This is a genomic window from Thioalkalicoccus limnaeus, assembly GCF_041197575.1.
Taxonomy (GTDB): domain Bacteria; phylum Pseudomonadota; class Gammaproteobacteria; order Chromatiales; family Chromatiaceae; genus Thioalkalicoccus; species Thioalkalicoccus limnaeus.
Window position 1 is genome coordinate 1 of sequence record NZ_JBDKXB010000007.1, and the last position, 111,814, is coordinate 111,814.

111 protein-coding genes, 6 tRNA genes and 2 other RNA genes (1 of these 119 cut by a window edge) are annotated in these 111,814 nt (G+C 65.7%); 74 read left to right on the plus strand and 45 right to left on the minus strand.

Going from position 1 to position 111,814, the window contains the following annotated elements:
• Positions 1–368 (plus strand): DbpA RNA binding domain-containing protein (locus ABC977_RS07310; RefSeq protein WP_369666599.1); only part of this gene is annotated, 368 nt, incomplete at its 5' end.
• Positions 369–596: 228 nt separating this feature from the next.
• Here the strand turns inward: ABC977_RS07310 and mgtE are convergent.
• Positions 597–2,039: a magnesium transporter gene (gene mgtE / locus ABC977_RS07315; protein WP_369666600.1), complete on the minus strand. Its 1,443-nt coding sequence runs from the start codon at positions 2,037–2,039 to the stop codon at positions 597–599.
• A gap of 177 nt (positions 2,040–2,216) precedes the next feature.
• On the opposite strand from mgtE, the gene rpsP reads away from it, so the two are divergent.
• The 5 genes from rpsP to sbcB are packed head-to-tail and all read left to right on the plus strand — an operon-like array spanning position 2,217 to position 5,659.
• Positions 2,217–2,489 carry a 30S ribosomal protein S16 gene (gene rpsP / locus ABC977_RS07320; RefSeq protein ID WP_369666601.1) on the plus strand — a complete coding sequence of 91 codons (273 nt, stop codon included), beginning with the start codon at positions 2,217–2,219 and terminating at the stop codon, positions 2,487–2,489.
• A gap of 43 nt (positions 2,490–2,532) precedes the next feature.
• Positions 2,533–3,045 (plus strand): ribosome maturation factor RimM, encoded by a 513-nt coding sequence (gene rimM / locus ABC977_RS07325; protein WP_439849177.1) that lies wholly within the window; start codon positions 2,533–2,535, stop codon positions 3,043–3,045.
• 2 nt (positions 3,046–3,047) lie between these two features.
• Positions 3,048–3,812, plus strand: a complete 765-nt coding sequence (trmD, locus tag ABC977_RS07330; RefSeq protein ID WP_369666603.1) for a tRNA (guanosine(37)-N1)-methyltransferase TrmD — start codon at positions 3,048–3,050, stop codon at positions 3,810–3,812.
• A 4-nt stretch (positions 3,813–3,816) separates the two neighbouring features.
• The gene (rplS, locus tag ABC977_RS07335) at positions 3,817–4,161 is read left to right on the plus strand and encodes a 50S ribosomal protein L19 (protein ID WP_369666604.1); all 345 of its coding nucleotides are present in this window, start codon (positions 3,817–3,819) and stop codon (positions 4,159–4,161) included.
• Between the two features lie 55 nt (positions 4,162–4,216).
• Positions 4,217–5,659, plus strand: coding sequence for an exodeoxyribonuclease I (gene sbcB, locus ABC977_RS07340; RefSeq protein WP_369666605.1), 1,443 nt, complete (start codon positions 4,217–4,219; stop codon positions 5,657–5,659).
• Positions 5,660–5,915: 256 nt separating this feature from the next.
• On the opposite strand, the gene ABC977_RS07345 is transcribed toward sbcB, so the two are convergent.
• The 4 genes from ABC977_RS07345 to ABC977_RS07360 all read right to left on the minus strand — a co-directional run bounded on the left by ABC977_RS07345 (position 5,916) and on the right by ABC977_RS07360 (position 8,132).
• Positions 5,916–6,449 (minus strand): tetratricopeptide repeat protein, encoded by a 534-nt coding sequence (locus ABC977_RS07345; RefSeq protein ID WP_369666606.1) that lies wholly within the window; start codon positions 6,447–6,449, stop codon positions 5,916–5,918.
• Between the two features lie 108 nt (positions 6,450–6,557).
• Entirely contained in the window at positions 6,558–7,142 is a 585-nt protein-coding gene (locus ABC977_RS07350; protein ID WP_369666607.1) for a diheme cytochrome c, read from the minus strand.
• Between the two features lie 16 nt (positions 7,143–7,158).
• Positions 7,159–7,521 (minus strand): DUF1924 domain-containing protein, encoded by a 363-nt coding sequence (locus ABC977_RS07355; protein WP_369666608.1) that lies wholly within the window; start codon positions 7,519–7,521, stop codon positions 7,159–7,161.
• Positions 7,518–8,132 (minus strand): cytochrome b/b6 domain-containing protein, encoded by a 615-nt coding sequence (locus tag ABC977_RS07360; protein WP_369666609.1) that lies wholly within the window; start codon positions 8,130–8,132, stop codon positions 7,518–7,520. The genes ABC977_RS07355 and ABC977_RS07360 overlap by 4 nt, the downstream gene beginning before the upstream one ends.
• Positions 8,133–8,275: 143 nt before the next feature.
• On the opposite strand from ABC977_RS07360, the gene ABC977_RS07365 reads away from it, so the two are divergent.
• The 3 genes from ABC977_RS07365 to ABC977_RS07375 are packed head-to-tail and all read left to right on the plus strand — an operon-like array spanning position 8,276 to position 10,679.
• Positions 8,276–8,635 carry a PepSY domain-containing protein gene (locus ABC977_RS07365; RefSeq protein ID WP_369666610.1) on the plus strand — a complete coding sequence of 120 codons (360 nt, stop codon included), beginning with the start codon at positions 8,276–8,278 and terminating at the stop codon, positions 8,633–8,635.
• Positions 8,635–9,300 (plus strand): response regulator transcription factor, encoded by a 666-nt coding sequence (locus ABC977_RS07370; RefSeq protein WP_369666611.1) that lies wholly within the window; start codon positions 8,635–8,637, stop codon positions 9,298–9,300. The genes ABC977_RS07365 and ABC977_RS07370 overlap by 1 nt, the downstream gene beginning before the upstream one ends.
• Positions 9,297–10,679: a sensor histidine kinase gene (locus ABC977_RS07375; RefSeq protein WP_369666612.1), complete on the plus strand. Its 1,383-nt coding sequence runs from the start codon at positions 9,297–9,299 to the stop codon at positions 10,677–10,679. Before ABC977_RS07370 ends, ABC977_RS07375 begins: the two co-directional genes overlap by 4 nt.
• Positions 10,680–10,889: 210 nt before the next feature.
• On the opposite strand, the gene ABC977_RS07380 is transcribed toward ABC977_RS07375, so the two are convergent.
• Complete coding sequence (locus tag ABC977_RS07380) at positions 10,890–13,739, minus strand: cation-transporting P-type ATPase (RefSeq protein ID WP_369666613.1); 2,850 nt, start codon at positions 13,737–13,739, stop codon at positions 10,890–10,892.
• Positions 13,740–14,005: 266 nt separating this feature from the next.
• On the opposite strand from ABC977_RS07380, the gene pip reads away from it, so the two are divergent.
• The 25 genes from pip to ABC977_RS07505 all read left to right on the plus strand — a co-directional run bounded on the left by pip (position 14,006) and on the right by ABC977_RS07505 (position 37,222).
• Complete coding sequence (gene pip / locus ABC977_RS07385) at positions 14,006–14,968, plus strand: prolyl aminopeptidase (RefSeq protein ID WP_369666614.1); 963 nt, start codon at positions 14,006–14,008, stop codon at positions 14,966–14,968.
• Positions 14,965–15,402 (plus strand): D-aminoacyl-tRNA deacylase, encoded by a 438-nt coding sequence (gene dtd / locus ABC977_RS07390; RefSeq protein ID WP_369666615.1) that lies wholly within the window; start codon positions 14,965–14,967, stop codon positions 15,400–15,402. Before pip ends, dtd begins: the two co-directional genes overlap by 4 nt.
• A gap of 129 nt (positions 15,403–15,531) precedes the next feature.
• On the plus strand, positions 15,532–16,323 hold the full coding sequence (locus ABC977_RS07395; protein WP_369666616.1) for a CPBP family intramembrane glutamic endopeptidase: 792 nt from the start codon (positions 15,532–15,534) through the stop codon (positions 16,321–16,323).
• Between the two features lie 316 nt (positions 16,324–16,639).
• Positions 16,640–16,736, plus strand: an RNA gene (ffs, locus tag ABC977_RS07400) — signal recognition particle sRNA small type.
• Between the two features lie 109 nt (positions 16,737–16,845).
• Positions 16,846–18,531 (plus strand): DNA polymerase III subunit gamma/tau, encoded by a 1,686-nt coding sequence (dnaX, locus tag ABC977_RS07405; RefSeq protein WP_369666617.1) that lies wholly within the window; start codon positions 16,846–16,848, stop codon positions 18,529–18,531.
• Positions 18,532–18,634: 103 nt separating this feature from the next.
• The gene (locus ABC977_RS07410) at positions 18,635–18,958 is read left to right on the plus strand and encodes a YbaB/EbfC family nucleoid-associated protein (RefSeq protein ID WP_369666618.1); all 324 of its coding nucleotides are present in this window, start codon (positions 18,635–18,637) and stop codon (positions 18,956–18,958) included.
• Positions 18,959–18,964: 6 nt separating this feature from the next.
• On the plus strand, positions 18,965–19,561 hold the full coding sequence (gene recR, locus ABC977_RS07415; protein ID WP_369666619.1) for a recombination mediator RecR: 597 nt from the start codon (positions 18,965–18,967) through the stop codon (positions 19,559–19,561).
• Between the two features lie 120 nt (positions 19,562–19,681).
• Entirely contained in the window at positions 19,682–20,026 is a 345-nt protein-coding gene (locus tag ABC977_RS07420; protein WP_369666620.1) for a histidine triad nucleotide-binding protein, read from the plus strand.
• Positions 20,027–20,263: 237 nt separating this feature from the next.
• The gene (gene minC, locus ABC977_RS07425) at positions 20,264–21,019 is read left to right on the plus strand and encodes a septum site-determining protein MinC (protein ID WP_369666621.1); all 756 of its coding nucleotides are present in this window, start codon (positions 20,264–20,266) and stop codon (positions 21,017–21,019) included.
• Between the two features lie 88 nt (positions 21,020–21,107).
• Positions 21,108–21,917 carry a septum site-determining protein MinD gene (minD, locus tag ABC977_RS07430; protein WP_369666622.1) on the plus strand — a complete coding sequence of 270 codons (810 nt, stop codon included), beginning with the start codon at positions 21,108–21,110 and terminating at the stop codon, positions 21,915–21,917.
• A 4-nt stretch (positions 21,918–21,921) separates the two neighbouring features.
• Positions 21,922–22,191: a cell division topological specificity factor MinE gene (minE, locus tag ABC977_RS07435; RefSeq protein WP_369666623.1), complete on the plus strand. Its 270-nt coding sequence runs from the start codon at positions 21,922–21,924 to the stop codon at positions 22,189–22,191.
• A gap of 151 nt (positions 22,192–22,342) precedes the next feature.
• Positions 22,343–24,940, plus strand: coding sequence for an ATP-dependent chaperone ClpB (gene clpB / locus ABC977_RS07440; protein ID WP_369666624.1), 2,598 nt, complete (start codon positions 22,343–22,345; stop codon positions 24,938–24,940).
• A 242-nt stretch (positions 24,941–25,182) separates the two neighbouring features.
• Positions 25,183–25,761, plus strand: coding sequence for an RNA polymerase sigma factor RpoE (gene rpoE, locus ABC977_RS07445; protein WP_369666625.1), 579 nt, complete (start codon positions 25,183–25,185; stop codon positions 25,759–25,761).
• 19 nt (positions 25,762–25,780) lie between these two features.
• Complete coding sequence (locus tag ABC977_RS07450; protein ID WP_369666626.1) at positions 25,781–26,365, plus strand: sigma-E factor negative regulatory protein; 585 nt, start codon at positions 25,781–25,783, stop codon at positions 26,363–26,365.
• Complete coding sequence (locus ABC977_RS07455; RefSeq protein WP_369666627.1) at positions 26,349–27,329, plus strand: MucB/RseB C-terminal domain-containing protein; 981 nt, start codon at positions 26,349–26,351, stop codon at positions 27,327–27,329. Before ABC977_RS07450 ends, ABC977_RS07455 begins: the two co-directional genes overlap by 17 nt.
• Positions 27,326–27,838: a SoxR reducing system RseC family protein gene (locus tag ABC977_RS07460; protein ID WP_369666628.1), complete on the plus strand. Its 513-nt coding sequence runs from the start codon at positions 27,326–27,328 to the stop codon at positions 27,836–27,838. The genes ABC977_RS07455 and ABC977_RS07460 overlap by 4 nt, the downstream gene beginning before the upstream one ends.
• Before the next feature lie 35 nt (positions 27,839–27,873).
• A complete protein-coding gene (locus ABC977_RS07465) occupies positions 27,874–29,307 on the plus strand; it encodes a DegQ family serine endoprotease (RefSeq protein ID WP_369666629.1) in 1,434 nt (477 codons plus the stop codon).
• Between the two features lie 526 nt (positions 29,308–29,833).
• On the plus strand, positions 29,834–31,636 hold the full coding sequence (lepA, locus tag ABC977_RS07470) for a translation elongation factor 4 (protein ID WP_369666630.1): 1,803 nt from the start codon (positions 29,834–29,836) through the stop codon (positions 31,634–31,636).
• An 11-nt stretch (positions 31,637–31,647) separates the two neighbouring features.
• Positions 31,648–32,469, plus strand: coding sequence for a signal peptidase I (gene lepB / locus ABC977_RS07475; protein ID WP_369666631.1), 822 nt, complete (start codon positions 31,648–31,650; stop codon positions 32,467–32,469).
• A 16-nt stretch (positions 32,470–32,485) separates the two neighbouring features.
• The gene (locus ABC977_RS07480) at positions 32,486–32,866 is read left to right on the plus strand and encodes a DUF4845 domain-containing protein (RefSeq protein WP_369666632.1); all 381 of its coding nucleotides are present in this window, start codon (positions 32,486–32,488) and stop codon (positions 32,864–32,866) included.
• Positions 32,863–33,558 (plus strand): ribonuclease III, encoded by a 696-nt coding sequence (rnc, locus tag ABC977_RS07485; RefSeq protein WP_369666633.1) that lies wholly within the window; start codon positions 32,863–32,865, stop codon positions 33,556–33,558. Before ABC977_RS07480 ends, rnc begins: the two co-directional genes overlap by 4 nt.
• Positions 33,533–34,435 carry a GTPase Era gene (gene era / locus ABC977_RS07490; protein ID WP_369666634.1) on the plus strand — a complete coding sequence of 301 codons (903 nt, stop codon included), beginning with the start codon at positions 33,533–33,535 and terminating at the stop codon, positions 34,433–34,435. Before rnc ends, era begins: the two co-directional genes overlap by 26 nt.
• A gap of 18 nt (positions 34,436–34,453) precedes the next feature.
• Positions 34,454–35,191, plus strand: coding sequence for a DNA repair protein RecO (gene recO / locus ABC977_RS07495; RefSeq protein WP_369666635.1), 738 nt, complete (start codon positions 34,454–34,456; stop codon positions 35,189–35,191).
• Between the two features lie 175 nt (positions 35,192–35,366).
• Complete coding sequence (locus ABC977_RS07500; protein ID WP_369666636.1) at positions 35,367–36,572, plus strand: GlgC family sugar phosphate nucleotidyltransferase; 1,206 nt, start codon at positions 35,367–35,369, stop codon at positions 36,570–36,572.
• Positions 36,573–36,589: 17 nt separating this feature from the next.
• The gene (locus tag ABC977_RS07505) at positions 36,590–37,222 is read left to right on the plus strand and encodes an endonuclease III domain-containing protein (RefSeq protein WP_369666637.1); all 633 of its coding nucleotides are present in this window, start codon (positions 36,590–36,592) and stop codon (positions 37,220–37,222) included.
• Positions 37,223–37,225: 3 nt separating this feature from the next.
• On the opposite strand, the gene ABC977_RS07510 is transcribed toward ABC977_RS07505, so the two are convergent.
• Positions 37,226–37,807: a hypothetical protein gene (locus tag ABC977_RS07510; protein WP_369666638.1), complete on the minus strand. Its 582-nt coding sequence runs from the start codon at positions 37,805–37,807 to the stop codon at positions 37,226–37,228.
• Between the two features lie 12 nt (positions 37,808–37,819).
• Complete coding sequence (mtnA, locus tag ABC977_RS07515) at positions 37,820–38,881, minus strand: S-methyl-5-thioribose-1-phosphate isomerase (RefSeq protein WP_369666639.1); 1,062 nt, start codon at positions 38,879–38,881, stop codon at positions 37,820–37,822.
• A 74-nt stretch (positions 38,882–38,955) separates the two neighbouring features.
• On the opposite strand from mtnA, the gene ABC977_RS07520 reads away from it, so the two are divergent.
• The 4 genes from ABC977_RS07520 to ABC977_RS07535 all read left to right on the plus strand — a co-directional run bounded on the left by ABC977_RS07520 (position 38,956) and on the right by ABC977_RS07535 (position 41,606).
• Positions 38,956–40,296 carry a TRZ/ATZ family hydrolase gene (locus ABC977_RS07520; RefSeq protein WP_369666640.1) on the plus strand — a complete coding sequence of 447 codons (1,341 nt, stop codon included), beginning with the start codon at positions 38,956–38,958 and terminating at the stop codon, positions 40,294–40,296.
• A gap of 290 nt (positions 40,297–40,586) precedes the next feature.
• Positions 40,587–40,910, plus strand: a complete 324-nt coding sequence (locus ABC977_RS07525) for a hypothetical protein (RefSeq protein ID WP_369666641.1) — start codon at positions 40,587–40,589, stop codon at positions 40,908–40,910.
• 25 nt (positions 40,911–40,935) lie between these two features.
• Positions 40,936–41,175 (plus strand): hypothetical protein, encoded by a 240-nt coding sequence (locus ABC977_RS07530; protein WP_369666642.1) that lies wholly within the window; start codon positions 40,936–40,938, stop codon positions 41,173–41,175.
• Positions 41,172–41,606 (plus strand): LacI family transcriptional regulator, encoded by a 435-nt coding sequence (locus tag ABC977_RS07535; RefSeq protein ID WP_369666643.1) that lies wholly within the window; start codon positions 41,172–41,174, stop codon positions 41,604–41,606. Before ABC977_RS07530 ends, ABC977_RS07535 begins: the two co-directional genes overlap by 4 nt.
• 6 nt (positions 41,607–41,612) lie before the next feature.
• Here ABC977_RS07535 and ABC977_RS07540 read toward each other — a convergent pair whose 3' ends face one another.
• The 3 genes from ABC977_RS07540 to ssrA form a co-directional block, all read right to left on the minus strand.
• Positions 41,613–41,831 (minus strand): nucleotidyl transferase AbiEii/AbiGii toxin family protein, encoded by a 219-nt coding sequence (locus ABC977_RS07540; protein WP_369666644.1) that lies wholly within the window; start codon positions 41,829–41,831, stop codon positions 41,613–41,615.
• Positions 41,832–41,936: 105 nt separating this feature from the next.
• Entirely contained in the window at positions 41,937–42,533 is a 597-nt protein-coding gene (locus ABC977_RS07545) for a DUF6088 family protein (RefSeq protein WP_369666645.1), read from the minus strand.
• A 362-nt stretch (positions 42,534–42,895) separates the two neighbouring features.
• Positions 42,896–43,252, minus strand: a transfer-messenger RNA (tmRNA) gene (gene ssrA / locus ABC977_RS07550).
• 266 nt (positions 43,253–43,518) lie between these two features.
• On the opposite strand from ssrA, the gene lptM reads away from it, so the two are divergent.
• Genes lptM through xthA form a run of 4 tightly spaced genes read left to right on the plus strand, consistent with a single transcriptional unit; the run spans position 43,519 to position 46,472 of the window.
• Entirely contained in the window at positions 43,519–43,704 is a 186-nt protein-coding gene (lptM, locus tag ABC977_RS07555; protein WP_369666646.1) for an LPS translocon maturation chaperone LptM, read from the plus strand.
• A gap of 7 nt (positions 43,705–43,711) precedes the next feature.
• Entirely contained in the window at positions 43,712–44,959 is a 1,248-nt protein-coding gene (gene lysA / locus ABC977_RS07560) for a diaminopimelate decarboxylase (protein WP_369666647.1), read from the plus strand.
• Positions 44,956–45,624 (plus strand): class I SAM-dependent methyltransferase, encoded by a 669-nt coding sequence (locus ABC977_RS07565; RefSeq protein ID WP_369666648.1) that lies wholly within the window; start codon positions 44,956–44,958, stop codon positions 45,622–45,624. Before lysA ends, ABC977_RS07565 begins: the two co-directional genes overlap by 4 nt.
• A 29-nt stretch (positions 45,625–45,653) precedes the next feature.
• Entirely contained in the window at positions 45,654–46,472 is an 819-nt protein-coding gene (gene xthA / locus ABC977_RS07570; protein WP_369666754.1) for an exodeoxyribonuclease III, read from the plus strand.
• On the opposite strand, the gene mtaB is transcribed toward xthA, so the two are convergent.
• A complete protein-coding gene (mtaB, locus tag ABC977_RS07575; protein ID WP_369666649.1) occupies positions 46,406–47,803 on the minus strand; it encodes a tRNA (N(6)-L-threonylcarbamoyladenosine(37)-C(2))-methylthiotransferase MtaB in 1,398 nt (465 codons plus the stop codon). The two genes, xthA and mtaB, sit on opposite strands and share 67 nt — an antisense overlap.
• Positions 47,804–47,852: 49 nt before the next feature.
• On the minus strand, positions 47,853–48,725 hold the full coding sequence (locus tag ABC977_RS07580) for a hypothetical protein (protein ID WP_369666650.1): 873 nt from the start codon (positions 48,723–48,725) through the stop codon (positions 47,853–47,855).
• A gap of 374 nt (positions 48,726–49,099) precedes the next feature.
• Here ABC977_RS07580 and ABC977_RS07585 point away from each other — a divergent pair, with 374 nt between their 5' ends.
• Positions 49,100–49,531: a bacteriohemerythrin gene (locus ABC977_RS07585; protein WP_369666651.1), complete on the plus strand. Its 432-nt coding sequence runs from the start codon at positions 49,100–49,102 to the stop codon at positions 49,529–49,531.
• A 111-nt stretch (positions 49,532–49,642) separates the two neighbouring features.
• Here the strand turns inward: ABC977_RS07585 and ABC977_RS07590 are convergent, their stop codons facing one another.
• From ABC977_RS07590 to ABC977_RS07600, 3 genes are read right to left on the minus strand one after another with little or no spacing between them, the layout of a single operon-like run.
• Entirely contained in the window at positions 49,643–49,909 is a 267-nt protein-coding gene (locus ABC977_RS07590) for a FeoB-associated Cys-rich membrane protein (protein WP_369666652.1), read from the minus strand.
• Positions 49,906–52,428, minus strand: a complete 2,523-nt coding sequence (gene feoB, locus ABC977_RS07595) for a ferrous iron transport protein B (protein ID WP_369666653.1) — start codon at positions 52,426–52,428, stop codon at positions 49,906–49,908. Before feoB ends, ABC977_RS07590 begins: the two co-directional genes overlap by 4 nt.
• Positions 52,421–52,675 carry a FeoA family protein gene (locus ABC977_RS07600; RefSeq protein WP_369666654.1) on the minus strand — a complete coding sequence of 85 codons (255 nt, stop codon included), beginning with the start codon at positions 52,673–52,675 and terminating at the stop codon, positions 52,421–52,423. The genes feoB and ABC977_RS07600 overlap by 8 nt, the downstream gene beginning before the upstream one ends.
• Positions 52,676–52,886: 211 nt before the next feature.
• On the opposite strand from ABC977_RS07600, the gene ABC977_RS07605 reads away from it, so the two are divergent.
• The 5 genes from ABC977_RS07605 to ABC977_RS07625 all read left to right on the plus strand — a co-directional run bounded on the left by ABC977_RS07605 (position 52,887) and on the right by ABC977_RS07625 (position 56,183).
• The gene (locus ABC977_RS07605) at positions 52,887–53,201 is read left to right on the plus strand and encodes a hypothetical protein (RefSeq protein ID WP_369666655.1); all 315 of its coding nucleotides are present in this window, start codon (positions 52,887–52,889) and stop codon (positions 53,199–53,201) included.
• 175 nt (positions 53,202–53,376) lie between these two features.
• Positions 53,377–54,183: a DUF4198 domain-containing protein gene (locus tag ABC977_RS07610; protein ID WP_369666656.1), complete on the plus strand. Its 807-nt coding sequence runs from the start codon at positions 53,377–53,379 to the stop codon at positions 54,181–54,183.
• A 159-nt stretch (positions 54,184–54,342) separates the two neighbouring features.
• The gene (locus tag ABC977_RS07615; protein WP_369666657.1) at positions 54,343–55,038 is read left to right on the plus strand and encodes a TIGR04283 family arsenosugar biosynthesis glycosyltransferase; all 696 of its coding nucleotides are present in this window, start codon (positions 54,343–54,345) and stop codon (positions 55,036–55,038) included.
• A complete protein-coding gene (locus ABC977_RS07620) occupies positions 55,035–55,799 on the plus strand; it encodes a sterol desaturase family protein (protein ID WP_369666658.1) in 765 nt (254 codons plus the stop codon). Before ABC977_RS07615 ends, ABC977_RS07620 begins: the two co-directional genes overlap by 4 nt.
• 6 nt (positions 55,800–55,805) lie before the next feature.
• A complete protein-coding gene (locus tag ABC977_RS07625; RefSeq protein WP_369666659.1) occupies positions 55,806–56,183 on the plus strand; it encodes a hypothetical protein in 378 nt (125 codons plus the stop codon).
• A 38-nt stretch (positions 56,184–56,221) separates the two neighbouring features.
• Here the strand turns inward: ABC977_RS07625 and ABC977_RS07630 are convergent, their stop codons facing one another.
• From ABC977_RS07630 to gatC, 5 genes are all read right to left on the minus strand, one after another.
• A complete protein-coding gene (locus ABC977_RS07630; protein ID WP_369666660.1) occupies positions 56,222–57,193 on the minus strand; it encodes a BsuBI/PstI family type II restriction endonuclease in 972 nt (323 codons plus the stop codon).
• Positions 57,190–58,674, minus strand: coding sequence for an Eco57I restriction-modification methylase domain-containing protein (locus tag ABC977_RS07635; protein WP_369666661.1), 1,485 nt, complete (start codon positions 58,672–58,674; stop codon positions 57,190–57,192). Before ABC977_RS07635 ends, ABC977_RS07630 begins: the two co-directional genes overlap by 4 nt.
• Before the next feature lie 160 nt (positions 58,675–58,834).
• A complete protein-coding gene (gene gatB / locus ABC977_RS07640; protein WP_369666755.1) occupies positions 58,835–60,268 on the minus strand; it encodes an Asp-tRNA(Asn)/Glu-tRNA(Gln) amidotransferase subunit GatB in 1,434 nt (477 codons plus the stop codon).
• Positions 60,269–60,282: 14 nt separating this feature from the next.
• A complete protein-coding gene (gatA, locus tag ABC977_RS07645; protein WP_369666662.1) occupies positions 60,283–61,737 on the minus strand; it encodes an Asp-tRNA(Asn)/Glu-tRNA(Gln) amidotransferase subunit GatA in 1,455 nt (484 codons plus the stop codon).
• A 58-nt stretch (positions 61,738–61,795) separates the two neighbouring features.
• Positions 61,796–62,083 carry an Asp-tRNA(Asn)/Glu-tRNA(Gln) amidotransferase subunit GatC gene (gene gatC, locus ABC977_RS07650; protein WP_369666663.1) on the minus strand — a complete coding sequence of 96 codons (288 nt, stop codon included), beginning with the start codon at positions 62,081–62,083 and terminating at the stop codon, positions 61,796–61,798.
• A gap of 316 nt (positions 62,084–62,399) precedes the next feature.
• On the opposite strand from gatC, the gene ABC977_RS07655 reads away from it, so the two are divergent.
• The 19 genes from ABC977_RS07655 to ubiT all read left to right on the plus strand — a co-directional run bounded on the left by ABC977_RS07655 (position 62,400) and on the right by ubiT (position 79,513).
• On the plus strand, positions 62,400–63,659 hold the full coding sequence (locus ABC977_RS07655) for a TerD family protein (protein ID WP_369666664.1): 1,260 nt from the start codon (positions 62,400–62,402) through the stop codon (positions 63,657–63,659).
• Positions 63,660–63,661: 2 nt separating this feature from the next.
• Positions 63,662–64,363: a hypothetical protein gene (locus tag ABC977_RS07660; protein WP_369666665.1), complete on the plus strand. Its 702-nt coding sequence runs from the start codon at positions 63,662–63,664 to the stop codon at positions 64,361–64,363.
• A 45-nt stretch (positions 64,364–64,408) separates the two neighbouring features.
• Complete coding sequence (locus ABC977_RS07665) at positions 64,409–65,029, plus strand: hypothetical protein (protein WP_369666666.1); 621 nt, start codon at positions 64,409–64,411, stop codon at positions 65,027–65,029.
• Positions 65,030–65,115: 86 nt separating this feature from the next.
• On the plus strand, positions 65,116–65,412 hold the full coding sequence (locus ABC977_RS07670) for a hypothetical protein (RefSeq protein ID WP_369666667.1): 297 nt from the start codon (positions 65,116–65,118) through the stop codon (positions 65,410–65,412).
• A complete protein-coding gene (locus tag ABC977_RS07675; protein WP_369666668.1) occupies positions 65,402–66,178 on the plus strand; it encodes a MotA/TolQ/ExbB proton channel family protein in 777 nt (258 codons plus the stop codon). The genes ABC977_RS07670 and ABC977_RS07675 overlap by 11 nt, the downstream gene beginning before the upstream one ends.
• Positions 66,175–66,663 (plus strand): hypothetical protein, encoded by a 489-nt coding sequence (locus ABC977_RS07680; protein WP_369666669.1) that lies wholly within the window; start codon positions 66,175–66,177, stop codon positions 66,661–66,663. Before ABC977_RS07675 ends, ABC977_RS07680 begins: the two co-directional genes overlap by 4 nt.
• On the plus strand, positions 66,653–67,291 hold the full coding sequence (locus tag ABC977_RS07685) for a hypothetical protein (protein ID WP_369666670.1): 639 nt from the start codon (positions 66,653–66,655) through the stop codon (positions 67,289–67,291). The genes ABC977_RS07680 and ABC977_RS07685 overlap by 11 nt, the downstream gene beginning before the upstream one ends.
• Entirely contained in the window at positions 67,275–68,273 is a 999-nt protein-coding gene (locus tag ABC977_RS07690; RefSeq protein WP_369666671.1) for a tetratricopeptide repeat protein, read from the plus strand. Before ABC977_RS07685 ends, ABC977_RS07690 begins: the two co-directional genes overlap by 17 nt.
• A 5-nt stretch (positions 68,274–68,278) precedes the next feature.
• The gene (locus tag ABC977_RS07695) at positions 68,279–68,944 is read left to right on the plus strand and encodes a hypothetical protein (protein WP_369666672.1); all 666 of its coding nucleotides are present in this window, start codon (positions 68,279–68,281) and stop codon (positions 68,942–68,944) included.
• Positions 68,945–69,250: 306 nt separating this feature from the next.
• Positions 69,251–70,297 (plus strand): rod shape-determining protein, encoded by a 1,047-nt coding sequence (locus ABC977_RS07700; protein WP_369666673.1) that lies wholly within the window; start codon positions 69,251–69,253, stop codon positions 70,295–70,297.
• 47 nt (positions 70,298–70,344) lie between these two features.
• Positions 70,345–71,226, plus strand: a complete 882-nt coding sequence (mreC, locus tag ABC977_RS07705) for a rod shape-determining protein MreC (RefSeq protein ID WP_369666756.1) — start codon at positions 70,345–70,347, stop codon at positions 71,224–71,226.
• Positions 71,223–71,711, plus strand: a complete 489-nt coding sequence (mreD, locus tag ABC977_RS07710; RefSeq protein WP_369666674.1) for a rod shape-determining protein MreD — start codon at positions 71,223–71,225, stop codon at positions 71,709–71,711. The genes mreC and mreD overlap by 4 nt, the downstream gene beginning before the upstream one ends.
• 20 nt (positions 71,712–71,731) lie before the next feature.
• Positions 71,732–73,603, plus strand: a complete 1,872-nt coding sequence (mrdA, locus tag ABC977_RS07715; protein ID WP_369666675.1) for a penicillin-binding protein 2 — start codon at positions 71,732–71,734, stop codon at positions 73,601–73,603.
• The gene (rodA, locus tag ABC977_RS07720) at positions 73,593–74,732 is read left to right on the plus strand and encodes a rod shape-determining protein RodA (RefSeq protein WP_369666676.1); all 1,140 of its coding nucleotides are present in this window, start codon (positions 73,593–73,595) and stop codon (positions 74,730–74,732) included. The genes mrdA and rodA overlap by 11 nt, the downstream gene beginning before the upstream one ends.
• 27 nt (positions 74,733–74,759) lie before the next feature.
• Complete coding sequence (gene mltB / locus ABC977_RS07725; protein ID WP_369666677.1) at positions 74,760–75,782, plus strand: lytic murein transglycosylase B; 1,023 nt, start codon at positions 74,760–74,762, stop codon at positions 75,780–75,782.
• 164 nt (positions 75,783–75,946) lie between these two features.
• On the plus strand, positions 75,947–76,966 hold the full coding sequence (locus ABC977_RS07730) for a septal ring lytic transglycosylase RlpA family protein (protein ID WP_369666678.1): 1,020 nt from the start codon (positions 75,947–75,949) through the stop codon (positions 76,964–76,966).
• A gap of 100 nt (positions 76,967–77,066) precedes the next feature.
• Positions 77,067–78,212 carry a D-alanyl-D-alanine carboxypeptidase family protein gene (locus ABC977_RS07735; RefSeq protein ID WP_369666679.1) on the plus strand — a complete coding sequence of 382 codons (1,146 nt, stop codon included), beginning with the start codon at positions 77,067–77,069 and terminating at the stop codon, positions 78,210–78,212.
• 37 nt (positions 78,213–78,249) lie between these two features.
• Positions 78,250–78,966: a lipoyl(octanoyl) transferase LipB gene (gene lipB / locus ABC977_RS07740; protein WP_369666680.1), complete on the plus strand. Its 717-nt coding sequence runs from the start codon at positions 78,250–78,252 to the stop codon at positions 78,964–78,966.
• 58 nt (positions 78,967–79,024) lie between these two features.
• Positions 79,025–79,513 (plus strand): ubiquinone anaerobic biosynthesis accessory factor UbiT, encoded by a 489-nt coding sequence (gene ubiT, locus ABC977_RS07745; protein WP_369666681.1) that lies wholly within the window; start codon positions 79,025–79,027, stop codon positions 79,511–79,513.
• A 279-nt stretch (positions 79,514–79,792) separates the two neighbouring features.
• Here ubiT and ubiV read toward each other — a convergent pair whose 3' ends face one another.
• From ubiV to ABC977_RS07780, 7 genes are all read right to left on the minus strand, one after another.
• Positions 79,793–80,713, minus strand: coding sequence for a ubiquinone anaerobic biosynthesis protein UbiV (ubiV, locus tag ABC977_RS07750; RefSeq protein WP_369666682.1), 921 nt, complete (start codon positions 80,711–80,713; stop codon positions 79,793–79,795).
• Between the two features lie 21 nt (positions 80,714–80,734).
• Positions 80,735–81,730 carry a ubiquinone anaerobic biosynthesis protein UbiU gene (ubiU, locus tag ABC977_RS07755; RefSeq protein WP_369666757.1) on the minus strand — a complete coding sequence of 332 codons (996 nt, stop codon included), beginning with the start codon at positions 81,728–81,730 and terminating at the stop codon, positions 80,735–80,737.
• A gap of 88 nt (positions 81,731–81,818) precedes the next feature.
• Positions 81,819–82,778, minus strand: a complete 960-nt coding sequence (gene mnmL / locus ABC977_RS07760; RefSeq protein WP_369666683.1) for a tRNA modification radical SAM protein MnmL/YtqA — start codon at positions 82,776–82,778, stop codon at positions 81,819–81,821.
• Positions 82,779–82,954: 176 nt separating this feature from the next.
• A complete protein-coding gene (gene bchO, locus ABC977_RS07765) occupies positions 82,955–83,872 on the minus strand; it encodes an alpha/beta fold hydrolase BchO (RefSeq protein ID WP_369666684.1) in 918 nt (305 codons plus the stop codon).
• Between the two features lie 264 nt (positions 83,873–84,136).
• A complete protein-coding gene (locus ABC977_RS07770) occupies positions 84,137–85,027 on the minus strand; it encodes a PfkB family carbohydrate kinase (RefSeq protein WP_369666685.1) in 891 nt (296 codons plus the stop codon).
• Positions 85,028–85,154: 127 nt separating this feature from the next.
• Positions 85,155–85,985 (minus strand): HAD-IIB family hydrolase, encoded by an 831-nt coding sequence (locus ABC977_RS07775; RefSeq protein ID WP_369666686.1) that lies wholly within the window; start codon positions 85,983–85,985, stop codon positions 85,155–85,157.
• A 59-nt stretch (positions 85,986–86,044) separates the two neighbouring features.
• The gene (locus ABC977_RS07780; protein WP_369666687.1) at positions 86,045–86,626 is read right to left on the minus strand and encodes a peptidylprolyl isomerase; all 582 of its coding nucleotides are present in this window, start codon (positions 86,624–86,626) and stop codon (positions 86,045–86,047) included.
• Between the two features lie 442 nt (positions 86,627–87,068).
• On the opposite strand from ABC977_RS07780, the gene ABC977_RS07785 reads away from it, so the two are divergent.
• Positions 87,069–89,597 carry a sensor domain-containing protein gene (locus ABC977_RS07785; RefSeq protein ID WP_369666688.1) on the plus strand — a complete coding sequence of 843 codons (2,529 nt, stop codon included), beginning with the start codon at positions 87,069–87,071 and terminating at the stop codon, positions 89,595–89,597.
• Positions 89,598–89,801: 204 nt separating this feature from the next.
• On the opposite strand, the gene ABC977_RS07790 is transcribed toward ABC977_RS07785, so the two are convergent.
• Both ABC977_RS07790 and ABC977_RS07795 read right to left on the minus strand, forming a co-directional pair.
• A complete protein-coding gene (locus tag ABC977_RS07790; RefSeq protein WP_369666689.1) occupies positions 89,802–89,987 on the minus strand; it encodes a hypothetical protein in 186 nt (61 codons plus the stop codon).
• 72 nt (positions 89,988–90,059) lie between these two features.
• Positions 90,060–90,731, minus strand: coding sequence for a Bax inhibitor-1/YccA family protein (locus ABC977_RS07795; RefSeq protein ID WP_369666690.1), 672 nt, complete (start codon positions 90,729–90,731; stop codon positions 90,060–90,062).
• Between the two features lie 303 nt (positions 90,732–91,034).
• On the opposite strand from ABC977_RS07795, the gene ABC977_RS07800 reads away from it, so the two are divergent.
• Positions 91,035–91,122, plus strand: a tRNA-Ser gene (locus ABC977_RS07800).
• Between the two features lie 137 nt (positions 91,123–91,259).
• Here the strand turns inward: ABC977_RS07800 and ABC977_RS07805 are convergent.
• Positions 91,260–92,519, minus strand: a complete 1,260-nt coding sequence (locus ABC977_RS07805) for an amylo-alpha-1,6-glucosidase (protein WP_369666691.1) — start codon at positions 92,517–92,519, stop codon at positions 91,260–91,262.
• A 95-nt stretch (positions 92,520–92,614) separates the two neighbouring features.
• On the opposite strand from ABC977_RS07805, the gene ABC977_RS07810 reads away from it, so the two are divergent.
• Complete coding sequence (locus tag ABC977_RS07810; RefSeq protein WP_369666692.1) at positions 92,615–95,257, plus strand: AMP-binding protein; 2,643 nt, start codon at positions 92,615–92,617, stop codon at positions 95,255–95,257.
• Between the two features lie 86 nt (positions 95,258–95,343).
• Here the strand turns inward: ABC977_RS07810 and ABC977_RS07815 are convergent.
• The 7 genes from ABC977_RS07815 to pyk all read right to left on the minus strand — a co-directional run bounded on the left by ABC977_RS07815 (position 95,344) and on the right by pyk (position 98,571).
• Positions 95,344–95,419 (minus strand) — tRNA-Lys (locus ABC977_RS07815).
• A gap of 72 nt (positions 95,420–95,491) precedes the next feature.
• Positions 95,492–95,567 (minus strand) — tRNA-His (locus ABC977_RS07820).
• 40 nt (positions 95,568–95,607) lie between these two features.
• Positions 95,608–95,684 (minus strand) — tRNA-Arg (locus tag ABC977_RS07825).
• 24 nt (positions 95,685–95,708) lie between these two features.
• Positions 95,709–95,785, minus strand: a tRNA-Pro gene (locus ABC977_RS07830).
• A 276-nt stretch (positions 95,786–96,061) separates the two neighbouring features.
• Positions 96,062–96,136: transfer RNA gene (locus tag ABC977_RS07835), tRNA-Val, on the minus strand.
• A gap of 18 nt (positions 96,137–96,154) precedes the next feature.
• The gene (locus ABC977_RS07840; RefSeq protein ID WP_369666693.1) at positions 96,155–97,129 is read right to left on the minus strand and encodes an alpha/beta fold hydrolase; all 975 of its coding nucleotides are present in this window, start codon (positions 97,127–97,129) and stop codon (positions 96,155–96,157) included.
• Complete coding sequence (gene pyk, locus ABC977_RS07845) at positions 97,126–98,571, minus strand: pyruvate kinase (protein WP_369666694.1); 1,446 nt, start codon at positions 98,569–98,571, stop codon at positions 97,126–97,128. The genes ABC977_RS07840 and pyk overlap by 4 nt, the downstream gene beginning before the upstream one ends.
• A gap of 495 nt (positions 98,572–99,066) precedes the next feature.
• Between pyk and ABC977_RS07850 the strand changes: the two genes are divergently transcribed.
• From ABC977_RS07850 to ABC977_RS07860, 3 genes are all read left to right on the plus strand, one after another.
• Positions 99,067–99,675, plus strand: a complete 609-nt coding sequence (locus ABC977_RS07850) for an ABC transporter ATP-binding protein (RefSeq protein ID WP_369666695.1) — start codon at positions 99,067–99,069, stop codon at positions 99,673–99,675.
• Entirely contained in the window at positions 99,672–100,478 is an 807-nt protein-coding gene (locus ABC977_RS07855; RefSeq protein WP_369666696.1) for an ABC transporter permease, read from the plus strand. The genes ABC977_RS07850 and ABC977_RS07855 overlap by 4 nt, the downstream gene beginning before the upstream one ends.
• A 210-nt stretch (positions 100,479–100,688) precedes the next feature.
• Positions 100,689–102,173 carry a protein adenylyltransferase SelO gene (locus ABC977_RS07860; RefSeq protein WP_369666697.1) on the plus strand — a complete coding sequence of 495 codons (1,485 nt, stop codon included), beginning with the start codon at positions 100,689–100,691 and terminating at the stop codon, positions 102,171–102,173.
• 147 nt (positions 102,174–102,320) lie between these two features.
• Here ABC977_RS07860 and tcuB read toward each other — a convergent pair whose 3' ends face one another.
• From tcuB to ABC977_RS07875, 3 genes are read right to left on the minus strand one after another with little or no spacing between them, the layout of a single operon-like run.
• Positions 102,321–103,463 (minus strand): tricarballylate utilization 4Fe-4S protein TcuB, encoded by a 1,143-nt coding sequence (tcuB, locus tag ABC977_RS07865; protein ID WP_369666698.1) that lies wholly within the window; start codon positions 103,461–103,463, stop codon positions 102,321–102,323.
• Positions 103,444–104,850, minus strand: a complete 1,407-nt coding sequence (tcuA, locus tag ABC977_RS07870; RefSeq protein WP_369666699.1) for an FAD-dependent tricarballylate dehydrogenase TcuA — start codon at positions 104,848–104,850, stop codon at positions 103,444–103,446. The genes tcuB and tcuA overlap by 20 nt, the downstream gene beginning before the upstream one ends.
• Positions 104,851–104,856: 6 nt before the next feature.
• Positions 104,857–106,437, minus strand: a complete 1,581-nt coding sequence (locus ABC977_RS07875; protein ID WP_369666700.1) for a cobyric acid synthase — start codon at positions 106,435–106,437, stop codon at positions 104,857–104,859.
• Between the two features lie 261 nt (positions 106,438–106,698).
• Between ABC977_RS07875 and ABC977_RS07880 the strand changes: the two genes are divergently transcribed.
• A complete protein-coding gene (locus ABC977_RS07880; RefSeq protein WP_369666701.1) occupies positions 106,699–107,442 on the plus strand; it encodes a DUF502 domain-containing protein in 744 nt (247 codons plus the stop codon).
• On the opposite strand, the gene ABC977_RS07885 is transcribed toward ABC977_RS07880, so the two are convergent.
• The 4 genes from ABC977_RS07885 to ABC977_RS07900 all read right to left on the minus strand — a co-directional run.
• Positions 107,431–108,843 carry a DegQ family serine endoprotease gene (locus ABC977_RS07885; protein WP_369666758.1) on the minus strand — a complete coding sequence of 471 codons (1,413 nt, stop codon included), beginning with the start codon at positions 108,841–108,843 and terminating at the stop codon, positions 107,431–107,433. The genes ABC977_RS07880 and ABC977_RS07885 overlap by 12 nt on opposite strands.
• Positions 108,844–109,148: 305 nt before the next feature.
• Positions 109,149–109,916: a tRNA (N6-threonylcarbamoyladenosine(37)-N6)-methyltransferase TrmO gene (tsaA, locus tag ABC977_RS07890; protein ID WP_369666702.1), complete on the minus strand. Its 768-nt coding sequence runs from the start codon at positions 109,914–109,916 to the stop codon at positions 109,149–109,151.
• 569 nt (positions 109,917–110,485) lie between these two features.
• On the minus strand, positions 110,486–110,806 hold the full coding sequence (locus ABC977_RS07895; protein WP_369666703.1) for a hypothetical protein: 321 nt from the start codon (positions 110,804–110,806) through the stop codon (positions 110,486–110,488).
• A 278-nt stretch (positions 110,807–111,084) separates the two neighbouring features.
• Positions 111,085–111,814, minus strand: the 3' portion of a protein-coding gene (locus ABC977_RS07900; RefSeq protein ID WP_369666704.1) for a cryptochrome/photolyase family protein. Its footprint extends 719 nt past the window's final position; the window shows 730 of its 1,449 coding nt (coding positions 720–1,449); the start codon falls outside the window, past its right edge — the gene reads right to left on this strand; its stop codon occupies positions 111,085–111,087.

Below are 111,814 nucleotides of genomic sequence, written 5' to 3' on the forward strand. Positions count from 1 at the left end.
TGGTCAGCTACCGCGTCGAGGTCGGACGGCAGGATGGTGTCAGTCCGCGGGAGATCGTCGGCGCGATCGCCAACGAGACCGGGCTGGACGGGCGTTATATCGGCCGCATCACGATCCGTGATGACCATGCCTTCGTCGATTTGCCCGATCGGTTGCCGCCGGCGGTCTTCGAGCATCTGCAACGGATCCATGTCTGCGGCAAGCCGCTGCGGCCGACGCGTGCCGAAGGGGCGGACCGGGTCGGTGGGCGCGACGAGGGTCGGGGGCGCCGAGCGGCCCCGGCCCGGTTCGGCGGTGCCGGCAAGGGCGGGCGCACCGGAAGCCCACCTGGCGAGGGCTTCCGGTCTCGTCCGAAAAGGTCCGATTGACGGCCCCGGCGCGCGCTGCTCGGTCGGGTAGGGCCGCGTAAGCCCTGATCGATGGTGGCTCCGTCGGCGCCTGGCCCCGGCGCGCCGCGCCGGGAGCCCATGCTGGGCGGCTCGGCGGCGAGATCCTTATCGCTGGCGGTCGCGCTGGGGCCGTGCCGGGATGTTGGCAAACCCCGGGGCGGCCCGGCACTGCCTCGCGGTAACGCGGGCCGTCACCGCATCTTGGATTCAGATCAGGAACAGGGTGGCGAGACCCAGGAAGATGAAGAAGCCACCCGAGTCGGTGATGGCGGTGATCATGACCGAGCTGCCGAGCGCTGGGTCGCGGCCCAGCCGTTGGCGGATCAACGGGATCAGGACGCCGGCCGTCGCGGCGACCAGCAGCGTCAGCGTCATGGCCGCGGTCATGACGACGCCGAGCGCCGGGTTCTGATAGAGCCACCAGGCCATCAGGCCCACGAGTCCCCCCCAGAATAGGCCGTTGATCGTCGCGACGCCGAGTTCTTTCTTGAGCAGGCGGCGCAGCGCCGACGGTTGCACCTGACCCATCGCGATCGCGCGCACGATCATCGTGATCGTCTGATTGCCGGCGTTGCCGCCGATGCCGGCGATGATCGGCATCAGGGTCGCGAGTGCGACGAGCTTCTCGATCGAGTCCTCGAACAGTCCGATGACCCGCGAGGCGATGAAGGCGGTGACCAGGTTGATCGCGAGCCAGGCCCAGCGGTTCTTCACCGAGCGCATCACCGGGGCGAAGATGTCTTCTTCCTTGCGCAACCCGGCCTGGCTCAGGATCTCGGCTTCCGACTCCTCGCGGATGTAATCGACCATGTCGGCGACCGTCAGGCGCCCGATGACGCGCCGCTCGGCGTCGATGACCGGCACCGACACCAGGTCGTAACGCTCGAACGCATTGGCCGCGCCGCCGGCATCGTCCTCGGGGGCGAAACTGATCAGTGACTTGCTCTGCATGACCTGCGCGACCTCGGTCTCGGGGTCGCTGATCAGCAGCGATTCGAGCGTCAGGATGCCACGCAGACGATCCTCGCGATCGATCACGAAGATCTTGTCGGTGTGATCCGGCAGCGCGTCGAAGCGGCGCAGGTAACGCAGCACGACCTCCAGGGTCACGTCCTCGCGCACCGTGACCATGTCGAAGTCCATCAGCGAGCCGACCGTGCCCTCCGGGTAGGACATGGCCGCACGCACCTGCTGCTGTTCCTCGGTATCGAGCGACTCGAGAACGACCTCCATGACCTCCGGTGGCAGGTCGGGCGCCAGATCGGCCAGTTCGTCGGCGTCGAGGGTCTCGGCGGCCGCTTGCAGTTCGGCCGGGTCCATGTTGTCGATCAGGGTCTCGCGAACCGCGTCGGAGACCTCCAGCAGGATGTCGCCGTCCTTTTCGGCCTTGACCAGATCCCAGACGAACAGCCGGTCTTCGAGCGGCAGTGCCTCGAGGATCCACGCGATGTCGGCTGGGTGGAGGCGGTCGAGCTTGCGTCGAAGCCTGGCGATATGCTGCCGATGGACGATCGACTCTACCAGGTCGTGACGCGGCATCGTCTGGCGATGGACCAGATCCTCGACGAGTCGCTGGCGCGACAACAGTCGTTGGACATCGCGAAGGTGGCGGTGAACGGCATCCGGATCGCGTGGTTTCGACTGGCTCATGGGTGGCACTGGGGGTTGGTTGAGAGCGGAGACCAGGCGCGCACTCTACGGCCTTGCCGGCGCGCTGGCGAGTCCGAATCACGGGGCTCGAACATACTTCCATTCTCTCCAAAATGATGTATGATTTCCCGTTTATCCGCTCGCGGTTTTACCCTATCCGTCTCTGCAGGGCAGTCTATGGTCACGATTCGTTTGTCTCGCGGGGGGGCCAAGAAGCACCCCTTTTACCAGATCGTCGTCGCCGACATCCGCGCCAAGCGCGATGGCCGCTATATCGAGCGCATCGGCTTCTACAATCCTTGCGCAGTAGGCGGCGAGACCGAGTTGCGCCTCGATCGTGAGCGGGTCGAGCACTGGATCAAGCAGGGTGCCCAGCCGACCGAACGCGTCGCCCAGTTGCTGAAGCAGGCCAAGCGCGAGGGTCTGATTTCGGTCCCGTCGGCGGCTTGATCGGGACCGGCGCCCGCTTCGCTGCCTGGTGGTCGCTGTGGCTGTGCCGCCGGGTCGGGCCGGTGAGCGTCTGATCGTCGTTGGCCGTGTCGCGGGGCTGTTTGGCGTACAGGGCTGGATCAAGGTCTTCTCCGAGACCGATCCGCGCGAGAATATTCTAAGGTACGACCCCTGGGTGGTGGGAAGTGCCGAGGAGTCGTTCCGGGTGATCGAGGGGCGGCGCCACGGGAAGGGATTGATCGCTCGGCTGGCTGGTTGCGAGGATCGAGATCAGGCCGCGGCCTTGGTCGGGCGAGAGATCGCGGTTCGGCGCGACCAGTTGCCTCCGCCGCAGCCCGATGAGTTCTACTGGGTCGATCTCGAAGGCTTGGCCGTGGTCCATGTCAGTGGCCAGTCGCTCGGTCGCGTCGAACGGCTCTTCCCGACCGGCGCCAACGATGTGATCGTCGTGCATGGCGAGCGCGAGCGGTTGGTGCCCTTCGTCTGGGGCGATGTCGTCAAGGATGTCGATTTCGACGCGGGCGAGATCCTCGTCGACTGGGACCCCGACTTCTGACGATGCGCTTCGATGTCGTGACCCTGTTCCCCGATCTGTTCCGGGTCTGGGCCGAACAGGGTGTGACCGGTCGCGCCCTGACCCGTGGTCAGGCCATGCTGGGTCTTTGGAATCCGCGCGATTACGCCGAGGATGTCCATCGCACCGTCGATGACCGACCCTATGGCGGCGGCCCCGGGATGGTCATGAAGGTGGCCCCGTGGCGGGCCGCTGTGCAGGCCGCGCGATCTGGGAGCGGTGATCATCGCGTCGTGTACCTGACGCCCCAGGGGAGGCCGCTCGACCAAGCGGCGATCGGCGAGATCGCGAAGGCCCCTGGATGGGTCCTGATCGCCGGCCGTTACGAGGGAGCCGATGAACGCCTGATCGAAAGCTGTGTCGATGAGGAGTGGTCGATCGGGGATTACGTGTTGAGCGGCGGCGAACTGGCCGCGATGGTCGTGATGGACGCGGTGATTCGTTTGTTGCCGGGCGTCTTGGGCCATCGCGATTCGGCCCGCGAGGATTCGTATATGGACGGGCTATTGGATTGCCCCCATTACACGCGCCCCGAGGTCGTCGAAGGCCGAAGCGTCCCGGCCGTGCTCGTGAGCGGGGATCATGAGGCGATTCGCCGTTGGCGCTTGCAGCAGTCCCTCGGGCGCACCTGGCTGCGCCGTCCGGATCTGCTCGAACGCCGCGGTCTCAGCGACGCCGAGCGCGCGCTGCTAGAAGAATTCATCCAGGTGTATCGACGTCGAGCGCCGGATCAGAACAGGAGCGGATAGAGACATGAGCAACATCATCGAAGAACTCGAGAAGGAACAGATGGGCCGCGAGATCCCGGATTTCGTGCCCGGCGACACCGTTGTCGTCAGCGTCCGGGTCAAGGAGGGTGCCCGGGAACGGCTCCAGGCCTTCGAGGGCGTCGTCATCGCGAAACGCAACCGGGGGGTCAATTCGGCCTTCACGGTGCGCAAGATCTCCCACGGCGAGGGGGTCGAGCGCGTCTTCCAGACCTATAGTCCGACGATCGCCGACATCGAGGTCAAGCGCAAGGGCGACGTGCGCCGCGCCAAGCTCTACTATTTGCGCGATCGAAGCGGCAAGGCCGCCCGAATCAAAGAGAAGATCTAGCCACCGCGGGCGGCCGGCTGGATCGGCGCCCGCGCGAACGGTTGCCGAGATCGGCGTGGCGCCGAGCTTCTACTGGCATGATTACGAGACCTGGGGCAGCGATCCGCGCTGGGATCGGCCGGCCCAGTTTGCGGGTCAGCGCACCGATCTCGAACTGAACCCGGTCGGCGCGCCGTTGGTGGTCTATTGTCGGCCGGGCGACGACCGGTTGCCGGACCCGACGGCCTGCCTGATCACCGGGATCACGCCCTGGCGAGCGGCCCGCGACGGGATCATCGAGGCGCGGTTCGCCGACGCCATCCATCAGGAGTTGGCCCGCCCGGGCACCTGCGGAGTCGGCTACAACAGCCTGCGCTTCGATGACGAGGTGACCCGGCATCTCTTCTATCGCAACCTGATCGATCCCTACGGCCGCGAGTGGCGCCACCAGAACTCCCGTTGGGACCTGATCGATGCCCTGCGTCTGGCCCACGCGCTGCGCCCCGACGGCGTTGCCTGGCCCACGGATGACGAGGGTGTCTGCTCGTTCCGCCTCGAGGCGCTGACCGCGGCCAACGGCATCGAGCATGGCGACGCGCACGAGGCCCTGGCCGACGTGCGCGCGACCATCGCGCTGGCGGCACGCCTCAAGCGCTGCCAACCGCGTCTGTTCGACTACGCCCTGTCGCTGCGCGACAAGCGGCGAGTGCAGCGGATGCTGGCCATGGGTCGGCCGCTGCTGCACGTCTCGGCCCGGTACCCGGCCGCGCTGGGGTGCCTGGCCCCGGTCCTGCCGATCGCCCCGCATCCGACCAACGGCAATGGCACGCTCGTCTACGATCTGCGCTGGGATCCGGCGGAGTTTCTCGATCTGAGCCTCGACGAGATCAGTGCGCGACTCTTCACGCCGGCAATCGAGCGGCCGGAGGGCGCGGTGCGCGTGCCGGTCAAGACCGTGCATAGCAATCGATGCCCGATGCTCGCCCCGATGACGACGCTGACCCCCGAGGCCGCGGTGCGCTGGGCGATCGATCTGGAGCAGGTGGCCAGCCACGCACGGGCCTTGCAAGGCTCCAGTGCGGCCGGGTTTCGCCAGCGCGTCGCCGAGGCCTTCGGCACGAAGGCGGCGGTCACCGAGAGGGACCCGGAGCGGATGCTCTACAGCGGCGGCTTCTTCTCCGATGCCGATCGCCGCGAACTCGACCGGCTCCGCGGACTCCCGCCGCTGGAACTGGCGCGCGAATCGCCCAGGTTCGAGGATCCCCGCCTGCCGGAGATGCTGCTGCGCTATCGGGCCCGCAATTGGCCCGAGACCTTGACCGATGACGAGCGTGCCGACTGGGATGCCTATCGTTTCGCGTGCCTGACCGATCCGCCGCCGGGTGGTCTCGCGTTCGACCAGTATCGGCAACGCCTGCTCGAGCTGCGCGAGCTCCATGCCGAGGACCCGTCCCGGTGCGCCTTGCTCGATGAGTTGGACCAATGGGCTGAACACATCATGGATGCCGGGGACCAGTGAGAGGCCTGGAGCCATGGTTGGCTGGGCGATCTCGTTGGATGCCGAGCGACAGGTGCTGCCCGCGCTGCGCTTCGGTCGGACGCCGCCGTGGCCCAGCGGGTAGGGGCCTGATCCCGCTGGACACCGTGCAGCCGTGAAGGGGCTGAGAGCCGTTCGTCGCGCTCTGCCGTCCCCGGCAAACCGAAACCATGGACCGGGACCGAGATGGTCCCGGTGCGGTGGCGCGGCAGCGCTCGGAAGCCGCCTCTTCGAAGGATCATCTTTGCGAGGGGTTCGAGTCTCCGCCGTGGCGGTCGCCACTCCAGATGGTCACGGCGCGCTTCGTCAGTGGGGGTACCTCTTCGGCGCGATCCCAGTACAAGTAGAGCGCGGCGAGGTTCGTCAGGCTCCTCGCGACCAACGGATGATCGGGACCCAGGGTCCGTTCGCGGATCGCCAAGGATTGGCGAAACAGGGATTCGGCCTGGTCGTAGTGCGCCTCTTTGACCTGAACCCAGGCGAGGTTGTCCAAGGTGTTTGCTACCCTCGGATCCTCTGAACCCGTTACCTGCTCCTGGAAGGCCAGCGCGCGTTGATACTGGCGCTCGGCTTGCAAGAGCTCGCCTTGTATCAGGTACTCCATCGCGAGGTCGTTCACACGGGCCACGAGTCCCTGCGGATCCTGGTTGGCCGTTTGTTCGGCCCGGTGGACGGCCTGCTCGGCGAGAGCCAGCGCTTGGGGCGCACCGGCGTGCGCGGTCAATGGTGACACCAAAGCGCAAAGGAACAGAAGGATGATGGGTCTCGGCATGCTGGTGGCTCCTTGTGAAAGAGATTTGAAAAATGGGACTTGGGTGCGAGGGTGTCCGACCCGTCCAGTGGACAGGTCCGGGGCCGTCAAGGATGACTGGGTGTTCATTCAATCCTCCCACCGGCCATGGCCGGGGATCACGACATCGTGCTCGTTGTAGACGCCGTCGTTGGCCCGCCCATGGCAGCTGTCGCATTGGCTGAAGCTGCCGACCTCGGGGTTGCCGGTCACCAGGCGCAGTGGAATCTCATCGTGCTTCCTGACGAAATAACGGTTCTCGGTGATGCGCGGCCCGCCGCCGGCAGGATCGGGCATCTCGCCCAAGGCGGCCTTCGCGAAACTCCGAGAGCGTTTCTTGTCGGAGAAATCCGCCGCATTGGCCGACAGGTACCGGCCGATCGCCTCGCGGCTCTCGTCGGGAAGGGAGGCGTCATCGCCGAAGTGGTCGGCCAGGGCCGCGGGGGTCATGATGACATTCCACGACCGCGCCGGCAGCAGACCCGGCTGGTAGGCCATATGGCATGAGCCGCATTCCTCCGCGTAGAAGCTGTTGGTCACCGGGTCCACGTCGGCACGCGGCGTGGTGCTTCGGCGGTGTTCACGATGGTCGTCATCACTGATGGCGAGTCCGGTCGCAACGGCCGTCAGCAGGCCGACGGTCGTCAGCGTCAGGGTCAGCATGGTCTTGTTCATTGCTCGTGGTTCCGATTCATTGGGTACGGATGTAACTGATGAAGTCGTCTTTTTCGTCGGCCGTGCATTCGCGGCCGAGCGTCCATCGGCAGTTGCGCAGCAGCCATTTCTCGATCTTGGCCGGATCGGTGAGCCGCGCTGGTTCGACCGAAGGGGCCAAGGGCTTGATGACCTTACCGGTATTGACCTGTGAACCCGGCCGGGTCAGCTCGCGGCCGTGGCAGCTGACGCAACTGCGTGCCGGTGACCCATCGGCTTGGGGATACTCTTTGACCCAAGCGGCAGCGCCGGCCGCCGGATCTCCGGCCATCAACCAGGCCGACCAGGTCAGCAGGCCGGTCGTGACCAGCGCACTCGCGAGACGAGACCGGTTGGTCATTCGGGGTCCCTCCGCTTGTCGCCGGTGATCATCGCGCGGACCAGGTTCTCGCGATGGAGTAGGCTGGACGCGATGACCCCCGCCAGGTGCAGAAGGATCAGACCCAATGTGAGATTGGCGAGGACCTCGTGGACCTCCTCCAGGTTGTGGCCCCATGCGGCTGGCCAATCGCGGGTCAGTGGCGCCAGGGGCCCGGCCAGCTCCTGGGCTCCGTACAGGGCCAGGCCGGTGATTCCAGTCGCCGCGACCGCGGTCAGCAGGAGCACGATCATCGCGCCGCCGGCGGGGTTGTGACCGAGGTAGCGCGGCGCGCGCCCTTGAAAGGTGTCGGCAAAATACCGTCCGATCTGGCGTGGTCCGCGTACGAAGTCGCTGAAGCGAGCGTGCCGGGGGCCGGCGAAGCCCCACACGAGGCGTACGGCGATCAACGCGAGGACCAGGTAACCAGCCCAGACATGGAGGCTGAGCCAGTCGTCCTCGACGAGATAGGCGGTCGCGAAGCCGGCGACCAGTGACCAATGGAACAGCCGGACCAGCGGATCCCAGACGTGGATCCGGTCGGCCGCGGCGGGTTTTTCCGTCGCTTGCGCGACGGCGGTTCGTGCGAACATATCGATAGCTCCTGTGGTGCGATCAGGTCAGGGTTGACGGCGCAGCGAGGCGACGTGGGACCCAGGTTAACGACGTGGTGCTGACCGGACCCTGAGCGGGCTCGTCAGCGAATCGTCAGCGAAGCACCTGTCTAATGGCCGACATGATCAAACGACCCCAACCCCGAGCGCTGCGGATTGGCGCCTTGATCCTCGCGACGGCCCTCGCCGCGCCGGGGATCGAGGCACATCGGTTCGACCATCGCGAGGAAGACGAAGAACATGATCATGACCGGGCCCGTCAGGCCTTGATGCGCGGCGAGGTGCGGCCCTTGGCCGAGGTCTTGAGACAGGTCTCCGCGCGCGTGCCGGGCGAGGTGATCGCGGTCGAGTTCGAGCGCGAGAGGCGTGGCGCGGCGTCTCGCTGGGTCTACGAGGTGAAGCTGATTCGGCCCAATGGTCGCTTGATCGAGGTCTATGTCGACGCCGCGAGCGGCGAAATCCTGAAGAGCGAGGACGAGTGATGCGAATCCTCTTGGTCGAGGATGATGACCGTTTGGCCGACGGTGTGGCGGCGGCCCTCGCGGGTGCCGGCTTCGTCGTCGATCGTGAACGCGAGGGCGAGGCCGCCTGGTTCAAGGGCGACACGGAGCCGTACGCCGCCGTGATCCTCGATCTCGGGTTACCGGGGATGGATGGCTTGTCGATCCTGCGACGCTGGCGCGCCGGCGGTCAGCGGGTTCCGGTGCTGATCCTGACCGCGCGCGGCGATTGGCACGAACGCGTCGAAGGGATCGATGCCGGCGCTGACGACTACCTGCCGAAGCCGTTCCGTATGGAGGAACTGATCGCCCGATTGCGCGCGCTCGTGCGACGCGCCGCCGGCCAAGCGACAGCGGTGGTCACCCATGGCCCGATGGTGCTGGATACCAGGCGGATGACGGTCAGCGTCGACGGGGTGCCCATCCATCTGTCGCCGCAGGAATACCGGCTGGTCAACTATCTGATGCAGCATGCCGGGCGCGTCGTTTCCCAGCTCGAGCTGACTGAGCAGCTCTACGCGCAGGACTTCGAGCGCGACTCGAACGCGGTCGAGGTGCTGGTCGGGCGGGTCCGCCGCAAGCTCGGCATCGACCTGATCCAGACGCGCCGCGGTTTTGGTTATCTGATCGAAGCCGCCGAACCATGACGCGCCGGTCGCTGCGCGTTCGTCTCTGGATCAGCGCCGCCGTGTCGATCCTTCTGGCCGTGTTGATCGCCGGCTGGGGGCTCGTGGCCCTGTTCGAGCGCCACGTCGAACGGCGCCTCGGTGAGGAACTGCACCTTCATCTGAATCAGCTCGCCGCGGCCACGTCCTTGGCTCCGGATGGCGTCCTCGGGCTCGCGCGCGAGCCTCTCGACCCCCGTTTCGCTGAGCCCTTCAGCGGCCTCTATTGGCAGATCGATGCGCCGATCGGCGGTGTCGAGCAGGCCGGATGGCGGCGTTCGCGTTCCTTGTGGGATACGGTGCTGGCGTTGCCGACCGATCGCCTCGATTTCGGCGAGGTGCACACCCATCAGGTCCCGGGTCCGGCGGGGCAGACCTTGCTGGTGCAGGAACGGCGCCTGCTCTTGGCGGACGGCGCGACGGATCACCCGGTGCGCCTTGCCGTCGCCCTCGATCGCGCGGACCTGATAGCCGCGCGCAACGCCTTCGCGCGCGAGATGCAGCCCTATCTGGCGTTGATCGCATTGGCCTTCGTCGTCGCGACGGCCGCGCAGATCCAGACGGGGCTGGCACCGCTCGAGGCGGTGCGCCGTGGCGTCGAGGCGATCCGCTCCGGTCAGGCCCAGCGCCTTGCCGATCCGTATCCGGACGAGGTCATGCCGCTGATCACCGAGGTCAATGCCCTGTTGGTCGCTCGCGAACAGGCGGTCGCCAGGGCGCGGGCCTGGACCGCCGACTTGGCGCACGGTCTCAAGACCCCGCTCAGTGCCTTGACCGCCGACGCGCAACGGCTGCGCGAACAGGGGCACACGGCCCTGGCCGAGGATCTGGAACTGACGGCGCAGGTGATGCGCCGACGCATCGAGCGAGAGCTGATCCGCGCCCGGATCCGCACCGAGGCCCACCCAGGCCAAGCGAGCGCTGATGTCGAGGTGGTGCTTGCGCGCCTGCTGCGGACGCTGCAACGGATCCCCGGTGGCGCCGGTCTCGACTGGCACCTGGAGGCACCGACGAAGACGGTGGTGGCCATGCGGCCCGATGATCTGATGGAGCTCCTCGGCAACCTGTTGGAGAACGCTGCCCAATGGGCCGCACACCAGGTCCATGTCGTGGTCACGACCGGACGGCAGATCAGGATCCGGATCGGCGACGACGGCCCCGGGGTCCCGGCCGGGCAGCGACCGCAGCTCGGGAAGCGGGGTCTGCGGTTGGACGAGGGCCGCGCCGGCACCGGGCTCGGCTTGGCGATCGCTCAGGATATCGTCGAGGCCTACGGCGGGGAGTTGCGATTCGGTCAGGCTCCGATCGGGGGCCTCGAGGTCGAGCTCCGGCTCCCCGTCGCGGAGCGCGGCGCCGCTTAGCAGCGGGGTCGGAGCCCCGGCGAGGGGCATCATGCTCGATGCCGCCGCCGGTCGCGCGGCGGGACTCGATTTCGATTCTCGGTCAGGATGTCCGCTGAAGCAGCTTCCTCCTGAACTCTCCCATTCGGTCGGATCTTTGGCCCTTTGGGCCAAAGACCGACTCTGGCTCGAGGGGAGCGAGGGGATCGTCCGTTCGCCGCTCCGTTTGGTTCAGCGTGGCCGGATCCCGATCCGCCGCAGGATGGCCTTCTCGATCTCGACGAGCACCAAGACCGAGGATCCGGTCAGAAAGATCCAGCCCCAGGTTGCAGCGTCGAGCGGTGCGGTCTGGAACAGGGTCTGCATCGGGCTCGCGTAGGTAAAGGCGACTTGTAGAATCAGGATCGCGCCGATCGCGAACAGCACATACCGATTGCCGAACAGCCCCTGTCGGTTGAGCACCGGATCGAGGATGTAACGGGCGCTGAACAGATAGAAGATCTGGAACACGATCAGCGTGTTGACCGCGACGGTGCGGGCATGCTCGATGCTGGCCCCCTGTTCGAGCGACCAGAAGAACAGCGCGAAGGTGCCGGTCATCAGGATCACCGAGACGAACAGGATTCGCCACAGGAACAGCGGCGTCAGCACGGGTTCGTGGGAGTCGCGCGGCGGTCGGCGCATCACGCCGCGCTCGGGCGGCTCGAAGGCCAGCGCCAAGGCCAGCGTGACCGCGGTCACCATATTGACCCACAGGATCTGCACCGGCGTGATCGGCAATTGCGCGAAGCCGAACAGGATCGCGCCGATGATCATCAACGATTGGCCGCCATTGGTCGGCAGGATGAACAAGATCGCCTTCTTCAGGTTGTCGTAGACGGTTCGTCCTTCCTCGACCGCATGAGAGATCGACGCGAAGTTGTCGTCGGCGAGCACCATCTCGGATGCCTCCTTGGCGACCTCGGTGCCCTTGTTGCCCATCGCGATCCCGACATCGGCGCGCTTCAGGGCCGGGGCGTCGTTGACGCCGTCCCCGGTCATGGCCGCGATCTGCTCGCGCGCCTGCAAGGCACTGACGAGGCGCAGCTTGTGTTCCGGGCTGACGCGGGCGTACACGTCGATCTGGTCGACGCGTTCGCGCAACTCCTCGTCGGACATGGTCTCGAGCTCGGCGCCGGTCAGGGCATCCTTCGGGTTGGCGATCGCGAGCTGCTCGGCGATGGCCCGCGCGGTGGCCGCATGGTCACCGGTGATCATCTTGACCCGGATGCCGGCCTCGTGGCAGCGGGCGACGGCCGTGATGGCCTCCGGACGCGGTGGGTCGATGAGGCCGAGCAGACCGATCAGGGTCAGGTCGCCTTCGACATCGCCAAAGGTCAGCTCGGTCTTGTCGAGATCGACCGATTTGGTCGCCACGGCCAGGACCCGCTGACCCGCGGCCGCCAGCTCCTCGACGCGGTCGAGCCAGTGCTGGAGCAGCAGCGGGCCGACGCCGTCGGTCGCGCGCTGATTCGCGCACATCTCGAGGATCCGCTCCGGCGCCCCCTTGACGTAGACGAAGCCCTGGCCCTGGTGGCTGTGGTGCAGCGTCGCCATGAATTTGTGTTCGGACTCGAACGGGATCAGGTCGGTGCGCGGGAGTTCCTGGACGACGGTGGTCGAATCGAGTCCGCCCTTGATCGCGGCAACCAGCAGCGCGCCTTCCATCGGGTCGCCATTGACCCGCCAATCGTCGTCTTGCTGAGCGAGGCCGGAGTCGTTGCACAGCAGGATCGCGCGGAGGATCTCTTGCAGGTGCGGGTCCTGCTCGACGGCGTGATCGGCCTCGTCGAGCTGGATGCTGCCGTGCGGGTTGTAGCCGCTGCCGGTCAGCGTCAGTCGGTGCTCGGTCGTCTCGATCGTGCGCACCGTCATCTCGTTGCGGGTCAGGGTGCCTGTCTTGTCCGAGCAGATGACCCCGACGGTCCCCAGGGTCTCGACGGCGGGTAGGCGCCGGATGATCGCATTGCGCCCGGCCATCCGTCGGACGCCGATCGCGAGCGTGATGGTCATGATCGCCGGCAGGCCCTCGGGGATCGCGGCGACGGCGAGCCCGACGGCAGCCATGAACATCTCCGTGGCCGAGTAATCGCGCCACAGGGTGCCGAACGCGAAGGTCAGCGCGGCGATGGTCAGGATCGCCACCGTCAGCCACCGGCCGAACTGCGCGATCTGGCGCAGCAAGGGCGTCGTCAGCTGCTGGACGTCGGCGACCATCGCGCTGATGCGCCCGATCTCTGTCTCTGCGCCGGTCCCGACGACGACCCCGGTCGCCTGACCGCGCGTGACCAGGGTTCCCGAATAGACCATGTCGCGGCGATCGGCGAGCACCGTCTCGACCGAATGGGGGTCCGTTGTCTTCTCGACCGGCAACGACTCACCGGTCAGCGCCGATTCGTCGACCTCGAGGCCCTTGACCTTGATCAGCCGCAGGTCGGCCGGCACGCGATCGCCCGATTGCAGCGGTACCAGATCGCCAGGGACCAGGCCCTCGGCATCGATCTCGGTCCGCGTGCCCCCGCGGATCACCAGCGTGCGCGGCGACAGCATCTTGCGGATCGCCCGCAGCGCGTCCTCGGCCTTGCCTTCCTGGATGAAGCCGATCGCGGCATTGATCACGACGACGCCGAAGATGACGCCCGCGTCGAGCCAGTGCTGCATCAGCGCGACCACGATGCCGGCGGCGATCAGGACATAGATCAGGACGTTGTGGAACTGGGCCAGAAACCGCATCAGTGGGCTGCGCGCCTTGGTCTCGGGCAGCCGGTTGGCACCGTGGATCTCGCGGCGTCGCGCGACCTCGTCGGGGGGCAGGCCGGTATCGGGCGTCGTCAGGCGCTCCATGACCTCCGATACGGCCAGGCTATGCCATGGGGTGGCCGGATCCTGTGAGCCGTTGGTCCCGCCAGGCGGGGTCACGGCGGCCAACGACCGGCGGCGGAGCGCCCAGATCGCGGCGCCGACCACCAGGCCGGCCAGTGCAGCCAAGACTAGCCAGTCTCTGGCCTGAAGGGCCAGGGATCCGGTTAGTGTATCCAACATCTTGATTCTCCTATCGAAGTTCCGGTAAGGATGTGTCGCCAGTCCCCTGCGGTCCGGTGCCCTGGTCGGCGGGCTCGCCGAACACCAGTCATGTCGTTTCCTCGGCGCTGGCCCATCATCCTATGACAAGGTCCGTGGCAAAGCGAACCAGATCGACCACGCATCGCTTCGGTGTCGGCGGGATCGCGCCTCGTGTTCCTTCTCCCGGCGTCGACCGGGGACTCTTCCGATTGCGGATCGAACGAGGCCGCCTTATCTTGATCCCCATGAACAGGTATCAAGCCGATTTGTATCCACCCATCGAGCCCTACGCGACCCATCGTATCGCCGTCGATCCGCCCCATGAGATCCATGTCGAGGAGTGCGGACGCCGCGATGGCATTCCCGCGCTGTTTCTGCATGGCGGCCCGGGCGCCGGCTGCGAACCGGGGCATCGCCGTTTCTTCGACCCGGCGCGCTACCGAATCGTTCTGTTCGATCAGCGCGGTTGTGGCCGATCCCGCCCCCATGCGGAGTTGGCGGCGAACACCACCTGGGACCTGGTGTCGGACATCGAGCGGATCCGCCAGGTGCTCGGCATCGAACGGTGGCTGGTCTTCGGCGGGTCGTGGGGTTCGACGCTCGCGTTGGCCTACGCGCAGGCCCATCCGGAGCGCGTCGCGGCGCTGATCGTGCGCGGAGTCTTCCTGTGTCGGGACACCGAGATCCGCTGGTTCTACCAGGAAGGCGCCAACTGGGTCTTCCCCGATTGGTGGCGCGATTTCGTTGCACCGATCCCGGACGCCGAGCACGGCGACCTGCTCGCCGCCTATCACCAGCGATTGATCGGGCCGGACGAGTCGGTGCGTCTGGCCGCGGCTCAGGCCTGGTCCTTGTGGGAAGGCCGCACGGCGACCTTGATGCCGAACGCCGATGTCCAGGCCTACTTCGCCGACCCGCACGTGGCCCTGAGCCTCGCACGAATCGAGTGCCATTACTTCGTGAATCGGGCCTTTCTGGATCCCGACCAGTTGCTGCGCGACGCCCATCGGCTGGCCGATCTGCCGGGGGTCATCGTACAAGGGCGCTACGACATCATCTGCCCGGTCCGTTCGGCCTGGGAACTCCACCAGGCGTGGCCCGCCGCGCAGCTGGAACTGATCTCGGATGCCGGGCACGCGGCCTTCGAGCCCGGCATCCGGCGGGCGTTGGTCGCCGCGACCGACCGTTTCGCAACCGAGCTCGGATGATCGGCCTGATCCAGCGGGTGCGCCACGCCTCGGTCGAGGTCGACGGCGACCAGATCGCCGCCATCGAGCGGGGATTGCTGGTCCTGGTCGCCGTGCAGAGGGGCGATGAATCCAAGCACGCCGATCGGCTGCTCGAGCGACTGTTGGGCTATCGCGTCTTCCCCGATGCGCAAGACCGCATGAACCTGAGCCTTCGCGAGATCGGCGGTGGTCTGCTGCTGGTGCCCCAGTTCACGCTCGCGGCCGACACCAGGAAGGGCACGCGCGCCAGCTTCACGACGGCCGCCCCGCCGGCCGACGGGGCGCGGCTGTTCGACTACCTGGTGGCGCGCGCCCGCGAGGCGCATCCGCTGGTCGAGACCGGGCGTTTCGGCGCCGACATGCAGGTCTCCTTGACCAACGACGGTCCCGTCACCTTCTGGCTCGAGGGCTGACGGCGCCGCGAATGGTGATTTGCCGGGGGCACTAACGATTGCGTTCGGGCGGCGAGGAACCTTTGTCCGCGTCGGGAGCCGCCGGGGCGCGGGACGATCCGATGCCCGTACCTTGGTCGCGCGGGTGCGATGCAGCTGAGCGAGGAAGAAACGCCGATGCAGCCTGATGACGACCGCCGAGGCGTTTCGCTGGAGGGGCAGGGCGCCGCGTGGCGCGACGAGGACAGGGTGAAAGCGCGGACCGCCGCCGTGCGCGGACGCGATCTTCTGCTCGTCCTGCTCGCGACGCTGGCCGTGCTGATCGTGTTTCGGACCACGATCGGGGTTCCGCAGACGACGGTCGGGTACCTGCTGACGATGATGCTGGTCCAGGCGGCGGTGCCGATGGCGGCGGTCTATCTGGTGATCGTGCGCGGGCGCGGCATCCCGTGGCGTGACATCGGGTTGAGGCCCGCACGCAGCGGCTGGTACCTGCGCGCGTTGGGGTTGGCGTTCGTCACGCTGCTGCTCGTCGGCGCGATCAATCTGGCCCTGCAAGCCATGATGGACCAGCCGCTCCACAACCCCCAGGTCGAGGTTCTCGCCCCGCTCGCTGTGTCACTGCCGTCCATCATCGCGGTGGCCCTCCTGGTCGCTGTCGTCTTCCCTTTCGTGGAGGAGGTCGTCTTCCGCGGCCTCCTCTACGTATGGCTGCGCCGCTTCAGCGTGCCCGTGGCCTATGTCGGCAGCGCCGCGCTCTTCGCGGCCGCGCATGGGATCCTCGTCCTGCTGCCGGCGCTGTTCGCCATCGGGCTCATCCTGGCGTGGACTTACGAGAAGAGCGATTCGCTCTGGCCGCCGATCCTGCTTCACGGGACTTTCAACGGCATCATGCTCATCCTGCTCTACGCCGCCATCGCCGCCGACGCGCCGCCCCTCTGAGGCGGTCCGGACGGCCCCCTTGTCCGTCGGGATATGCATGTTTCAGCGCGTTAGTGATTCAGTTTCACAGCTACACAGCCATCCGCGCCGCTGATTGTCGGGCTCGATATCCGATGAATCGGCTTTTTCCCAGGTCATGATCATTCCGCGGTCGTTGGGTCTATGAGCGCCGTGATCAGCGGACGATATCATGGTGGCCGCGCGGCGCCAGTTCGGTGGATGCTCGGGGACGGGCGCTTGATCTGGTCGTGGTGCTCTGTTAGCTTGTCGGGGCCTCATTCCTCATGGCTGGAGTCAGGCGGTCTATGGTGGTCCGTGCCGGTCCCTCCGCAACGCGAAACCGTGAACCCGGTCAGGCCCGGAAGGGAGCAGCCGCAGCGGTGGCAGCGTGTGCCGGGGTGCGGCGGGTGCGGACCGCCGCCCTGATCGGCCCGGGGCTTCGCCGTGCCGGTAACGACGCCATCGGTTACACTGGCGGCTCCTCATTGCGTAATCGCCCCCTGCGTCAGCCCGATCAACCCGATGTCCTACCAGGTTCTTGCACGTAAGTGGCGCCCCAAGACCTTTGCGGATCTGGTCGGGCAGGCCCATGTGGTCCGCGCTCTGACCAACGCGCTCGAGCGGGGCCAACTGCATCATGCGTATCTGTTTGCGGGCACCCGCGGGGTCGGCAAGACGACGCTGGCTCGCATCCTGTCGAAGGCCCTCAACTGCGAGAAAGGCGTGGGGCCGACGCCGTGCGGCGTCTGCGATGCCTGTCGTGAATTGGATCAGGGGCGGTTCATCGACTTGCTCGAGGTCGACGCAGCTTCCCGGACCAAGGTCGAGCAGACCCGCGAACTGCTCGACAACGTGCCCTTCGCGCCGGTCAAAGGTCGCTTCAAGGTGTACCTGATCGACGAGGTGCACATGTTCTCGGAGAAGAGCTTCAACGCCTTGTTGAAGACGCTCGAAGAACCGCCGCCGCACGTCAAGTTCCTGTTGGCCACGACCGACCCGCAGAAGCTGCCGGTCACCGTCTTGTCGCGTTGCCTGCAGTTCAACCTCAAACGGTTGTTGCCCGGTGAGATACAACAGCAGTTCGAACGGGTTCTGCGGTCGGAAGGGGTGGCCTTCGAACCGGCCGCGCTGACCTTGTTGGCGCATGCCGCGGATGGCAGCATGCGCGATGGCCTGAGCCTGCTCGATCAGGCGATCGCTTTCGGGGGAGGGCGGGTCGGTGATGCCGAGACGCGGGCCATGCTCGGTGTCGTCGGCCGTGATTGGCCGCTCGCGCTTGCCGCTGCCCTGGCTGCCGGGGACGGGCGCGAGCTGCTCGGCGAGATCGAGCAAATCGCCGAATTGGCTCCGGATTTCGGTGACCTGCTCAAGGATCTGTTGCGTGTCCTGCATCGGGTGGCTTTGATCCAGCAGATCCCCGGGATACTGCCCGACGAGGATCCGGACCGCGCGCGCATCCTCGAGTTGGCCGACAGGATGTCGCCCGAGGATTGCCAGCTGTTCTACCAGATCATCGCCACCGGGCAGACCGATCTGACGTTGGCGCCGGATCCGCGCAGCGGGTTCGAGATGGTGTTGCTGCGGGCTTTGGCCTTTCGGCCGGTCGAGCAGACGGTTCGGCCGCCGCCGGTTCACGCATCGCGGGCGGGCCGCACCGAACCTTCCACGCCGCCCGCCGGTGCGCGTTCGGCGAGGTCGGCGCGGGGCGTTCCAGAAGCGACCCCAGAAGCGACCAGGGCGGTCGAACCATCACCTGCCCCGGATGCTGGCCGGCCTTTTCGGGTTGCCGAGGCTGCGGCGGATGGTTACAGTCGCGTGGTCTTGGCCGACGGCGAGGACTGGCATCGTCTGATCGGTGAGCTGGGGCTGGGCGGTCTGGCCAGCGAGCTCGCGAGCCACTGCGAATTGCTCGCTTGGGACGGACAGGTATTGCGCCTGACGTTGGACGCGGCCTGTCAGCATGTGCGGGTGCCGAGCGCCGAAGAACGGTTGCGACTGGCCTTGCAGCAGGCACTCGGTCCAGATCTGCGGCTGGAGATCCGCGTCGGCGGTCCGGACCGCGAGACGCCGGCTCAGCGTCGGTCGCGGCTGGCCGGTGAACGACAGGCCGAGGCCGAGCGGACACTCCGGCAGGATCCGGTCGCGGAGCGGATCCGAACCCAGTTCGGCGCACAATGGGTGCCGGGTAGCATCAAGCCCTCCGGCTGAGAGATCGTGAAGAAACCGCCGCGAGTGGCCGCACGGCAGGTTCGATGCCCCACCTCTGGGCGGTCTTGGAGTGGCGAACTTAAGATAATGCGAGGTACAGAGCGTGAAAGCCGGATTAGGCAACATCCTGAAACAGGCGCAGAAGATGCAGGAGGAGCTGCAAAAGGCGCAAGAGCAATTGGCGCGTGAAGAGGTTGTCGGTGAATCCGGCGGCGGCCTGGTCCGGGTGACCATGACCGGTCGACACGAGGTCAAGCGCATCGAGATCGATCCATCGTTGCTTGCCGACGACAAGGAGATGCTCGAGGATCTCCTTGCCGCCGCCGTCAACGATTCGATCAAGCGGGTGGCCGAGAAGGCACAGGAAAACATGGCGGGACTGACCGCCGGGTTGCCGTTGCCGCCTGGGTTCAAGATGCCCTTCTGAAATCCAGTGACCGAACCGGCCCTGCTCGATCGCCTGATTGACGCCCTGCGGTGCCTGCCCGGGGTTGGTCCCAAGTCTGCCCAGCGTATCGCCTTTCATCTGTTGGAGCGGGATCCGGAGGGTGGTCGGCGACTCGCCCGAGTCCTGGCCGAGGCGCTCGATCGGATCAGCCGTTGTCGCCGCTGTCGCACCCTGTGCGAGAACGAGATTTGCGACCTCTGTGCGAATCCGCAGCGGGATCCATCGCTGTTGTGTGTCGTCGAGCAGCCATCGGGGATTCTCGCCATCGAGCAGGCCACCGATTTCCGTGGCCTGTATTTCGTGCTCGGTGGCCGACTCTCGCCGATCGATGGCATCGGGCCGGAGCAACTGGGTCTCGATCAGCTGCGGGCGCGTTTGAACGCTGGCGAGCTGGTCGAGCTGATTCTGGCGATCAGTCCGACCGTCGAAGGGGCGGCGACCGCGCAGTACATCGCGGCCCTCGCGGATGACGCCAAGGTCAATGTGACACGCATTGCCCATGGTGTGCCGCTCGGCGGTGACCTCGAGATGGTCGACGGCGGCACCTTGGCGCATGCCTTCGCCGGGCGCCGCGCGCTGTGACGGGCCGGGGTCGTCGGGCGAGATCGGGCGCATCCCGGTCCACGCCGGCCGCCTCCGATGGAGGTCGCAGACCGATCGTGGCGGTTCGGAAACGAGACGCGAGCCTCGAGGTGACCAGTCATGGCTGAAACCATCTTTTCCAAGATCGCCGCCGGCGAGGTGGCTGCCGACATCCTGTACGAAGACGAACGAGCGATCGCCTTTCGCGATGTCAATCCACAAGCGCCGGTGCATCTACTGGTGATTCCGCGCAAGGCGATTCCGACCCTGAACCAGGTCACGCCGGACGATGCGAGCCTGATCGGTCATCTGTTCCTGGTTGCTGCCAAGGTCGCCGCGCAGGAGGGGATTGCCGAGACCGGGTATCGCACCGTCGTCAATTGCAACGCCGGCGCAGGTCAGACCGTGTATCATTTGCACCTGCATGTCCTGGGGGGGCGGCCGATGCAATGGCCGCCGGGCTGACCGATCATCGGCAAGACCTGTGGTTCCCCGATGTCCTTGGTGGCCCGTGTCACTGCGGGAATTGGCAGTGCCGCGGGCGCGGTGCGTTCAGCTCCGCGTCCTGCTCGAGGGATCTTCACGGTCGGGTCCCGAGTTCGCTGGTCTGGCCCTCGCGTGATCGGCGGGCAGCGGGGGCTCCGCTTCGTGTGTTTCTGGATGGAGGCCTGATGGTTGGCGATGGCATCGAAAGCGGACAAGATGATCGATAATCGGCCGAGCGCATTCGAGCTCAAGTCGGGCGGTTTCACGCTGCCGATGATCCGATTGCTCGGCGATGATCTGGATGCGGTGGCGCATCAGCTTGGAACCAAGGTCGAACAGGCCCCGGATTTCTTTCGCAACACCCCGATCGTGATCGATCTCGGTGCGTTGCCGCCGGACGCGCAAGGCATCGACTTCCCGATGCTGGTGGGCCTTCTGCGCGGTTATGGTCTGATCCCGTTTGGCGTGCGGGGTGGATTGGAAAGGCACCATGCCGCGGCGCGGGCGATGGAGTTGGCGGTCCTCGGCGAGTCACGGGTCACCCGCGAGAAGCCGGCGGGCGCGCCGGCCCTGCCATCACGTCCGGCGCCGCGCACGCGACCGGCCGAGCCGGACGACGAGCCCGGCGACGAGTCGGTCGTGTCAGCGAGCTTCACCTTGATCACTCGGCCGATTCGGTCCGGGCAACGCATCCACGCGATGGGTGGCGACCTGTCGATCGTCGGGCCGGTCAGCTCCGGTGCCGAGTTGATGGCCGACGGCAATATCCATGTCTACGGCCCGTTGCGCGGGCGCGCGATGGCCGGGATGAACGGCAATCTGGAGGCGAGGATATTCTGTCTCGACCTGCAGGCCGAGCTTGTATCGATAGCCGGGCATTATCGGGTCAGCGAGAACATCCCGGCGACCTTGCGCGGTGTGACGGTGCAGATCTATCTCGATGGTCAGGCCTTGCGCATCGAACCCTTGTGATCGAGCCGCCGGCCCGCGCGCGACCGGGGTCGGCCCATCAATCCAGATCAACCTTTGCGTGTCCTGTTAACTCAAGGAGGGCCAGACGTTGGCCAGAATCATTGTTATTACCTCCGGCAAAGGCGGCGTCGGCAAGACCACCACCGCGGCGGCTTTTGCGATGGGGCTGGCCCAGCGCGGCCACAAGACGGCGGTTGTCGATTTCGATGTCGGCTTGCGGAATCTCGACCTCATCATGGGTTGCGAGCGGCGTGTCGTCTTCGACTTCGTCAATGTCATCAACGGCGAGGCCAACCTGAATCAGGCCTTGATCCGCGACAAGCGGTGCGATCAGCTCTTCGTGCTGCCCGCGTCTCAGACCCGCGACAAGGATGCCTTGACGAAGGATGGGGTCGGACAGGTCATCGATGAATTGTCCAAGACCTTCGACTATGTCGTCTGCGATTCGCCGGCGGGGATCGAGCATGGGGCCATGATGGCCATGTACTATGCCGACGATGCGATCGTCGTGACCAATCCGGAGGTCTCGTCGGTCCGCGACTCGGACCGCATGCTCGGGATCCTCTCGAGCAAATCGCGACGCGCCGAGGCCAACGAGGCGCCGATCGAGGAATTCCTGTTGCTGACCCGCTATGTACCGGAGCGGGTCGCACGCGGGGAGATGCTCAGCGTCGACGACGTGCAGGAGATCCTGTCCCTGAAGCTGATCGGCGTGATTCCCGAGTCGCAAGCGGTGCTCAATGCGTCGAACGCCGGCAATCCGGTGATCCTCGACAAGCACAGCCAGGCAGGCATGGCCTATTCGGATACTGTCGATCGTTACTTGGGTCAGGAACGGCCGCATCGCTTCCTGACGATCGAAAAGAAGGGTCTGTTGAGCCGCTGGTTCAAGGGGTGACACCATGGGATTGCTCGACTACTTTCGTGGCCAGCGCTCCAAGGGCAGTGCTGAACTCGCCAAAGAACGCTTGCAGATCCTGGTCGCCCACGATCGGGCCGAGCGCAGCCGTCCGCTGTATTTGCCGAAGCTGCAGCGCGAGATCCTCGAGGTGATCCGCAAGTATGTCGCGGTCGACATGGATGCGATCTCGGTCAACTATGAACAGGACGAGGATCGCGAGGTTCTCGAGGTCAATGTCGTCCTGCCCGATGCGGTCGATCAGCGATCCTGAGCCGGGCCTCTCAGGTCCCGGGGCACGAGCTGCACGTGGTGAAGGGCCTGCCGCGTCGGGTTTTGCCCGCCTTTTCGAGGATGGAGCTTGAAGGCGTGTTGGCGTCGCCCCAATTCGCGACACAACCCCATAAGCGACCGGAGAAAAGACGATGCGGATGGACAAACTGACCAGCAAGTTCCAGTTGGCGCTGGCCGAGGCGCAAAGCCTCGCGGTCGGACGGGATCACCAGTTCATCGAACCCGTGCATCTGATGGTGGCGCTGCTCGATCAGGAGGGCGGCGCGGTCCGCCACCTGCTGGCGCGGGCCGATGTCAATGTCAACCAGTTGCGCTCGCGACTCGGCGAGATCCTCGATCGGCTGCCGCAGGTCGAGGGCACCGGTGGCGATGTCCTGGTCGGCAAGGACCTCGGGCGTCTGTTGAACCTGACCGACAAGTTCGCGCAGCAGCGCAAGGACCAGTTCATTCCGTCGGAGTTGTTCGTGTTGGCCGCGCTCGAGGATCGCGGCGAGCTCGGCCAGGCGTTGCGCCAGGCCGGTGCCGCGAAGGGCCCGCTCGAGCAGGCCGTCGACGCGGCACGCGGCGGCCAGGCGGTCGAGGATCCGAACGCCGAAGAGACCCGCCAGGCGCTCCAGCGCTACAGCATCGATCTGACCGAGCGGGCCGAGCAGGGCAAGCTCGATCCGGTCATCGGCCGTGACGACGAGATTCGCCGCACGATCCAGGTCCTGCAGCGGCGGACCAAGAACAACCCGGTGCTGATCGGCGAGCCCGGCGTCGGCAAGACCGCGATCGTCGAAGGGCTGGCGCAGCGCATCGTCAACGGCGAGGTGCCCGAAGGGCTCAAGACGAAACGCTTGCTGGCGCTCGACATGGCCGCGCTGATCGCCGGGGCCAAGTATCGCGGCGAGTTCGAGGAACGGCTGAAGGCGGTGCTCAACGAGGTCGCGCGCGAAGAAGGGCAGGTGATCCTGTTCATCGACGAGTTGCACACGATGGTCGGCGCCGGCAAGGCCGAGGGCGCGATGGATGCGGGCAACATGCTCAAACCCGCGCTCGCCCGCGGCGAGCTGCACTGCATCGGCGCGACGACGCTCGATGAGTATCGCAAGTACGTCGAGAAGGACGCGGCGCTCGAGCGGCGCTTCCAGAAGGTGCTCGTCGATGAACCGAACGTCGAGGACACGATCGCGATCCTGCGCGGCCTCAAGGAACGCTATGCGGCCCACCACGAGGTCAAGATCACGGACCCGGCCATCGTCGCCGCGGCGATCCTCTCGCATCGCTACATCACCGACCGTCAGCTCCCGGACAAGGCGATCGACCTGATCGACGAGGCCGCGGCCCATATCAAGGTCGAGATCGACTCGATGCCCGAGGAGATGGATCGGCTCGACCGCCGCCGGATCCAGCTCAAGGTCGAGCAGGAGGCGATGAAGAAGGAGACCGACGAGGCCTCGAAGAAGCGCCTCGCCGATCTCGAGGGCGAGATCGCCCGCGTGGAGCGCGAGTTCTCGGACCTCGAGGAGATCTGGAAGGCCGAGAAGGCTGCCGTTCAGAACAGAGCCCGCATCGAGAAGGAGCTCGAACGAGCGCGGTTCGAGAGCGATGCCGCGCACCGCGCCGGCGATCTGACGCGGGTGTCCGAGCTGCAATATGGCCGTATCCCCGAGCTCGAGAAGCAACTCGCGGCAGCTGATCAGGCCGATCAGGGCGAGATGCGGCTGCTGCGCGACGAGGTCACGGCCGAGGAGATTGCCGAGATCGTCTCCAAGTGGACCGGCATCCCGGTCGCGCGGATGCTCGAGGGCGAACGCGACAAGCTGCTGCGGATGGAGGAGGCCCTCGAACGACGGGTCGTCGGCCAGCAGGAGGCGCTGCGCGCCGTCAGCGATGCGATCCGCCGCTCGCGGGCGGGGCTGGCCGATCCGTCGCGGCCGATCGGTTCGTTTCTGTTCCTCGGCCCGACCGGCGTCGGCAAGACCGAGCTGTGCAAGGCACTGGCCGAGTTCCTGTTCGATACCGAAGAGGCGATGGTTCGGATCGACATGTCCGAGTTCATGGAGAAGCACTCGGTCGCGCGCCTGATCGGCGCCCCGCCCGGCTACGTCGGCTACGAGGAGGGTGGTTACCTGACCGAGGCGATCCGCCGACGGCCCTACAGCCTGATCCTGCTCGACGAGGTCGAGAAGGCCCATCCCGATGTCTTCAACGTCCTGCTCCAGGTGCTCGATGACGGCCGCCTGACCGATGGCCAGGGGCGTACCGTCGATTTTCGCAATGCGGTCGTCGTCATGACCTCGAACTTGGGCTCGGAGGTGATCCAGCAGCTCGCTGGCGAGGCCAATTACGCGCGGATGAAGGAGTCGGTCATGGAGATCGTCCGCCATGCCTTCCGGCCCGAGTTCATCAACCGGCTCGATGAGATCGTCGTCTTCCATCCGCTGCAGCCGGCGCAGATCCGAGCGATCGCCCAGATTCAGATTCGCTATCTGCAACAGCGATTGGCCGATCGCGAGATGCGCCTGGAGATCAGTGATGCCGCGCTCGACCACCTCGGCAAGGCCGGGTTCGATCCGGTCTATGGGGCGCGACCGCTGAAACGGGCGATTCGGGCCCAGCTCGAGAATCCGTTCGCGCAGGCGATCCTCGCCGGGCGCTTCGGGCCCGGTGACATCGTCCAGGTCACCCAGGGCCCGGACGGCGAGCTGCTGTTCGATCGTGTCGTCGAGGGGGAGCTCGTTTGAGAGGTGGCCGTTGGCGCGTCGCCACGGTGGGGCGCCCGCCGCCAGGTCGCGCGGGCGCCTTGGCCTCGTTCGAACGTGCAAATTCCTGACCACAACATTAAACTCTGCCGTCTCGTGGTCAGTCGTCGTCCTTTGACCGGCCTCGCTTCCAAACCGCACCCACCAACGGATCTCGAACTTTTGCAATGGGGAAGTGTCAATGCAATCGGGCTCAGGGACGCCTGTCAACTGGGTCGGCCTGAATGTCTGATAGGCAGGTCGATCAGGAGCTTGTGGCGCGGGCGCAACTTGGAGACAAGCGTGCCTTCGACCTGTTGGTACTCAAGTATCAGCAGAAGGTCGGCAGTCTCATTGGACGTTATATTCGCGATTCCACTGAGGTCCTCGATGTCACGCAGGAGGCCTTCCTGAAGGCCTACCGTGCGTTGCCCGGTTTTCGTGGCGAGAGTGCCTTCTACACCTGGTTGTATCGCATTGCGATCAATACGGTGAAGAATTACATGGTCGCCCAGGGACGGCGTCCGCCGGGAGAAGATGTCGATGCCGAGGTTGCCGAGCAGATGGATATGGGCGCGCGGCTGCGCGAGAACGCAACCCCCGAGCGCGAGTTGTTGACCGAAGAGATAGCCCAAACGGTGCAGCAGGCCCTCGATGATCTGCCTGACGATCTACGCACGGCCATCGTGTTGCGCGAGTTGGAAGGGCTGAGTTACGAGGAGATTGCGGTGGCGATGGAATGCCCGATCGGTACCGTGCGCTCGCGGATCTTCCGGGCCCGCGAGGCGATCGACAAACGGCTCAGACCTTTGCTGAACCCATGATTCCCGGGTAGGTTCCACGATGAGAGACGATCAGACACAACAACTCTCGGCCTTGATCGACGGCGAGCTCGGCCCGAGGTCCATGGTCTCGCTGTTGGATGCGATCGAAAGCGACCCGGACCTGGCCGCACGCTGGGAGCGCTATCACCTGATCTCCGCGGTGCTGCATCGGGAAAGGGTCCGGGATGCGTACCGCGGCGTCGCGGATGCCGTTTCGGTGCGGCTGGCCCAGGAGGCGACGGTGCTCGCACCCGAAGCGAGCCGAAGTCAGCGGCGCAGGCCTTCGATGGCACGGTTCGCTCCGTTCGTCGGTGCCGGTCTGGCCGCGTCGGCGGCATTCTTGGCGGTGTTTGCAGTGCCGACCTTTTTCGATTTCGGCAGTGGACCCGAGGGGCCACCGGGGAGTCGGGTCGCGGTCTCGGAACCGGCGCCGACCCCGCCGTTCTCGTTGGTGCAGGGCGGTCCGCGCTGGCATGTCAGCGAGCCGGAGTTGGAGACCAAGCTCGATCGGTTCCTCGTGACCCATCAGGAATACGCCCCGACCGCGGGGATCAAGGGTCTGCTTCCGTATGCGACCTTCGTTGGCTATGAAGCCGCTCGCTGATCCCCGCTCCCTCGTCTGGATCCTGGCGGCCTGCCTGATGCCCTGGATGGCGACTGGCCTGGCGGCGGCACCGCCGAACTCGGCAGCCAGTCAACTGCAGCGTATGGCCGATGCGGTCAACTCGTTGAGTTTCGAAGGCACGCTCGTCTATCTGCACAAGAATCGTCTCGAGACGCTCCATATCCGCCATTCGATCGAGGACGGGCAGGTCCGCGAGCGCTTGATCTCGATGACCGGTCCCGTGCGGGCCGTGACGCGCGAGGATGACGAGGTGACCTGCGTGCTGCCGAACAGCCAGACGATCTCCGTCAGGCGGCACGGGGTGACTCATGATCTGCTGCGATCCCGGGCCCTCGATCCGGATCTGCTCGGCCACCACTATCAGGTCCATGGGCTGGGGGCTGCCCGTGTCGCGGGTCGCGAGACCGAGGTCGTTGGGCTGGTCCCGCGCGATGACTTGCGCTATGGCTACCGCTTCTATCTCGACCGCGAGACCGGCCTGCCGCTGAAGACCGACCTGATGGGGGCGGAGGCCGAACCGATCGAGCAGATCATGTTCACATCGCTGCAATTGACGCACGACGACGCGTCGGGCAACCCGGTGACGTCCCGTTCGACCGGCCCACGTCATAAGCCTTGGTCGGCGATCGCGGCGGAGACGCACTGGCGTTTTGCGCAGATGCCCGACGGCTTCGAATTGCTGATGCACAAGGCCGCGACACAGCCCGCCAATGGCCCGGCCGAGCCCGAGCACTTCCTGTTGTCGGATGGCTTGGCGGCGGTGTCGGTCTACATCGAACCCGACTCGGGCGGGGGGCTCTTAGGCGAGACCCGGATCGGTGCGATCCATGCCGCGGGAGGGCGGATCGCCGGTTACCATGTTACCGTCGTCGGTGAAGTTCCCGCGGCGACCGTGGCCATGTTCCTCGCGTCGCTCGAATACATCGGTGAGGACGTGCGATGATCGAACAAACGGGCCGGGTCGTGCGGCGAGATGGTGACGTGGCCGAGATCGAGACCGAACGTCGCACCAGTTGCGGTCATTGTTCGGTCAATACCGGTTGCGGAATCGCGTTGCTCGACCGGTTCCTCGGGCGTCGTCGACAGTGTCTCATGGTGTTGAATCCAATCGGCGCTGAACTCGGGCAGCGTGTCGTCATCGGGATCCCGGAAGCCTCTCTGCTGTCGGCCTCGGTAGCGGCCTACCTGGCGCCGATCCTCGCGTTGATCGGCGGCGCCTTGGTCGCGCAGTGGCTTGCCGGGTGGATCGGGGCCGGCGGCGGCGAGACGATCGGCGTCCTGGGTGGTCTGTTGGGTCTGGTCGCGGGGCTCGCCTGGCTCGCGCATTTCAGCCGCCAACACGCTGGCGACCCGCGGTATCGGGCCGTGATTCTGCGGCTGGATCGGGATGGGTCCAGTATCCCGCAGATCGTGTCCCTCGACCTGAGTGCCACCGGACCGAAAGGTCCCTGAGAGCCGCTCGTGTCACGGCAAACCTTGGAGAGTCTATGTCCAGCATTCGTCTGCCGGTAGCGCTTCTGGTCGCTGCCCTCCTTGTCCTTCTCGCCCCGTTCGGTGTCGCGGCGCGCGGTTTGCCGGCCTTCACCGACCTGATCGAACAGAACGGCCCGGCGGTCGTCAACATCAGCACCCAGCAGATCCACGGGGGTGCGCCGACGATGCAGTTCGCGATCCCGGATCTGCCCGAAGACAGTCCCTTCTACGACCTGTTCCGGCGATTCTTCGGCGAGGAGGGTGAGCTTCATGGCGAGCAGATCCCTTCCAGGTCGTTGGGGTCGGGTTTCATCATCTCGAGCGATGGGGACGTCTTGACGAATGCCCATGTCGTCGATGGGGCGACCGAGATCATCGTGCGGACCAGCGATCGCCGCGAGTTCGTCGCGACCGTGGTCGGCAGCGACAAGCGCAGCGATATCGCGCTCTTGAAGATCGACGGCGAGGATCTGCCCTTCGTGAGGTTGGGTTCCTCCGATGATCTCAAGGTCGGCGAATGGGTTCTGGCGATCGGTTCGCCGTTCGGTTTCGAGCATTCGGCCACGGCCGGCATCGTCAGCGCCAAAGGCCGCAACCTGCCCAGCGACAACTATGTTCCCTTCATCCAGACCGACGTCGCGATCAATCCGGGCAATTCCGGCGGTCCGCTGTTCAATCTCGACGGCGAGGTCGTCGGCGTCATCTCGCAGATCTACAGTCGCACCGGCGGGTTCATGGGCTTGTCCTTCGCGATCCCGATCGATGTGGTCATGGACGTCGTGCATCAGCTGAAGACGAAGGGGCATGTCAGCCGGGGATGGCTGGGGGTGCTGATCCAGGACGTCACGCGCGAGCTGGCCGAAACCTTCGGTATGCCGCAACCGAGGGGGGCCTTGATCGCGCAAGTGCTGCCGGACGGTCCGGCGGCCCAATCGGGTCTCAAGGCCGGCGACATCATTCTGCGTTTCAACGGCATCGATGTGCCGACGTCGAGCGCATTGCCGCCGATCGTCGGGGCGAGCTCCGTCGATGCGACCGCGGAGGTCGAGGTGTTGCGTGATGGCGAGATCGTGCGGATTCAGGTCGTCCTCGGTGAGCTGCCCGACGAGGATGCCCTGGCGCAGACCGGCCGGCCGACACAGCCACCCCAGGCGACGGCGAATCGTATCGGACTGATCGTCAGCGACCTGTCTGCCGAGCAGCGTGCCGAGTTCGGCGTCGAACAGGGCGGCGTGCAGGTCGACAGTCTCGCGAACGGCGAGGCGGAGCGCGTCGGTATCCGGGTGGGGGACTTGATCCTCGCGATCAACAATCAGCCGATCGAATCGGCGGCGCAATTCAACGAGTATCTGGCTGGTCTCGAAGCGGGTCGATCGGTTGCCCTGTGGGTGCAGCGCGGTGACGGTCGTCTGTTCTACGCGATCCGTTTGCCGGAGAACCCGCGTTAGCCAGCTGGCATCCTGATCAGGCCGCTGCGGTCGTCGTTTCTGTCCGCCGCCGCAGCGGCCCCATGCTCCCGACCTCGGCCAGCCATGCGCTGTGCATCAGGCCCTGATGCCCGTGCCGGTGGCCCGACAACAGGGTGCCAGCGTCTCTCCGTCACCGGAGAGAGGCCCGCGCACTCGGTGATTTTAACCTTGGAATTCCGGCTTCTGGTATGATCCGAGATTGCTTGGGTCTCGCTCGAGACGATCGGCCGAGGCGTTGTCGGCTCCCGTCTCGTGACCGGCGCTAGGACCGTCGGTTGCACCAGTCCCCGCATGGCATGGTCGCGACACGCTTTGAAGACATCCTTGTCGGTGGGGCGTCGACGCCCCTGTCGTCGGCGGTCGCGTCCATGACAGGCCAAGACTGTCGCGACGAGCGATACCCGTGATACCGGAAACAGGGGTCGCGGTCCGTCTGCGCGACACCGAGCCGAAACCAGCCGACGCGCTACCCGCAACGCACGTGCATGAGAGTCGATAGAGACCGATGGCCGATCTCGATCATATCCGTAACTTCTCCATCATCGCCCATATCGACCACGGCAAGTCGACGATTGCGGACCGATTCATCCAGTTGTGCGGTTCACTGACCGACCGTGAGATGTCGGCGCAGGTCCTCGACTCGATGGACCTCGAGCGGGAGCGCGGCATTACGATCAAGGCACAGAGCGTAACCCTCGACTATCAGGCCCGCAATGGCGAGGTCTACCAGCTCAATTTTATCGATACCCCGGGTCACGTCGATTTCTCGTACGAGGTGTCGCGCTCGTTGGCGGCCTGCGAGGGGGCGCTATTGGTCGTCGACGCAGCACAAGGTGTCGAGGCCCAGAGCGTCGCGAATTGCTACACCGCGATCGAGCAGGGCCTCGAGGTCCTGCCGGTCTTGAACAAGATCGATCTTCCGTCGGCGGAGCCCGAGCGCGTGATCAAGGAGATCGAAGAGATCATCGGCCTGGAGGCCCATGACGCGCTGCACGTCAGCGCCAAGACCGGCGTCGGCATTCCGGATCTGCTCGAGGCCCTGGTCGCGCGAATCCCACCGCCCCAAGGCGATGTGTCCGCGCCGCTCCAGGCCCTGATCATCGATTCCTGGTTCGACCCCTATGTCGGCGTCGTGTCGCTGGTGCGGGTCATGAACGGCGAGGTCCGGCCGCGCGACAAGATCCAGATCCTGTCGACGGGTCGGACCCATCAGGTCGACAACGTCGGGGTCTTCACGCCGAAGAAGCTGGAGCGAAAGTGCCTGAGCACCGGAGAGGTCGGTTACCTGATCGCCGGGATCAAGGAAATCGACGGCGCGCCGGTCGGGGATACGATCGTCCGTGCCGATCGTCCAGCGCCGAAGCTGGCCGGTTTCAAGCAGATGCAGCCACGGGTCTTCGCCGGCCTCTATCCGACCGATTCCGATGCGTACGAGGAACTGCGCGAGGCGCTGAGCAAGTTGCGGCTCAACGACGCCTCGCTTTTCTATGAGCCCGAGACCTCGCAGGCACTCGGTTTCGGGTTTCGCTGTGGCTTTCTCGGCATGCTCCATATGGAGATCGTCCAGGAGCGGCTCGAGCGCGAATACGATCTCGACCTGATCACGACGGCCCCGACCGTGATCTACGAGGTGCAGCGGTCCAACGGCGAGGTCATCCCGGTCGACAATCCCGCGAACCTGCCCGAACTCAGCCAGATCGCCGAGATCCGCGAGCCGATCATCGAGGCGCATGTGCTGGTCCCGCAAGATTATCTGGGGGCCGTGATTGGCCTCTGCATCGAGAAGCGCGGGGTCCAGAAGCAGATCCAATACCTCGGTGGCCAGGTCCAGGTGACCTATGAGTTGCCGTTGAGCGAGGTGGTGCTCGACTTCTTCGACCGATTGAAGTCGGTAAGCCGCGGGTTCGCGTCCTTCGAGTACGAATTCAAACGCTTCCAGAAGGCGAGTCTGGTCAAGCTCGATATCCTGATCAACGGCGAGGCCGTCGATGCCTTGTCGATGATCGTACACCGTGATCACGCCCAAACCCGCGGTCGCGAACTGACCGAACGCATGAAGAACCTGATCCCGCGCCAGATGTTCGAGGTGGCGATACAGGCCGCGATCGGTAGCAAGATCATCGCGCGCACGACGGTCAAGGCCCTGCGCAAGAATGTCACGGCCAAATGTTACGGCGGTGATGTGACCCGTAAACGCAAACTGCTCGAGAAGCAAAAGGCCGGCAAACGACGGATGAAGCAGGTCGGGCGGGTCGAGATCCCGCAACAGGCCTTCCTCGCCGTTTTGCAGGTCGATAAGGACAACTAGGAACCTGTTCCATGCATTTTGATTTTCCAACCGTTTTGGTCGTCGCGACCTTCGTCAGCGGGCTCATTTGGCTCATCGATGCGGCCTGGTTCGCCCCGCGGCGGCGCGCCGCGCTCGGGGATGGCGCGGCGAAGACCAAGGAGCCGGTCATCGTCGACTACGCCCGATCCTTCTTCCCGATCCTGCTGGTCGTTCTGCTGCTCCGCTCCTTTGTCGTGGAGCCCTTTCGGATCCCCTCCGGTTCGATGATGCCGACGCTGTTGGTCGGCGACTTCATCCTGGTCAACAAATACGCGTACGGTTTGCGTTGGCCGGTCCTCAACACCAAGTTCGTCGAGGGTGGCGAGCCGCAACGCGGCGATGTGATCGTGTTCCGTTTTCCGGAGGATCAGCGCATCGATTACATCAAGCGGGTCGTGGCGGTCCCGGGCGATGAGCTGGCCTATCGGGACAAGACGCTCTTCATCAACGGCGAGGCACAGCCGCAGGAATCCATAGGCTATTACTCGGGCATCGGCGCTAGCACCGCGTTGCGGGGCACGCTGGAGTTGCGTGAGGACTTGACGGGCCGAGAGCACCGCATTCTGGTCGATCCGCGACGGCCGGATTTTCCGCCGATGTGCCGGGAGTTGGCCTATGGTCCGATTACCGTCCCGGAAGGACACTTTTTCACGATCGGCGATAACCGTGACAACAGCAACGACAGTCGTTGTTGGGGCCTGGTGCCCGAGGCCAATCTGGTCGGGCGGGCCTTTGCGATCTGGATGCACTGGGATCGGCAGCGCGATGGCTTCCCGATCGATTGGGGGCGCATCGGCGGCCGCATTCATTAGCCAGGGGTCAGGTGTGATGACGAATCGACTTTCCCGTCAACGCGGTATCGGCTTCCTCGGGATCCTGTTCTGGCTCATCCTGGCCGGCAGCCTGTTGACGGTCGCTTTGCGACTGGGCCCTTCGTATCTGGAATTCATGACGATCAAGTCGGTCATGACCTCGGTGCGTGACGACCCGAGTGCCGTCGGTGCGCCGCGCGGCACGATCCTGCGAATGATCACGACTCGGCTGGATATCAACAACGTCGGTTCGGTGGGCCCGCGCGATTTCCATTTCGAACGCGTGCCGGATGGGGGTACCGAGGTCAGGGTCGAGTACGAGGTGCGGAAACCGGTGGCCTTCAATATCGACGCCGTCCTGATGTTCGAACACAAGGAAGTGATTCCGGCGCCGTGAACGAGGATCTGCGACCGCTCAGCAAGCGGCTGGGACACCGCTTCGATAATGAAGCCCTGTTGGAACAGGCCTTGACGCACCGCAGTGCTGGGAGTCGTAATAATGAACGCCTGGAATTTCTCGGCGATGCGCTGCTCGGACTGATCATTGCCGAGGCCTTGTGGGCTCGCTTCCCCGAGGCTTCCGAGGGCCAGCTCAGCCGCTTGCGCGCCTCGTTGGTCAACAAGGAACGACTCGCGGGGCTGGCCCGTGAGCTGGCCCTGGGCGACTATCTGCGGCTGGGGCCGGGGGAGTGGCGAACCGGGGGGCATGGCCGGGACTCGATCCTGGCCGATGCGTTGGAGGCGACGTTCGCCTCCGTCTATCTGGATCGCGGCTTCGATGCGGTGCGCCGCGTGATCCTGGGACTCTACGAGGAGGCGTTGGCCGGCACTCGCGACGACCAGGTCGGCAAGGATCCCAAGACACGCCTGCAGGAGTGGCTTCAGGGACGCAAGCGGCCGCTGCCGGAATACGAGGTGCGGGAGATCGGGGGGAGTCCCCACGCGCAACAGTTCCTCGTCGGTTGCCGTCTGACCGATGACGGCAGCGAGGTTTGTGGTCAGGGGACCAGTCGGCGGCGGGCCGAGCAGGCCGCCGCCGAGGCGATGCTGAGGCGAATCGAAGATGACAGCCAGTCCCACCAATCGTAGCGGCTACGTCGCCATCATCGGCCGTCCGAATGTCGGCAAGTCGACGTTGCTCAATCGTCTGATCGGCCAGAAGCTGGCCATCACATCCCACAAGGCCCAGACGACGCGCCACACGATCCTGGGCATCAAGACCCGTGAAGATGGCCAGATGGTCTTCGTCGACACTCCCGGTCTCCATCAGCGCGGGTCCAGTGCCCTGAATCGCTATCTGAACCGCGCGGCGCGATCGGTGATCGGCGAGGTCGATCTGGTGCTCTTCGTCGTCGAGGCCGGGCGCTGGACCCATGAGGACGATCAGGCCCTGACTGCGTTGGCCGTGGCCGGGACCCCGGTGATCGCGGTGATCAACAAGATCGACCGGCTCGGCGACCGGACGCGACTATTGCCTTACCTCGAGGCCCTCGGCGCACGCCATGGCTTCCGCGACCTGGTGCCGGTCTCGGCGGTCCGCGGCGATCAATTGGATGTGCTCGAATCCCTGATCATGGCCGTGTTGCCGGAGCGTGAAAATCTGTTTCCGTCCGACCAGATCACTGATCGCTCGGAACGCTTTTTGGCCGCCGAACTGGTGCGCGAACAATTGATGCGGCGCTATGGCGATGAATTGCCCTATCGCACCGCGGTCGAGATCGAGCACTTCGAGGACCTCGGTGGTCGTTATCGGATCCATGCGCTGATCTGGGTCGAGCGGCCGGGGCAGAAGGCGATCATCATCGGTGATAAGGGCGAGGCCTTGAAGGCTGCGGCCAGCGAAGCCCGCCAGCAGATGCAACGGATGTTCGATTGCCCGGTGCATCTGGAGGTCTGGGTCAAGATCCGCAAGAACTGGTCGAGCGACGAGGCGGCCCTGGCCAGCTTGGGTTACCGCGAACACTGATTCGTTCGAGCCCCTCGGATGGATCGCACCGGGACCGGCGCGACGGCGGGCCATCTTCACCGATGCCTGGTCTTGCACCGCCGTGAATTCGCCAACACCAGCCTGTTGGTCGAGGTCTTGTCGCCGACCCATGGCCGCTTTCCGGCCATCGCGAAGGGCGCGCGTCGCGGGCGGGCGCCGTTGGCCGGCCTGCTCCAGCCCTTCCAACCCTTGTGGTTGGGCTGGAGCGGACGCGGCGAGGTGCGCACGCTGGGGCGTGTCGAGGCGGCCGGTCGGGCCTTTGCCCTCGACGGAGATCACCTCTACTGTGGCTTCTATCTGAACGAGCTTCTGATGCGGGTCCTCGCGCGTGATGACCCGCACGAGGATCTGTTCGGCCATTACCTGACGGCATTGCACGACCTGGCCGACCGTCACCCGATCGATGCGGTGTTGCGGCCGTTCGAGCTTCGCTTGCTCCGGATCCTCGGTTATGGGCTGGTGCTGGATCGTGAGGCGGACACCGGCCGGCCGGTGCAAGGGGCGCAACGCTATCGTTACCAGCCCCAACAAGGCATCGTGGCCGTCGGTGTGACCGACGGATGCCCGTTTGACAGCTTGTCCGGGGAGACGCTGCTGCAATTGGCGGCGGATCGGCCGCCGGCCGGCGATGCGCAGATCCGCGAGGCCAGGCGCTTGCTACGCGCCGCGTTGGCGCCGCATCTCGGCACGCGGCCCTTGATGAGTCGCGAGTTGTTTCGCGGTCGACGGTCGTGAGGGGCGATCCTCGGACAGGAGACGCCGCGACATGCCCAGCCCCCCGCTGCTCCCCGGCTGCGGGCGTCAGACGCGCCCGGGATCGACGCCGGCGGAGTCGGGTGTCAATCCAGCCGTGGTGCGCGCGTCCTGCTAAAATCGGGGCCGCGAACCCGCCAGTCTCCGGTAACTCCGCATGTCGCTAGAAACCCTGACCCTCGTCCTCGCCACCGACCGTGGTCCCGGTCTCGACCCTTTGACCCGGCACCGCGCGAAGGCGGCGGTCCCCTTCGCCGGCAAGTTCCGTATCATCGATTTCACGTTGGCCAATTGCCTGCATTCGGATCTGCGCCAGGTCTTGGTGCTGACCCAATACAAGTCGCATTCGCTGCACAAGCATCTGCGGGATGGCTGGTCCATCTACAACCCGGAACTGCGCGAATACGTCACGCCGGTATCGCCACAGATGGCCGAAGGGCAGAGCTGGTATACCGATCCTTTCGATGCGGTGCGTCAGAATCGCTACCTGATCGAGCGCAGCCGGGCCAAGCGCGTCTTGATCCTGCAAGGTGACCTGATCTACCGGATGGATTATGCCGAAATGATTCGGGCCCACGTCGATCAGCGGGTCGAGGTGACGCTCGCGATTCGCGAGGGGTCCCCGGCGGACAGCCCGGGCCGTGTCGCGGTGTCCTTGGATGAGGCCGGTCGGGTGGTGCAGGCGTTCGACCCGGCGAGCACCGGTGATCCGGCGCGGACGAACCTGTTGACGATGGGCGTCTATCTGTTCGACAAAGAGCGATTGCTGGCCGAGTTGGATCGCCCGGCGGAGGTATCGCCCGAGCATCAGGTCTTGAGCGCGCCGGCGATCACGTCCTTGAGCGCCTCCGGTGGCGTCTTCGGTTACCGTTTCGGGGGCGCACGCGGGCGGGTGACACCGGACCGTTACTGGTGCGATCCGGTCACGATCGACGCCTATTTCGGCGCGACCATGGCCCTGCTCGATCCGCGCGCGCCGCTCGACCTCTACCAGGAAGACTGGGACATCCATACCTACCAGGGCCAGGACCCCCCCGCGCGAACGGTTCCGGGCGCGTCCGGGACCGAAGGCATCTTCGTCAATTCGATGCTTGCCGACGGCACGCTGATCAGCGGCGGTGGGGTCAATCACTCGGTGCTCTTCCCGCGCGTGCGGATCCGCGACGGGGCGATCGTCGAGGAGGCCGTGCTGTTCGATGGGGTCCAGGTCGGCGAGGGCGCGCACCTGCGCCGTTGCATCCTCGACAAGGGGGTCCTGGTTCCGGCCGGCGTCCAGATCGGCCTGGACCCAGCGACCGACCGCGCCCGCTACGAGGTCACCGATGGCGGTGTCGTCGTGATCCCCAGGGGGTTTGCGTTCTGATCCTGGATCCGGCCCGGTTGCGAGCCATCTATCGGGCACTGCATCGGCTCTACGGACCGCAAGGCTGGTGGCCCGCCGCGACCCCGTTCGAGGTCATGGTCGGCGCCATCCTGACGCAGAATACGGCTTGGACCAATGTCGAACGGGCCCTGGCTCGGCTCGGTGAGCGGATCCCCTTGACCGCGGAGGCGATCCTCTCGCTCGATCCTCCGCAGTTGGCCGACGCGATCCGGCCGGCCGGCTATTACAATGTCAAGGCCCGACGACTGCGTGCCTTCTGCCAGGCCTACCTCGATCATGGTGGCTTGCCGAGTCTGCGGTGCCGGGAGACCGGAGAGCTGCGCCGCTGGCTCCTGGCGATCGACGGCGTCGGGCCGGAGACCGCCGACGACATCCTGCTGTATGCGTTCGAGCGGCCCGTGTTCGTCATCGATGCCTACACCCGCCGTCTGTTCGCGCGCCTCGGATTCTTCAACGGGAATGAAGGTTACGAGGTCCTGCGGCGCGGCTTCGAGCAGGCGCTTGGGCCGGATCTGGCGTTGTTCAACGAGTACCACGCGTTGATCGTCCGCCATGGCAAGCTCATCTGTCGTACCCGTCCGCGTTGCGCCGAATGCGAGCTGCGGGCATGCTGTTCATTCGGCGGCTGACCGTCAGGGTGCCACGGCGAGGCGCCAGCGGCCGAACATCGGGTTGCCGTCGACGCGAAAGGCCATCTGTTCGAGCCAGTCGGCGATCACGTGATTGGAGTTGTGCCGAAAGGTATAGGGCACCGGGTGGCGCACGAACACGAGCCCGACCCAGTGGTTGTCATAGTGCCCATCCTCGAGCCCGGCGGCGAACAGGGTCTCGTTGCGCGCGAGCAGGCCGTCGACCAGCGGGGCCTCGGCCTCGAAGGCCATGATCCGTTCGGTCACGACCGGCAGCGCGGCCCGGATCGCCGCGGGGTCGGGGGCGGCCCGCACGACACCGCGCCCGAGCGCGGCCTGGGTCGGCATCGCGAGCACCGGGAACAGGCGCGCGCTGCCGCGTTCCCCCTCGACATACCAGCGCCACTCGCCGTAGGCCCAGCGCACCAGGTCCTCGTCGGCCGTCGTCAGGATCAGGCTGGTATGGTAGCCGTGATCGACGAGGTAGAGGGTCCGCGGCTCGCGCGGGGCGTCCGGCGGCGTCACCGTGGCCGCGCAACCGCTCAGTGCGAGGCACAGCAACGGGAGCAGGCCGATCCGGCGCATCGTCGGGGTCCGTCAGCCGCCGCGCATCAAGGCGGCGATCTTGTCGGTGTCCGGCGCCATCACGACGCCGCGTTCGGTCACGATCGCGTCGACGAGGCCCGCGGGCGTGACATCGAAGACCGGGTTGCGCGCCCCGACGCCGGCCGGTCCGACCTGGACGCCGCCGCAGGCCAGGACCTCGGCAGCGTCGCGCTCCTCGATCGGGATCTCGGCGCCGCTGGCCAGGGCCAGGTCGATCGTCGAGGTCGGCGCCGCGACCATGACGCGCACGCCGTGATGACGGGCCAGCACGGCCAGGCCGTAGGTGCCGATCTTGTTCGCGACATCACCGTTCGCCGCGATGCGATCGGAGCCGACGATGACCCAGCCGATCCGGCCCGTCGCCAGCAGGCTCGCCGCCGCATGGTCGGCCTGCACCGTGACCGGGATCCCGGACTCGGCGAGCTCCCATGCGGTCAGACGGGTGCCCTGCAGCCAAGGGCGGGTCTCGTCGGCGTAGACGTGATGGATGCGTCCCGCCGCATGGGCGCTGCGGATCACGCCGAGCGCGGTGCCGTAACCGCCGGTCGCGAGCGCCCCGGCGTTGCAATGGGTAACGACCTCGGTTGGTTCGTCGATCAGCCCGGCGCCGAGCTCGCCCATGCGCCGATTGCCGGCCCGATCCTCGTCGTGGATCGCCTGGGCCGCGGCCAGGAGTTCGGGCACCGGATCGCCGCCGCCCAAGGTCGCGAACCGCTCGCGCATCCGCGCCAAGGCCCAGAACAGGTTCACGGCCGTCGGGCGCGATGCGGCCAATTGCGCGAGATCGGCTTCGATCGCGACGCGCCAGTCGGCCCCCTGCTCGGCGAAGCGCGCCCGCGCCGCGAGCACCACGCCGTACGCGGCGGCGATGCCGATGGCCGGTGCGCCGCGCACGACCATGTCGCGGATCGCCGCCGCGGTCGCCGCGGCCGATTCCAGGGCCAGGAACTCGGCACGGCCGGGAAGGTACCGCTGGTCGAGCAGGTGCAATTGGTCGCGGTGCCATACCACGGCATTGTCGGGGTGGACGTTCAGGGTCGTTTGGGTTTCCATCAGAGGCTCTCTGTGGCAGATTTCCGCCTATTGTCGCCGTTGTGGCGACCCGCGCAAAGGACACCTTCGCCATCATGCACGCCGATCTCGTCATCCATGCCCGCTGGATCCTGCCCGTCGACGCCGCCGATAGCCTGCTCGAAGACCACAGCCTGGCGATCTCCGGCAGCCGCATCCTGGCCCTGCTGCCGACTGCCGAGGCGCGCCGCGACATCAAGGCGACGCGTGAGCTCGACCTGCCGGGACATCTGCTGATCCCGGGCCTGGTCAACGCGCACACCCATTCGCCGATGACGCTGATGCGCGGGCTGGCGGACGACCTGCCGCTGATGACCTGGCTCAACGAGCACATCTGGCCGGCCGAGGGCCGCTGGGTCGATCCGGACTTCGTCCGCGCCGGGACGCGGCTGGCCGCACTCGAGATGCTGCGCGGCGGCGTCACCTGTTTTAACGACATGTACTTCTATCCCGCGGTCACCGCACAGACCGTGGCCGAGGCCGGGATGCGCGCCGTCGTCGGCATGATCGTGCTCGATTTCCCGTCGCGGTTCGCCGAATCGGCCGACGACTACATCGCGCTGGGGCTGAAACTGTACGACCAGTACCGGGATCATCCGCTGATCCGCATCGCGTTCGCGCCCCACTCGCCCTATGGTGTCTCCGATGCCCCGTTGACGCGGGTGCGGACATTGGCCGACGAGCTCGAGGTGCCGATCCATATCCATCTGCACGAGACCCATGACGAGATCCTGCAGTCGCTGCGCGACCATGGCGAACGGCCGCTGGCACGGCTCGACCGGCTCGGTCTGGTCGGTCCCGACCTGGTCGCGGTCCACATGACCCAGCTCGAGGACAGCGAGATCGCGCGGGTCGCCGAGGCTGGGGCCCATGTCGTCCATTGCCCGGAGTCGAACCTGAAGCTCGCGAGCGGTTTCTGTCCGGTCGCGCGGCTGATCGAGGCCGGCGTCGATGTCGCGCTCGGCACCGACGGGGCGGCCAGCAACAACGACCTGAACCTGCTCGGCGAGATGCGCACCGCCGCGCTGCTGGCCAAAGGCGTGGCCCACTCGGCCGCCGCCGTGCCCGCGGCCACGGCGCTGCGGATGGCGACGCTGAACGGCGCCCGCGCCTTCGGTCTCGACCGCGAGATCGGCTCGCTCGAGCCCGGCAAGGCCGCGGATCTGGTCGCGCTCGACCTGCGCGACTCGCACACGCAGCCGATCTACAACCCGGTCTCGCAGCTCGTCTATGCCGCCGGGCGCCACCAGGTGCGCCACGTCTGGGTCGCGGGCCAGCAACTGATCCGCGACGGGCAACCAACGACCCTCGACGCCGCGACGATCCTCGCCGAGGCCCAGGACTGGGCGCGCCGGATCGCCGAGTCCGACCGACGCGGTGCGGGTGTGAGCGGCTGAGAGTCTGGCGAATCCGTCTTCGCCACTCACTCCTCACTCGTCACTCCGACGCCATGCTGGCGTAGTAGGGTGACGGCACCGTTGGGTAGGCCCGAAACACATGCACGAAAACCGCCTCGGTCTTGTCCCGCACGTCGTCCACGGAATAGTGACGTGGTCAGTGTTCGCCGTTGCGGCAATGACGCGCGCAGCGTCAAACACCGCAGCCGTTGGCGTGGGTTCGAAGCGCTTCGAGCTTTCATGCCATTTCATTCCCCAGCGCGCGGGCGTGCGCATCAACCCGCGTCGAGATGGCGGCGCTGACGGATCGGCGCACGGTGCTGGCCCAAGAGATCAGCAAGGCCAGGAGGTTGCAGATGCAGTTCGATGCTCGCATCGAGTCTGTCGAGCAGCAGATCGCCAGCGACACCCAGTCCGTCGCCAACCGTCTGATCGATACCGGTGAGCTGTCCGCGCTCCGGGCGGCGCTGGCTTCACGGCACGCGGAACCGACCGCAACCCGCCACACCCGCGACGAAGTAGCACGGCGCACCCAGGCCCTGCAGGCCGAACATGACGCCTTGCCGGACAAGATCCGTCTGGCCCGCGATAGCTATCGGGGTGCGCGGGCCTGATCTCCTGGGCGAAGTGTTGCCGCAGATGATCGAGGTCGATCTGACCCTGGACGAGGCGCAGGTCACGGTGGCCATGACCAGGCTCGACGCGATCTGGGGTCAGCTGTTCCCGGCCGACCAGAGCCGGGTCGTGCGCCTACTGGTCGAGAAGGTGATCGTGTCGTCCAACGACCTCGAGGTACGGTTACGCGCCAACGGCATCCGGCGTCTGGTGCTGGAGCTGCGTCCCCAGCCCGCCGAGCAGACGGAGGAGGCGCTGGCATGAGTGACATCCGCATCCAGAAGACCGGCGAGCCGGACATTCTGCAAACGAGCGACGGCAGGCTGACCCTGTCCGTGCCGATCCAGATCAAACGCCGCAGCGGGCGCAAGCTGGTCACGCTGCCGAATGGTGAAGCCGCTCCCGTGCGGCCGTGGGACAGGACACCGACGCCTCTCCAGTTGGCGCTGGCCAGGGGGCACCGCTGGCTGGCCATGCTGGAGTCGAGGGAAGCGACGCCACTGAAGGAGATCGCCGCGCGGGAGGGGATTGACAACCGCTATGTCAGCCGCACGGTCAACCTCACCACGCTGGCGCCGGACATCGTGGCCGCGATCCTGGACGATACGCTGCCGGATCACGTCACCCTATTTGATCTGGCTGTCGATCTATCAGCGTTGTGGAATGAGCAGCGGGCGCGGCTGGGCTTTGAGTGACTGACCTCACGCCAGCCGATTGACCTCGTCCTGGATGGCGGCGCAGGTTTCCAGAGTCGCATCGAACTCCGGCTGATCCGGCACCAAGGCGCGGATGTCGTAGGTCGGATCGATGTCTTTCGAGAAGCGGTCGATGACCCTGTAGACCTTGGAAAGTGACGTGTGCCGCCCTTGAGCGTCAGCGTGTCGGCGATGAGGGAGGAGTAGATCGCCGCGAGCGTCCACACCACCCAGATGTCCTTTTCCAGCAGATGTGCCGGGCGGCCGCTCTGGGCCGCCGCGTACTCCAGGGCCTCGACCCGATCGGCTTGGCTGAGCGTGAAGCAGGACTCAGCCACGCGCATTCGCCTCGCTGACTGCGCGTGCCATCCAGCCGGGCAGGGCCGCCCGCGCGGCCTGCAAGGCGGCCCATTCTTCCGCGGGCAGTCGGGCATGGAGGATGTGCAGGGCGGTGGGCGCCTGCTCGGGCCCCAGCCAGGACAGGGCACGAATGGCCTTGCCGGCCGCGCGCTTGCCGAGTGCGAGCTGCCAGCGGCTGCCGTGTTTGAGCTCGACGGTGCGGTTGCCCAGGCGCAGCTTGCGCGTGGGCCCCGACGTCAGAAAGATCTCCCGGGTCGGCACTTGCGTGGTCAGCCCCAGCGCATTGGCTTCCGCCGCGCCGTTGGGGACGACGACTTCACCATGGGTGGACGCGATGGCTTCGACGACGGCCTCGGTCGAGGGCGGGCGGGAACCGAAGCGGCTGGCCACCGGCAGGGTGTAGGCGCCCCGTCCGACGCGCAGCAACTTCCCCTCGCGTGCCAGTCGGGCCAGCGCCTGGTCCACCGCCGCCCTGGACGCCAGATGCAGGAATTCCTTGGGCGAGACCAAGCCTCCCTCCGGGAGGGCCTGGGCGGCGGACAGAATGGCTTCGCTGAGCTGGCTCATGGGGTGATCTCCGTTTGTCAGAAGCCTATAGTCATTTCTGACATTCCTCAAACTGCTCGGCGCCTGCATGACCGGTGTGGTTTCCTTTGGTCGGGCGATGCTTCGATCCAACCGCTTGATTCGTCCGCGCGTAACCAATTGATTTGTAGGTCGTGTGCTCGCGGCCGTTACGAACTTCGGGCGGGTCCGGGGGAGCGAGGCCGGAGAGAAAAACGGCCGGGAGAGAGGAAGGTGGCCCTGAACGGGGCCGTAGACCGGATGCCGAAGTCCGCAGGCTTCCGCAGGAACCCCCAGCAGCACGCGGGAACCGGCGCAAACAGACAAGAAAAAGCCCCAACTGATAACAGTTGGGGCTTCAGTATTGGTGGAGGCGGCGGGAATCGAACCCGCGTCCGCAAGCCCTCCGCCCTTGGTCCTACATGCTTAGCCCGTTCTATTGTATTTAACCTTCCAACGCCCGAGGGGCAGGGCGATCGGTCGGCGATTCCGTGAGGTTTTAGCGGATTCGGTCCGGACGCCCGTCTCCGCGATCCCGTGTGATGTTACCCCTGAAACCCGCAGCCCACAGGCAAGCAGCGGTCAGAGGCCGGCCGGCTTAAGCGGCCAGAGCGTAGTTGTCGTCGTTGGCAACTATAAGTTTGCGGCTGGTTTTACGAGGTTATCCGCACCTCGGCATGCACCTCAGGTTTTGCGACCCACGTCGAGACCATGTCGCCCCCGATGTTCGATAGGACAGTCTAGTGGTCGGAAAGCTCCCCGTCCAGCGCAAGCGATTGACCGGCGAAACCGGCGGAGGTCGGTTGGCGAGGGCAAGGCAATTGACGTTTCGGTCGGGCCGGATGACTGCGCGGCGCGCGGTTGTTGCACCGGAGAAGGCCAGGGCGGGGCTCGGGACGCAGCCAAGCCGCCAGCTTCGACACAGACCGAAAGGGCGGGGGAAGCTATACTAGGCCCTTTCCATGATTCACCCAGGTGCGGGGCGTCGATGCTTTGCTGGGCCCGATACTTGTTCATCGCGATCGTGACCGTCCTTGGGGTCGGCAGCATCGTCAGTGCGTGTGGTCAGAAGGGTGCCTTGTACCTGCCCGATGAACCGGCGGTTCCGGCCGCACCGGTTGCCGATGTCCCGGTCGTGGCAGTCGACCCGGTGACGGCCAGGGACGCCGAGTAGTCCCGGCATGGATCACTTTCAGTATCGCGGGGATGAGCTCTGGGCCGAGGATGTCCCGGTGGCCGACATTGCGGAGCGATTCGGGACGCCTTGCTACCTGTACTCGCGGGCTACGCTGGAGCGGCATTGGCATGCGTTCGACCGTGCTTTCCACGGGCATCCGCATCTGATCTGCTTTGCCGTCAAGGCGAATTCGAACCTTGCGGTGCTCGATGTGCTGGCACGGTTGGGTTCCGGTTTCGACATCGTGTCGATCGGCGAGTTGGAGCGGGTTCTGGCGGCCGGCGGCGATCCTGGGCGGGTGATCTTTTCCGGTGTCGGCAAGCGGGCCGATGAGATGCGTCGGGCCCTCGAGGTCGGGATCCGTGGCTTCAACGTCGAGTCCGAGGCCGAGTTGCAGCGGCTCGATCGCGTCGCGCAGGAGTTGGGGGTCGTCGCGCCGGTGTCGTTGCGCGTGAATCCGGACGTCGATGCGCGCACCCACCCCTACATCGCGACCGGACTGAAGGAGAACAAGTTCGGGATCGACATCGCCGTGGCCGAGGCGGTCTACCGCCGTGCCGCCGAGCGGCCGAATCTGCGCGTCGACGGCATCGATTGTCACATCGGTTCCCAGTTGACGGATCTGGCCCCTTTCATCGACGCGCTGCACCGGGTGCTCGAGCTGGCGCACCGGCTCGAGGCGGTCGGGATCCCGATCGCCCACCTGGACCTGGGCGGAGGACTGGGGATTCGCTATGTCGACGAACATCCGCCGGAGCCGGCCGATTACGCCGCGCAGATCGGCCGGCACCTGGCCGATCTGCCGTACGAGATCCTGCTGGAGCCGGGGCGCGCAATCGCCGGGAACGCGGGGCTGTTGCTGACCCGCGTCGAATACCTGAAACCGACCGCGCACAAGCACTTTGCGATCCTCGATGCGGCGATGAACGATCTGCTGCGACCGGCGCTCTACCAGGCCAAACAGCAGATCGTCCCGGTGCGCCGCCGCCCCGATGGCGAGGCGACCCTGTATGATCTGGTCGGTCCGGTCTGCGAGACCGGCGACTTCCTCGGTCGGGAACGTGCGCTGGCCCTGGCTCCGGGGGATCTGCTCGCGGTGCGCGGCAGCGGGGCCTATGGCTTCGTCATGAGTTCGAATTACAACAGTCGTCCGCGAGCCGCCGAGGTCATGGTCGACGGTGAACAAGTCCACCTGGTGCGTCGCCGCGAGACCATCGCGGATCTTTTTGCTGGAGAGAGCCTGCTGCCATGAAACGCCGTCTCGAGCCCGAGTTGATGGATGATGCCGAACAGGCGGAGGCCTATGCCGAAGAAGACTTTTCCGAGCCGAATGCGCTCTTCATCAGCTTGCTGCGCGAGTTCGCGACCGGTCCGCTCGATGGGGTCGAGGCCCTGGATCTTGGCTGCGGACCGGCCGATATCGTGATCCGCTTTCTGCGCGCCCATCCGCGCTCGCGCTGCGATGCGCTCGATGGGTCCGAGGCGATGCTCGCGCACGCGCGCTCGGTGCTCGCGGCCCTGCCCGGTGTCGCGCAGCGCTGCCGGTTGATTCACGACATCCTGCCGAGCGCCCAGTTGCCGAGCCAGCATTACGATCTGATCCTGTCCAACAGCCTGCTGCATCATCTGCACGATCCGGGTGTCTTGTGGCGGACACTAAAGGACGTCGGCAAGCCCGGGGCGCAGGTGCTGATCATGGATCTGATGCGCCCGGCGAGCGCCGGTTTCGTCGAGGCGCTGGTCGAGACCTATGCCTCTGGGGCGCCCGAGGTCTTGCGCCGGGATTTCCGCAATTCGTTGTTTGCCGCGTTCGAGCCGCAAGAGATCCAGGACCAACTACGCGAGGCCGGTCTTCCTGGGCTCGAGGTCGCGGTCGTCAGCGATCGGCACCTGGCCGTGCACGGGCGTTTGCCATGACCGGTGCCGGGCCGGGGTCGCTGATGCCGGTGTTGAAGATCGTCTCGTTCAACATCAATGGCATCCGCGCCCGGCCGCACCAATTGGCCGCGCTCAAGGCGCGGCACGATCCGGATATCATTGGCCTGCAGGAGTCGAAGGTCGCCGATGAGGCCTTTCCGCGCGAGGAGGTCGAGCGGCTTGGCTACCGTGCCCACTGGTTCGGCCAGAAGGCCCATTATGGTGTGGCCTTGCTCAGCAAGCAGGAGCCGTTGGCCGTATCGCGCGGTTTGCCGTTCGACGACGAGGGCGCCCAGCGCCGCGCCATCACCGGGCGCTACGGCCTGGCCGGCGGCGGCGAGATCACGGTGCTCAACGGCTACTTTCCGCAAGGCGAGAGCCGTGACCATCCGGTCAAGTTCCCCGGCAAGCGACGTTTCTACCAGGACCTTCTGGCACACCTGCGCGCGGACTATTCTCCGAGCCAGCCGCTGGTCGTGCTCGGTGACATGAATGTCGCACCGCTCGATCGAGACATCGGTATCGGTGAAGACAATGCACGGCGCTGGTTGCGCACCGGCAAGTGCAGCTTTCTGCCGGAGGAGCGCGAGTGGTTTCAGGCGCTGCTCGATTGGGGGCTGTATGACGCCTTTCGCGTACGGCACCCGGATGCGATGGACCACTTCAGTTGGTTCGATTACCGCAGTCGCGGCTTCGAGCGCGAGCCCAAGCGCGGGCTGCGTATCGACCTGATCCTGGTCACGGCTCCGGTGCGCGAGCGGTTGCTCGACGCTGGCATCGACTACGAGATCCGAGGCATGGACAAGCCGTCCGACCATTGCCCGGTCTGGGTGACGCTGGAATCCTGACCCGGTCCGACCTCTGATACTGGATCGCGGCCACGGGGCGGGTGCGCCGCGCCGGGCACGCCGATCAGTGTCTCGGTCGCGGGGTCCAGGCCCACGAGCGACAGATCCCACAGCCGATCGTTCGGATCCGGCGTTACCATGGCGTCGACCGCAAAGCGCACCGGCAGGTAGTTCGGCGTATAGCCGAAGGCCGTGCCTTCGAGCTGTTTCCCTTCCCGCAGGACCGGCATCCGGCGGCCGATGAAGGTCCGCAGGGTTGCGAGTCGCAAGGTGCGCCCGAGCGCCGTCATCTGTGCCCGGCGATGGTCCCGGACGGGTGCCGGGATCTGGTCGGGGTAGGTGGCGGCCAGTGTGCCAGGCCGCGGGGAGTAGGCGAAGACGTGCAGTTGGCCGAAGCCGGTCGCTGCGACGAAAGCGAGGGTCTCGTCCCAGTCGGCGTCGGTCTCGCCGGGGAAGCCGGCGATGATATCGGTCGAGATGTTCAGGTCCGGGACCGCCGCGCGGCCGGCGGCGACGAGCCGCGCGAAAGCGTCGGTGGTGCCGCGCCGTGCCATCCGTCGCAGGATTCGATCCGAACCACTCTGGATCGGCAGGTGCAGGTGCGGCATCAGGCGCGGGTCGGCGAACAGGTCCCAGAGGTCGGCCGGCAGATCCCAGGGTTCGAGGGCACCGAGGCGCAGCCGAGGCAGCGCGGTCTCGGCCAACAGCGCGCGGACCAGATCCGTTAGACCAATGCCTTGATCGCGCCCATAGGCGCCGAGATGGACGCCGGTCAGCACGACCTCCTGGAGACCGGCGTCGGTCAGGCGTCGCACCTCGGCGATCACATCGGTCAGCGGGCGGCTGCGTTCGGCCCCGCGCGCTCGGCTGACGATGCAGAAGGTGCAGCGATGGCGGCAGCCATCCTGCACCTTGACGAAGGCGCGCTGGCGCCCGCGTACGAAAAGCGGCTCGGCCGGGTCATGGGTCGAGGCGAGCTGTCTCGGTGGCTCGGGAAACCGCGCCAGGACGATCTCGACCAACCGATCCTTGTCGCGATTCGTGACCAACAGGTCGATGTCGCGCCAGGCTGCGAGCTGGTCCGCCTCCAACGACGCGTAGCAGCCGCTGACGATCAGCTTCGCGTCGGGGCTTCGCCGGTGCGTGCGGCGCAACAGGTTGCGCGATTTGCGCGCCGCCTCGGTCGTCACGGCACAGGTGTTGACGACGACCAGGTCGGTCGGCTCGTGGTCGGCCGCCAACCGGATCCCGCGCCGGTGGAACTCCTCGGCCCAGCGCTCGGTCTCGGCCTCGTTGAGGCGGCAGCCGAGCGTGTGCAGTTGAACGCGCATCCCGATCAGGCCGATGAGGTGCGCCGGGATGGTATCCCGGCAGGATCGCTCACCGGTTTCGGCGCGGGATCGACACGCGGATCAGGTCGGGGCCATCCTCGCGGGTCAGCGCCGTCAGGTCGCCATCGGGCGGGACGGGCAGCCGCCGAGCCATGGTGCCGCTCGCGTAGCTGTAGCGGTGGGCGTATCCGCGGCCATCATCGAAGGTGCGCTGGTCGGTCGTCCGCGTCGAGCTGGCGCGCCGGATCAGGAGCCCCTGGCCGCGCGGCTCGATCTGGATCGCCTCCGGCCACTGCCCGTCGACGTGGATTTCCAGCACGTAGGCGTCGTCGGTGACGAGTTGATTGAAGTTCAGGTCAGCGGTGCGAGCCCTCATCGGCGCCGGCGGGCCGAAACGACCTGGCGTCATGCCCGGAGGGCCGCCCGGGATCGGCCCCGGACCGAAGGACGGATCCAACCCCTCGCCTGGCTCGGCTGCGTAACCGGAAGGCCAGGTCGAATCGAGGCCCGCTGGGTCTCCGGGGAGCGGGCGACCAAACGGCGGTATCTGATCGAAGGGTGATCCGGAGTCGAATGGCGGTGCATCGCCCCAGGGCGCCCCGTACCCGGGGGGCGGACCGTAACCCGCTGGTGGGCGATAGCCGGGAGCTGGTCCCGGGCCGTATGGCCGCCAATGGCCTGGGGATGGTCCGTAGCCGAATGGGGGTGCGTAGCCAGGCCCGTAGCCGACACCTGGTCCGTGGCCGAAGGGCGGCCCATAGCCGTAAGGGGGAGTATAGCCGTAAGGCTGACCGTAGAATGGCGGCACGGTTTCAGGCGGCGCCATCTGGCCCTCAGGGGGGCCATAGGCGCCCGCGAGTGGTGACATCATCAGCGCGACGAGCAGACCGCTGATCCGGGGCAGGGGTTTGGAACGCAGCATCGAAAAATCTCCTTGTGGTCCAGTCGTCATTGGGGCCAGGGCACGGATGGAGGTCTAGCGCCCAGTATAGCGATCTTCGTTCGCGCGCGGGTCTGGCGAAGACCCATGGGCACCAGTGGCCACCGGGGTGGCCCATTGGAGGCGTTGTGCCACCGGTTGTCGCGGCCCTGAGCCACCGAACGCGGGCTGGGCCGTATGCAAACCAAATATGCCACTACGCACTTTATCGACGATAATGGTCCGAGATCCCAATTGCGACTGGCCGATCGCGCACGGACCCCGTCAGGATCTGTGGCGCTGGGCTTCGGCGGCTGGTCGGATTGGCCCCGAATGATCCCAAGCGCCCGTCGTGTCGGGCCGGACCGAGGTTCAGCATGTTGAAAGAGTGGTCAGAGGTCTACCGGATCGGCATCCCGGAGATCGACGAACAGCATCAGGGGTTCTTTGCCGCCGCCCATCGCCTGTACGAGGCGATCATGGACCGGACCGGCCCGCAGACGGTCGCCGAGGTCATCGCCTTCATGCGCGACTATGCCGAGCGGCATTTCGCGACCGAGGAAGACTTCATGCGCCGACACGAGTACCAGGGTCTGCGCGAACATCTGGTCGAACACAGCGCCTTCTTCCGGCGGCTCGAGGAACTGGAGGAGGACCTTCAAATGTTCGGCCCGAGCCGCGGCCTCGCCGATCGCGCGCTCGACATCACGCAGGATTGGTTGATCGATCACATCGCCGACGAGGACATGCTCTACGCGCTGCACGTCAAGGCGGAGGGTCGCGAGGGCCGGCGACCGGTAGCGATCTGAGCGCCTCGACCGATCGAACGCCGGGGTTACCGAACCCGGGCCGGCATCGGTGGCTGCGGATTGGCGTGCGCGCCGTCTCGGGCCGCTTCTGTCGCGCCGCCGCGAGCTAGGTCAGCGGCGGCGGAGCCCGTCGAGCGGGACCCGGTGCTCGGTCGGTTGGCCGGGCTCGGACGGCGTGGGCGCGCAGCACCCCTTGGTCTGACCGCATTCCTTGCAGGCGCCTCGGTCGCGCCAGAAGCTGCGATACAGATAGTATCCCGCCGCGATGACTACGGCGGCGGCCACCGTGAGATCGATCCAGCCGAAGTGATGCTCGGCGCTGACCTCGGGCATTGCCACGGAGGCATCGGACACGGCTTCCATATGGGTGTCGTTCATTCGGAACTCCGGGCCCCGAGGGGCAGGGCGCCGCGGCGATGCGCGGAGCGGTCACGGCGGCTGCCGGTCAATCCGATGATCAGTAGCAGCGCCAGTGCGGTGAAATAGACGATGGTCATCATTTGAATCCCGGTCACGTCGATGGCGTGGCCAATCGTGTAGACGGCGCTCGCGACGCCGAGGCCGAGCGCCGTTGGAAAGACGATCGAGAACAGCATCCAACGGTAGGAGTCGGTCTGCACCTTGACCATGATGGTCGTCGCCAGGCAGGGCGGGTAGAGCGCGAAGAACAAGATCATCGATACGGCGAGCAAGGCCGTGGCTCCGGCGGCCTGCGTCTCGGTGCCCATGCGTTGCTCGAGCGGGACGTTCGAATCCGCGTCCTGCTGAAAGAGCACGCCGAGGGTCGCGACGCTGCTTTCGCGCGCCGCGAACGAAGCAAGCAGCGCGACGTTGATCTTCCAGTCGAAGCCGGCGAATTGGGTAACGGGTTCGAGGCCGCGACCTACTTGGCCGAGCAGCGAATCGACGATCCGTTCCTCGCGCATCTCCCGGCGCAAGGTCGTCCGCTCGCGGCCGAGGTCACGAAGCGCGCGGCTTGCCTGACGCGCGTCCAGGTCGCCCGGCGGTGGGCGGACGAACACGAAGTAATCGGGACTGCGCGCCTCGAAACGGCGGTCGACGGCTTGGACCCCTTCGGCGCCGCTGGCATTGAGCCGGGCCCGGCGATAATCGTCGGCAAAGTTCAACAGCGGCACCAGTTGGTCGCCGCTTGCGAATTCGAGGTACTTGTTGCCGGCCATGGCCTCCTGGAATTGGATCAGGGCCGCCTGTGCCTCGGCCTCGTAATGGGCCTTGCGGTCGTCGGACAGCCCGGGAAAGTGCAGCAACGCAAAGACGACGATCGCGACGGCGAGCACGATGGTGCCGACCTTCTTGATGTAGATCCAGGTGCGGTCGAAGGCCCGCCGTAGGACGGCGCCCGGCGCCGGGGCATGGTAGCGTGGCAGTTCCATGACGAAGGGAGCCGTTTCTTGTCCGCGCAGCACTGTTATCGTCAGCAGCTTGGCGACGAGCAGCGCGAAGATGATGGTCATCGTCGAGATATAGAACATCATCAGCGACTTGTCCTCGACGAAGAAGATGCCCAGCAGCAGCGTGTAGAGCGGGACCTTGGCCAAGCAGTTCATGTAGGGCACGGTCAGGATGGTGGCCATCCGCGCGCGGTTGTCCGGAATGCCCTTGGTCGCCATGACCCCCGGCACCGCGCAACCGCCGGCGAAGACACCGCTTAGGATCATCGGCAAGGTACTCTGTCCGTGGAGCCCGAAGCGGTGCAGGATCCGGTCGAGAATGAAGGCGATCCGGGCCATGTAACCCGAGTCCTCGAGAATCGCGATCAGCGCGAACAGGATCAGGAAGATCGGCACATAGTTGAGAAGGGTGTTGGCCGAATCCACGAGCCAGAGACCCAAAGCCCGTACATAAGGATCGACGAGAAAGCCGGCAGCCGGCAGCCAACCGGCGATGATCTCGCGCAGGCCGGCCAGGATCGGCCAGGTGTAGGTGGTCAATTCGTAGCCATAGACGATCGACACCTGGTAGATCAGATAGACGGTCAGGATCAGGAAGAACGGGGCCAGGAAGCGATTGAGGACGAGATTGTCGACCCGCTCGGACAGGGTCGCCCGCTCGGTCCGAGCTTCGGTAATGACGCCGTCGAGCAGCCGGGTGACGGCCTGATCCCGGCACGTCATGATATGGTCGGTGAGCTCGGCCTGGTGTCGTTCGGCGAAAGCGGCACGGGTCGCCGCGGTCATCTCGCTGATTCGTGAAGCCGCGCTTCGGTCGTCGAGGCCGGCGAGGATCTTGCGCACTTGCTCGTCGCCTTCGAGCAGTCTCAGCGCCAGCCAGCGGGGCGGATAGCCACGGAGCTCGGGGATCGATGACAGCTGCTGGGTCAATGCCTCGATGTCGGACTCGAGCGGTCCGTATTCCACCGGGCGATGGCGCGAACCGCGTTGGTAGTCTCGAATCGCGCGTCGCAGCTCGGCGCGGCCGCGGCCTTTGCGCCCGACCGTCGGGACGACCGGCAGCCCCAGTCGCTCGCTCAGCAGCGCCTCATCGATCCGCATGCCGCGTCGCTCGATCACATCGATCATGTTCAAGGCCAGCAGCACCGGCTGGTCCATCTCGAGCAATTGCAGGGTCAGGTGCAACGAGCGATGCAGACTCGCGGCGTCGACTACGTCGACGACGACGTCGGGCTTCTCTTTCAGCAAGAAATCACGCGCGACCCGTTCTTCCAACGAGAAGGACGTGAGGCTGTAAGTGCCCGGTAGATCGACGGTCAGGACCCGTAGATCCCCGTCCTGGTACCGGCCGTATTTCTTGTCGACCGTGACTCCCGGGTAATTCGCGACGTGCTGTCGGGCCCCGGTCAGCATATTGAACAGGGTCGATTTTCCAGCGTTTTGTTGGCCGGCCAGCGCGGCCAGCACGGCGCGCCGTTCAGCCATCGTGGGCAACCTCGATGGTCGCCGCTTCATGACGGCGCAGCGTGATGTGCGTGGTGCCGAGCTTGATCTGGATCGGATCGTCTAACGGGGCGCTACGCACCAACAGGACCTCGATGTTCGGCCGCAGACCCAGGTCCATGAGTCGCTGACGAACCGCGTGTTGACCGTGGAGTTGTCGGATCCGGGCGCGGCGACCGGGCGTTAGATCGTTGAGCGTGATCGGTGAGTGTCCGAAGTTGCGGGGCATCTTGGTTTCGCCTTCCAGCAAGGGTGGGTGCTTGGTGTACGTGGATCTTGTCTAAGGAGCGTGAGCTTACTCGATCTTGACAATTAACGCAAAAAGCAACGATTCGCGATTGCATGTATTTCGCCGGGCATGTTAGTCTCAACGTCAGTTTCAGTGGGGTTTCGGGCAAAGGGCCCGAGGCCCGGCCGCGAATCTATTTTGGAGCGTCCCCATGAGCAAAGCAGCTTCCCTCGCGATCGGTCTCGGCATCCTCTTTTGGGCAGCGGGCGCGAGTGCCCACACGCCCTTGTGTTCCTGCTACGACCTCGGTGACGAGACCATCCTCTGCGAGGGTGGTTTCTCCGATGGCTCCTCGGCCTCGGGTGTCGCGATGCGGGTCATCGGCGATGACGGCGAGCCGATCATCGAGGGTGCGATGGACGCGAACAGCGAGTTCGAGTTCGATCGTCCGACAGGGGATTTCAAAGTCGTGTTCGACGCCGGTCCCGGGCACCTGATCGAGATCGCATCCAGCGACATCCACTGACGGCCGGGGACCAACGCCGAGACCGCGTGCGAACCGGTGAACCCGCACCAGTCGCGACCAGGTCGAAGGTCAGTGTCGTTCCCCGCCCGTGGCACGGTCGAGTTCCGCGGTGGATCGTCACCGCCTCGTTCTTCCCCCTTCCTTACAGCTAAGCACGATTGGAGTTCGTAAAACCATGCAACGGAACTTGATGACCCGAGCACTCGCTTTGTCATTTTCTGCCTTGGCCTTCGCGGCCGCCAGTTCGGCTCAGGCCCATTTCCAGGTCCTCTATCCGTCGGCGCACCTCTTGGACGAGCCGGCCAAGGTCGAGCTGCGGCTGGTCTTCGGGCATCCGCTGGACAACGGTCATGTCATGGAGATGGGGGAGCCGGTCGACTTCTTCGTCGCGTTCCGCGGCCAACGGACGGATCTCAAGGGTGCGCTGGAACCGATCACCTGGAAGGGACCAGAAAACCAAGCGCGTGGCTATCGGGTCAGTCACCAGGTCACGCGCAACGGTGACTACATCTTCGCGCTGGTGCCGGCCCCGTACTACGAGGCCACCGAGGACGCCTTCATCCAGCAGATCACGAAGACCTATCTCAACAAAGGCGGCATGCCGACCGATTGGAACGAGCCGCTGGGTCTGCCGGCCGAGATCGTCCCGATGAACATGCCGACCCAGGTGCTGGCCGGCGGGACCTTCACTGGTCAAGTCCTGACCGAGGGCAAGCCGGCCGCCGGGATCGAATGCGAGGTCGAGTTCATCAACACCGAGGTCGACATCGCGAACAACGCGTTCGGCCAGGGCACACTTGTCGAACCGCCGTCGATGCCGATCGTGACCTTCACCGATGCCAACGGTTTCTTCACCTTCGGCATCCCGAGGCCCGGCATCTGGGGCTTCGCTTGCCTGGGTGCGGGTCCCGAGACCGAGTACGAGGGCAAGGAATTGTCGCAGGACGCTGTGCTCTGGGTGCAGGCGATCGAGTTGAAGTAGCCTGTTTGATGCGGTGCCGGTTGGTGGTCTCGGTGGGCCACCGGCCAGCGCCGCGACGGGGCACTTCTTGACGCGGTAGGATTTCCCGCCCACAGTCGCGGTTGATTTCGCGGGCCGGACATCCAGATGCGGGCCATCTGGATTGATTAGGATGCCCTTGTGTCGACCCTGTCTGTGATCATCCCGACCCGTGCCCTGGGGCCACACCTGGATCAGCTCCTCGCGAGCTGTCGCGATTGCCTGCCGGACGCGGAACGGATCCTGGTCGTGGCCGACCTGGGTTCCGCCCAGATCGAACGTGAAATGGATGCCACGCGGTGGCTCGATGGACAGACCCGCATCCTTTATGGCCCACCGGGACGCGGGCCGCAGTGCAATCTCGGTGCGCGGGCCGCGCGCGGCGATCTGCTGTTCTTTCTCCATGACGATAGCCGTTTGCCGATCGACGCCTGGACCCTGATCGAACGGCTGTTCGTCGAGCATGGCGTCCATCTGGCCTGTTTCCGTCTGCGCTTTGACGACCCTCACTGGCTGCTTGCGGTCTACGGGTGGTTTTCGCGGTTCGACTCGTTGCTGACGAGCTTCGGTGATCAGGGGATCCTGGTTCGCCGGAGCCTGTTCGACGCGCTCGGCGGTTTTCCCGACTGGCCGTTGTTCGAGGATGTCGACTTCCTGCGCCGGGCGCGCCGCGCGACCTCGATTCGCAAGCTCCCCGCGACCATCACGACCTCGGCGGCGCGGTATCTCGCTCGTGGTCGGGTGCGCCAGCAGCTCTTCAATGGCTGGCTGATCCTGCTCTATCTGCTCGGGACCGCGCCGGGTCGTCTTGCCGCCGCCTACGAGAGGCGTCGATGACGATCGATCTGTGGATCGGGCTCCTGGTGCTGATGGTCCTATTCGCGTTGGAAGGCTTGATTCCTTTCTATGCACCAGGTCCGGGACGTCTGGCCCACGCGGGTCGCAACCTGACGCTGGCGCTCGCGAGCGGCGTGGTCGGCGCCTTGCTCGCCCCTTTGGTGGTGCTCGCAACCGAGGTGGCCCGTCAGCAAGGCTGGGGGCTGCTTCATAGCATCGCGTGGCCGGGTCCGGCGGGGCTGATCGTCGGGGTCCTGCTCTTCGATCTCTGGATGTACTGGTGGCATCGCGCGAACCATGAGATCCGGCTCCTGTGGCGCTTGCACCGTGTCCATCACACGGATCCGCACATGGATTCGACGACGGCCTTGCGCTTCCACCCGGGCGAGATCCTGTTGTCGACACTGCTCAATTGCCTGGTGATCCTGGCCTTGGGGCTCGGCCTCGAAGGGCTTATCCTCTATCAGTCCTCGATGATCGCCGTGATCCTGTTCCACCATAGCAACCTGCGGCTGCCAGCCAGGATCGACCGCCTGTTGCGGCTCGTCATCGTGCCGCCGTCGATGCATCGTGTCCATCATTCGCAGATCCCGACCGAGACGAACTCGAATTACGGAACCCTGCTGTCGCTGTGGGACCGGCTCTTCGGGACCTTCCGCCTGCGCGAGGACCTCGCGCAGATCCGTTTCGGTATCGGCCGCTACGGCGAACCCGAGTGGCAGAGGCCGCGGCGATTGCTGATGCTGCCCTTTCGCGAGTAAACCAACATGACGACGGATCCGATCAAGGGTTTGCTGTTCGTCTACAACGCCGACAGCGGCCTGTTCAACACCCTCGCCGACATCGGCCACAAGATGTTTTCACCGCAGACCTATTCGTGTCAGTTGTGTGCGATCACGCATGGCTTGCTGACCGAAAAGGCCGCATGGCGCGAGTTCATCGGTTCGCTCGAGGTGCCGTGCGAGTTTCTGCACCGCGATGAGCTGCGTCGGCGCGAGCCGGATCTGGAAATCGACCTGCCCGCGGTGCTGCGGATCACCGACGATGGGTTGCGCGTCTGCATCGATGCGTCGACGCTGCGAGGTTGCCGCGATCTCGATGCGTTGAAGGGCAAGATCCAGCGTCTGTGTCTCGGGCGGCGTTGACCGGATGTCGATCCGTGGCATGCGCTGTCGATGACGCTCTAGGTTTGAAGGCTGGACGCATTGTACGGCCCAAGAAACCGCTCTCCATTGAAATGAATCAAATGCGATGGTGCGTCAGCGACCCATACCTCTGTTTCCCAGGCGATTTCGGGCAGGTATCGGGCCATGATCGCGCGATTCGGGAAAGCAGTCACATAGATCAGACCGGCAGTCGTCGTCCCCGCAAACAGCATGGTGAGCTCGGCGTATCGCTTGCCGTCGACCGGCCCGTGGCTGGTAACGGCCTCCACCAGCAGAAGCCAGTTCCTTGCGGTGTAGTGCAGAACCACATCAGGCATCTTGCCATGAGCATCCACCTTGCCGCCAAGCTCGGCGAGCAGGGCGGCATCGAAATAGCCCCACTTGTCGCCAGTGTCCCCGGCGTAGACCAAGACGCTGCCTGGCGCAAAGCGCGGTGCGAAGTCCTCAATGATCGCCACGATCAGTTCGCTATGCTCGCCGGGGCTGAGGGTGATTTGCTTCCCTGGTGCAATCTCGACGGGGATACGTTTTTGCTGGCGCTCTTTGGCATAGCGGGCCGCCAATGTTTCGCGTTCGGCAAGATAGCTCGACAGGTTTTTGCGCCACTTCGGCGTGCCGAAGGTACGCAGCAAAGCAAGTGCGGCCGGTTCGATTTGATAGACGGCCTTGGGACTATTCACCGCCCGATCTGGTTTGTCGGGGTTGTACAGCGCGAGACCGGCATCCACGAACTGATGCATGGTCTGCCGCCGTACCGTCTCGCGGGTGTTCGGCGCATAGTCCTTGTCATAGTGCTCCCTCGCCCAATCCATGATGGGCGTGATGCCCAAAAGCGGATTTTCGGAATGGACCCACATCTTGCCTGGCGTGAGGTTCAGCAGGGCGAGCAGGCAGAGGGCCGAACGCTCGTTTTGCTGCGCTCTCGGAAGGCCCAGGGAAGCGAGGATTTGCAGCGCGGCGGCAATATGGTCGTTCTTGTTGTTCGTCATTCGGTCAGGGTTCTTAGCTGGGCGTCGATCTCGTCTTGCGTCAAGACCCCCTGCTGCATGGCCCATGTCCCGAGCCGCACCAAGGCGCTGCGGCTCGGAAACCTCATCAGCTTCAGGTCGGTGGCGTTGACTTGGGTGTGGCCGTTGAATCGCCGGAAATGCTCGTCGACTGCGGTTGTGTTAAGGAATACGGCTAGCCCACGGGCCAAGGGCTCGGGCAAGCCGCGTTTGTTTTCGTGGAAGACGTTGAGATGGTTCTCAAAGCCCAGCATCGGCGCGGCACCGAACACGCTTGGTTCGACCACGCTGGCCACGATGCGGCGTTTTTCTTCCTTCGAGGAGAAACGCCGTACCACACAATAGAAGCCGTTCGGATAGAGCCACTTTTCAGTGTCGGGATTGTTCTCTATGGCGTTGGGCTTCTTCATGTCATCGATAGGCCAAGTGGTCCCGCTGCTGGTGAAATGGCCAGGGTAGAGTAAGGGGACCGTGTTCGACCCAGGGCGGTCACGCAGGTGGGTTTTCAGCCGGAAGTCGACAATCGGTCCGGTCGATACCTTTATACCAAGTTCGGCCAGCGTGTATCGGATCGCCCGGGATAGTTCGATAGCGTTCTTGTCGGGCGAGGTAGGCACATGGATAAACCGCTCGGGGTCGTGTGGGAATACGATCCGTTCGAACGGGTGTTCATGGCTGGTCAGATCGGCAAAGCTGTCATCGGTCGAGGTCGTAATCATGACCGGCCCTTGTTGACCGCCCCGCTCTAGGCGAATGATGATGTTCTCCTGGAGCACATCATCATCTCTGAAAGCTCTGCTGCGCGACTCGAACAGGTGCATGTGACGAATTGCCGTCCGTTCGAGGATGAAGTCGCGGAACCGGCGATAATACGGCCCATTGCAGAAGCTGCGCGGGATAATGGCAACGATCTGCCCGCCGGGTGCGGTGTGAGCTGCGGCTAGCGCAACAAAAGCGCTATAGAGATTCACCGTCTCGATGCCGACCCGGCGCAAAGCCAATCGGTGTGCAGAATGGCTGTTGATTTTCTTGTAAGGCGGGTTGAGGATCGCGTGCGTGTAGGGATCTAAGGGTCTTGAAAACAGATCGCCCGACAGTGAATCGACCGCGGCATGTATAAAATCCTCCTTATGGATATTTCCGACGAAATCGCCCCTGTGGCTGTAAGTGTCGAGCGTTTGCGATAAGTGGCTAACCAAAGTACGATCAAGCTCGAAGGCGTCCACCTCCACGCGCCGAAAGTGAAACCCGCCACCCCGCCATCGATCCAAAAAAGCCGCAGATAACGAACCGATTCCTGCCCCGGCGTCCAAGAGGCGACAAACCCCGTTCGCATCCGGGAAAAGGCTTGCCATGAATGCTGCTGTTTTTTCAGGCGTAAAGAACTGACCGAGCAGCGACTTGGTTCTTGCCTCGGTACTCTTGGAAAGTTGCAACCTCTTCTGTTCAACCGCTGATTGCATGATTGAGCCTCCTTTCTGCGCCCCATCGCCGGGTATGAACGGCTGCACATGAGCGCAGTCCGCCCCGTGCCGTTGTGCATGCTCGCCATGCACATGAGCCGATCGGGCGAAGGTCCACTCGCGGGCTAAACCGGCTCAGGGTGGCGGGCCGAAGGCCCGATCAAGGCGCCAGCTTGTGCCTTAAGATCTCGTTGACCTGTTGCGGATTCGCCTTGCCCTGGGTCTGCTTCATGACCTGACCGACGAAGAAGCCGAAGACCTTGTCCTTGCCTGCCCGGTATTGTTCGACTTGGGCTGGGTTCGCGGCGAGGATCGCGTCGATCAGGGATTCGATCGCGCCGCTGTCGGTGATCTGTTGCAGTCCCTTCGCGGCGATGATCGCATCGGCATCGCCCTCGCGGCGCCAGATGGCCTCGAAGACCTGTTTGGCGATCTTCCCGGAGATGGTCCCGTCGCGGACACGCACGAGCAGACCGGCGAGCAGCGCCGCCGTGACCGGGCCGCTGTCGATCTCGAGGCCGGCCTTGTTGAGGGCCGCGGCCAGTTCGCCGTTGATCCAGTTGGCGGCGAGTTTCGCGTCACCGCAGGTGCCCGCGACGGCTTCGAAATAGTCCGCGAGCTCGCGGCTGGTCGTCAGAAGCCCCGCGTCGTAGCTGGACAGGCCGTGGTCGCGTTGGAAGCGGTCGCGGCGCGCGTCGGGCAGTTCCGGCAGGTCGGCGGTCGCCTCGTCGACGAAGGCTGCGTCGATGACCAATGGCAGCAGGTCCGGGTCCGGGAAATAGCGGTAATCGTTGGCCTCTTCTTTGCTGCGCATCGACCGGGTTTCGTCACGCTCGGCGTCGTACAGGCGCGTTTCCTGGACGATACGCCCGCCACCCTCGGTGATCTCGATCTGCCGCGCGGCCTCGAAGACCAGTGCGCGCTCGAGGAAGCGAAACGAATTGATGTTCTTGATCTCGGTGCGGGTGCCGAGACGCGTCTCGCCGACCGGCCGGATCGAGATATTCGCGTCGATGCGGAATGAGCCTTCCTGCATGTTGCCGTCGCTGATGCCGATCCAACGGACGATCTGATGGATCTTGCGGGCGTAGGCTGCGGCCTCGGCCGGTGAGCGCAGATCCGGTTCCGAGACGATCTCGAGCAGCGGCGTGCCGGCCCGGTTCAAATCGATCCCGGTCAGGCCGTGGAAGTCCTCATGCAGTGACTTGCCGGCGTCCTCCTCGAGGTGAGCGCGCGTGACGCCGATCGTCTTGACCGATCCGTCGCCGAGTGTGATCTCGACTTGGCCGCGGCCGACGACCGGCCGTTCGTACTGGCTGATCTGATAGCCCTTCGGCAGGTCCGGATAGAAGTAGTTCTTGCGCGCGAACACGGAAGTTCCGGCGATCTCGGCGCCGATCGCCCGGCCGAAGCGGATCGCGAGACGGACCGCCTCGCGGTTGAGGACCGGCAGCACGCCGGGCAGGCCCAGGTCGATCGCGCAGGCCTGGGTGTTGGGTGCGGCGCCAAAGGTCGTCGGCGCGCCGGAGAAGATCTTGGAGCGGGTCGCGAGCTGGGTGTGGATCTCCAGCCCGATCACGGTTTCCCATGCCATGTCGTGGATCTCGGTCATGCGTAGCCGGCCGGCGTGGCCAGGTGCCAATCGGTCTCGCGTTGCAACCGGTGGGCCAGGTTCAGCAGACGCGCCTCGTCGAAATGGTGGCCGATCAATTGAAGCCCGACCGGCAGCCCGTTCGCGGGCGCGATCGGGATCGACAGCGCCGGCAGACCGGCGAGGTTCGCGGCGATCGTATAGATGTCGTTCAGGTACATGGCCACCGGGTCGTCGAGCTTCGCGCCGAGCGGAAAGGCCGGCGACGGCGTGGTGGGGCCGGCGATCACATCGACCTGCTCGAAGGCCCGGCGGAAATCGTCTGCGATCAGGCGCCGGATCTGCTGCGCCTTCAGGTAGTAGGCGTCGTAATAGCCGGCAGAGAGCACATAGGTGCCGATCATGATGCGGCGCTTGACCTCGGCGCCGAAGCCCTCGGCGCGTGAACGCTCGTAAAGGTCGACGAGATCGCGCGGGTCGGCGCAGCGATGGCCGAAGCGCACGCCATCGTAGCGGGCCAGGTTCGACGAGCACTCGGCTGGCGCCACCACGTAGTAGACGGGTACCGACAAGGGGCTGTTCGGCAGACTGATCCGATGGAGCGTGGCGCCGAGCCGGCGGTATTCGTCGAGCGCCGTCTCGACCGCCGCGGCGACGCCGGCATCGAGCCCGGCGCCGAAGTACTCGTCGGGCAGGCCGATGCGCACGCCGGTCAGGTCGGCATCGAGGTCGGCGCCATAGTCGGGGACCGGGACCTCGGCGCTCGTCGAATCCCGCGGATCGAAGCCGCTCATCGCGGTCAGCAATGCCGCCGCGTCGGCCGCCGTGCGGGCCATCGGACCGGCCTGATCGAGGCTCGAGGCGAACGCGATCAGGCCCCAACGGGATACGCGCCCGTAGGTCGGCTTGAGCCCGGTGATGCCGCAGAAGGCGGCCGGCTGACGGATCGAGCCGCCGGTGTCGGTGCCGGTCGCGGCCGCGCACAGCCGCGCCGCGACCGCCGCTGCCGAGCCACCGGAGGAGCCGCCGGGGACCCGGTCGGTAGCCCACGGATTGCGGACCGGTCCGTAGAAGCTGGTTTCGTTCGACGAGCCCATCGCGAACTCGTCCATATTGGTCTTGCCGAGGACCACGGCACCGGCCTGCGCGAGGCGTTCGACGACGGTCGCGTCATAGGGTGCGACGAAGTTGTCGAGCATCCGCGACCCGCAGCTGGTCTTCAGCCCGTCGGTGCACAGGATGTCCTTGTGGGCGATCGGGATACCGGTCAGCGGTCCGGCGTCGCCGGCCGCGAGCCGCTGGTCGGCCCGCCGTGCCGCGTCGAGGGCCTGGTCCGCTGCGACGGTGACGAAGCAGTTGAGGCTGGCGTCGAGGCGCTCGATCCGTGCCAGGTAATGGCGGGTCAGTTCTTCGCTCGAATAACGGCGAGCGCGCAGGTCGTCGGCTAGCTCGATGAGGGTCTTGTCATGCATCGGGATCGCGTCCGTCGCGAGAGGTCTTGACTGGGTTGGGCAGCGCGGAGCGCAGTGGCTACTCGATGACCTTGGGAACTAGATACAGCCCGTCCTCGGTCAGCGGGGCCACCTTCTGGAACCGGCTGCGCTGATTGGGCTCGCATGGCTCATCGGCACGCAGCCGCTGGACCATGTCGAGCGGGTGGGCAAGCGGTGCGATGCCGGACGTGTCGACCCGGTCCATCCGAGCGACCAGGTCGAGGATACTGGTCAGTTCGGTCGCGTAGCCACGCGCGTCGTCGTCGGAGATCGCGAGCCGGGCGAGATCGGCGATCTTCGCAATGTCGGAAGGGGTCAAGGACATCTTGTGGATAGCTCGGCAAAGAAAGGCGAAAACATATCACATTCAGCGCTCACGGGGTCGACGACGGGGCTTTCGTCTTCAGCTGCGATGCTCTCGGGAACGGGCGTCCCTGACCACCGCAGCGGGTTACCCGTGGGGCAGCGCGGCGATTCCATCCCACCGCTGGTGCGGCGGTTTTGTGATGCCGTCGGCAACTTCGGCGTGTTCGGTAGCCGAGCGATCGAATACCGCCGAACGCCGATGGTAAGATCCCGACCAGTTCTCTGACCGCTGGGCCAGGGGGATTCATGCACCGCCGAGATCGTTGCACGACCAGATGAAAAGCCTGCCCAAGGGCGCCAATGCGCTGTTGACCACCTCCGGTCGCGTTCGGGTCGCGATCCGCTGGCCGATTGGACGGCTGGAGGTCGATGCCGTGTGCTTTGCGGTCACGGACGCCGGCCGCGTCCCGGGCGACGAGTGGTTTCTGTTCTACAACCAGCGCGAGGCGCCCGGCCGCGGGATCGAACTGGCGGCGAGCGGGATCCAGCAATCGGATTTCGTCGTCCATCTGGACCGACTGCCGGCAACCGTGCAGCGATGCGTGTTCGCCGCGACCCTCGACGAGGGCACCTTCCGCGCGGCGATCGGCACCAGGCTGACCGCGATGGCCGACAAGGGCGAGACGCTGGAGTACAAGCTGGTCGAGGCGGGCGATGAGCAGGCGCTGATCCTTGCCGAGATCTATCGCCATGGGACCGGGTGGCGACTGCGGGCGATCGGCCAAGGTTTTCGTGGTGGTTTGCAGCCGCTAGCCGAGCATTTCGGGGTCAAAGTCAGGGAGGCGTCGCCGGTGCCTGACCGATCGGGCGCTGCCGCGGAGGCCGAATCACCGCGGGTACCGCCCACCGGCGGTGCGGAACCGCCCGCGACGCCACCGGCCGAGGGGCCGTCTTCACCGCCGCCCGGTCCCGAGCGCCGCCGCCATGGGTCGCGGATCGGGGTGTGGGCCGCTGCTGCGGTAGTGGTGGCGCTCGCCGGTCTCCTGCTCTGGTTCCTCGTGGCACCTCTCGTCGAGCGGCTCGCCGACGATCGATCGGAGCTGCCGGAACCTTCGCAGCCGGTCACCGCCCGTTACGAGCCGCCGACCTGCGCCTGGTCCGACGACGAGGTCTTCGAGCGTTATCACGCGCTGGGCGAAAGCTATATCCAGATCCTGCAGCGCGTCGATCAGAGCAACGAACGCCTGGCCCGGGTTCGACAGGATCTGATCGGCCTCGAAGGCCGCTGCGCGGCCGATTTCCTCGACAAGAACCGGCACGAGATCGAGGCCCTCGAGCGTCTGCCGGTTGGCGGCTGGCTCGATCAGGCGCTGCGGTTGAATGTTTGTGCCGGGCTTCTGATCAAGGCGATCGAGACGGCGCTCGATGGCGAGGGGCGGCCGATCATCATCCAACGGTTGGTGCGAGAGGCCGATCGAGCGCGTAACTTGGAATCGGATCTGACCAACATCTCCCGTGATCTCGCGTATCTGCGCAACAAGACCGAACGGCTGAAGCTCGGCTACCACGAAAACCTCGAGGCCTGCTTGGAGTGACCATGACGGAAGATCGTGTTACGTCGCTTCTGATTAGGGCTCTAGCGGGCCTGTCCCTATGCGGGTGTCTCCTGGTGGCCCAGGTCTCGGCGCAAGACAGCGGATACAGTGCGAGGAACCCCAATCGCACCAACCCGACCATCGTGCTCGAGAACGAGATGTCGAACATCCGCGCGTCGAATGCCCAGCTCGATGCGCGGATCCGGACTGCGATGGAAAAGCTCGAGGAGGTCGCCCGGCTGACCTCGGAGGACGAGAAGGAGGTCGAGGTCGATTCGCTGTTCTTCACGCTGCGCGACGAGGTTTACGGTGTCCTCGATCAGCTCGATCTGAACAGCGATTTCGCCGATGCGCTGAATCGGGCCAAGGAGGGGACCATCGTGCTGAAGAGCTGGTATGAACGCCAACCTCCAGATTACCCGAACCGCGAGCAGAGCATCGCGCAGTTGGAGCGCGCGATCCAGGAGTACGACATCGTCGACGAGCAGTTGAACCAGAGCCGCACGCTGGCCCAGGAAAAGCTCTCGACGATCATGCGCCAGCATCGCGTGATCCTCCAGGAGATGAAGATCGGTAAGGTCCTGGAGGCCATTGCCGCGGCGCGCGCTGTCGTCGAGGGGCTCAACGACATCACGACCGCGATGACCGTGGTCGAGGAGAAGACCTATCAGAGCCTGAAGACCTCGGTGCCGATCTCGAACTGAACCCCTCCCGCAACCGAATCGCTGATGACCACGAGGACGATGACGATGACGAAGACGCTAACGGCGCTGCTCGCCGGGCTGTTGATCCTGACCCTTGGCGCGGCGGTCGCGCAAGGGACCCGGCAGCCGGACATGGCCAATCTGTTTCAGAAGGTCAACCGGGTGGCCTTGGAGCTTCAGACCAACTTGACTGACCTGGAGGCCAGTATCCAGGCGAGCCGGGATTCGATCGAGCAGGGGGGGCGGGTCCTCGATGGGATGCTCGCATCGGTCACCCGCGTCCAGCAAAGCATGGCCGAGGACAGCGAGATCTGGCAAGAGCTCGGGGCCCTGCTCGAGCTCTGGGAGGAGCGCCGCAAGGCGACGCTCGAACGCTCCGAGGCCAATCCGGCCTTCCTGCCGATCGCACAGGCCTGGCAGCAGCGGCTCGAAACGGCCCGCACCCTGCGCAACCAGATCAGCACCGAGCGGGCCAACGCCACCGCGCTGATGCGCGCGATCGAGGCCGACCGCGACATCGTGCTCGCCTACTACGAACTGGGGCAGGCCGACAAGGCGATCGAAGGGCTCAAGAAGGTCGGCGCGAACCTGGCCAACCTGAACCGGAACATGCAGGTGATCGTCGAGACGGCCAATGCTGCCCAGCAGACGCCGATCCCGCAATGACGAATGCGCTGCGAATCGCCGGCGGATGCGGTTCGGCCTCGTGGTTGGCCGTCGCCCTCGTTCTTGGTGGCCTTACGATCCCCGGAGTGAGTGCGGATCCGCCGGCGGTCGCGGAGCCGATGCCGTCGTCGGCGATCGCGACAACCGAATTCGACGGCATCCTCGAGACCTTGGATGGGTTGGAGCAGCGTCTGACGGACATCGCCGAGCGGGCCTTGGTCGATGCCGATGCGGCCGTTGCCGTCGAGGAACGTCGCCGTCATGAGCGCCTGTACGACGAGACGAGTCGGCGTCTCGGCGAGCTCCAGTCCGCTCGGCTCGATTTTCTCCGTGAGCTCGATCGCCTGACCGCGGCGGACCCGGAGGCCGGGGGTGGCCGCTGACCGTGAGACCGAGACCGGGGCGCCGCATGGTGTCGGGGGCGCACCCGGTCCGATCGTCCGCCCGCTGGCGGCGGCCGGGCTGCTGACGCTGGCCGGCGCCGCCACCTTCGCGCGTTTCCTCGACCCCGCCTCACTCCCGGCCACCCTGGGCCGACTCTTGGCCAACGGCTTCTGTCAGGCCATGATCGCGTTGTTCGCCGCGCTGGTTCTCTACGCGGGCTTTCAGCACCTGAGCCTGGTCCGCGATCGGCGCGCCTTGGCGGAGCGCCTGGCGCTCGCTGGTTCCTCGGCGGCGACGGACACGGGTCGTTGGCTCAGCCATCTCGTCGGCCCACCGCCGGACCCGGTGCGGGAGTTCACAGCCCTGCGCGGGCCGAGGCCGCCATCCCAAAGTTCTCGTGACGACGATGCCCAGTTCATCGCTTACCTGCTAGCGGCCCGCCATCAACAGCATCAACAGCGCTTTGCGCCGATCGGGTTCGGCGTATGGGTCCTGCCGCTGCTCGGTTTCATCGGCACCGTGGTCGGGATCGGCCAGGCCCTCGGCGGGCTAGAGCAATCGGTGATCCCGGCGACCCCCAGCGACACTGGCCTGGCCCCGTTGCTCGGCGGCCTGCGTTTCGCGTTCGACACGACCTTCGTCGGGCTGACCCTGGTGATCCCGACCATGATCGTTTTGTTGGCGCTGCGCGCGCGGGCGCAGACGCTCGACCTGGTCTATCGGCGGATCCTGCTCGGCCGTCCGGTGCACGAGGCGGATCGATGAGCCTGGATCCTTCCGCGGAGGCCGATCCCGGTCTGCCTCTGTGGCCCTTCTTCGATTTGATCGTGGCCGTCATCGGCATCCTGATCCTGGTCTTCGCGCTGCATCAGGCGGTCGAGGGGGCGCTGGGCCGCCAATTGATGATCGATGACCTGATCGTCTGTGCGCGAGATGGGACCATCTCTTATTTCGCCGCTCCCGAGGCCGAGCCGGTCGACTTCAGCGCGCGACAGGTGCCAGACCTGTTGGAGGGACTGACGGGTCAGGCCGGAGGCTCGAGAAATCTGGTCTTTGCCGTGACAGCAGACTGTTTTGACACCCGTCGTTTGTTCGAGGAGGAGCTGGCGCGGTTCAACGCGCGCCTGAATAGACCCGATGCGGAGCGCGCGGTGTTCCGTGTGGCCTTTCGCCCGCTGTCGAGCGAGCCCGGCGCGACGCAGCGCCTCCTGGGCGAATGGCGCACGACGGTGATCCGTGATGGACCCTGATGAACCGGCCAACGAGGCCCTGTTGGATCTCGCGACCAATCTGTTGGCGGTGATCCTGATCGTTACGCTCTTTTCGTTGATCTCGGTGCCGCACCGGCAGCAGGGATCGCCCCATCCGGCGGCCCGATCGATCGTCGCCGAACCCTTCGTCGAGCCGCGCCGCGACCTGTTTCCGCCCTTTTCGCGCTTCTACTTCGTCGTCGGCGACCGGGTCGTGCGCTGGGATCAGGAGGCCGTCGTGACGGCTCGGCTCGCCGAGCCGCGGCGGCTGACCGGCACCACGCACCAGGGGCGTTTCGAGTGGCTACCCGAGCCGCTAGTGACGCGCGACATCGATACCTTTCAAATGCGGTTCTTCGTCGATGCCGCCGCGGTCTCGGCGCACGAACCGCCATTCACCGAGTCGGCCGCCGCACGACTGTTGCTCGACCTGCTCGAAGGCCATGCCGTCGAGCGCACGGCGCCGGTCTTCATCGTCTATCCGGACGGCCTGGAGACCTTCGCCCGTTTCTACGACTCGCTTCGGGCTAGCGGCATTCGCTTTCGGTGGTTCACGCATCAGCCGGGCGAGCCCCTGTTCCTCGGCCGCCATCCGGCGCAATTCACGCACCATGCGATCTATTGGTGACCTGGTCGAGGTCGGCGGCGCCGATCGGCGCCGCCGCCTCTCCGGCCTCGCCGCGCTGGCGCTCGCGGCCCTGGTGCCCTGGGTCCTGTGGGGTCTTCTCAGTGCGCCCGTGAACAACGATTGTGACGGGGCGTGCGCGGCCGATGGCGACCGTGAAGCGGCGCTGGCGGCCTGGCAGCACTTCTGGTCGGATCTCGCCGAGCGCGGCGAGACGGCGCTGCATCCGGCCGCAGCGGATCCATCCTTGCGGGCCGCCGGCGACACGGCCTTCATGCGCTATCGCAACCTTTGGGGATCGATCGACCGCGACGCGCGCGAGGCGTTTCAGAACGCGGCATTGAGCTCCGATCCGGACGCCAAGGTCAGACTGCTCCACCCCTGGACAATGGCCGCCGACAAACACGTGCGGTTTCGCGCGCGCTTGGAGATCGCGCGGATCCATCTGCGCCGCCGCGATCTCGCGGCGGCCGAAGCCATGGCGCGCGAGGCGCTCGCGGTCGCGGACTTGGTACCGGCGATCGTGGCCGACGCCTATTTCGTGCTCGGCGCGGTGGCCTTCGAGGCCCGCGACCTCGATCGTGCCGAGGAGGCATTGGCCCGAGCGGTGGCGGCGGATCCAGGGTTTTGGGATGCCCGGCAGATGCATCTTGCGGTTCTGGCCGAGCAACTCGGGCAACCGCGCCAGGGCACCGCGCCCTGTCTCAACCGCACCCGTGAGATGATCGAGCACCTGGGGGCCCTGCCGGCGCTGGCCGAAGACCGAACCCAGTACCGCGACCTGGCCGACCGTTTCGCGCTGGCGTCGCCGGTGGACAATCCGGCGCTTGCGTTGCTCGCCGGGCTCGGCTACCTGTGGTCCGGCGACCTCGGGCGCGCACGCGACGCGCTGACCCGCGCCGAGGGCGCCCGTGGTCCGCTGCCGGGGCCATGCGCCGACCAGATCCGGGACCAGGCCCGTGCTTATCGCGCGACGCTCGAGTGACGGCTTTGGGAACCTTGTTTGCCTTGTCGCTGTGGATCCTGGTGCTCGGCTGGGCCGCCCGGCCGTCCGTGGCGGGCCACCCGTCGACTCCTATCCTCAGTGCGTTCACCTGGTGCGCGGTCGCAGCGCCCCTCGCCGCCTCGCCCTTCTGGCTGGCGCGGCTCAACGAATGGCAGACCGCCGAGGCGGTGACGTTAGCGGGTCCCGAGACGGCCTATTTATGTCTGTGGGCCTTGGTGCTGCGGCCGCTGCTGGTCCAACGATTCGACGGTGCCCAGCTCGTCGCGAGCGTCAGCCAGGCATTGGTGGCCGCGGCGGCCGTGGGTCTCGCCGTCGACATCGGCGATCTCGTTTTTCCGTACTGGTCACCGAGTGGCTCGCCCGGGTGGGTCGAGATGGCCGCGTTCGCGCTCCTCATCGGGATCCTGTTCGTCGGCGGGCTGGCCCTCGCGCAGCAGATCGACGCAACAGGCGGTTCCTGGGACTACCCGGCCTGGTTCGCCGGTTTCCTGGTGATCTCGCACCCGGCGGCATCCTGGTCGTCGGCTCTCGCCCTTAACCAGGGCGATGGACTCTGGGTCTTGTCCGCGTTCTACGCGCTTGCGGCAGCAATCCATGTCTGGCAAGGATCCGCGCCCTTTGGTCACCCACCGCGCCAAGGTTCGGCCTGATCGGTGGTTCGGTCGCGGCGCTTTTTCCTTGTCCAACCGTACGCGCGTTGTTAGATTAGATGGATTTCGGCGGAGGTGGGGATCCCGACGCTGGGCCGGCCGGAATCGCGGTTGGTCGGTTGCGCCTCGGTGCGTCGATCGGTTCGCTCTGGTCGCGGCCGCGATGCGAGCACGTCCTGATACACATCTCATATGCCTTCGGACCCTGGAGCCTGCGAGGCCGGCCGGTGCGCCTTGCTGTGTGCCGAAGGTGCGGCCAGGCGAGGGCGCTATCACGGTTCAATTCAGCTAAGTTGGTGACCTTTAATGTTATTCCGACGTCTTCGCGGGATCTTCTCGAATGACCTGGCCATCGATCTGGGCACGGCTAACACCTTGATCTACGCCCGCGGTCAAGGGATCGTCCTGGACGAACCCTCGGTGGTCGCGATCCGCGAGGAGCGCAAGGGTGGCGCGCGCACGGTGGCCGCGGTCGGCGAGGAGGCCAAGCGGATGCTAGGGCGCACGCCGCAGAACATCACGGCGATCCGGCCGATGAAGGATGGCGTGATCGCGGACTTCACGGTCACCGAGAAGATGCTTCAATACTTCATCCACAAGGTGCACGAGAGCCGCATGATTCGTCCGAGTCCCCGGGTGCTGATCTGCGTGCCCTGTGGCTCGACGCAGGTCGAACGGCGCGCGATCAAGGAATCGGCGGCCGGGGCCGGCGCGCGGGAGGTCTATCTGATCGAAGAGCCGATGGCCGCCGCGATCGGCGCCGGCCTGCCGGTCGACGAGGCGCGGGGCTCGATGGTGCTCGACATCGGCGGCGGGACATCCGAGGTCGCCGTGGTCTCGCTGAACGGGATCGTCTATTCGAACTCCGTGCGCATCGGTGGTGATTCGTTCGACGATTCGATCATCAGCTATGTCCGCCGACATTATGGCACCGTGATCGGCGAGGCGACCGCCGAGCGCGTCAAACACGCGATCGGTTCGGCCTTCCCGGGCAACGAGGTGCTCGAGATCGAGGTGCGCGGCCGCAATCTGGCCGAAGGGGTGCCGCGCAGCTTCACGCTGAACAGCAACGAGATCCTCGAGGCCCTTCAAGAACCCCTGCATAACATCGTCGCCGCGGTCAAGACCGCGCTCGAGCAGACGCCACCGGAATTGGGTGCCGACGTCGCCGAATGCGGCATCGTGTTGACGGGCGGGGGCGCGCTGCTCAAGGGCATCGATCGTCTGGTCGAGGAGGAGACCGGTCTGCCGGTCATCGTCGCCGAGGATCCATTGACCTGCGTGGCGCGTGGCGGCGGCAAGGCGCTCGAGATGTCCGATTCCCGTGGTCTGGATCTGCTGGCGGCCGAGTAAGTCCGTTGGTGACGACGCCATATCGCTTGTGCTGACGGGGTGACGCCATCAAGCCCCTCTTCGTCCGAGGTCCTTCGCCCGTGGTGCGGCTGGTGCTGGCCGCCTTCCTCGGGTTTGCCCTGATGGTTGCCGACCACCGTTATCAATACCTGGAGACCGTGCGCGGCTCCTTGTCGGTGCTGGTCTATCCCTTCTACTATCTGGCTAACCTGCCGGACACCCTGTTGCATCGAGTTCAAGGACGGCTGGCCGACGACGAGGTCCTGCGGCGGGATTTGGCCGCCTTGCAGCGGGAGAACCTGCTGCTGAGGGCTCGGATGCAGAGGTTCGAATCGCTCGAGGCCGAGAATCGGCGCCTGCGCGATCTGCTCGGTTCTTCGGTGCGGGTCGGTGAGCGTGTCTTGATCGCTGAACTGCTCGCGGTCGACCTGAATCCCTACCGCCACCACCTGCTGATCGACAAAGGGGCGCGGGCCGGGGTGTTCGTCGGCCAGCCGGTCGTGGATGCCCGGGCGGTGATGGGTCAGGTCGTGCGTGCCGACCCGCTGACGGCGAGGGTGCTGCTGATCACGGATGTCGAGCACTCGCTGCCGGTCGAGGTGCTGCGCAATGGGTTGCGTGCGATCGCGTCCGGCACGGGTTTGATCAATCAGCTGGAGTTGCCCCATCTGCCGAAGAACGCCGACATCCGCGTCGGCGATCTGCTGGTCACGTCGGGACTCGGGGGGCGCTTCCCGGCCGGGTACCCGGTCGCGCGGGTGGCGACCGTCGACAGCGAGCCCGGCAACGCGTTCGCGACGGTGACGGCTGAACCCCTTGCGCGGCTCGACCGGTCGCGCGAGGTCCTGTTGGTGTGGATCCCGTCCTCGAGCGAGCACGCCGCTGGCGATCCCAGCGAACACAGCCTGAACGAGGCGCCCGAGCGATGACCAAACGCACCCGTCGTGGGGGTGGGGTGATCCTCGCCACCTTGGCCGTGGCCATGATTCTGACCCTGCTGCCGATGCCGGACTGGTCGGTGCCGTACCGTCCACCCTGGATTGCGCTGACGCTGCTTTACTGGGTGTTGGCGGTGCCGGAACGGGTCGGCGTCTTCTCGGCCTTCGGGTTGGGCCTCCTGCTCGATGTGGTGTCGGCGAATCTGTTGGGTCAACAGGCGTTGTCGCTGGCCGTCATGGCCTATCTCGCCGAGGTTCTGCACCGACGAATCCGTTTGTTTCCTCCCTTGCAGCAGACCTTGTCGATCTGGATGCTGTTGCTGGTCGAACGTCTGTTGTTTCTCTGGTTGCTGGTCGCGACCGGCCAGCCGCTGCCGCCCCCCGTCTATTGGGCGGGTACCGTCACTGGCATGCTGCTGTGGCCCTGGCTATTCGTGGTGTTGCGTGATCTCCGTCGCCGTTTTCGAGTTGCCTGATCTGGCAACGGGGAGGGCTGGTGGTTGATCCAACCATCAAGGACCGCTTCTTCGAGCAACGCCTGATTGGACGACGGCTGCTGGTCGCCGCCTTGTTCGTCGTGGCGGCGCTCGCGTTGGTGGTGGTCCGGGTGGTCGATCTCCAGGTCACGAATCACGAGCACTTCTCGACCTTGTCCGAGGATAACCGGGTTCGCGTTTTGCCGTTGCCACCGACCCGCGGGTTGATCTACGACGCGAACGGCATCCTGCTTGCCGACAATTACCCGACCCATTCGCTCGAAATTGTCCTGGAAAAGGTCGGCAGCCTCGAGACGACGCTGGCCGAGCTGTCGCGGATCGTCACGATCGAAGAGGGCGACCAACGGCGTTTCGAGCGGTTGCGAAGGCAGCGTCGCCATTACGAAGGGATACCGATCCGGCTGAATCTGACCGCGCAGGAGATGGCACGTTTCGCGGTCGATGCTCACCGTTTCCCGGGTGTCGACATTCGCGCCGAACTGGTCCGTTACTATCCGCTCGGGGAACACACGGCGCATGTGCTCGGTTACGTGGGTCGCATCAATGAGACCGAATGGCAGCAGATCGACCGATCGGCCTACGCGGGGACGCACTTCATCGGCAAGAACGGGCTGGAAAAGGCCTATGAACGACAATTGCATGGCCGGGTTGGCCACCAGCAGGTCGAAGTCAATGCCCGGGGCCGCGTGCTGCGGGTCCTCGCCAGCGAGCCGCCGGTGCCAGGACAGGATCTGCACCTGTTCCTGGATATCCACTTGCAGCGACGCGCCGAGGCCGCGATCGGTGACCGGCGTGGGGCGCTGGTAGCGATCGAGCCGCGAACCGGCGGCGTGCTGGCGCTGGCTAGCACGCCCAGCTTCGACCCGAACCTGTTCGTGCAGGGGATCAGCCAAGCCGATTACAACGCGCTGATCCGCTCCCTCGACAAGCCCCTGTTCAACCGTGCCGTGCGAGGGCAATATCCGCCTGGCTCGACGATCAAGAGTTTTGTCGGTCTCGGTGGCTTGAATGCCGGCGTGACGACCTTCGAACGCGCGAAGTGGTGTCCGGGTCACTACAGCCTGCCGGGTCACAGCCATCGGTTTCGCGATTGGAAGCGCACCGGTCACGGCTCGGTCGCGATGGAGCGGGCGATCGTCGAGTCCTGCGATGTGTACTTCTACGACCTCGCGAATCAGATGGGGATCGATCGCCTATCCGCGTCGCTGATCGAGTTCGGGTTCGGGATGCGGACCGGCATCGATGTATCGGGCGAATTGCCGGGATTGGTGCCGACGCGGGATTGGAAGCGGACGACCCGGCGGCAGCCCTGGTATCCAGGTGAGACACTGATCCTCGGGATCGGCCAAGGCTATTTCCTGGCCACGCCCCTGCAGTTGGCCGTCACCACGGCGGCGATGGCGACGCGCGGGCGCTTCATCGAGCCGCGGGTCGTGCGCGCGCTCGGCGACGCCGCTGGGGCCTTATCGGCCGAGACCGGAGTCGTCGCGCGACAGATCGAGATGGCCAAGCCCCAGGATTGGGAGAAGGTGATCCGGGCGATGGTCAATGTCGTCGATGGCGGTCGTGGCACGGCCCGGCATATCCGCAGCGGCTCGTACCGGATCGCCGGGAAGACCGGCACCTCGCAGGTCTTCTCGCTCGGCCAGAACCAGGTCTACCGCGCCGACGAGATCGACGAACGGCTCAAGGACCATGCCCTGTTCGTCGCCTTCGCACCCGTGGACGACCCCCTGATCGCGGTCGCGGTCATCATCGAAAACGGTGGCGGCGGCGGCTCGGTGGCTGCGCCGGTCGCCGCCGAGGTCATCGAAGCCTATCTGGAGCGCCCGGAAGTCCTGGCCCGCGCTGGGGGACGCTATGATCGATAAGTCCTCGCTCTCATCCCGGCCGCTCGGCTTGCCCGGCGAGGCTTCGCCGGGCCTGCTTGTGCGGTGGCATCTCGATTGGCCCTTGATGGCGGGTCTGTTGCTGCTTTGCGGGCTGGGGCTGATCGTACTGTACAGCGCGGCGGAGCAGGATCTGGCCCGGGTCCAAAGCCAACTCGTGCGGCTCGGCGTGGCATTCGGGCTCATGGTGTTGGTCGCTCAAATTCCCCCGGTCCATTTCCAGCGCTGGGCCCTGGCGATGTTCGCGGCCGGGATCGTCATGCTGGTCCTGGTCTTGCTGATCGGTGACATCGGGAAAGGCGCGCAACGCTGGCTGGATCTGGGGTTCGTCCGCTTCCAACCCTCGGAACTCCTGAAACTGGCGGTGCCCATGGTACTGGCTTGGCTGTTCGCGCAGCGACCTCTGCCGCCGCGTCTGCCGTGGCTCCTGCTCGCGGCGGTGATGATCCTGGTGCCGGTCATGCTGATCGCGCGGCAACCAGACCTCGGAACGGCACTGCTGGTCGCGAGCGCTGGGCTTGTGGTGGTCTTTCTGGCTGGCTTGAGCTGGCGCCTGATCCTGGTGCTCGGTGCCGTGCTGGCCGCGCTGGCGCCGGTCCTTTGGTTCGCGATGCGGGACTATCAGCGCCAGAGAGTGCTGACCTTTCTGAACCCGGAGAACGACCCCCTCGGTGCCGGCTACCACATCATCCAGTCGCAGATCGCGATCGGGTCGGGAGGGTTGCATGGCAAGGGGTGGCTCGCCGGCACCCAATCCCACCTGGAGTTCCTGCCGGAGCGCTCGACGGACTTCATCTTTGCCGTGCTCGGCGAGGAATTCGGTCTGATGGGTATCCTCGTCGTGCTTTCGGTGTACCTGCTGGTCATCTTTCGTGGTCTGTACATCGCAAGCCAGGCCCCGAACACCTTCGGGCGTCTGCTCGCCGGCGGTTTGGTGTTGGTGTTCTTCGTTTACCTGTTCGTAAACACCGGGATGGTCGCTGGCCTTCTTCCGGTCGTCGGGGTACCCTTGCCGCTCGTCAGTTACGGGGGGACCTCGCTCGTCACCGTCATGATTGGCTTCGGGATCATCATGTCCATTCACACCCATCGAAAAAAGCTTTCCGTATAGGGCATTCGCACCTATACTGCGCGTGCCATGTCAAATTCGACGCGTGAGGACATCGCTCGGCGCTGCTTGTGGCCCATGGTCCTCGCCCTGGCGGCGATCGGGCCGCCGGTCGCGAGCACCGAGATCCCGGAAGCCTACGCGGCCGGCCGGCAAGCCTTCATTGGCGAGGTGGCCGAGCGCCATGGTTTCGACCGGGCGTCGCTGACGGATCTGCTGGATCAGGCCCGCTATGATCCGGCGATCATCGCCGCCATCACGCGGCCATTCGAGGCCCGGCCCTGGCCGGAGTATCGTGCCCTCTTCGTGACCTCGGAACGGATCGCACGCGGTGTCGAGTACTGGGCGGCGCACGAAGACTGGCTGAGGCGTGCCGAAGCGGATTATGGCGTGCCGCCTCAGATCATCGTTGCCATCATCGGCGTCGAGACCAACTACGGCGCGAACCTGGGTCGACACCGCGTCATCGACTCGTTGACGACACTGGGCTTCTCCTATCCGCCGCGCGCGGATTTTTTTCGCCGGGAACTGGAGGAGTTGCTGTTGCTCGCACGCGAGGAACGGATCGATCTGACCTCGGTCACCGGATCCTACGCGGGTGCGATGGGCAAGCCGCAGTTCATCTCCTCGAGCTACCGGGCCTACGCGATCGATTTCGATGGCGATGGCCGCCGTGATTTGTGGAATAGCGACGCCGACGCCATCGGCAGCGTGGCGAATTATCTCCATCGACATGGGTGGCGTCGCGACGCCGCGGTGGCGGTGCCGGCGCGCGTGCCGCCGGGTGGAGCCGCTCCATTGCCGCTGGCCGAAGGGGGGCCCTTGTCGCCGGCGATCCCGGCAAGTGTCCTGCGGGAGGCGGGCATCGCTTGGCACGGGCACATCGACGAGGAGGCGCCCAGCACGCTGATGCGCCTCCCCGGGGGGGTGGACGAATATTGGCTGGGGCAAGCCAACTTCTACGCCCTGACACGCTACAACCGTAGCAATCTGTATGCGATGGCCGTCGCCCAGCTGGCCGACGAGATCCGCGTCGGCCGGTTGGCTCGATGAGCCTGGTGCGCTGCCTCTCTCGCTGAGGAAAGGCGCACGACGCACGAGTTTCCATTGGTGGCTTGTTACCGCCGAAACCGACTGGGTGATCCCCAGCCGGATCCTTTCGGGCGTCGCCTGGCGCGGCACCCTGCGACAAACGGGGCAAACGGGGAAAGAGCCGGATGAGAACGAAAGCGAAGCGAAGCGAGGGGTCGATTGGTTGGGGGCGGCTGTTGTTCGCCGTTGCGCTGGTCGCACTCCTGAGTGGGTGCGTGACGACCGGTGATCCGCGTCTGGTCGAAGACTCCGGGGCGAATGCGACATTGGTCGAGCCGGAGAGGGACGAACGCGTCGCGCGTGACCGCGACGCGGAACCGCCGGCTACTGCGACGCCGCAGATTGCCGGGTCTTATGTCGTTTTCGGCAAGCGTTACGTCACCTGGGATTCGAGCGAAGGCCATGTCGAACGGGGCTTGGCGTCCTGGTACGGCCGCAAGTTCCATGGCCGTCGGACCAGCAATGGCGAACGATATGACATGTATGAGTTAACGGCGGCCCACCGTTCCCTGCCTTTGCCGACCTATGCCGAGGTCACCAACCTGAACAATGGCCGCAGTGTGTTGGTCAGGATCAACGACCGCGGCCCGTTCGTCGGCGATCGCGTCATCGATCTGTCCTACGCGGCGGCACGTGAACTGGGAATGGTCCAGGCGGGCGTGGCCAAAGTCGAGTTGCGGGCCGTCGATCCGCCGCGGCGTCAGGTTCAGGACGAGCAGTTCCTGATCGCCGAGCGGGCAACCCCGTCCAACGCCGTCGAGGCGACGGATGCCGTGGCGCTCGAAGGCCAGGTACTGGCGCAACCGGCCAGTTCGACGGTTGCATCCGTGTCCGATCCAGCGGTCGCCTCGTTGGCCGCGTCGGATAGCCGCGACGATTCGGCGGCTGGCTCGATCGGCGGGGTATCCAGCGGGCGCCTGTATGTTCAGGCGGGAACCCTCGGGAGCCGGGCGTCGGCCGAGCAGCTCCGGCGCCGTCTGCTCGATCACCTGACCGAACAGGTGCAAGTCCGCATCAGTGCGGATGCCGAGATCGCTGGGTACGCGTTGCAGATCGGGCCGTTGGCCTCGGCTGCGGAGGCCGAGGGTGTCGAGAAACAGCTCGTGGCCATGGGTGTGACCCAGACCCAGACGCGTGTCGAGTAGCGGATGCGAAACCCGCGGCGGCCGGGTAGAATCCATGGCCGAGCTCGTCCCGCTCGGTGCCCGAAACCGGTCGCGTCTGCCCATGGTGAAATCGTCGTCGATGAAACAGCGCATGCCGATTCTTGCGATTCTCGTCGGTTTTCTTATCTGGCCCGTCGTCGGGTGGGCCCAGGCCTTGGTGCCGGACCCGCCGTCGATCGGCGCCAAGAGCTACCTGGTGATGGACCACCAGACTGGCGAAATCCTCGTCGAGCACAATGCCGACGAGCGTGTGGAGCCGGCCAGCCTGACCAAGATCCTGACGGCCTACACGGTGTTTCGCGAGGTGGCGGCCGGCAAGTTGAGCCTGCACGACGAAGTACTGGTTAGCGAAAAGGCGTGGCGCACGCCGGGCTCGCGGACCTTCATCGAAGTCGGCACGCGCGTGACGATCGAAGACCTGCTGATGGGCATGATCGTCCAATCGGGCAACGATGCGAGCGTCGCGCTGGCGGAACATGTGGGCGGTAGCGAGGCCGTGTTCGCCGACTTGATGAATGCCCATGCCCGGAGGCTCGGCGCCCGGAACAGTCATTTTGCGAACGCCACCGGTTTACCGCATCCGGAGCTTTACACGACAGCCCGCGACATCGCGCTGATCACCTCCGCGTTGATCAGTGAGTTTCCCGATGACTATCTGCGATACAGCGTCCGGGAGTTTACCTTCAACAACATCAAGCAGCCGAATCGCAATCGTTTGCTCGCGCGTGACGACTCGGTCGATGGTGTAAAGACCGGCTACACCGACGCCGCCGGCTACTGCCTGGTGACCTCGGCCAGGCGTGAGGGGCGGCGCTTGGTGACAGTCGTCATGGGTTCGAAGGGGCCGGAGCAACGGGCCCAGGAGAGTCTCGCGCTGCTCAACTACGGCTTTCGTTTCTTCGAGTCGCCGCGGTTGTACGAGGGCGGTGTGGCCGTCGCGAACCTGCGGGTCTGGAAAGGGGCAACGACCGAGGTTCCCGTTGGCCCGCTCACCGATGTCCATGCCACCATTCCGCGCGGCCGCTACGAGCGCTTGGAGGCGGGCCTGATCCCGGCGCCGGTGCGTGAGGCGCCCCTCGCTCATGGCGATATTCTGGGCACCATCGTCGTGACGCTGGACGGTCATGAGATCAATCGGGTGCCGGCGGTCGCGCTGCGCGATGTCGAGCGCGGCGGATTATGGCGCCGGCTGGTCGATTCCGTGATCGATCTGGTACAGCGATGAGCGGGGCTCTATCATTGGCGTTTTTTGGGACGCCGCCATGGGGGGCTCGCTGCTGATCGTCCGATTCCTTGGCCTCAGACCCTATGTCGAGGCCTGGCAGGCCATGCGTGTCTTTACCGATACCCGTGATCGCGCGACCCCGGACGAGCTTTGGCTCCTGGAGCACCCGCCTGTGTTTACGCTGGGTCAAGCGACCCGCCCCGGCCATCTGCATGATCCCGGCGTTATCCCCGTCGTGCAGTCGGATCGTGGAGGGCAGGTGACCTACCATGGCCCGGGTCAACTGGTCGCCTATCTGCTGCTGGATCTGCGCCGCGCCGGGCTTGGCGTCAAGCGGTTGGTCCACTTGCTGGAACGGGCGGTGATCGATGTGCTGGCCGGTGAATCGATCACGGCTGCGGCCCGTCCCGATGCGCCGGGGGTCTATGTCGAGGGGGCGAAGATCGCCTCGCTGGGCTTGCGGGTTCGCGATGGCTGCTGTTACCACGGGGTGGCGCTGAATCTCGACCTGGATCTGGCGCCGTTCGAACGGATCGATCCGTGCGGTTTCCCGGCCCTCGCGGTCACCCGTCTCGTCGACCTGGGTGTGGCCCCGCCGCGGCTCGCCGAGATGGGGCGCCGATTGGCTGAGCAGATCGCGGCCTTGCTCGGTTCGGAGATGTCGTGGGCCGGATCGGAGCCGATCCCGCTACCCGATTCGAGCCATGAGGCCGATGGCCGGCCCCGGGACCCTGGCCCGCAGACCCTTCGTTGAGGCGTGCCCGGCAGGCTACCTTGAATTTCCGATTTGACTACCAAAAGCCGATTTCCAGATGAAAAGAGCGACCAACGACCTCTCTCGATCGCCGACGATGCCGGTGCCGCTGGCCTTTCCATTGGGCCTGATTCCGACCGCGGCTCACAGTACCCTGATGGCCAGCTTTCTCAATCGGCTGTTCGCGCCGGAACTGGCCGATGGCGAACTCGACTTTCTCGCGGACCGGGTCATGTTGATCCGGGTCAGCGATGCCCGCATCCAAGTCCGCTTGACCCTCGAACAGGGTCGGCTCAAGGCCGTGTCGAGCAACCGAGCCGAGGATCTCAGCATCGAGGGTTCCGTCTATGATTTCCTGCTGCTCGCGACGCGTCGCGAGGACGCCGATACCCTGTTCTTCAACCGTCGCCTGCGTCTCGGTGGCAGCACGGAGCTCGGGCTCTACGTGAAGAACTTCCTCGATGGCGTCGAGCTGGAGGGGCGGCTCGGACCTCTGCTCAAGGTCATGAACGGGGCGACGAGCTTCATCGGCCGCTTCGGGCGTTGACCCGTGGAGCGGTTGGCTGATGTCCCAGAGAGCGGTCGGGTTGTTCCGGAGGTCGGTCTTTCTCGAATCAGAGAGTGATCTTTGGCGCCTATCGCGTCGTGTATAGCGTCCGGGACGAAGTGGAAGTCCTCACCGTACGTCGCGGAAGTCGGTTGCCGCGGTTAGACGAAATCGACGATGAGAAAACCTGACCAGGCCGGCCAACGCAGCTCGCGCTCGTCTGGAGGCCCCGGCGCTATGCCATAGGCCTCCAGGTTGAGGCGCTTCTTCGTTAGTTTGTCAGGCCAGTGCCCCGGCGGCGGCGCGTGCGCGCTGTTCGAGCCCGGCCGAACCATGCCAGTAGCCGTCGCAGGGGCCGACCGGCATCAGGGGTTCGAGTGCGGCTTGTGCCTCGGTCGGGGCCATCTCGCCTTCCAGGCAACGATGAAACACCTCGATCACCCGTTCGGTCTGGTTCGATTGTGGGCTGATCCGGATCACGTCGACGCCGAGTGAGCGCATGCGCGGGATCTCGGCGACGAGGTTGAAGGTCTGCGCGGATTGGGTCTGGATCCCGTTCAGGGCCAGGAAGCGGGTGTCGTCCTGTGCCGATAGCGTCAATCCATCCGGGTAATCGATGCAGCAGTACTGGCAATCGTCCTTTTGCAGGTTCCGGGCGCGGGCGGTGAAGCAGCGCGCCGAATAGGCCAACGGCAGCCGCCCGTACGCGAAGACCTCGGTCTCGACGCCGGCTGGCCTCCGCACCTGCATGTCGGCTAAGGATTCGTGCGACAACTCGACCGGAAAGACCCAGCGCTTGAGTCCTTGTCGTGCCAGCAGCGCCAGGGTCCGATCGTTGTAGATATTGACGCTGTGTCCAGTCGCGAAGGGTCGGCCTTGCATTCGATGCACGGCGCCCATGTCGTTGCACTCGACCAGGAAGCGCCCGTTGTCGCAGATCCGCCGCAGACGCTGGATCTCGGATTCGGCCTCGAGCAAGGCCAATGTCGAGAGCACGACCTCCTTGCCGGCGGCCGCGAGACGCTCGGCCAGCGCAAACCAGTCATCGGTCCGCATCTGGGTGCGTTTCGAGCAGATGGTCTCGCCGACATAGACGATATCCACCGGTGATTCGATGATCCGGTCGTAAAAGGCCTCGACCCTGTCTTTCGGCCAATAATAGGTAATCGGCCCCAGCGAGAGCCTCGGTTGTGTCATCATCGCGTCAGCTCCGCTCCTGATCTACTGCCACGGCCGGTGATAGGCGCCCAAGGTGGTCTGGGTGCCCTCCGAGACCTTGCCCAGTTCGGCCAGCCACTCGGGCTTGGCGGCATAGTGCGCCGGGTCGCGGCGAAAGGCGTCGAGCGCGGCTCGCCAGACCCGTGTGACCTGTTCGACATAGACCGGACTGCGTTGGCGGCCCTCGATCTTGATCGCCTTGACGCCGCTTTCGACCAGCTGTGGGAGCATTTCGAGCGTGTTCAGGCTGGTGGGTTCCTCGATCGCGTGATAGGTATGGTCGCCGACCCGGTAGCTGCCTTTGCACAGGGTCGGGTAGCCCGCGTTGCGCCCGTGCGCATAGCGTTCGATCAGGACGCCGCCGAGTCGTGTCTCCAGGCCGTCCGGCGTCTCGCGCCATTCGACGTGGCTGGCTGGCGAGCAGGCGCCGAAGTTGTTCGGCGAACGGCCCGTGGCATAAGACGACAGGATACACCGGCCTTCGACCATCACGCACAGGCTGCCGAAGGCGAAGACCTCTATCTCGACCGGGCTGTGTTCGACGACGTGTTTGACCTGGCTCAGCGAGAGGACCCGCGGCAGCACGGCGCGCCGCACACCGAAGTGTTCCTTGTAGAAGCTCAGCGCCTCGTAGTTGGTCGCCGAACCCTGCACCGATAGATGCAGTTTGAGGTTCGGGTGGTGTTCGCTCGCATAATCGAGGACGCCGAGGTCCGCGGCGATGACCGCATCGACCCCCAGGTCGGCCGCCAGATCGACGGCCGACCGCCAGCGCGCCCATCCGTTGGGCTGCGGATAGGTGTTCAACGCGAGGAACACCTTGACGCCCCGTTGGTGGGCATACTTGATGCCTTCGGCGATCTTCGCCGGGCCGAAGTTCAGGCCGGCGAAGTGGCGCGCGTTGGTGTCGTCACGAAAGCCGAAATAGACCGAATCCGCGCCATGATCGACGGCCGCCTTCAGTGACGGCAGGTTACCTGCGGGACAGACGAGTTCCATAGTCAACGAGGAATCTCCAGGGTTGAGCCCATCCGGTCGAAGACCGAACGATGGGGAGGGGCGGCCCGGGCCATCGGGATGTGGCCCATCATGCCAGCCCGCCGACGGCGCGGGCGAGCGCCACCGGTTCTCCCGCCACGCACCAGCCCTGTGCTGTGCGCCGACGGCGCAGTTCCTGCTCGATGCCGTTCAGAACGACCCATTTCTTCGCGCACCAGGCCGGGGCCAACAGGATGTCGGGTGACGCGGTGCCGGTCAATCGATGAAAAATGACCTCGCGCGGGGTCTGCTCGATCAGATCCGCGGCGATGTCGATGTACTCGGCCATTGGCAAAGGCCGATAGTCGCCACGCCGCCATTGGTGCGCGAGTCGCGTCCCACGGACGACGTGCAGCGGATGCAGTTTCAGCCCGTGGGTGCCGAGTTCGAGTACCCGATCGAGGCTCGCCAAGGACTCATCCCGCCCTTCGCCCGGCAGCCCGATGATCAGATGCGTGCACAGAGACAAGCCCCGGCGATGCGCCGCCCGGACCGCACGGCGGTAGTCGGCGAAGCCATGACCGCGGTCGACTCGGCGCAAGGTCGCATCGCAGGCCGACTGCAAGCCCAGTTCCAGCCAGACCTCATGCCCCTGATCGCGAAGGCGGGCGAGCAGATCGAGAACCGCGTCGGGGACGCAATCCGGCCGCGTTCCGACCGACAGGCCGACCACGTCGTCGCGCTCGAGGGCTTCGCGGTACAGTGCGGCAAGGCGAGCCACATCGGCATAGGTATTGGTGTACGCCTGGAAATAGGCGATGAAGCGTCTCGCTCCGGTGCGCTTGAGCAGGACCCGCCGCCCGGCATCGAGCTGTTCGCCGACCGACGGGGGGCGGCGTGCGCTGGGGTTGAAGGAGGCGTTGTTGCAGAAGCTGCACCCACCCCAGCCCTTGCTGCCGTCACGGTTCGGGCAGGTCAGACCGGCATTGATCGCCAGTTTGTGGACCCGCTCGCCGTAACGATGCAGCAGATCGACGCCGAAGGTATTGACCAGATGCGATAACGCCATCCCGAATCGAACGCGCGCAGGACGGGAGACTCCCGTCGACAACGTTTAACGATCGCACAGAACAGGCGCTTTGCCAATGATGGGAATCAAAGGGATACCCATCGTCGAACCGCTCTCTGAATCGGGTATTGCCAGGTCGGCCAGCGGGCCGACAGGACCCAGGCCATCATGGTGGCTCACGGTCGCGCGGCCTGGCGCGGCTCGATAAGCCCATGGTCGCGGGCGACCGACCGGATCAGCTCGGCGATCAGGTCCGGACGTTCCTCGTGGGCGAGGTGGCCGAGATCCGGTAACCGGACCAGGCTCGCCTCCGGGATCAGGTCCATGACCTGCGGAGCCTCGATCGGCAGGACGAAGCCGTCGTTGTCCGCGGCGACGAGGACGACCGGGCGCGACACGCGCGGCAGCTCCCGCTCCAATGCCTCGAGGTCCCATTTGGCCATCATGGTCAGCGCCGCGCCGGTGTGTCCCGGCGTTCGGAAGAGCCGGGCATAGAGCGCGATCTCATCTTCGGTCAGTGTCGAACCGGTCCCGGCCAGCGTGCGTTCGACGACCTTTGGATCGGAGGCCCGCCGAGCGAACGCCTTGTGCGCGAACTCGGTGGTCACGATGATGCGGACGATCGGCGAGAAGATCCGGAAGGCGAGGCCGCGGCGTCCGAGCAGCGCACCGTTCAGACTCACGAGCGCCTGGGGCGCAATGCTTCCGTCGAGGATCATCTGGGTGAGGATGGCCGCGCCGGCCGAATGACCGACGACGAGCTCCGGTGACAAATCGAGCGCGGTCAGTAACCCGGCCAGGTCGGCGGCCATCGCCGGCAACGCGAAGCGTTCCTCCGTCGGGGCGCTGGTGAAGCCATGACCGGGTAGATCCGGGGCCACGACGGTGAAATCGTCGGTCAGGAGCGGAATGAGCCCCTGCCAGGAATGGGTCGCGGCCCCGGTGCCGTGGACCAGGAGCAGGACCGGTCCCGTTCCGGACCGCTGGTAGTGCCAGCGAATCCCATCGGTCTCGATGAAACGGCTGGCTTCGCGATTCGGCCAGTCGCGGCCGTCGATGTCCCAGTCTGGTCGGTTCGGCGCGGCGCCGGTCATCGATGGATCCGTCGGTGGAACGGGCTGATCGGCGGATACGGGGCCGGCAAGGGCCGATCCAATCAGGCCGACCAGTGAGCAGGCGAGGAAGGTGCGTAGCGACCTGGCGGAGGTCGGTCCGAACGGGAGAGGGAAGATCGGCATAGAGATCGGGTCGGATATGGGTTCGGGGCGGACCACGGGGCCGCACAAGTGGATGGGTCGATCATCACGACATCCGGGCGGACCGTTTCCCGCTTGGTGGGCCACTCGCCGCGTTGCCGGTCAGAGGCCCCAGGCGGCGATGAACGGGGCATAGAAGTCCGGGTCCCTCACCGTCGCGCCGCGTCGGCCGACCACCGCCGAGGCGAAGGACTGGGCGCGGTCGAGGGTCACCTGGGTCGACCAATCGCAGATCAAACCGAGGATCAGGACGGCGGCGAACGCATCGCCGGCGCCAACGGCGTCGACGACGCGAATCCCTCGAGCGGGTCGGGTGCGTCCGAGTGGACCGGATCGGCCGATGGCGAAGGCTCCGGCCGAGCCTTCGGTGATGATCAGGGTTTCGAGTCCATGGGCCTCCCGAAGCGCCTCGGCGGGACCGTCGGGATGCGGGCCGGGCCGCACCAAGGCGGCGAGCTCGGCGGCGTTGAGCTTGGCCCAGGTCGCGCGCGAGAGCATCCTCCGCACCGCCTCGGTGTCCCACCAGGGGTCGCGGAGGTTCGCATCGATGAACACGGCCGGATCGAAGCGGTCCACGAGCTCCTCGAGCGCCGCGCGCGACACGGCGCCGCGCAGCGCGAGACTGCCGTGATAGAGCAAGGCGTTCTGCGGGAGTGGCGGTAGCTGGCCGATCTGGATCCGGTCGTAAGCCTGGTCGGATACGATATCGTAGCTCGGCTCACCATCGAGCAACTGCACGCGAACGACGCCGGTCGGTGCCGTCGCATCCCATTGGAGCCCGCTGGTATCGAGACCCCAGTCGGACATGGCCGTGGTGATCGCGCGGCCACGCGCATCCTCGCCGATGCGGCTGATGAACAGCGGTGCACGGCCGAACGCCTGCAGATGCCAGGCGACATTGAAGGGTGCGCCGCCAAGCGTTTCGCCGTCGGCGAAGACGTCGAACAGCACCTCACCGAAGATCAAGGGTCGGGTGTCACGGTCGAAAGGCATCAGGTGCCTCCTTCTCCATGGGCGCAAGCGTTGCTTTCGTGCCAGCCGTCGCCGGCTCGCTGGCGTCGCGCCGCCGAGGGGTCGATCGCTGTGTCAACGCCTCGCTGGCGCCCGCTCGATCGCCGCATCACTCCCACCAGTTCGTCGTCTCGGGTACGAAGTGCGCCAATCCTTCCAGAATGCCCGCGCTGTAGTTGCCGTTCATGCCGTGAAAGTCACCGCGGGCCAGGTACAGACTCTCCAGTGTGCCGGCTTGCTCGGCGGCGGCCAGGGTCTCGGTGCGGACCTGCTCGGTGGCATTGGCGACCAGCACGGCCGGGATCGGGCTTGCGAGCATCGCCACATCGTTGCCGCTATCGCCGGCGCAGAGCGTATGATTCGGCGTGAACCCTTCCTGCGTCATCAGGAACTCGACGGCATGGCGTTTGGTCGCCGAGGCCGGCAGCAGATCCAACAGGCCGGTTCCCGTGCTCTCGTCGAGGCTCCAGATCAGGTTCGCCCGAACGTTGGCATCGGTCAGGCGCTGGTCCATCTCCGTGAGCCAGCGTGACCGATCCCAGTCCTCGGGGGTGTACCAGCTGATTTTGAAGGCGCCCTGTTTATCCGATTCCTGGAGCCGCAGCCCGGGTACGGCGACCAGGTCGATCAGGGCCTCGCGATCCAGGCTGCTCCAGTCGCGCGCGATCCGGGCGGACCAGGCCACCGAGCCCTTCCAGTCCGCGCCGGCGACGCGATACAGGGTCGTGCCGACATCGCCAATCACGAAATCGGGCGGCGGCAACTGGTACTGATCGATCGCTGCCAGCACCAGTTCGCGATGACGGCCGGTGACATAGGCCACCGTCACTTCCTCGTGCTGGGCCAATCGCGAGAAGCGCGGTCGCGCGTCGGGCGACTCCGCGGCCGGGCCATTCGGGATCAGGGTGCGATCGAGATCGGTACAGATCAGTAGGCGCATGGTTGGGATAGCCTCATGGTTGGTCCGGGCCGCGTTGCCGCGCCGAAGCCGCGGGTTCTCTAATCCTTGAGCTCACGGCACTCGGCGAGTTGCACACGGGTCAGTGGGCGCCCGCGCGGCGTTCCTTGCGCGCCCATCTTCTCGACGACCTCCATGCCCTCGACGACCTGGCCGAAGACGACGTGCATGCCGTCAAGGTGCGGCGTAGCGTTCAGCGTGATGAAGAACTGGGACGAGTTGGTGTTGCGGCCCGAGTTCGCCATCGACACGATGCCGGGGCCCGAGTGCCGCAAACGGAAGTTTTCATCGGGGAAGCGCCCGCCGTAGATCGAATCGCCGCCCTTGCCGGTGCCGCGCGTGATATCGCCTCCCTGGACCATGAAGCCCGGAATGATGCGGTGAAACGGCGAGCCGGCGTAAGCCAGGGCATTGCCGCGGCGCCCGTAACCCCGTTCACCGGTGCACAGCGAACGGAAGTTCTCGGCGGTCCTGGGCACGACATCGGCGCGCAACTCGATGACGACGGTACCAGCAGGTTGCCCACCAATGGTCACGTCCAGCGCAACCTTGGGATTGTCCGCGTAGGCCTGGGCGCTGAACGCAAACAAGGCGGCCACGACCGCAAAAGAAAATCCGCGCATCGTCTGTCTTCCTCCGTTAGTCACATCTGAATGATCAGGCCAGCCTGCGGTCACGCGCGGCGGGGCGTGTCGGCGGGGACGCCAACGAGCGAGCGTTGGTGTCGCGCCCTGGCTCTCATTCGTGGGCAGGCGTTCTAGCTCGTCATGTTAAACTGTCGTACTGGACATTGCCAAAAACCGGTGCTGATCCGGGATGGACCGGAATGACCTGAGTTGCACTGGCCGGGCAACCGGACGGCCCCTGGGACACCCGGTGCGCGCGGCGGTTTAGGGCGCAGCGGAGATCATGGCGGCGGCCGAAGTGACCGGCGTGCTCGATTCGTCGACGAAGGGCGTTGCATCCGCGCGCGAGGGTCTGATACCTATGGGCGGCCTCGCAGTGGAGGCATGACCAGATACGGTTCGGTGCTCGGTTCGCACGATGCCAAATGGAGCGGTGCTGATGACGTCGACAGACCCGCAAGATGATGCGCTTGGCGTCATCGGCGATGATAATGCGGACGGTGGCTCAAGGCCTGGTCCGGCGATCGGGTCGGCGAGCGACCATACGGACCGTCTGGCCAACCTCGGCGTCTGGGATTGGGATGTGTCGAGTGGCCGAATCCAGGTCAACGCGCAATATTATCGCATGCTCGGCTACGAACCGAACGGGTTCGTCCTCGACTTCGATCAATGGTTGGCGCGCACCCATCCAGAGGATCGCGACACGCTTCGCGCTTGTTTGCTCGCCGGATGCCGATCGGACGAGGTATTCGGCCTGCAGTATCGTTTCAAGACGCGTTCCGGAGCCTGGTTGTGGCTCTTGGCCCGGGGCGTCGTGCTGGAACGGGCTGCCGATGGTCGAGCCTTGCGTGTCCGCGGTATCCACAACGATATCGCTCATCAACGCCGTGCGGCGGCCTCGTTGCGCGACAGCGAGCGCAATTATCGCGAGGTCTTCAACGCCGTCGAGGAGGGGCTTCTCATCCAGGATCCCTTGTCGCTGCGTATCCTGGACGTCAATGACTCGGCCGCTCGGATGTACGGCTACCAGAGTGTCCAGGAGATCCTCGAGCGCAGCTTCGATGAACTGATCGCGAATGAGCCTCCCTACGATGAAGCCGCGGCGCGCGAGTGGTTGGGCAAGGCGCTGACCGGTGAACCCCAGCAGTTCGAGTGGCTGGCCAGGAGGAAGTCGGGAGACTGTTTTTGGGTCGAGGTCAGCCTGAAGCGCACGAAGATCGGCGGATCCCGGCGGATTCTCGCCGTTGTGCGTGACATCGACGAACAGCGGGCCAATCAGGAGCGGCTGCGACTGGCTGCGCGGATCCTCGAAAGCACGACCGAGGGCGTGATGCTGACGGGCAACGATCTGCGGATCCAGTCGGTCAACCGCGCCTTCACCCGGATCACCGGCTATGCGAAAGAAGAAGTCATCGGTCAGACCCCGCGGATCCTGCATTCGGGGCGGCATGATGCCGAGTTCTATCGAGCGATGTGGGCAACGCTCGTGGCCACCGGGCACTGGCGTGGTGAGCTTTGGAATCGCCGCAAGAATGGTGAAATCTACCCGGAGTTGCTGGCCATCAGTCGGGTCCAGGATGCCCGCGGAAAGCTGACCCACTATGTAGGTGTATTCAGTGATATCAGCGACTTAAAGAGGGTCCAGGAAAATCTCGACTACCTTGCGAACCATGATCCGCTGACCCATTTGCCCAACCGGCAGCGATTCCTCGCGCGGCTCGAGCACAGTCTGCAACGAGCCCGCCGGGATCGTCGCCATTTGGCGGTGCTGATGCTCGATCTTCAGCGTTTCAAGCACATCAACGAATCCATGGGTCATGTGTTCGGCGATGCGGTTCTGGTTGGAGTGGCCGATACCTTGAGCACGCGAGTTCGTGCATCCGATACGCTCGCTCGACTGGGCGGAGACGAGTTCGTCGTGGTGCTCGAGGACTTGAGTGAACCCCAAGATGCGATCAAGGTCGCCCGAAAGTTGATCGCTACCTTCGAGAAACCTCTATCGATAGAGGGGCACCGCATCTTCCTCGGTGCCTGCGTCGGGATCAGCGTCTTTCCTCGGGACGGCGATAGTGCCGACACGCTCCTGCGTCAGGCCGGTGTCGCGCTCGACCAGGCCGAGAAGCTCGGGGTCAATCAAATGGCCTCTTATTCGCCGGGGATGCAGGTGCGGATCGTCGAGCGTTTCGCCTTGGTCAGCGAGATGAAGGAGGCCCTCGCGCGCGGTGAGTTTCGCCTTGACTATCAGGCGCAGGTCGGGTTGGCCGATCAGCGACTGATCGGCGTCGAAGCCCTGCTGCGCTGGGATAGCCCAAAGCTGGGGGCTGTCGAGCCGGATCGTTTCATCCCGGCGGCCGAGGATATCGGCCTGATCCGCGAACTGGGAACCTGGGTGGCTCAACGGGCTTGCAGCCAGATCGTGGAATGGGATCGAGTCGGGTTCCATGTGCCGCGGATCGCGATCAATCTGTCACTGCAAGAACTTGCGCGCGGTACCTTCCCAGAGGATTTCCAGCACGTGATCGGCGAAACCGGAATCGACCCGTCGCGTATCGAACTCGAGGTGACCGAGTCGGTGCTGCTAGGCCCTCTGGCGGAGACGATCGATGCGTTGATGGCGCTGCGGAATATGGGGGTGGGTCTTGCGATCGATGACTTCGGAACCGGGCACTCGTCGCTCGTGTATCTCAAGCGTCTACCTGTCAAACGACTGAAGATCGACCGGAACTTCGTCAGGGATCTCGGGCGGGACCTCAACGACGAGGCCATTACCCGGGCCGTGATCGGCCTCGGCCGTAGCCTTGGTCTTGCCGTCTTGGCCGAAGGGGTGGAAACCCGTGAGCAGGCCGTCTTTCTCAGTCGGGAAGGTTGCCAGGAGGCGCAGGGTTTCTTTTTCGGCCGTCCGATGGGGGCGGCCGAGTTGGCGGCCCGGTGGTCGCAGGCGCGTCGAAACCATCTGAAGAAGATCTGAGCGCCGAGCCGATCGGCGCCGATCCAGTCCTCGATTACCGCCTGTCGGCTAGTTACCCGCGGCGCGTCGAAAGCGAGCCCCTCGCGGGCGTCGAGGCGGCCTTGCCACCTGCGAAACAGGTCGCGCTGATAGCCCCCGCGGGGTAGGTCTCGCCTCGCCACGGCCTGGGGGTTCTCGGAAGGCGCAACAAGGTCGAACGAGGTCCTAGCGCACCGACATGATCAGTAGGATGACCAGCAGCACGACACCGCCGATCGGCAGTGCCGCCGCGGCCCAGTCACCGCTTTGGGCTTTGGGGCCATGTTCTTGCCAGTGCTTGAAGGTTGGCCACAGGTAGAACAGGAGCATGACCAGCACCGCCCCTGCGGCGATTTTCAGAAAGAGCTCCATGGCTGTCGTCTCCGATGAAAAACCCCGGCCGAGGCCGGGGTCGTTTCGGCGAATCGCGGGCCGCTCGGCGCCTCAGTCGTCGCCGCCCATGATTCCGAGGATCTGCAACAGGCTGACGAAGATGTTGAAGATGCTGAGATACAGGCCGAAGGTGGCCATGATGTAGTTGGTCTCGCCGCCGTTGATGATCCGGCTGGTATCGAACAGGATGAAGGCGCTCATCAGCATGATGATCGCAGCGGAAATCGCCAGCGACAGCGCCGGCATGGCCAAGAAGAGGTTCGCGATGATCGCGATCAACACGACCATCATGCCAGCGAAGATGAACCCGCCCATGAAGCTGAAATCGCGCTTGCTGGTCAAGGCGTACGCGGACAGGCCAAGGAAGATCAGAGCCGTGCCGCCGAAGGCGGTGGCGATGGTCTGAGGTCCATGCGGCAGTGCCAGATACAGGGTCAGGATCGATCCCAAACCGAGACCGAGCAGGCCCGTGATCGCGAAGATCACCGCGATGCCCTTGCTCGAGTTGGCGGTCTTCGGCAGAACGAAGATGCCCATGACCATGGCACCAATGAAGGAGACCAGGTACATCCAGCTCGGCAACTGCAGTCCGATCGACACCACGGCCATCAGGGCGCTGAACCCGAGGGTCGCAGACAGTAATAGGTAGGTATTCTTCAGCACCTTGTTGGCGCTGACCGCCTGTTCGGCAGGGTGGATTGTCGTATAGTTCATGTCGGCCATCGTGAGATGCTCCTCGTTACAAGAAAACCCGGCGGCTCAGACCTTAACGGCCTGCCTACAGTTCCCCCTAAGGATACCGAAATGGGGGCTCGGTTCCAAACTGCGACCCCGTCGCCGGCGCATCGGGGCCAAGATGCGTGTGCGTCGGTTGGTCTAAGGGCGGGGATCCAGTATTCTATCGGGTCTAGAACGCATCATCCCCCTTCGTTCTTCGCGTCTTGACCGGGCCGCCGGGCGATGCGAGATGGGGGCGGGCGCAAGTGGCCTCGGCGTGGCAGGCGGCGGTTCCGCAAACAGTTTACTGGAAGGGTGGCAGAGCGGTTGAATGCACCGGTCTTGAAAACCGGCGATGGGCGACCATCCGTGGGTTCGAATCCCACCCCTTCCGCCATGTGATTCGGCACCTTGCTGATAGCGCAACAGGTGCCGCCAGATCAGGGGCCCCTGACTGTGGCTTCTCGGGGCTGTCCGGCCCGATCGACCCGGATTGGTGGTCATGGGGAGGTCCTGAGGGCCATTCTTCACTTGTCACCTCCCGAGCAGTCCGCTGTCGATCGTGAACAGGGGTTGCCCGCGTAGCGCCAGATGGCCCATGATCGAGGCGGCGGCGCTCCAGCCCTGGTGGCGGGTACCGCCCGGCGTCAGATCGCGACCGTGCACGAACTCGGGAAAGCCCCAGGGCTCGTCGTCGATGGTCAGCGCGTTGGCCCGGTCGATGCCGTCGAGGAACCGTTCGGCCTCGCTGGTGCGACCACGGCGCGCGAGGTCGACGACATAGAAGCCGGTCAGCATCGGCCATAGGCCGCCGTTGTGGAACTCGTAAGGCTTGTTCTTGAAGGTGTAGGAGAACATGACCTGGAGCTCCTCCCAATCCTCGTGTACCGGCTCGATCACCGGGTGGAAGGCCGGCAGCAGCGGCAGTTCGTCGCGGACCAGTTCGGCCGAGATGAAGTCGTCGACGCGTGCCCGTTGATCGTCGTCGGCGACGTCGAGCAGCGACACCAGCACATTGGCGAAGCCATCGAACCTGTATCCGTAGCCGCTCGGCGAGAAGGATGGCATCCAATAGCGGTTTCCGCAGTGTGGCGCCGCCTCGAGACCTTTGCGGTAGAGGACCTCGTGGTAGGCGTCCGGCGGGATCTCGTCGGCGCAGTTGAACCAATAGTTTGCGCGAATCAGGTGGCTCAGCCGGCTGACCGCGTCGAGCAGGCCATGGTCACGTGACCCGACGACCTCGGCGTGCAGGGCGGCCACCGCGCGTTGTGCTTGCAGATAGAGCAGTTGGTCGTAAAGCACATAGCCGCTGTGTACGTATTCGTCGGCCCAATCGCCGGTCACGGGCACGTAGAGCAGGCCGCGATTGTTGAACTCCCAGGCCCCGAGCAGAAAGCGTACCCGCTCGATCGCCGGTCGCAGACGATCGATGAAGGCGGTATCCCCGGTGCGATGCCAATACTCGGCGCAGCCGATCACGAACCAGGGGTTCGCGTCGACGCGGCCGGTCGTGCCACCGTAACTGACGCGGCCGGTGGCGGCGTCCAGATTGCTCGGGATCTCGCCGTGCGGACCTTGGTGCTCGGCCAGTCTCTCGAGCGTGCGACGGGCTGTGTCGGTCAGATCCGGATCCTCGGTCATCAGCGCCGCCAGCGCCATGATGACACCGTCGCGCGCCCAGATCCGGCGGTAGTTGGAGCGTTCCGTCGGCGAGGCGAGAAAGCCATCCTCGGTCGCGCAGGCCTGCATCAGTTCGATGGCCTTTTGATACGCCAACCCGTTGGGTCGAGTCATCGGATACCCTCCTGTCGTCGGCGCGACGAAATTGGCAGGATGCGGAATGCCCTTCATACTTGATGGCCAAGACCCCTTTGCTGCAAGTGCGAGCGATGACGACACAAACCATCCCCGAACTGCTGTCCGCCAGCCCGGTCGACCTGGATCGTCCAGCCATCGTCGAATTGACGCGCGATGCCGTGCAGACCGTGAGTCGTGGCGAGGTTCTCGATCTAGCCGGTCGCTTGTCGGCTGGCCTGGTCGCCGCGGGGCTCGAACGCGGCGACCGGATCGCGATCATCGCGCCGAACGGCGTTCGATGGGTGGTCTCGGCCCTGGGCGTGATCCGGGCGGGTGGCGTCCTGGTGCCGTTGGACACGCAGATGCCCGACGAGGATCTGGCCCATGCGTTGGTCGATGCCGCGCCGCGCTGGCTCTTCACGACCTCGGCGTTGGCCGAGCGCCTCCCGCAACGGGAGGCATTGGCCGACGTGCGTCGGTATCGATTCGATGCCCCGGATGATGAGTCCGACGCCTGGTCGCAACTGCTGGCGGCTGACCCAGGCCCCTCGCTGGCGCAGGCAGGAGACCTCGCTACCATCTTCTATACCTCGGGCACCACGGGGCCGCCGAAGGGTGTGCCGCTGACCCATGGCAACCTGACGAGCAACATCGAGGCGCTGTGCGCGGAAGGGATGGCCGATGGCAAGGACCGGGTCCTGGTGCCCTTGCCTTTTCATCATGTCTATCCGTTCACGGTCGGGATTCTGGTCCCGCTGTCGCTCGGTGCGACCATCGTTGTTCCCTTCTCGTTGGTAGGCCCGCAAATCGTCCGTGCGCTGCATGATGGCGAGGCGAGCATCATGCTCGGGGTGCCGCGTCTGTTCGAAGCGATCTGGACCGCGCTCGCGGGGCGCGTCGCGGAGCGCGGCCGGGTGCCGGCGGCGCTCTTCCGTGGGCTGCTCGCGCTGTCGATCGCGGCGCGCGCCCGACTCGGCTGGCGGCTCGGTCGGCGCTTGTTCGCGAGCCTTCACCAGCGTCTCGGGTCCAGCTTGCGGTTGATGGTATCCGGCGGGGCCGCGCTCGACCCGACCCTCGGGCGCCGACTTCAGGGGCTAGGTTGGGAGGTCGCGACCGGATACGGGCTCAGCGAGACCTCTCCGATCCTGACATTGAACCGTCCTGATCGGATCCGCCTGGAGAGCGCGGGTTTGCCGTTGGCGAACGTCGAGTTGCGGATCGCCGAAGCGGAGGGACCTGGCGAAGTGCTGGCGCGTGGCCCGAACGTGTTCGGCGGCTATTGGCAATTGCCGGAGAAGACCGCGAAGGTTCTCGATGAGCAGGGTTGGTTCCGTACCGGCGATGTCGGCCGACTGGACGCCGACGGGTACCTGCACCTACAGGGCCGAGCCTCGGCGATGATCGTGCTGTCGGGAGGCGAGAACGTCGACCCCGAGCGGGTCGAAAAGGTGCTCGGCGCGGCCGACGAGATCCGCGAGGCCGGGGTGTTGGCCCACGGTGATCGGCTGGCCGCGGTGATCGTGCCCGAGGATCGCGTGATCCGCGAAACCGACGGTACGGCCGCGTTGCGCGAGCGGGTCGGGCAGGTGATGCGCGATGCGGCGCGTGCTCTGCCGAGCCACCATCGGCCCGGGGTTTTGCGAGTCGCACTCGATCCGCTGCCGCGAACGCGGCTCGGAAAGCTGCGCCGGCATAAGCTCGAGGCGCTGTTCGCGCGCCTCGCGAGCGAGGACCTCGACCAAGCCACGATGGCGGCCCCGATCGCGATCCAGGATATGTCCCCGGAGGATCAGCAGTTGCTGTCGGACCCGGCGGCCGAGGGGGCCTGGCGCTACCTGGCCGAACGTTTTTCCGATCGGCGTCTGACGCCGGACACCAGCCTGGCGCTGGACCTCGATATCGATTCGCTGGGCTGGGTCGATCTGACCCTGGCGCTGCGTGATCGGGCCGGAATCGAGCTGGAGGATGCGGCCATTGCCCGTGTGGAAACGGTTCGTGACCTGTTGCGTGAAGCGTCGGCTTCGGCCTCGGTTGATTCGGCTGGAGAGGATCTGATCACGGCCCTGGCCGACCCCGAGCGGATCCTGAATCCGGAACAGCAGGCCTGGTTGGCGCCACGCGGAGCGATTCGGACCTTGGCCGCCCGTCTGCTGCTCGGGCTGTCACGCCTGACGACGCGTTCCTTGATCCGGCTGGAGGTGCGCGGTCGTATTCCGGCCGCTGGTCCTTACCTGGTGGCTCCGCGCCATTTGAGCTCGCTCGACCCGGTGATGTTGGCCCAGGTCGTGACCGCCCGTCAGTTGGACTCGATCTACTGGGCGGGCTGGACCGGCATCCTCTTCGCGAACCCTGTCAGCCGTTGGTTCAGTCGCGTGGCGCAGGTCTTGCCGATCGATCCGGGCGCGGCGCCGAGGGCCAGTCTGGCGTTGGGCGCGGCTTGTCTCGAGCGGGGCTTCAGCCTGGTTTGGTTTCCGGAGGGGCGCCGCTCCGAGGATGGGTCCTTGCAAGCTTTCCGGCCCGGCGTCGGGTTGCTGCTGCGAGCCCATCCGGTGCCCGTCGTCCCGGTCTGGATCGATGGCACCCGCGAAGCGATGCCGCCTGGGCGCTGGTTTCCTCGGCCGGGTCGTGTGCGGATCGTCATCGGCGATCCGATCCCTGTTGACGAACTCGGTGGCGATGAGCGGGAAATCGTCCGCCTGATCGAGAAGCGGGTCGCCGCGCTCGGGGCCGAGTGAGGCGCTGGATACCCAGGGGTTGGCGTACGCCGAATGGATTGAACAAGGCCGGCATGAACCGAACCAGCCTCTTCGACTTGCAGAATTGGTGGGCCGTCAGGGATTCGAACCCCGGACCTATGGATTAAGAGTCCACTGCTCTACCAGCTGAGCTAACGGCCCAATGATCGTTACGGCGCGGGAGGCCGACGCGTTTGCCGGGGCTAAGTATGATACCTAGCCGTCACGCGATGATGGGGTGGACGATGGGAATCGAACCCACGACCACAGGAGCCACAATCCTGTGCTCTACCAACTGAGCTACGTCCACCATCGAAAACCGTCACGGACGGGATCTAGCCGACCGTGATTGGCACGCCCGGCAGGGCTCGAACCTGCGACCTACGGCTTAGAAGGCCGTTGCTCTATCCAACTGAGCTACGGGCGCTTCGCTAAGCAAAAACCCTGCGATTGGTCGGGGTAGAGGGATTTGAACCCCCGACATCCTGCTCCCAAAGCAGGCGCGCTACCAGACTGCGCTATACCCCGCTCGTGCCGGCCTGTTGAGCCCAGACCGCAAAGAATACCCCGGCACGCAATCATCGTCAAACAAGAGCTTTCCCGCGACAGCTCTTCCGGTTCGGTCCGGGCTCGCCCAGTGCGGTCTGTCGCCTCCGCCAAGGCTCCCGGAGCAGCCTGCGCCCCCGCACCCGAAAAGCCCACAGGCGCGTTCCCGGGCCGAACGGTGAGACGCGCGATGCCCGATGCGATAAGGCCTTTACAAGGAAACGCCGGCTCGGCGTTCGGCTCTCGGTAGCCGAGTGTTGGTGGGCGCGGCTGGGATCGAACCAGCGACCCCTGCCGTGTGAAGGCAGTGCTCTCCCGCTGAGCTACGCGCCCGGTCAAGAATGCGGAATTCTAGGCGTCGCGGTGCGGCGCGTCAATCGATGCGCGCCGATTCGCGGGCGCCGCGGCCGGCTCGGCGCAGCCTTGTATCGGATGTCGAAGATCCCGCAGGATCGTCTCGGCGTGGCACAGCGGTAGCGAGAAGTGGCCTTCGGCGGGGAGGATGTGGGTCGTGCATCGAGGCAGGTGGCGCGCGTACCAGTGGGCGTGTGCGACCGGGACCGTGCCGTCGTCTTCGCCATGCCAAAGGTCGATCGGAAAGCCGATCTCGGCATAACGAAGGCCCCAAGGGCGAGTGTAAAGCTGGATGTCCTGGCGGGCGCCGCGCGCGCCATGGTCGAGCGCGTCCTGAATCGTTCGATTCATGATGGCGCGGACGCGGGGATCGGCGAGCTGGTCGCGGTCGACGGGCGGCGCGGCGGCGTCGCGGACCCATTCAACTGTCTGCGGCCACCGCGCGAACAGGTGGGAGGCCGGTTCGCCGTAGACGAGCCGGGTCATGACGGGTAACCGGCTGGCCAGCCACAGCGCGTTACGCGATGGTGCGCGCATCTCGGCCAGGACCTCGGGACGGTACACGGGGCCCAGCGGACACACCAGCAGGCAGCCATCGAGCCGCTCGGGCATGGCTGCCGCGCAGGCCAGCGCGTAGGGTCCGCCGCCGGAGATTCCGGCCAGCGTGGCCCGCTCGAGGCCCAGGTGATCGAGTAGCCGAGCGCAATCATCGGCCCAATCCGGGATCCGCCGATCGGGGTCGAACTCCGAGGCACCGTAGCCGGGTCGATCCGCCGCGATCAGGCGCACCCCGACCGCACAGGCCGCCGGATGCAGCAGCAGGGCCTCGCGCCGGGAGCTTGGAAAGCCGTGGCAATACACCAAGGGGATGCCCGCCGGATCGCCGTATTCGCCGTAGGCGAGGCGCCGGCCGCGTGCCATCGGGGCGAACGATGGCGGCTGGTCCAACAGCGCAATCGAATCCGGATTCATCTCGTCGCTCGTCGTTGCGCGCCGAGTTCAAGGATCTCCATACGGTGATTGCCGCGCGGGTTTTCGGCCGATGGACCTTGGGTGAGCAGGACCAGGCCGTCGCGGACCCCCTGTGTCGCGAGCCAGGTCCGCGCGAAGTCGGACCAGTCGGCTCGGTCGACGTCGACGGCGATCGGCAGGATACCGTAGGAGAAGGACAGGGCCTGGCAGGTCGATTCGTTCGGGCTCAGCGCGATGATCCAGACCGGCAGTCGAAACCGCGCCACGTTGCGTGCCGTGTCGCCGCTGCGGGTCGGCACCAGTACGGCCTGGAAGAGGCTACGCTCGATCGTGTGGTAGACACTCTCGGCGATCAGGTCGACGGCTCGCAGGGCCTCGCCGTTCGCGCGTTCCGTCGTCAGCGGCCGGAAGGGGCGCCAGGGTCGTTCGGGCTCGACGGCCGCCGCGATGCTGGCCAGCATCGCGACCGACTCGACCGGATAGCGCCCCATCGCCGATTCGGCCGACAGCATCACGCAGTCGGTCCCATCGAGGATCGCGTTCGCGACGTCGGTCGCCTCGGCGCGGGTCGGACGACTGACCGTGACCATGGACTCGAGCATCTGGGTCGCCGTGATGACCGGTTTGCCCGCACGATTGGCCTTGTCCATGATACGTTTCTGGGTCACCGCGATCTGTTCGATCGGGATCTCCACGCCGAGATCGCCGCGTGCGACCATCAGGCCGTCGCTGGCCTCGAGGATCTCGTCGAGATGGTCGAGGGCCCCGGCGCGCTCGATCTTCGCGATCAGGAACGGGGTGTAATCGAGCGCATTGGCTGCGCGGCGCACCGCGTGGATGTCGGCCGCGTTGGCGACGAAGGATTGGCTGACCGCATCGAGCCGATGCGTGGCCGCGAACCCCAGCCACTTCTGGTCATTATCGGTGAAGGCGCACAGACCGAGATCGATACCGGGCAGGTTGAGGCCCTTGCGCGAGCGCAGCTCGCCACCGACCCGAATCCGGCAGATCACGTCGGTTGCCGTGACCTCGACGACCTTGAGCAGGATGAAGCCGTCGTTCAGGAACAGCCGGTCGCCAGGACGGACCGCGGCGGGCAGCCCCGGGAAACTGACGCTGACACGTTCGGAGCTGCCCGACACCTCGTCCGTGGTGAGCCGGATCGTCGCATCGCGATTGAGCTCGATCGGCTCCTCGGCCAGATCGCCGATACGCATCTTGGGACCCGGCAGGTCGCCCATGATCGCGACCCGACGGCCGACCTCGTTGGCGGCGGCCCGGATCCGCCCGATCAGCCGGCTGTGATAGTCCTCGTCGCCGTGCGAGAAGTTCAGCCGTGCCACATTGAGCCCGGCGAGGATCATCTCGCGCAAGACCTCGGGATCCTCGGACGCTGGTCCGATCGTGGCCACGATCTTCGTCTTGTTCGATGGGAACTGCATGGCGCTGCCTGCTCGGTGAGATTGGGTCTGCATGGCGATGGTGTTCGGAGCACAGGTCGTCGGTCTTGCGGTCGTGACGCAGTCGGAGCGAGACCGGCTCCGCGACGCGGCCGGGCCCGATGCGTCGCGGTGACGACGCCCGAGACCTCGCGGAGACCGCGACGCGATTGTAACCCGAACCCGATGACGGAAATCGGGCGGCGTGCGGGCCTCGGCGAGCCCACCTCGACCGTGGTATCGTGCCGCGTCCGCCGGGTCGCGGGTTCGAGATCCTGATCCGGGCCCGATTGACGATCGGGCTCGGCGTGACCGCGAGCACCCGGACCCGACCGAGAGGGTCGAGAGGGCGCGGCCGGTGAGCACCGCCGCACGCCCCGCACCGGGTGCTGCAGGGTGCTCGCATGGCGCTCATCGTCCGGGCGAGCGCCCCGGGGATCGCCACGAGGTGCGCGGGGGATCGCCACGAGGTGAGCGGGGGATCGCGAAGAGGCATCGATGAACGCCTTGTTGGATGTGCTTGACCTCGAGACAGCGCGACTCGGGCCGCTGAGTCTGCGTCTGGCGGTGGGGGAACTGGTGCAGGTCACGGGTGCTTCCGGCTCCGGCAAGTCCTTGCTGCTGCGCGCCCTCGCGGATCTGGACGCGAGTCGCGGCCTGGTCCGCCTGGGTGACTGTGATCGCGACCGAATCGCCCCCGGCGATTGGCGTCGGCAAGTCGCCTATGTCCCCGCCGAGACCGCCTGGTGGGCGCCACGGGTCGACGGGAATTTCCCGCCCGGTTGGCGGCTTCATGATGCCAAGTCCTGGCTGGCGTGCTTCGCGCTGCCCGATGATGCCCTCGACTGGGAGATCGAACGCCTGTCCAGCGGCGAGCGGCAGCGCCTGGGTCTGCTGCGGGCCTTGCTGAATCGCCCGCGCGTGCTGCTGCTCGACGAACCCACCGCGAACCTCGATCGCGAGAATACGCAGCGGCTCGAGGCCGCCGTGCGCCGCTATCTGGCCGAGCACGGCGCCGGCGCCATCTGGGTCAGCCACGACAGGCTCCAGCAGGATCGCCTCGGTGGCCGCGTGCTGGAGATCCATGACGGCAGGTTGCGGTCGTGACCCTGATCATCTTGAGTCCCTGGGATCTGGCCTTGGCGGGGCTCCTGGTGGGTGCGCTGGCTGGTCTGACGCTGTGGGCCGGTCTTGGCCTCGGCCGTAGTCTGTTGATCGCCGCGGCCCGCACGGTCGTACAGTTGCTGCTCATCGGTCTCGTCCTGCAAACGCTGTTCGACCATGCGCGTCTCGAATGGGTAGCGCTGATGGCGTTGGTGATGCTGCTGATCGCCGGTTACGAGGTCATGGCCCGGCAAGAGCGCCGCTTCGCCGGGGCTTGGGGGTACGGCATCGGGGCGGTGACCATGTTCGTCTCGGCCTTTGCGGTCACCGTGTTGGCCTTGACGACGATGGTCGGCGCGGCCCCTTGGTGGACACCTCAGTATGCGATTCCGCTGCTCGGCATGCTGCTCGGAAATACGATGACCGGCATCGCCCTGGGCCTGGACCGTTTGACTCAGGCCGTTTGGCGTGAGCGAAGCCTGATCGAAGGGCGTCTCGCCCTCGGCGAGTCCTGGATGGCCGCGACGACGACGATGCGACGCCAGGCGGCGCGCAGCGGCCTGATGCCGACGATCAACGCGATGGCGGCGGCCGGCGTCGTCAGTCTGCCGGGCATGATGACTGGGCAGATCCTGGCCGGGGCGCCGCCGGTCGAGGCGGTCAAGTACCAGATCCTGATCATGTTCCTGATCGCCGCCGGGACGGGTTTCGGCACCTTGGGGGCGGTGCGACTGGCGTCCCGTCGTTTGTTCGACCAGCGCGAGCGTTTGCGTCTCGACCGGCTCCGGCCCATTGCGCGCCGGTGATCTCGCCACGCTGACCCGATCGCTCGCATGCGGCCGGCCGGGGGGCCGCGGCCAGTGGAGGCGGGGCAAACCCCATTCTCTGCGGGTTGGGAAAGGTCGGGTTCCGACCACATCCTCGAGACAGGACGGCGTGAGGCGGGTAGTCGGGACTGCCGCGGACACGCCGGCTGTCCAAATCCTGTCGTCCATCCGTGCCCGCCGCCTTCGATCATGACCAATCACTTGCCCGGCCTGCGTTTCGATAACAGCTTTCACCGCTTACCAGCGGGGTTCCATGTCCGTCTGGCGCCGACCCCGGTCGCGACGCCGCGCCTGATCCGACTCAACGAGACCCTGGCTGGTCAGCTCGGGCTCGACCTCACGGCGCTCGACGAGACCGATCTTGCCGGCGTCTTCTCCGGCAATCAGCTGCCAAGTGGCGCGGATCCGATCGCGACTCCCTACGCGGGCCACCAGTTCGGGCACTTCGTCCCGCAACTCGGGGACGGCCGCGCGATCTTGCTCGGCGAGGTGATCGATCGCCGCGGTCAGCGCCAGGACGTGCAGCTGAAAGGCGCGGGCCGCACCCCGTTTTCGCGGAACGGAGACGGCCGCGCCGCGCTCGGTCCGGTGCTGCGCGAATACCTGGTCAGCGAGGCGATGCAGGCCCTCGGCATTCCGACCACGCGGGCCTTGGCGGCGGTGACGACCGGCGAACCCGTCTACCGGGAGTCGGTCCTGCCGGGCGCGATCCTGACCCGGGTGGCGGCCAGTCATCTCCGCGTCGGGACCTTCGAATACTTTGCCGCTCGCGGCGATACCCAGGCCGTTGCCCAGCTGGCCGATTACGTGATCGAACGCCACTATCCCTCGGTCCGTGACGAGGCCGACCCCTATCTGGCCTTGCTCGCCGCGGTGATGGATCGCCAGGCTGTGCTGGTGGCCAGCTGGATGTTGGTCGGCTTCATCCACGGCGTGATGAACACCGATAACATGGCGATCAGCGGGGAAACCATCGACTACGGTCCGTGCGCCTTCCTCGACGCCTACGACCCCGATGCGGTCTTCAGTTCGATCGATCACGGTGGCCGTTATGCGTTCGCGAACCAACCCTTGATCGCGCAATGGAACCTCGCCCGTCTGGCGGAGACACTGTTGCCCCTGATCGATCCGGACGCCGAGCGTTCGGTCGCGCGCGCCACCGAGGTGATCGATGGTTTTCGCGAACGCTTTCAGCCGCATTGGCTCGCCGGCATGCGGCGCAAGCTCGGACTCTACTCGGTCGAACCCGGCGACGGCGCGCTGATCCTGAAGCTGCTCGATGCGATGCGCGCCGGTTCGGCGGATTTCACGCTGACCTTCCGGCGGCTCGGCGAGGCCGCCGCCGATGCACGGGGGCATGAGCGGGTGCGCGCGCTATTCGCGGACCCAGCCGCTTACGACGAGTGGGCCGCCGCCTGGCAGGACCGCTTGACCCGCGACCCGGTCGCGCCCGCGGTACGCGCGGCACGGATGCATCAGGTCAACCCGGTCGTGATCCCGCGCAACCATAGGGTCGAGCAAGCGTTGGATGCGGCGATCGACGGTGACTTCCGGCCGTTCGAGGCGCTGCTGCGGGCACTGACCGACCCCTATCGCGACGACGCCGACAAGGCCCCGTTCGTCGAACCGCCGTCGCCGGCGGAACGCGTCTATCAGACCTTCTGCGGGACTTAGAGAGACGTGAAGATGAAGCCACGGATGGACACGGAAAAAAGATCAAGTGACGGAGGAGTCGACACAGGGCTGATTCGATCCGCGAGTTTCCGTGTGCTTCCGTGGCTCCTTTCATCCGTTGGGGTGACTGGCCCGCGGGTATGACAGCTAGGAACGGTCGGTCGGCGTCGTGCGGCTCGATGAACGAGCCTCGGCGGCATGGCGCAGCAAGGCGAGCGCGCGGTAGAGCCCATGGACGAACTTGCCATAGGGCATCATCAGGAAGAACGCCAGAACCGTGCCGAGGTGCCAGGCGAGCAGCAGACCCATCGCCGGGGTTTCGCGCAACACCAGCAGGATCAGCCCGGAGACGGCGACGGCCCCGATCAGCCCGAGCAACGCATAATCGGCCGGCAGCGTCTCGGCGGCCGTCGGTTCCGGATCGGCACCAAGCTTGACCAACAGCAGGCCGATGACGCCGACCAGCAGGCCGAGGCCGCCGAGCGTTCCGAGCAGGACCGGCGCGCTGAGGACAGGGTAGGGCGCCGGCCAGTCGAACAGGTGGTGGTACAGGGCCGCGGTCAGTGTTGCCGCCACGCACAGCAAGAAGCCGTGGAGCAGGGCGAGGTGAAAGAGCCGGCGGCGCTGCGTGAAGCGGTCGTCATGGTCGTTGCAGCCGCCGCCACCGCCGTCGAGATGGCGCAAGGTCAGCAGGTCGCGGCTGGCCGTGGGCCAGGCTTGAAGCGAGATCGGTCGCGGCGGCGTCGGCGCGGTATCCCGCCAGAAGCGCAGCCCGCCGATCGCCAGGGCCAGCAGTGCCCAACCGAGACTGAGACCGGCTAGCGCGCTCATCAGGCCCCACGGTATCACCTCGTAAAAGGCCCCGGCCACGCGGTGGCTCGCGAACAGTCGCTCCGGGGGGACCGCGAGCAGCGTTGTCAATGGCACCAGCAGACTCGCGAGCAGCGCGACGACGAGCGTGGCCGCGGCGCTGTGCGTCATCAGCGGCGCGAAGGCGCGCGGCCACACATGATCGCGATAGGTCTGGAACCGGACCCGAGCCAGTGTCGCCGGCACATTGATCGCGAAGGGATGCGGCGGGGCATATTGGCAGGCATACCAGCAGGCGCGGCAGTTGTGGCACAGGTTGGCCAGATAGGCGATATCCGTCGTCGTCAGCGCCGGGCGCTCGCCGGTCGCCCGAAAGACCGGGCAGAAGCCGGTACAGAAGCCGCAGACATCGCACAGGGCCAGGGTTCGCCGGCCCTCGGCGAGGCTGTCTTCGCGCGGTTCAGTGGCGGGTGCGGACATCGCGGGCGGCCTGTTCGCCGGCCAGGCGACCGAAGACTGCGCCGATCGTCAGCGCGGCGCCGGCCAGGTAACCGGTACCCAGGATCGCCGGGGCCATGATCATGCCGGCCGCGAAGAGGCTCGGAAACGGCCGGCCATCGCGCCGCATGACGCGCGCGGCCGTGTCGACCTGGATCCCGTGGCTCGTGAAGGTGATCCCAGGCGCCATCGGCCAGGCCGCGAACGGCGGCCGGCACAAAGGCCGCGCGCGCCGTGATTTCGGTGGATCCAACCCTTCCGTGTGGCCCCCGTCCCGGTCGTCTGGATGTCGGGCACCGTGGTAGTCGGAGACCGTTCGCTCGACCGCGGCGACCGGCAGATCCAGTGTCTGCGCGAGCTCGGCGAGCGTTGGCGCCGTGATCGGCGGATACAGCGACGGCGTCGTCCGCGTCTGACCTTCTGCGTCCAGGATCAGGAACGCAATCCCCCCGGGACACCGCGCGAGCTGTCGGCCCCAGACCGAATAACGGCGCGGGCTGAGCTCGGCCGCCTCGTCGAGGAAACGGCGTCCGTCGCGGTCGAGGACCAGTCCCCAGGACAGGCCGTCGATGCGGGTCACGATGCCGCCATCGGCCGGTGGCGAGCGCGCGTCGACCGCGACCAGATGACAGGCGCCGGGGACGCCGGTCGACGCGGCCCCGTGTTCGAAGAGGTCCCTAAGCAATTCGCCCGTCACCTGCGGTAGACCGCGCACGATGAAGTTGTCAGCCGCCGCGCCCCAGGTCTCGGCCAGCCAGGCGGGATTGGCCTGATAGCCGCCGCAGGCGAGGATCACCGCCCGCGCATCGATCGTCGTCGAACGCTCGCCGATGCACAGAGGGAGCCGGTAGGGGCGGGCGCTGTCGAGCCCGACGCGTAGCGCCATCGTGTCCTGGTGCGCGGCGACGCCGAGCGCGGCGGCGCGTCGCGACAGCGCATTGATCATCGCCTTGCCGCCGCCGAGGAAGAAGGCGGTCTTGCGCGAGTAGGGCAGGGCACCGGCGGCCGGTTCCTCGAAGCGCACGCCCTGACGTTCTAGCCAGTCCGGGAGCTCGGTCGAGCCGTCGGCCAGCCGGCGGGCGAGGTCCAGGTCGCCCAGGCCATGGCTCGCGCGGGCCAAGTCCGCGACGAACTCGTCGGGGCGATAACAACCAGGGGACAGTCGCGATGGCGCCGCATGGGCCAGGCGCAGATTGCGCGAGTGACGCGCATTGCCGCCGCGCAGCGCGGGCGGCGCTCGATCGATCAAGGTGACCGCGGCGCCCGCCTGCCGCGCCGCGAGGGCCGCGCAGTAGGCCGCGATCCCGCCACCGACGACGAGGATTTCGGTGCTCGGCGGCGGGTCTCCGGGGCGCGGTCGATCCGCCATGTCGGGTCAGCGCGCGAGCTCGAGCAGCCGATCCAGGTCCAGGTCGGCCTCCAGACGGTCGGCCAGGGCGTCGAGCGTTGCCTCGATGCGCGCCCCATAGTCGGGCAGGTCGCTTTGCTGGCCGAAGCGGGCCAGCCAGTGATGGCGAAAGCCATCGGCCGCGAACAAGCCGTGCAGATAGCTGCCCATGACCCGCCCATCGCTGGACTCGGCGCCCTCGGCCCGTACCCGCGTGCCGTCATCGAGCCGCAGCCAGGGGCGGTCGAGCGCCGGTCCGCTGGAGCGGCCCATATGCATCTCGTACCCGGTGACTCGCTGTCCACTGCGGCGGTCGAGCACCGCCAGTTCGACCAGGTGTTTGGTCGGCCCGATCCAGGTCTCGAGCGCAAGCAGGCCGAGCCCTGGCGTCGAGCCCGGCGGGCCCTCGATGCCATCGGGGTCGTGGATCATGCGGCCGAGCATCTGGAAACCGCCGCACAGTCCGACTACGGCCCCGCCGTGACGACGATGGCAGAAGATATCCTGATCCCAACCTTCGCGATGCAGCGCCTCCATATCGGCACGCGTCGCCTTGGATCCGGGCAGCAGGATCACATCGACATCGCGCGGGATCGGACGTCCGGATGGCACCCAGTGCAGCCGAACCCCCGGTTCGGCGGCGAGCGGCCCCAGGTCGTCGAAATTGGCGATCCGTGGCAATCGGGGCACGGCCACGGTCAGCCCTGGCCTCCGGTGGGACGGGTCGCTGATGTCGGCGGGCACCTCCAGGGCCAACGAATCTTCCGGTGGCAGGTTGTGGGCGGCGGCGAACCATTGGACGATCCCGAGGCTGGGCCAACCGGTTCGGCGACTGATCTCGGTGCAGGCCGGCGCGAAGACGGCTGGATCGCCGCGAAATTTGTTGATCAGGTAGCCGGCGACCCGCGCTCGTTCGCTGGGGGTCCAGAGCGCGTGGGCCCCGATCATCGCGGCCATGACGCCGCCGCGCGAATCGTCGCCGAGCAGAACGACCGGGATGTCGCCGGCTTCGGCCAGCCCCATATTGCTGATGTCCTGCGCCCGGAGATATTGTTCGGCACCGCTGCCAGCGCCCTCGATCAGGATCAGGTCGGCGTCGGCGGCCAGCCGGTTCAGGCTGTCGAGCACCGCCGGCAGCAACCTCGGCTTCAAGGCCTGATAGGCGCTCGCCGACCAGGATCCGATCGGACGCCCGCGCAGGATCACCTGGCAATCGAGATCGCTCTGCGGTTTCAACAGGACCGGGTTCATGTGCACCGAGCGCGATGCGCGGCAGGCCTGCGCCTGTAACGCCTGGGCCCGGCCGATCTCGCCGGGCGGGATTCGTCCGTCGGGACCGGGAGGCCAGTCGGAGTCGATCGCAACCGCGGCGTTGTTGCTCATGTTCTGCGCCTTGAAGGGCCGCACCGCGAGACCGCGGCGGCTGTAGGCACGACCCAGACCGGCGACGATCAGACTCTTGCCGACATCGGAGGCCGTGCCCTGAATCATCAGGGTGCGGGCGCGGCGCGGGCCGTGATCGCCGAGCGGCGGAAGGTCGAGATCGAAGGTCTGGGCAGTGATTGACATAGGTGATTTCCCGGCTGCGAACACGACGATTGGACACCGATGGGCCTGTTCAGTGCAATGGTAAATGGCTCACGCGACGCCCGGCGAGCCGATACCGGGGACCTCGCGGGCGCCGCGATGGCCCGGTTTGGATTGTGGAAAAACCGGGTCGACGGCATTATCTGTGGGCCATCGCGTCGGCCTTGATCAGCCAGCCTGATTCCCCCGGCAGTCCGCGTCCAAGCCTGAATCCACCGATACGAGGTCCGATACTCTCACCCCATGTTTCGCCATTTCCAGCGTTATCTTTTGACCGGCGTCATCACCATCATCCCGATCCTGGTGACGGTCTTCGTCTTTGATTTCTTCCTGCGGCAACTGTCGAATTTCGGCAAACCGACGGTGCGGGCCATGGCCATGTCGGTCCGTGATTTCTCCCCGGACTTGGCGCGTTGGATGCTAGAAGTGCCCTGGCTGCAGTCGTTGCTCGCGATCCTGTTCACGATCACCGCGCTCTACCTGCTTGGATGGGTCGTCTCGATCATGGTGGGGCGACGCTTGCTGAGCCTGCTCGAAGCCCTGGTCGAGCGGATCCCGTTGGTGACCAAGGTGTATGGTTCGACCAAACAACTGGTCCAGGCGTTTCAGAAGAAACCGGGCGACCTGCAACGGGTCGTGCTGATCGAGTTTCCCCATCGGGAGATGAAGGCGGTCGGCTTCGTCACCGAGACCATGAAGGACGAGGTCAGCGGGATCGAACTGGCGGCGGTCTACGTCCCGACGACACCGAATCCGACCTCCGGCTACCTGGAGATCGTGCCCAAGGAACGCCTGGTCAGCCTGGATTGGACGATCGACGAGGCGATGACCTTCATCATCTCCGGCGGGACCGTGTCACCCGGGCGCATCCGCTATACGCGCCCGGCGGCCGACGCGGCGGGGGCCGCGACGACGCCGACCGCCCCGTCGGACATGTCCGCGCCGCCCCCTCCGAGTCAGCCGATGCCCGGATCCTCAGCGCCTTGATATCAGCAGCAATTGGCCGTCGCGCCAAAGGCGCAGACTGGTCAGTGCCCTGGTCTGACGCAGTGCGGTCCGGAGCTCTTGCAGGTTGTTGATGCGCTGCCCGTTGACCTCGAGGAGCAGGTCGCCTTGCCGAAGCCCGGTTTCGGCCGCCGGGCTGGCCGGCTCAACCGGTCCCACGTCGACACCGACCAAGAGGCCGCGCTGCAGCGGTCGGTTACCGTCGGCGAGCCGCGCGCCGGACAGGGCGCGGCTGATGCGCGCACCCTCGACGAAATGCTCGTAGGGGTCGGCGACCTTGCCGCGGATGGTCCGCATCCGGCCGTCGCGGACGATCTGGAGTTCCACCGTGTCGCCAACGCGTTTCAGCCCAATGCGGTTGCGTAGATCCGCCGCGCCGCGGACCTCGGCGCCATCGACGCGGGTCACGACATCGCCGGGTCGTACCCCGGCCCGTTCGGCCGCCGAGTTGGACTCGACCTTCGCGATCACGGCGCCGCGATGCACCTCGACGCCCAAGGCGCGGGCCAGGTCCGGCGTGAGATCCTGGACACCGACTCCGAACAGCCCACGGCGCACCTCGCCATGTTCCAAAAGCTGGTCCATGACGACCTTGGCCATGTTGATCGGGATCGCGAAGCCGATTCCGACATTGCCGCCTCCGGGCGCGATGATCGCGGTGTTGATGCCGATTAGTTCGCCGCGGAGGTTGACGAGTGGGCCGCCGGAATTGCCCGGGTTGATCGAGGCGTCGGTCTGTATGTAGCTTTCGTAGCCCTCGATACCGAGCCCCGAGCGACCCAAGGCGCTGACGATGCCCGAGGTGACTGTCTGTGACAGACCGAAAGGGCTGCCCACGGCAATCACGAAGTCGCCGACGCGGAGCTGATCGGAATCGCCGACCGGCAGCTGCTGCAATTCCTCGGATGGAACTCGCAGCACCGCGACGTCGGTCTGCGGGTCGGAACCGACCAGCTCGGCGAGCAAGGTCCGACCGTCGTGAAGTGTCACCTCGATCTGCTCGGCCTTGTTCACGACGTGGTGATTGGTCAGGACGATCCCGTTGTGGCTATCGACGATGACGCCGGAACCGAGACTTTGACCACGGCGCTCGCGGTGGTCCGGGATGTCGAAGAAACGTCGGAAAAAAGGGTCGCGCAGCATTGGGTTATCGGCGATCTCGATGCGCGTGACGGTCGCGATGTTGACGACCGCTGGAACCGTGCGTTCGAGCATCGGGGCCAAGCTGGGCAACGGGGTGTCATCGACGGACGCAGGCAGTGCCGCTTGGGCACTGTGACCCCCGAGCAGGCAAAGGGTTAGCGCCAAGAGAGGGACCAGCCAACGAGGGACTCTCTGGCTGGTCCGAATCGCCGGGGTTCCGGGGACCGGGGAATCGGGCATGCGCGTCATGGTGATCTTGGTTTTCCGCTTGGGTGTTCGGAAGGCGATCGAACCGCCGTGCGTCGACGAGCTGGACATAGCCCGCCAATTGGCGTTCTTGCGCGAAACGAGGGTTCGCGATCGCACATCACAGGTCAGGCGAACGGCTGCGGTCGCGGATCTCGATCGAGCGTTCGCAAGCTCAACTATGCAAAGGCGCAGTCACTTTTTCAAGAGTCGAAATCGTTGATCCGTCTACTGGAGGCTGGTGCCCCGAGCCGGGCGCGGGTTCCCCGGCCGCGCGACCGATGCCCTGGGGCCTGTGCCTACCGCGGTATCGGTCCGGAATCATCGCAAGCCCCAGGTTCCTTCGGGGCGGGTGCGACTCGATAGACCAGCGCGGCGCGGTCGGTTTGACGCCAGCCTATCTCCAGGTCGGCCAGGCGCATCGCGAACTCGGTGCGTTCGGGGTAACGGTCCATGTAGCCCGGTCGCGGATCCAGCTGCAAGGTCTGCACGATTAGCCGCCGCAGCTGCCGCGCTCCGTCGGGATCCAATCGCAAGAGCTGATCCTGGGCCTCGGTCGTGAACAGGACCGGCTGATCGGCGCGCGGTGGCTCGTCGGCGAAGCCGGCGCTGGCCGTGGGAATCGCATCCGCGTAACGGAGGTAGGGCTTGATGTCCAGGACCGGCGTGCCGTCGAGCAGGTCGACACCGCGCAGGCGCAGCGTCAAACCCTCGGTCGTCCTTTCGGATCCGAGGTATGCGACGGCCGAGAGGCCGATCGGGTTCGGTCGGTAGGGCGCCCGACTGGCGAATACGCCGATCTTGCGGCGGCCACCGAGGCGCGGGGGCCGCACCTTCGGTCGCCAGCCAGCACCGATGCAGGTATGAAAGAGGAACACGAGCCAGATATGCGAAAAACCATCCAGGCCGTCGAGCGCTTCTTCACGGTCGTATGGCGGCAACAGGATCAACCGGGCCTCGACCGCCGTGACGAGGTTGGGCTGGCGCGGGATGCCGAAGCGGTCGGTAAAGACAGAGCGGATCACGCCAATCGGCGTTACCTGGATCGGTGGCAAGGATCCAGCCATAGCGATCTCGATGTCTTCGTTTGGCTCAGGGTTCGCCTGCTGCCTCCGGATGCTCGTTCGCTCATCTGGATCCTCGGCTATGGAGCTGGGCGGCGAGCGGCAGGCGGCCGCGGGCGGTCTCCGCGCGGCTCGATGCCGAGGCGCCAGAACGGCCTGCGCTAACGCGTTGACCCTCGCAGCCTTGTCGGGTTCGGTTGATATTGATCTGTCCCTCTTGATAGGTGGTGTTCGTATTCGAATCCCCGCATTGATGGGTATGGTTGATATTGATTCGACCGACCTGCGTTGTCGTATTCTGGTTGGCCATCGCGGCGGATTGCGCGGTGACAGCCATCAGACTCAGCAGGAGTAGGATTAACCGGGATGGCCTGGTCGCGTGCGTCATGTCATCGGGCTCCGAGTTCGGTGTTCGTCGTGCTCGTCGGCTAGGCAAGATCGTGGGGACGGGGCGCGATCAGGGCAGAGAGCCCGATCGCGGAGGTGTGATCTCTCCTGGTCGATGTCTCATGGATTCAAGGCGTTAGCTGCCTGCGATGGGCCGGCGCCGACCATGGGCGCCGGCTGAGCAGTCAGTCACGCGCGCGGCCGCGTGTCAGGCTGGTGCGATTGGAGAAGCCTCGTTGGTGGGTTTCATTGTAGTTCGAATCGCCGAACTGGCCGGTCTGGTTCCAGTTGGAATCGCCGCGCTGCCGGGTGCGGTTGGCGTTGTCCCGACCTTCTTGATAGGTCGCATTGTCATTGAGGTTGCCGCGTTGGAAGGTATCATTGGTGTTGATGCGGCCTTCCTGGATCGTCGTGTTGACGTTGGTCTGCGCAACGGCGGATCCGCCCGCGATGATCAGCGGCAGCGCAAGGGCGAAGGGGGCGAGCCTGGAAATGGATTTCTTCATTGGTGTTTCCTCTCTCGTTGCGTAATCGATTGACTTGGTTGCAGGTCGTCGGCCGCTGAGCACCGGCGGCGATGTCCGCTGACAAGGGCTGACAGGATCAACGGATGCGTTGATGGTCATCACATTGTCGAGATCAGGATACGCGGTGGAGTCTGAACGCAGGCTGAACGACGATCAGTGGTTCGTCGGTCGTCGTGGCGCGGTGTTAGGCGGCCGTTATCCGCCGTGATGTTCTTGCCGCGACGTTCTGGTACCGGGTCGCACAGCGTCGATGGTCGTCAGCCGGCGCCGGCGTCCTTGATCGCTGACCAGGCAGCCAAGGCGGCTGCACGCGAGGTGGTCAGATCGACGATCGGCCGCGGGTAATCTCGTCCCAGCTCGAGATCGGCCTGACTGAGAAGCTCCCGCGGCGCCATCCATGGGCGGTGGATATAGGTGTCGGGTAGGCGGGCGAGCTCCGGGCACCAGCGACGCACATAATCGCCGCTCGGGTCGAAACGTTCACCTTGGCGGATCGGATTGAAGATGCGGAAGAAGGGCGCGGCGTCGGCGCCGCAACCCGCGACCCATTGCCAGCCGAGCGTATTGTTCGCGAGGTCCGCGTCGACCAGCGTGTCCCAAAACCATCGCGCACCCAGTTGCCACGGCAGGCGCAGATTCTTCGTGAGAAAGGAGGCAGCGACCATGCGCACGCGATTGTGCATCCAGCCGGTCGTCCACAGCTCGCGCAGACCGGCGTCGACCAGCGGGATGCCGGTCCGTCCCTGTTGCCACGCGTGCAGTCGCGTCCCGTCGTCGTGGCACCACGGAAAGGCGGCGAAGCGTCGATCGAGCGGCGTCTCCGGCGTCTGCGGAAAAAACGCCAACAGGTGATGGGCGAACTCACGCCACCCCAGCTCGCGGAGGAAGGATGCCGCCGGCTCCCGGTCGAGGTCGATGCCTCGCTCGAGCAGGGCACCGAGCAACTGCCGTGGGCTGATCTCACCAAAATGCAGGTGCGGAGACAAG

Bases quoted from the DNA above. Each gene is read 5' to 3' on its own strand.
- mgtE (WP_369666600.1), bottom strand. From the start codon at position 2,039: ATGAGCCAGTCGAAACCACGCGATCCGGATGCCGTTCACCGCCACCTT.
- rpsP (WP_369666601.1), top strand. From the start codon at position 2,217: ATGGTCACGATTCGTTTGTCTCGCGGGGGGGCCAAGAAGCACCCCTTT.
- trmD (WP_369666603.1), top strand. From the start codon at position 3,048: ATGCGCTTCGATGTCGTGACCCTGTTCCCCGATCTGTTCCGGGTCTGG.
- rplS (WP_369666604.1), top strand. From the start codon at position 3,817: ATGAGCAACATCATCGAAGAACTCGAGAAGGAACAGATGGGCCGCGAG.
- ABC977_RS07345 (WP_369666606.1), bottom strand. From the start codon at position 6,449: ATGCCGAGACCCATCATCCTTCTGTTCCTTTGCGCTTTGGTGTCACCA.
- ABC977_RS07350 (WP_369666607.1), bottom strand. From the start codon at position 7,142: ATGAACAAGACCATGCTGACCCTGACGCTGACGACCGTCGGCCTGCTG.
- ABC977_RS07355 (WP_369666608.1), bottom strand. From the start codon at position 7,521: ATGACCAACCGGTCTCGTCTCGCGAGTGCGCTGGTCACGACCGGCCTG.
- ABC977_RS07360 (WP_369666609.1), bottom strand. From the start codon at position 8,132: ATGTTCGCACGAACCGCCGTCGCGCAAGCGACGGAAAAACCCGCCGCG.
- ABC977_RS07365 (WP_369666610.1), top strand. From the start codon at position 8,276: ATGATCAAACGACCCCAACCCCGAGCGCTGCGGATTGGCGCCTTGATC.
- ABC977_RS07370 (WP_369666611.1), top strand. From the start codon at position 8,635: ATGCGAATCCTCTTGGTCGAGGATGATGACCGTTTGGCCGACGGTGTG.
- ABC977_RS07375 (WP_369666612.1), top strand. From the start codon at position 9,297: ATGACGCGCCGGTCGCTGCGCGTTCGTCTCTGGATCAGCGCCGCCGTG.
- ABC977_RS07380 (WP_369666613.1), bottom strand. From the start codon at position 13,739: ATGTTGGATACACTAACCGGATCCCTGGCCCTTCAGGCCAGAGACTGG.
- pip (WP_369666614.1), top strand. From the start codon at position 14,006: ATGAACAGGTATCAAGCCGATTTGTATCCACCCATCGAGCCCTACGCG.
- dtd (WP_369666615.1), top strand. From the start codon at position 14,965: ATGATCGGCCTGATCCAGCGGGTGCGCCACGCCTCGGTCGAGGTCGAC.
- ABC977_RS07395 (WP_369666616.1), top strand. From the start codon at position 15,532: ATGCAGCTGAGCGAGGAAGAAACGCCGATGCAGCCTGATGACGACCGC.
- dnaX (WP_369666617.1), top strand. From the start codon at position 16,846: ATGTCCTACCAGGTTCTTGCACGTAAGTGGCGCCCCAAGACCTTTGCG.
- ABC977_RS07420 (WP_369666620.1), top strand. From the start codon at position 19,682: ATGGCTGAAACCATCTTTTCCAAGATCGCCGCCGGCGAGGTGGCTGCC.
- minC (WP_369666621.1), top strand. From the start codon at position 20,264: ATGATCGATAATCGGCCGAGCGCATTCGAGCTCAAGTCGGGCGGTTTC.
- minE (WP_369666623.1), top strand. From the start codon at position 21,922: ATGGGATTGCTCGACTACTTTCGTGGCCAGCGCTCCAAGGGCAGTGCT.
- clpB (WP_369666624.1), top strand. From the start codon at position 22,343: ATGCGGATGGACAAACTGACCAGCAAGTTCCAGTTGGCGCTGGCCGAG.
- rpoE (WP_369666625.1), top strand. From the start codon at position 25,183: ATGTCTGATAGGCAGGTCGATCAGGAGCTTGTGGCGCGGGCGCAACTT.
- ABC977_RS07450 (WP_369666626.1), top strand. From the start codon at position 25,781: ATGAGAGACGATCAGACACAACAACTCTCGGCCTTGATCGACGGCGAG.
- ABC977_RS07455 (WP_369666627.1), top strand. From the start codon at position 26,349: ATGAAGCCGCTCGCTGATCCCCGCTCCCTCGTCTGGATCCTGGCGGCC.
- ABC977_RS07460 (WP_369666628.1), top strand. From the start codon at position 27,326: ATGATCGAACAAACGGGCCGGGTCGTGCGGCGAGATGGTGACGTGGCC.
- ABC977_RS07465 (WP_369666629.1), top strand. From the start codon at position 27,874: ATGTCCAGCATTCGTCTGCCGGTAGCGCTTCTGGTCGCTGCCCTCCTT.
- lepA (WP_369666630.1), top strand. From the start codon at position 29,834: ATGGCCGATCTCGATCATATCCGTAACTTCTCCATCATCGCCCATATC.
- lepB (WP_369666631.1), top strand. From the start codon at position 31,648: ATGCATTTTGATTTTCCAACCGTTTTGGTCGTCGCGACCTTCGTCAGC.
- ABC977_RS07480 (WP_369666632.1), top strand. From the start codon at position 32,486: ATGACGAATCGACTTTCCCGTCAACGCGGTATCGGCTTCCTCGGGATC.
- era (WP_369666634.1), top strand. From the start codon at position 33,533: ATGACAGCCAGTCCCACCAATCGTAGCGGCTACGTCGCCATCATCGGC.
- recO (WP_369666635.1), top strand. From the start codon at position 34,454: ATGGATCGCACCGGGACCGGCGCGACGGCGGGCCATCTTCACCGATGC.
- ABC977_RS07500 (WP_369666636.1), top strand. From the start codon at position 35,367: ATGTCGCTAGAAACCCTGACCCTCGTCCTCGCCACCGACCGTGGTCCC.
- ABC977_RS07510 (WP_369666638.1), bottom strand. From the start codon at position 37,807: ATGCGCCGGATCGGCCTGCTCCCGTTGCTGTGCCTCGCACTGAGCGGT.
- mtnA (WP_369666639.1), bottom strand. From the start codon at position 38,881: ATGGAAACCCAAACGACCCTGAACGTCCACCCCGACAATGCCGTGGTA.
- ABC977_RS07520 (WP_369666640.1), top strand. From the start codon at position 38,956: ATGCACGCCGATCTCGTCATCCATGCCCGCTGGATCCTGCCCGTCGAC.
- ABC977_RS07525 (WP_369666641.1), top strand. From the start codon at position 40,587: ATGGCGGCGCTGACGGATCGGCGCACGGTGCTGGCCCAAGAGATCAGC.
- ABC977_RS07530 (WP_369666642.1), top strand. From the start codon at position 40,936: ATGATCGAGGTCGATCTGACCCTGGACGAGGCGCAGGTCACGGTGGCC.
- ABC977_RS07535 (WP_369666643.1), top strand. From the start codon at position 41,172: ATGAGTGACATCCGCATCCAGAAGACCGGCGAGCCGGACATTCTGCAA.
- ABC977_RS07545 (WP_369666645.1), bottom strand. From the start codon at position 42,533: ATGAGCCAGCTCAGCGAAGCCATTCTGTCCGCCGCCCAGGCCCTCCCG.
- lptM (WP_369666646.1), top strand. From the start codon at position 43,519: ATGCTTTGCTGGGCCCGATACTTGTTCATCGCGATCGTGACCGTCCTT.
- lysA (WP_369666647.1), top strand. From the start codon at position 43,712: ATGGATCACTTTCAGTATCGCGGGGATGAGCTCTGGGCCGAGGATGTC.
- ABC977_RS07565 (WP_369666648.1), top strand. From the start codon at position 44,956: ATGAAACGCCGTCTCGAGCCCGAGTTGATGGATGATGCCGAACAGGCG.
- mtaB (WP_369666649.1), bottom strand. From the start codon at position 47,803: ATGCGCGTTCAACTGCACACGCTCGGCTGCCGCCTCAACGAGGCCGAG.
- ABC977_RS07580 (WP_369666650.1), bottom strand. From the start codon at position 48,725: ATGCTGCGTTCCAAACCCCTGCCCCGGATCAGCGGTCTGCTCGTCGCG.
- ABC977_RS07585 (WP_369666651.1), top strand. From the start codon at position 49,100: ATGTTGAAAGAGTGGTCAGAGGTCTACCGGATCGGCATCCCGGAGATC.
- ABC977_RS07590 (WP_369666652.1), bottom strand. From the start codon at position 49,909: ATGAACGACACCCATATGGAAGCCGTGTCCGATGCCTCCGTGGCAATG.
- feoB (WP_369666653.1), bottom strand. From the start codon at position 52,428: ATGGCTGAACGGCGCGCCGTGCTGGCCGCGCTGGCCGGCCAACAAAAC.
- ABC977_RS07600 (WP_369666654.1), bottom strand. From the start codon at position 52,675: ATGCCCCGCAACTTCGGACACTCACCGATCACGCTCAACGATCTAACG.
- ABC977_RS07605 (WP_369666655.1), top strand. From the start codon at position 52,887: ATGAGCAAAGCAGCTTCCCTCGCGATCGGTCTCGGCATCCTCTTTTGG.
- ABC977_RS07610 (WP_369666656.1), top strand. From the start codon at position 53,377: ATGCAACGGAACTTGATGACCCGAGCACTCGCTTTGTCATTTTCTGCC.
- ABC977_RS07620 (WP_369666658.1), top strand. From the start codon at position 55,035: ATGACGATCGATCTGTGGATCGGGCTCCTGGTGCTGATGGTCCTATTC.
- ABC977_RS07625 (WP_369666659.1), top strand. From the start codon at position 55,806: ATGACGACGGATCCGATCAAGGGTTTGCTGTTCGTCTACAACGCCGAC.
- ABC977_RS07630 (WP_369666660.1), bottom strand. From the start codon at position 57,193: ATGACGAACAACAAGAACGACCATATTGCCGCCGCGCTGCAAATCCTC.
- ABC977_RS07635 (WP_369666661.1), bottom strand. From the start codon at position 58,674: ATGCAATCAGCGGTTGAACAGAAGAGGTTGCAACTTTCCAAGAGTACC.
- gatB (WP_369666755.1), bottom strand. From the start codon at position 60,268: ATGGCATGGGAAACCGTGATCGGGCTGGAGATCCACACCCAGCTCGCG.
- gatA (WP_369666662.1), bottom strand. From the start codon at position 61,737: ATGCATGACAAGACCCTCATCGAGCTAGCCGACGACCTGCGCGCTCGC.
- gatC (WP_369666663.1), bottom strand. From the start codon at position 62,083: ATGTCCTTGACCCCTTCCGACATTGCGAAGATCGCCGATCTCGCCCGG.
- ABC977_RS07655 (WP_369666664.1), top strand. From the start codon at position 62,400: ATGAAAAGCCTGCCCAAGGGCGCCAATGCGCTGTTGACCACCTCCGGT.
- ABC977_RS07660 (WP_369666665.1), top strand. From the start codon at position 63,662: ATGACGGAAGATCGTGTTACGTCGCTTCTGATTAGGGCTCTAGCGGGC.
- ABC977_RS07665 (WP_369666666.1), top strand. From the start codon at position 64,409: ATGACGAAGACGCTAACGGCGCTGCTCGCCGGGCTGTTGATCCTGACC.
- ABC977_RS07680 (WP_369666669.1), top strand. From the start codon at position 66,175: ATGAGCCTGGATCCTTCCGCGGAGGCCGATCCCGGTCTGCCTCTGTGG.
- ABC977_RS07685 (WP_369666670.1), top strand. From the start codon at position 66,653: ATGGACCCTGATGAACCGGCCAACGAGGCCCTGTTGGATCTCGCGACC.
- ABC977_RS07690 (WP_369666671.1), top strand. From the start codon at position 67,275: ATGCGATCTATTGGTGACCTGGTCGAGGTCGGCGGCGCCGATCGGCGC.
- ABC977_RS07700 (WP_369666673.1), top strand. From the start codon at position 69,251: ATGTTATTCCGACGTCTTCGCGGGATCTTCTCGAATGACCTGGCCATC.
- mreD (WP_369666674.1), top strand. From the start codon at position 71,223: ATGACCAAACGCACCCGTCGTGGGGGTGGGGTGATCCTCGCCACCTTG.
- rodA (WP_369666676.1), top strand. From the start codon at position 73,593: ATGATCGATAAGTCCTCGCTCTCATCCCGGCCGCTCGGCTTGCCCGGC.
- mltB (WP_369666677.1), top strand. From the start codon at position 74,760: ATGTCAAATTCGACGCGTGAGGACATCGCTCGGCGCTGCTTGTGGCCC.
- ABC977_RS07730 (WP_369666678.1), top strand. From the start codon at position 75,947: ATGAGAACGAAAGCGAAGCGAAGCGAGGGGTCGATTGGTTGGGGGCGG.
- ABC977_RS07735 (WP_369666679.1), top strand. From the start codon at position 77,067: ATGAAACAGCGCATGCCGATTCTTGCGATTCTCGTCGGTTTTCTTATC.
- lipB (WP_369666680.1), top strand. From the start codon at position 78,250: ATGGGGGGCTCGCTGCTGATCGTCCGATTCCTTGGCCTCAGACCCTAT.
- ubiT (WP_369666681.1), top strand. From the start codon at position 79,025: ATGAAAAGAGCGACCAACGACCTCTCTCGATCGCCGACGATGCCGGTG.
- ubiV (WP_369666682.1), bottom strand. From the start codon at position 80,713: ATGATGACACAACCGAGGCTCTCGCTGGGGCCGATTACCTATTATTGG.
- ubiU (WP_369666757.1), bottom strand. From the start codon at position 81,730: ATGGAACTCGTCTGTCCCGCAGGTAACCTGCCGTCACTGAAGGCGGCC.
- mnmL (WP_369666683.1), bottom strand. From the start codon at position 82,778: ATGGCGTTATCGCATCTGGTCAATACCTTCGGCGTCGATCTGCTGCAT.
- bchO (WP_369666684.1), bottom strand. From the start codon at position 83,872: ATGACCGGCGCCGCGCCGAACCGACCAGACTGGGACATCGACGGCCGC.
- ABC977_RS07770 (WP_369666685.1), bottom strand. From the start codon at position 85,027: ATGCCTTTCGACCGTGACACCCGACCCTTGATCTTCGGTGAGGTGCTG.
- ABC977_RS07775 (WP_369666686.1), bottom strand. From the start codon at position 85,985: ATGCGCCTACTGATCTGTACCGATCTCGATCGCACCCTGATCCCGAAT.
- ABC977_RS07780 (WP_369666687.1), bottom strand. From the start codon at position 86,626: ATGCGCGGATTTTCTTTTGCGGTCGTGGCCGCCTTGTTTGCGTTCAGC.
- ABC977_RS07785 (WP_369666688.1), top strand. From the start codon at position 87,069: ATGACGTCGACAGACCCGCAAGATGATGCGCTTGGCGTCATCGGCGAT.
- ABC977_RS07790 (WP_369666689.1), bottom strand. From the start codon at position 89,987: ATGGAGCTCTTTCTGAAAATCGCCGCAGGGGCGGTGCTGGTCATGCTC.
- ABC977_RS07795 (WP_369666690.1), bottom strand. From the start codon at position 90,731: ATGGCCGACATGAACTATACGACAATCCACCCTGCCGAACAGGCGGTC.
- ABC977_RS07805 (WP_369666691.1), bottom strand. From the start codon at position 92,519: ATGACTCGACCCAACGGGTTGGCGTATCAAAAGGCCATCGAACTGATG.
- ABC977_RS07810 (WP_369666692.1), top strand. From the start codon at position 92,615: ATGACGACACAAACCATCCCCGAACTGCTGTCCGCCAGCCCGGTCGAC.
- ABC977_RS07840 (WP_369666693.1), bottom strand. From the start codon at position 97,129: ATGAATCCGGATTCGATTGCGCTGTTGGACCAGCCGCCATCGTTCGCC.
- pyk (WP_369666694.1), bottom strand. From the start codon at position 98,571: ATGCAGTTCCCATCGAACAAGACGAAGATCGTGGCCACGATCGGACCA.
- ABC977_RS07850 (WP_369666695.1), top strand. From the start codon at position 99,067: ATGAACGCCTTGTTGGATGTGCTTGACCTCGAGACAGCGCGACTCGGG.
- ABC977_RS07860 (WP_369666697.1), top strand. From the start codon at position 100,689: ATGACCAATCACTTGCCCGGCCTGCGTTTCGATAACAGCTTTCACCGC.
- tcuB (WP_369666698.1), bottom strand. From the start codon at position 103,463: ATGTCCGCACCCGCCACTGAACCGCGCGAAGACAGCCTCGCCGAGGGC.
- tcuA (WP_369666699.1), bottom strand. From the start codon at position 104,850: ATGGCGGATCGACCGCGCCCCGGAGACCCGCCGCCGAGCACCGAAATC.
- ABC977_RS07875 (WP_369666700.1), bottom strand. From the start codon at position 106,437: ATGTCAATCACTGCCCAGACCTTCGATCTCGACCTTCCGCCGCTCGGC.
- ABC977_RS07880 (WP_369666701.1), top strand. From the start codon at position 106,699: ATGTTTCGCCATTTCCAGCGTTATCTTTTGACCGGCGTCATCACCATC.
- ABC977_RS07885 (WP_369666758.1), bottom strand. From the start codon at position 108,843: ATGCCCGATTCCCCGGTCCCCGGAACCCCGGCGATTCGGACCAGCCAG.
- tsaA (WP_369666702.1), bottom strand. From the start codon at position 109,916: ATGGCTGGATCCTTGCCACCGATCCAGGTAACGCCGATTGGCGTGATC.
- ABC977_RS07895 (WP_369666703.1), bottom strand. From the start codon at position 110,806: ATGAAGAAATCCATTTCCAGGCTCGCCCCCTTCGCCCTTGCGCTGCCG.